Source organism: Acinetobacter sp. WC-141, assembly GCF_000313935.1.
In the GTDB taxonomy this organism is placed as follows: domain Bacteria; phylum Pseudomonadota; class Gammaproteobacteria; order Pseudomonadales; family Moraxellaceae; genus Acinetobacter.
In genome coordinates this window covers 1-114250 of the sequence record NZ_AMSS01000027.1, presented here as the reverse complement: position 1 = coordinate 114250, position 114250 = coordinate 1, and the positions used below count along the sequence as shown (strand labels likewise).

Below are 114250 nucleotides of genomic sequence, written 5' to 3'. Positions count from 1 at the left end.
GCAGCCGTGATGACGACGATGACGATGATGATCGCGGTAGCCGCTCAGGTGGTCGAGGCCGAGGTCGTAGCCGTGATGACGACGATGATGACGATCGTGGTAGCCGCTCTAGCGGACGAGGCCGAGGTCGCAGCCGTGATGACGACGATGATGACGATCGTGGTAGCCGTTCAGGCGGCCGAGGTCGCGGTCGTAGCCGTGATGACGATGATGATGACGATCGCGGTAGTCGCTCTAGCGGACGAGGCCGTGGCCGCAGCCGTGATGACGATGAAGATGACGATCGCGGTAGCCGCTCAGGTGGTCGAGGCCGAGGTCGCAGCCGTGATGACGACGATGATGACGATCGCGGTAGCCGTTCAGGTGGTCGAGGCCGAGGTCGTAGCCGTGATGACGACGATGATGATGATCTCGGTAGCCGCTCAGGTGGTCGAGGCCGAGGTCGCAGCCGTGATGACGACGATGATGACGATCGCGGTAGCCGTTCAGGTGGCCGTGGCCGAGGTCGTAGCCGTGATGATGACGATTATGATGGTCGTGGACAAAACTCTCGCAATCAAAAACGTGATGCCTCTGGACGTTTTACGTCTTAAGCATACTGTTTTAAAAACGAAGGAGGCTTTTGCCTCCTTTGTTTTTTCATTTATTTAATTCACTGTGGGAGCAGTTGTAGCCCTTTTACAATATCAATGTACTCAGAACCGTTTAACCAAAAAGATTTTTTTAAGAATAACGTCGTCATAATACTTTCTGCTGCTTCACTCTCTGGATTTTCACAGAATAATCCGTAGCTTTCACCCAAAACCGCATCATTTTCAATCAGGCGAATATAGTAGGCATGTTGCTCATTTGCATAGCCTAAAACCGCATCACGTTGATTTTTCATTTCGCATGTCTCCATACCAAAAAACTGAATTTAACCAGAATGTTAAGTGTTCAGAATCTCATTTGATAAAAATCAAAAAACCGTCAGTCATAAAGATTATTTCTAATCAGGTTCTGATTTCTTCAAATTACCATTTTAGTTTAAACATCCCTGTTAAAAGCAAAATGGATTAAAATCTGATCATGGGATTTATTGTTATGCAAAAAAAATATTTCGTCAACTTGAAAATGTAACTTTTTCAAGTTACATTGTCTGGGTAGGATTTGAACAGTGAAAAGGGAGGCAATATGCCAAAGAAAAAAGAGTTCGAGCATGGCGGTGTACGAGAAAATGCCGGACGTAAAGCACAGTTCAATGAACCCACAAAAGTGATTCGTGTTCCCGAGTCTCAAGTTAACTTTATCAAAAATTGGTTACTAAATAATGTCAAAACCAATAACTTGACCGATTTCAACTCAAAACTTAATGTTCAACAGGTCCATCCGAATAACGATAAAATTTACCATATTCCTTTGGCAACTGAACGTGTTGCTGCTGGTTTTCCTTCGCCAGCGCAGGATGATATTGAACAAGCGCTCGATTTAAATGAATATTTAATTAGAAATGAAAATGCTACTTTCATTGTTAAAGCCAATTCTTTATCCATGCTAGATGCTGGAATTGATATTAATGATCCCCTTATTGTGGACCGTAGTATTCCCGCTAAATCGGGAGATATTGTAATCGCACTTATCGATAATGATTTCACTGTTAAGCGCTTAATGATTGATACCCAATTTCAGCCGCCTAAAGTTTGGCTAAAGGCAGAAAATCCTGATTATCAAAATATTTACATTGAAGACGGTCAAGAACTGGTTATTTGGGGAGTCGTAACTTATAACCTGAAACGGATGAGATAAATTTTTTCGTATTTATTAATCAAGTTACTGACCATAACTGGCGGCCAGTAACTTTTGGCTGAGTAACTTTTAAATTTGCCCAATCAATAAACATGTAGCGATGACAACCATTAAACCACCTGAAAAACGGCCAACTAACTGTGCTGCTTGTGGTCTGGTTTTTAAAATAGCTTCTGAACCATAACCCACCATTAAATAAATAATCGCGCAGCTAATCATGTGAACAACACCAAAGGCAAGAATTTGTGTCGTCACTGACCATGAAGCAGTAGTGTCAATAAATTGAGGAAGCAGGGCTAAAAAGAGTAAAAAAACTTTTGGGTTTAACCCACTTACATATACACCTTTGGTTGCCCAGCTCAACCATGACTGAGCTTTTTCAGAACCAGACTCGTTCGGAGTAGGAGGGGTAAGTAATAAGTTTATTCCCATCCATAATAAATAAGCAGAACCTGCAATGGTTAGGATCATGAGTGCAGTTGGATTATTTGCTACAAGCAGACCCACACCAGCCGCTACCAATAAAATCGTAATAAAGTGCCCAAATAGCATACCTGCAACAGCCGGTACGACGACTTTGCCCTTAATTCCTGCCGAAATGGCATAGGCCCAGTCTGCCCCTGGTGTAATAATAAAAAGAATGGAGACACTCCAAAATGCAATAAAAATGTTAAAAGCCATAAGCTTATCTCGGCAAACTATTTTCCAAAGGTTTCGCTCGTGGTTTAGAAAAAATCCCTATTTATGCGAGCTTGTTGAAAATAATATGCTCATGTATTTAGAATGTGCTTTTAAATGTTTGCTCATATCACACTTATTTGGGGTAAATTTTTCTAAATGGATCGCACAGATAAAAAGATTCTTGCTGAATTGCAATTAAATGGCCGATTATCTATTACTGAATTGGCAGAAAAAGTCGGTTTGAGCATTTCACCTTGTCACAGGCGAGTGAAAGCTTTAGAAGAGTCGGGAGCCATTAAAGGTTATCGGGCAGAACTCGACCCAAACTTAGTGGGATTTGAATTTTCAGCGATTGTTTTTATTACGCTTAAAGAAGGTGATAAACAGGCAGTCGAGAAGTTTGAAAATGCCGTGATAGACATCCCGCAAATTATTCAGGCGCAGCGCTTATTTGGTGAGCCTGACTATTTGCTACATGTGGTCGCTAAAGATTTGCCAGCTTTTCAACGGTTGTATGATGAAAAGTTATCTGCTATTCCAAGTGTGCAACGACTCATCTCAACCATTGTCATGAAAGATGTAGTGCCTGAACGATTATTCCCGATTGGCTAAGAATAAGCAGATGAAAAAAAAGAAGCTTGATAGCTTCTTTTTTATTTGTATGCGTTTAGACATCTAGTGTTTTACATAAAGAGCAGATAGTGCCGTTATGTTTGTGAGAGAACATAATATCGGGGCGCTCGTAACCTTCTTCACATACGCGGCAGTGGTAGACGGTGGCAACAGGTGTACCTTCAGCATCGTAACGTGGCTCTTTAATACCGTCATCGTGTGACTTGATGTAGTATTTTCCTTTGGTTAATAAGCCCATAATTGGTGTTAATACAAAGGCAAGTATAAGCGCGATAAGTGGTGAGTACGGCGCCAAGAAACTACCAAGTAAGCCGAAGAATGCGGCAATCGATACGCCTGCTGATACAAGGAATGCCACCATACCGACAGGGTTTACGTTGTATAGCATGTCACGGCGATATTCCGGTTCTTTCGGTGAAAGTTTTAAAACATATTTATTGATTGAAATGTCTGTTGCAACAACCACAACCCACGCGATCGCGAAGTTTGAATAGAACCCTAAGATTTTACCCAGTACCGCAAACATGTTGCCTTCCATCAAAGCAAGTGCAATTGCCAAGTTCACCATCACAAAGACAATACGGCCCGGATAATGTTTGCTAATACGAGTGTAGGCACTTGTCCATGCAAGGGAACCAGAGTAAGCATTGGTCACATTAATTTTAATTTGAGAAATGACCACCAAAATCACTGCAAGTGTTAAAGCCGCCCAGCCCGGAAGCATGTCATGAAATGCTGCGTTAAACTGTTGAACAGGTTCAGTGCTGTTTACACCCGGTATTTTAGTCAGTAAATAGAACCCTAAAAATGCCCCGATAATTTGTTTGATTGCGCCTAAAATCACCCAACCCGGACCCGCTGAAATAACCGCAGCCCACCATGCTTTGCTATTTTCTTTTGTTTTTGCAGGCATAAAGCGCAAGTAATCAATTTGCTCACCAATTTGCATAATCAAAGATAAACAAATACCAGCACCTAACATGATTGCGGCCATGTCTACAGTTGCAAAACCTTCGTTACCTGTGAAAGTTGCAAATTGGCTAACTAAGGTTGGTTCTTGATAAATCAGGTAGGCCACAGGACCAATCATCAGAATGAGCCAAAGTGGAGTAGTCCAAACTTGTAATTTACTTAAAGCTTTCATGCCGTAAATGACGAGTGGTATTACCATAACGGTTGAGATGAGGTAACCTGCCCAAAGCGGAATGCCTAAACCGAGCAATAACCCTTGCGCCATGATTGAACCTTCAAGGGCAAAGAAAATAAAGGTGAAACTGGCGAAAATGATACTAGTAAGAACTGAGCCGATATAACCAAAACCTGCACCGCGGGTAATCAAGTCAAGGTCGATATTATAGCGCGCTGCGTAGTAGGCTAAAGGAATACCGGTTAAGAAGATAATAATCGCTGCAAATAAAATGGAGAAAACAGCATTGGTTGTTCCGTAAGACATACCAATACTGGCGCCAATAGAAAAGTCAGCAAGATAGGCAATACCACCAAGTGCAGTAATAGCGACAACTTTGGGACTCCAGCGCCGAAAGCTGTGTGGAGCATAACGTAAAGTATAATCTTCTAAGGTTTCATTCACTGCTTTTTGTGAATCTGTACCTTGCACAGTGTCCAGATTTGGATGTTCAGATACACTCATAACATCAATCTCCCAATCATTTTCGGTCAATCAACACAAATATTGATCATTGTTTTTTGATGGTTTTGAGTGTGTGATTTTTGGGAAAAATTGAAAATACGTTATTTTGCGTATATGCGCGTATTTGAGAAAATCGCCATGATAAATGACTTTTGGCATAAGGATTGCTGGGTTTAATATAGCCCCATCCAAAACATGAGTGTTATGCCAGATTCTTCACGCCCCCAACAAGCGCCACAACGTGTGATCAAAACACGCCGTGAATATAATATTTGGGTGGCAGATGAAAGTATCGAAGATTATGCGCTCCGCTATGCACCTACCTCAGTAAGAAAATGGTCACCTTGGACCGTGACCAATACCGCAATTTCGACCGTTAGTTTTCTGGCGATGGAAGCCATTGGGGCGACCATGCTTTGGCAGTATGGCTTTAGCAATGCAGTATGGGCAGCAATTGTCGTATGTACCATCATATTTTTAACCAGTTGGCCGATTAGTTATTACGCCGCAAAATATAATGTAGACGTCGATTTGCTTACTCGTGGTGCAGGTTTTGGCTACATTGGCTCGACCATTACATCTCTAATTTATGCCAGCTTTACCTTTATTTTACTTGCGTTTGAAGCTGCCATTATGGCAATGGCACTTGAGCTAGCTTTAGGCATTCCACAAGTTGTTGGTTACTTAATTTCGGCATTAGTGATTTTGCCTTTAGTGGTCAAAGGCATTGGTTTTATTAACAAAGTTCAGGCAATCACGCAGCCAATCTGGCTCTTATTACTATTATTGCCGTGGTTTTTTGTACTTTGGAAACAGCCACAAATTTTAAGTAGTAGTCTGCATTTTGTTGGTGCGGTTTCAAACTCGACCGATTTTAATCTGTATTACTTTGGTGCGGCGTGCACTCTTATTTTTTCATTTGTGATCCAAATTGGGGAGCAAGCCGACTATTTACGTTTTTTACCCCAACAAGAAAAGAATAGAACTGCATGGCGTTTTGCTGTTTTCTTAGGTGGTCCATCTTGGATTATTTTTGGTTTTCTAAAAGTTTTGATGGGCATGCTGCTGATGGTATTGGCTTTTCAGCTGTTTATTCCTGTCTCTGAACTAGACAATCCGACATATTTGTATTGGGTCGCCTATCAACAGTTTATTCCAAATCCTCAGCTAGCGTTAATATTGACTCTAGCACTGGTTTGCTTGGCACAAATTAAAATTAATATGACCAACGCCTACGCTGGCTCATTGGCATGGTCCAACTTTTTTGCCCGTCTGACGCATAGCCATCCGGGGCGAATTGTTTGGCTACTTTTTAATATTTTTATTGCCATTGTTTTGATGGAAATGGGGATTAGCCATGCGGTTGAACGCATTTTGGGGCTATATAGCAATATCGCTTTGGCATGGATTGGTGCCGTTGTTGCCGATTTAATTATCTGTAAGCCTTTAGGTTTAAGCCCGAAAGGAATTGAATTTCGACGTGCTTATTTATATGACATTAACCCCGTAGGTGTGGGCGCATTACTGATTGCCTCAGTGTTATCGATGCTGAGTTATTTGGGCTTTTTCGGACTCATGGCAAAAGGATTGGCGAGTTTTATTGCTCTAGGAAGTGCGGTGTTATGTGTGCCTGTTATTGCTTACTTAACCAAAGGCAAATATTACATTGCACGCCAACCTGAAAAAATTGACGCGACTTCAGTGGCAAATTGTGTGGTGTGTGAACGGGACTATGAACTCGCTGATATGGCGGGCTGCCCAGCCTATAGCGGTACGATTTGCTCCCTTTGCTGTTCACTCGAAGCACGCTGTCACGATTTATGTAAGCCCGATGCACGTTGGTCGGTACAACTTAAAAAAGCCATCTGGCACTATTTACCAGAACGTTGGGCCAGCCGTTTAAATAGCAGGGTCAGTTTGTATTTATTGCTGACTTTAGGGCTGTCGATTGTTTTGGCAGTGAGTTTAAGTCTGGTTTATATCCAAGAAAAAACCTATTTAGAAACAGTGAATGCGGCAGCCGTTCCTCAGCTATTTACGCTGTTTGTCAAAATTTACACCATTTTATTTTTATTGATGAGCGTTGCAGCATGGTGGCTCGTTTTAAACGATGAAAGTCGTCGTAATGCTGAAATTGAAACACACCAACAAACGGCATTATTGATTGATGAAATTGCGGCTCATGAAGTCACTTCAAAAGACCTGCAAGATGCCAGAATTTCAGCAGAACGGGCAAATGATGCAAAAAGTCGTTATGTCATTGGCATTAGCCATGAACTACGAACCCCTCTAAATAGTATTTTGGGCTATAGCCAATTGCTTCAAAAACAAGAGCAGCTTTCAGAACAAGGCAAAATGGCGCTCGGTGTGATTAGCCGTAGTGGACAGCATTTAACTTCACTGATTGACGGTCTACTAGATTTAGCACGAATTGAAACAGGCAAGATTTCTTTAAATGTAGTGGATGTGCATTTCCCAAATTTCATAGAACAGATTATTCAAATGTTTCAGCCTCAGTTTGAACAGAAGAATTTACAGTTTATTTATGAAATTGGAGAAAACCTACCGCACTATGTCCGTACTGATAAAAAACGCTTAGAGCAAGTACTCATCAATTTACTGGGTAATGCTTTAAAGTTTACGACGAGCGGCACAATTACTTTAAAAGTCGAGTACCGTTTTCAGACGGCTTATTTTGAAATTAGAGATACGGGCTGTGGTATTGCCGAGGCCGATTTAGAGCGAATCTTTAACCCGTTTGAACGGGGCAGTAATGTGGTTCAAGGCGGATTTACCGGAACAGGACTCGGACTACCAATTGTAAAATTATTAGTCGATTTACTCGGTGGCCAGCTATCTGTGACTAGTCAACTCAATCAGGGTTCACAGTTTAAGATTAAGTTTTACTTACCTTCAAAAGAAGTGGTTCATCCAATTTCTAATGTTTACTCCAATCAAATTATGGGCTATCAAGGCGAGCGAAAACGAATTTTGGTTGTTGATAATGAAGCGGTGGACCGAGGTTTAGTCGCTAATTTTCTAAAACCTTTAGGATTTATTATTGAAGAAGCCGAGTCGGGCATTGACTGTTTAAGACGTGTACCTATTTTTCGGCCTAACCTGATTTTGATGGATTTAAATATGCCTTTGATGGGCGGTTGGGAAACTGCGCGATTATTGCGTCAGAATAATATTACTAATGTGCCGATTTTAATTATTTCCGCCAATGCGGGCGAGCGCGAAGTCAATCCACAAGATGCCATCTTAAGTGAAGACTTTATGCTAAAACCAATCGATCTTAATTTGTTGCTGAGTAAAATTGGGGACAAATTAGGTCTGATATGGATTGATTCCAAATCAGAGACATCCATTGAAAATAATGAAGTTCAAACACTGGATCTAAAGATATATAAACAAGAGCAAACCAATGTTCATACACTAATCCAACAACCCGAAAATAATGATCTGCTCGATTTACCGCAAAGCTTGCAGCAATTAAATGATTTAATTGGACAAGGTTATATCCGTGGAATTCAACAGACTTTAACGCAATGCCGTCAAAATTTTCCAGAGCATAACGAGTTATGGGAACAGCTTGAACAGGCTATCCAAAAGTTTGATTTAAAACACGCGCAACGATTAATTCAGGATAAGCAATGAGTACGCAACATGTTTCTTTTCAGCAAGCTTCGCCAAACGAGCAGGCTGTTATTCTGATTGTGGATGATGTGCCGGAAAATCTGGGCTTGCTACATGAAAGTCTGGATCAGGCAGGTTATCGCGTGCTTGTCACAACCGATGGATTGAGTGCAATTGAAATTGCACACCGATGCTTACCAGATATGATTTTGCTTGATGGGAATATGCCACATATGGATGGTTTTGAAAGTTGTATACAGCTTAAAGCGAGCCCAATTACGCAGTTTATTCCCGTCATTTTTATGACAGGTTTGTCGGAAACAGAACATATTGTGCGTGGTTTTCAGGTCGGTGGAGTAGACTATGTGACCAAACCTTTGAATATTGAAGAAGTATTAGCAAGAGTAAAAACACATTTGGCACATGCCCAACTATTGCAACAACAAAAACAGGTGATTGATGCAACGGAAACAGCCATTCTTGCGCTAGATGTTCACGGTAAAATTGTTTGGAAAACTCAAAAAGCCAGTGATTTACTGAATCAATATTTACCCGAATTAGACGGTTTTGAGGCAGGGTTAAAAGCTTGGTTTTCAGATTTGGAACATGAAAAAGATCCTAAAAAACTAACCAGCTGTTCTTATTCAATACCATCTCAGCAATTACAGCTTTTATTGCTTACGCCGTGGCAATCTGAAACGAGCGTAGCAAAAAATTATCTTATCCAGATCAAGACATCTACGCCAGCTTTGGAAATGGCTGATATTTTGAAATATTGCCCACAGTTGACTCAACGTGAGGCAGAAGTCATGCACTGGTTGTTGTTGGGCAAAACCAATAAAGATATTGCAGAAATATTGGAACTTAGCCCACGGACGGTGAATAAACATTTAGAGCATGTTTTTGAAAAACTTTGTGTTGAAAACCGAACTGCTGCGGTGGCGCATATTAATAGTTTGGTGCAAGAGTTTCATTGAGTTAATTGAAGATTGTATTTAAAAAGCATACAGACTCGCTGCTAAAAATAGGCTATTTTTTTACAGTTAAATTTGTTCTTATAGATAAAGATTATACAAAGTCATTTCTAAATAAATATGAGTCGTAATACGAGGAATTCATTGTGAATATTCAACAAAAAGATGATGCAAAACACGGCAGCTTTAGCTTACTTGATGGTGAAACAGTTGCAGGTGAAATGACTTATACATGGGCAGGCGAAGGCATGCTGATTATTGATGCCACAGATGTGAATGAAAATTATCGCGGACAAGGCGTAGGTCGCCAATTACTTGATGCTTTGGTGGCCTTTGTTCGTGAAAAAGAAGTGAAAGTAATTCCGCTTTGCCCATATGCTAAATCGGTTTTTGATAAAGACCCAAGCATTGGCGATGTACTTAGAAAATAAGCAATAGATTAAAATTATTGAATAGAAATCGGGCGTTGGTGTCCGATTTTTTATTGGTTTTATTATTCATCTTTGTTTTATTGAATATGTTTTGAGCGGTTGTATTCAACTGATTTGAAGGCTTTCAATTGCCAGATCGAATTTATCAAACTTATAGAAAAGCTTATCTAATAAAAATAGTTTTAGACCAATTGGGAAAAAAATAAACTCGTTGCACAAATATTTAATGGCTGACGAAAGCTAAATATTTATAACGTTTTAATATTATTTTTTGGAATTTTCCTTGAACTGGCAGTATATCCATAGTGTGTTGCCGCAATTTTTCTCTGCAACTTTGACCACGCTGAAGATTTCAATTATCAGCATTATTTTGGCAATTATTGTAGGTCTAATTTGCAGCATTTTAATTACATATCGCGTGCGGGTGCTAAATAGAATTGCCCAGTTCTATATTGAGTTATCTCGAAATACCCCCTTATTAATTCAACTGTTCTTTTTGTATTACGGTTTGCCAAAGCTCGGTATCAAAATCGATGGTTTTGCTTGTGGTGTGATCGGACTGACTTTCTTAGGCGGAAGCTATATGGCTGAAGCTTTCCGAGCAGGTTTGCAGTCTGTTGCAAAAGGGCAGATAGATTCTGCAAAAAGTATTGGTCTACAACCGATTCAAATTTTTAGATATGTCATTTTCCCTCAAGCGCTTGCCATTTCAATTCCGGCAATAGGGGCAAATTGCCTATTTCTGATTAAAGAAAGTTCTGTGGTCAGTGCAATTGCTGTCGTTGAACTGCTTTTTGTCACCAAAGACTTAATTGGCATGGACTATAAAACCACCGAAGCTTTGTTCTTACTCATCATGGCTTATCTCATTATTTTATTGCCCGTGTCTATTTTAACTAGTTATCTGGAGCACAGAAGTCGGAAGGTGAGCCATGGAACTTGATTATCTATTTCAAGCGAGTCACCTCGAACGTTTAATGTGGGGACTTTGGGCAACTGCAAAAATTGCATTTATTTCAGTGTTTTTCTCTGCAATTTTTGGCACAGTTTTCGGCGTCATTATGACTTCTAAAAACATAGTCGTTAAATCGCTGTGCCGTCTGTATTTAGAAGCCATTCGAATCATTCCAATTTTAGTTTTGCTGTTCGTGTTTTATTTCGGTTTCGCGACATGGTTTAACTGGCAGTTTTCAGCAATGTGGGTATGCGTTGTTGTATTTGTTTTGTGGGGCACCGCTGAAATGGGCGATTTGGTTCGTGCAGCCATTACTTCAATTGATCAACATCAACGCGATTCAGCCTATGCGCTCGGACTTACCCACGTTCAAGCTTTGATCTATGTCATTTTTCCGCAAAGTCTAAAACGAGTAACACCAGGCGCGATTAACTTATTTACCCGAATGGTGAAAACCAGCTCTTTGGCAGTCCTGATTGGTGTGGTTGAGGTCATTAAAGTTGGTCAGCAAATTATTGAAAATTCGCTGTTGACCGTGCCGAGCGCTTCTCTTTGGATTTATGGCTTTATTTTTATTTTGTATTTTCTGATTTGCTATCCCTTATCTCGTTTGGCGGCACATTTAGAAAAGGTCTGGGAGTAATTATGCCTTTGTTATCGATACAACAATTACAGAAATCATTTGCACAAAGTCATATTTTACAGGGCATTGATCTGGATGTAGAACAAGGAGAGGTAGTTGTTATTTTAGGTCCATCGGGCTGCGGTAAAAGTACCTTATTGCGCTGTATTAACGGCTTAGAACCGATTCAGGGTGGCGAAATTCGTTTAACTGGCTCAGGTGTACTCGGTAAAGATGTGGATTGGACTAATGCTCGTCAAAAAATTGGCATGGTTTTTCAGAACTACGAGTTATTTGGGCATATGAACGTCATTGACAACATTTTGCTTGGGCCACTTAAAGTACAAAAACGTCACCGTGATGAAGCTGAACAAGTCGCAGATGAGTTGTTAAAGCGAGTGGGACTGTTTGAGCGAAAACTTGATTATCCACGACAACTTTCAGGTGGACAAAAGCAGCGTATCGCTATTGTGCGTTCACTGGTCATGCAACCTAAAGTCATTTTACTTGATGAAATTACAGCTGCGCTTGATCCGGAAATGGTCAGAGAAGTACTTGATGTAGTCCTTAAATTGGCGAATGAAGGCATGACCATGTTGATTGTGACACATGAGATGTCCTTTGCACGCAAGGTTGCCGACCGCATTATTTTTATGGATAAGGGCAAGATTATAGAACAGGCTTCACCAGAAGAATTTTTTGAACAGCCAAAAACAGAACGAGCGAAAGCCTTTCTAAATATTTTGTCGTATTAATTTTTTATTATTTGAATCATGAGGAAGTGAATGTTTAAACGTAATTCAATAAAAATATTAAGCAGTCTTGCGGTTGCTGGGGTGTTGTTAACTGCATGTAGTAAAACGCCATCAACTGAACAGGCAAGTAATAGTCAAGAAGACCATTCTTTAGAGCAAGTCAAAAAAAATGGGGTACTACGAGTTGCCGTTTTTGCTGATGATCCGCCGTTTGGTTATGTAGACAGTGCTGGAAATAATCAGGGCTTTGATGTGGCTTTAGCAAAACGGGTGACTAAAGACTTGCTCGGTGATGAAAAGAAAGTTGAGTTTATTGTGACTGAAGCTTCAAATCGGGTGGAGTTTTTAAAATCAAACCGTGCCGATGTAGTGTTCGCGACATTTACGGTAACGCCAGAACGTAAGGAAGTTGTCGATTTTGCCGAGCCTTATTTAAAAGGTGCTTTTGGTATAGTCTCGCCTAAAGCCAAGCCGATTACTGACATTGCCCAATTAGAAGGTAAAACCTTAATTGTAAACAAAGGCACAAGTTCAGATACGTACTTTACTAAGCATTATCCAAAAGTGAATTTACTCAAGTTCGAAAGAAATTCGGATGCTTTTAAAGCCTTAACCGACGGTCGTGGTGACGCGATTTCACAAGATAGTACCTATGCTTTGGCATGGGCCGCGAAGAACCCAAGTTATGTGGCAGGTATTCAGTCCATTGGTGATCAAGAATTTATTGCACCGGCAGTTAAAAAGGGCAATACCCAACTATTGAATTGGCTCAATACTGAAATCAAGCAACTCAGAACAAGTGGTGAAATTAATAAAATTTATGATGAAACCTTGAAGCCAATTTATGGTGACTCGGTCAATCCGAATGTGTTTTTAGATGTAGGCCAATAATTTTCGATATCGCTGAGGCAGTGTCTAGAAGTAGGCGCTGCTATTTTTAAATAAGACTTTTACAAGAACGATAGGGTGAAATAATGACAACATTAACATTTCAAAACGTGAAGCATATTTTAGCTGCGTCTTTACTGAGTTTAGGTTTGGTTGCATGTGACAAAGGAACTCAGTCTACTGAAAAAACGGCCGATACCACACAAACTGTGTCGAGTATCGAGCAGATTAAAAAGAATGGTGTGGTACGAATTGGCGTATTTAGTGATAAACCGCCGTTTGGATATTTAGATGCTCAAGGTAAAAACCAAGGCTTTGATGTAGAGATTGCTAAGCATGTTGCTAAAGATTTGCTCGGTGATGAAAACAAAGTTGAGTTTGTTTTAACTGAAGCGGCTAACCGTGTCGAATACTTAAAAGCCAATAAAGTGGATATTATTTTTGCCAACTTTACCGTTACACCAGAACGCAAAGAAGTGGTCGATTTTGCTAAACCTTATTTAAAAGTGGCACTAGGTGTGGTTTCTCCTAAAAGTCATCCGATTACTGATGTGGCTCAACTTAAAGATAAAACTTTATTGGTAAACAAAGGTACAACGGCTGATTCATTCTTCACCAAGACTCACCCTGAAATTAAGCTACAAAAGTATGAGCAAAACACAGAAACTTTCGATGCTTTAAAAGATGGTCGTGGTGCTGCGCTTGCACATGATAACTTGCTGGTTTTAGCTTGGGCTAAAGAAAATCCAAATTACACTGTTGGCATTACCAATTTAGGTGAGCAGGACTTAATTGCACCAGCAGTGAAAAAAGGCGATAAAGAGTTATTGGACTGGTTAAATCAAGATTTAGAGAAACTGGCTAAAGAAGGTGTAATTCATCAGGCTTATGAAAAAACGTTAAAACCAGTGTATGGCGATACGATTAATCCAAAAGATCTATTGGTTGAGTAGCCGTGCTAATAACCTCTAATAATTAGAACTCTAGAATAGAATTTGCTCAAGCTAGGATTCATCTACAGCCTGCCCATAATTTTTAAAAATAATGTTTTTTGCAATATTTTTTATAGATGTAAACAGTGGTCAGATTCTGTAGATGAGAAAGTTTTTTGGTTACTTTTTTCAAAAAAAGTAACAGAATTAGCTGATTGCTTTAAATTTAAAGGTAGGAGTCCATCATGCTAATCCTTTCACTTTATATTACTTTAACTTAAATAAAGTCGGCTCTGCTGCTAATTTATCTGCCAAATATTGAATCAACACACTCAATTTAGGCGGGACATGCCGTGTCGGTGGGTAAAGTAACCACAACCCACCACTATAATAGGTTTTAAAATACCAATCTGGTAAAACCTGAACTAATGTGCCTTGTTGTAGAGCATGGCGTGCAACGAAGTATGGCAGGCTCGCAATACCTAAATGCTGTAATGCAGCACTCAAACGCACACCCGTATGGTTTGCTGCATAACGGCCACGCACAGCCACACTTATCGATTTATTTCCTTGCTGAAATTTCCATTTTGAGTCACTGGCTTGTTCGCCCAAGTAAATACATTCATGCTGCTTTAAATCATGAGGATGGCTTGGTGTGCCATGCTTTGCTAAATATTCAGGTGTAGCACAAACCAAGTGATCAATATCAATGAGCTTTCGGCCCATCAGACCACCCGGTGGTTGCTCTGTAATTCGAAGCGCTAGATCAACTCCATCATCAATGAGATCTACATAGCGATCTTCTAAAAGCATTTGTATATCAATTTTCGGGTAGCGTTCTAAAAACTCGGGTAAATGTGGGTGAATCATAAAATGCCCCACAGCTTTTGGAACACTCATACGAATAATACCTTCTGGCTCGACATGAAATTGCCCTGAACTTTCCATGACTGCTTGTGCCGCATTTACCATATCTACACAACGTTGATAAACCTGTTGTCCACTTTCACTTAAACGAAGCTTTCGTGTTGTGCGATAGAGTAATCGTGTTCCTAAAGCACGTTCTAATCGAGCAATTGCGCGGCTTACCGCAGAAGGTGTTGTACCAAGCTGCCTTGCAGTTTCGGAAAAACTTTCCGACTCGACCACCTTAACGAAAGTCGCCATTTCATTTAACAGAACCAGACTTTGATTTGTGCTCATGAGGCAAAAGTTATTTGGATTTTGATTGGATTATCGCGTCTAAAAAATCGCAATACAATCTTTTAGGTGATTTTCAGGAAAATAAATTGTTATGTGGCAGTTATATGGACATGAGTTTTTAACGCTAGCTCTTATTCACTTTATGGCGGTGATTTTACCGGGACCAGATTTTGTGATTACGGTCAGACAAAGTGTACGTTATGGCTACTTAATTGGATGTCTAACCGCAATTGGTATTGGGGTGGGAATTTCAGTACATGTGTTTTATACACTTGTTGGTATTGGCTTTTTGATTCAACAAAGTGAATGGCTCATGTCACTGATCAGAACAGCGGGAGCAGCTTACTTAGTGTATTTAGGATGGCAGTGTTTACGTAGCCAGCCGAATACAAATCTTGAGATCAATAACCAAACTGATAGTGATGCTCCAAGTTTGTTTAAAGCTTTTACGATGGGTTTTCTTACCAATGCGTTAAATCCCAAAGCTACTATCTTTTTTCTGGCAATTTTTACGACGATTGTAAGTACCACCACACCAATGAAAGTTCAGGTTTTTTATGGAGTATGGATGTGTATGGTTAATGCCATCTGGTTTATGGTGGTGAGTGTACTGTTTGCACAGCCTATTGTACGTACAAGATTTTTGGAGTTTGGGGTTTATTTTGAGAGGGTGATGGGAGTGTTATTAATTGGAATTGCATTGAGATTGATTTGGGGATTGTTTGTTTAAGTTAGTTTTCTTTATAAATGGATGGACTGTCGCGACGGAGTCTTACCGTTTATACGTCATAATAAAGTAGCTAATTCTGTTACTTTTTTTGGAAAAAGTAACCAAAAAACTTTGTCATCTACAGAACCTGTTCGCTGTTTTCATCTATCAGGAAATGTTGCGAAAACATTATTTTTATAAATTATGGGCAGGCTGTAGATGACTCTTAGCTCGAGCCGAAGGCTAACCTAGAAATCGAATTTCAAATAACAAGACTCCGCCGTGATAACCACTAATAATTTTTAGCTCAACCTAAAGTCATCTGCGAACTATTGCATAGCACGACAGAGTATTATCGCTTAAATTTTTAATTCCTTCAGTCGCCTTCGGCTGGACTTACTTTGGTTTCGCTCTGAGAAGCGTCTAAAGCTTCGTAAGAGCAAAAGCATTGTCATCTGCAAAACCTGTCGACTTATTTCATTTAACTAGTATTTCACAGAAACAGAATCTTTTTGATGCTACGCAGGTTGCAGACGACTTTTGCTTGAGTAAATGTAGTGCTAGGACTATTTGAGTTTTAATAGTTTCCTCATTGAAAAATTGAATTTTAATGATGGCAAATTAATTATAAAAAAGACCGCTCGAAAGCAGTCTTTTCTACAAATAGATTTAATTGCTACGCCTATTACGCGTTAATTGATGTAACACCGATACTAATAAGTCAATTTCTTCAGTCGTATTATAAAAAGCCAAAGACGGACGCACGGTCTGTTCTACACCAAAACGACGTAAAATTGGCTGTGCACAGTGGTGGCCAGAACGTACGGCAATACCATGTTGATTTAAAGCTTTGCCCACTTGTTCAGTTGAATAGCCTTGTAAGGTAAAGGACATAACACTGGCTTTGTGATGTGCGGTTCCGATCAGACGTAAACCTGACACACTACTCAGCGCATTTTGACCATATTCGAGTAGATCATGTTCATAGCGAGCAATGTTATGAATACCTAGACTTTCGACATATTCAAGCGCAGCACCTAAACCAACAGCATCGGCAATATTTCCAGTTCCAGCTTCAAACTTGTTTGGTGCAGGTTGGTAAACTACTTGTTCGAAGGTAACATCCTGAATCATGTTACCACCGCCTTCCCAAACCGGCATGCTTTCTAGCAATTCTGGTTTTGCATAGACTGCGCCAATGCCCGTTGGCCCAAACACTTTATGTCCAGAGAATACAAAAAAGTCTGCATCAAGGGCTTGTACATCGGTAGGGATGTGCGAAACAGATTGAGCACCGTCAACTAAAACGCGTACACCTTTGGCATGCGCAATTTTAATGACTTCAGCAACAGGTGTAACTGTGCCTAAAGCATTCGAAACCTGAGTAATCGACAGCAGTTTAGTGCGCTCATTAATCAGTTTTGGCAACTCTTCTAAAATAATCTGACCCGTGTCATCCACAGGAATGACTCGTAATTTCGCTCCAGTTTTTTTAGTGAGTTGATACCAAGGCACAATATTGGCATGGTGTTCTAAGTGAGAAACGATAATTTCATCACCTTCACCAATATTTTGCTCACCCCATGTTTTTGCAATCAAGTTAATGGCTTCGGTTGTTCCTCGAACAAAGATAATCTCTTTAGAAGAGGGTGCACCAATAAATCGGGCAACTACATTTCTTGCATGCTCATAGGCATCGGTTGCACGAGCCGCTAACTCATGGGCAGCACGGTGAATATTTGAGTTTTCATGCTGATAAAAATAAGCAATCCGATCAATCACGCGCTGTGGTTTTTGTGTGGTCGCAGCATTATCCAACCAGACTAGAGGGCGGCCATTGACGCGTTCCTGTAAAATTGGAAAATCGCGACGTATAGCATGTACATCGAGTGGTTGAGCACTGCTTGCTACAAAAGTGGGTTGCGATGGTTGATAGTGACTATAACTTTGTCCACTTTGAGGCAAGTCTAAAAAATAAAATGCAGAGCTTGCCGAACTTTGGGGAGGCGTGTTTGTTGCAAAACGATCTTCCGTCAGCAATGATTTCAGCTGGTCACCATGTGGTAACTGAAAAGACTGCGCAACAGAATAATTGTCTTCAACACCTTTAACAGATGGCTCTGCTGCATTTGGAGCAGAAAAATCATTTAAAAAATAATAAGGTGATTCACCTGCACCAGTGGGTAAGTTTGGTTCAATGCGCGGCACATTGGGTTCACTATGAGCAGCTTGTGGCAAATGTGGCTCAAATGATGGGCGTGGCAAATTAGCTCCACCAACCAAAGGCGCAGACGCTACAATTCGGCGTTCAGGGTAGTCTGGCAAATTTGGAATATGCTCAGGAAATTCCGGATTGAGACTTTTCTGAAAGGCGATATTGGGCGCACGACTACTGAGTGCAGAAAATGGTTCACCCGGTTGTGGTGGGTGCGGTGGCGCTCCGACAGGTAAGTCCAAGTTAAGGCCCGATAGAGAAGATGAACTGCTTGAGCTTGGTAATGCTGAAAAAAACTCATTAGCAAGTCGAGCAATGGTGGACTCATCAGGGAAGTTGGCTGGTGGGTTAACACCAACCACTTCAGGCCCTGTTGGACTACCTTGCAGATTATTTGTAGGTAACTGGGTAGTCATGATATTTGTCCACCTCCACATCATCTAATACTGCCAATGCATCATCAGTGAGTACTGCAAGTGAGCAATATAACGAGATTAGATACGACGCAATCGCGTTACGGTTGATTCCCATAAAACGTACTGAAAGCCCCGGTGACTGTTCACCAGCAAGACCTGGTTGGAACAACCCAACAATGCCTTGACGCTTTTCACCAACACGAAGCAGCAAGATTTTAGTTTTGCCATCTTCTACAGGAATTTTATTTGATGGAATGAGCGGAATACCGCGCCATGTAATGAATTGCGAACCAAATAAGCTAACCGTTGGAGGTGGCACACCACGGCGTGTACATTCACGGCCAAATGCTGCAATTGCATCAGGGTGCGCGAGGAAAAATCCCGGTTCTTTCCAGACTTTACGTAGCAAATCATCAAAGTCATCTGGGGTAGGTGGGCCATTTAAGGTCGAAATACGTTGGTCATCTGTCACACTTGCCAATAAACCATATTCAGGGTTATTGATAAGCTCACTTTCTTGACGTTCTTTAATGGTTTCAATGGTTAAGCGAAGCTGTTCTTTAATTTGGTCATGGGGGCTGCTGTAAAGGTCGGCAACACGTGTATGTATATCTAAAACAGTAGATACACCATTTAAAAAGTATTCGCGTGGCTCTGGGTCATAATCAACAAAAGTCTGAGGTAAAGTTGCTTCATCACGTTGTGTACAAGCGACTTGAATATCATCGGTATTATTTACACGGTTTAGGCGATAAATACCTGCTTCAACAGGGAGCCATTGAAGTAAATGAGTCAGCCATCGGGGAGTAATCGTAGAAAGTTGGGGAGCTGTCTTGGTTGCATTGGCCAGTTGGCGAGCCGCGTGATCCCCAAGTGCAAGTTGGGCTTTGTCTGTATTTTTCGCCATGAATCATTTTTCCTTATTACATTGGCTTTTTGAAAATAAAAATTCTAGGATTTATGTAAGCTAGAATTAGTTCTGGTTTTAAAATAAAAGAGCGTTATAAATTTTTAAAATAAGAATCTTATTAATTAAGAAATCTATTTTTAAAATAAAAATATATTTAAATTAGAAATAAGTATTTAATTAATTTGCTAAGTTCTTAGTATTTATTTATCTCCTTATTAATTTATTTAATATATATAGTTCTTAACCGGGAATATGATTTTTTTGATAGGACTCATTTGGCGACTGTAAAATCTGGCTCCCCGCGGCAACACTATGTGTAAGCCAGACATTACCCCCAATAATGGAACCTCGGCCAATGGTAATACGGCCTAAAATAGTGGCGCCTGCGTAGATCACGACGTCATCTTCAACAATCGGATGGCGTATATAGTCTTTTTTCAAAGCACCATCATCATTGGTTTCAAAGCGTTTTGCTCCAAGGGTCACGGCCTGATAAATACGAACACGTTCCCCAATAACGCTAGTTTCACCAATCACCACACCAGTCCCATGATCAATAAAAAATCCTTTGCCAATTTGCGCACCCGGATGAATATCAATACCCGTTGCAGAATGCGCTAACTCAGAAATAATGCGCGACAATAAAGGCACTTGAGCATAGAGTTGATGCGCAATTCGGTGATGAATAATCGCAAATATGCCCGGATAGCAGAGTAATACTTCATCGACACTATGTGCTGCTGGATCACCTTCATAGGCTGCACGCACATCGCCGTCTAAAAGACGTCGTATAGAGGGCAATGTGTTGGCAAAATCCTGCACAATAGTTTGAGCAAGTTCCTGTGGTGATTGCACTGTGTTCGAATGACCTAAATGTCGTTTTGCCTCATAATTTAAAGCCAGTTGTACTTGAGTATGTAATGCAGTGAGAACCCGATTTAAAGTATAGGCAATATAAGAATCTTCAGTTTCTTGGCGTAAGTCAGCAGGGCCTAAACGCATTGGAAATAAAATGCCACAAAGGTCATCTAAGATGGCTTTTAGTGCCTCTTTAGATGGAAGTTCGCGGCCCCCAAATTCTTTGATTCTATGCTGTTGCTGACGCCAGTCATGCCTTGCTTGTTGTAAGCCCTGTACAACAGCATTAATGTTCCATTGAGTCACAAGCTTTCCTTGATTCACTGAAAATTTATTGAAGTTTTAGTCTTGTTGCCAAGGGAGATGATGAATCCGCCAGCCGTTTTTTTGATTACGCTGCTGCTGATCATCTAAGTCGCCTTCAAAGCCTTCAAGAACGTTATAAATGTGCTCAAAACCAGCATTAAATGCGGCTTCGGCTGCTTGTGCTGAACGGTTGCCACTACGGCATAACAAAAGAATGGTTTTATCTTTACCAACTTTTGATTCAAGTTCTTTTAAAAAGCGTGGATTACGGTTAAATGACGTGCCTGTTGCCCAAGCCACATGAATACTTTCAGGAACATAACCTACAAATTTACGTTCTTCATTGGTGCGTACGTCAACTAAAACAGCTTCTCCTTGTTGTACGAGTTGCCATGCGTCAACAGGTGATAAACTGCCACTAAAATTTAGTTCGTGTTCTTGTGCGTATTGCTGTGCTTTAGCAAGAATATCTTCGGCTGAAAAGGATGTATTTGAACCATTTGAGATAAAACTTTGCGGAGTTTCAGTATTTAATTTAGCGTTCATTGAATATATCCTTATCTTTGATTCAGATTGTTAAGGTTCAATTTACGCGGTTTTAAATATAAGCAGAAATAATGAATATCTATTTATATATCTATTTTTAATAAAATGGATTTAAATGATTTTGGGAATGAATTTTTAAAATGGTTGAATATTATTATATTGTTTTAATCTATAGTTATTATAAATTTTAAATTCATTATTTTAATAAAAAGCCCGCTAAGAGGGCGGGCAAAATATTTTAAAGGACAATCAAACTTTATCTTGCGTTTTGGTCTCAAAGTCGTTGGCATCATGGCGCTCATGTAACTGCGTTTCTAAATCGCCAAAAGTACGGTTGACCATACGACCACGTTGAACCGCAGGGCGCGCTAAAATCGCATCTGCCCAGCGCTGAACATTTTTATATTGGTCGACACCTAAAAACTCCGCGCCGTTATAGACCCAGTTTTTAACCAGACCACCATACCAAGGGAATGCAGCAATATCAGCGATGCTATATTCAGAACCTGCCAAATATTCATGCTTTGCTAGATGCTGATCTAACACATCAAGTAATCGTTTTGTTTCCATGGCAAAGCGATTAATTGCATATTCAATTTTAACCGGTGCGTAGGCATAAAAATGCCCAAAGCCGCCACCTAAGTAAGGCGCGCTGCCCATTTGCCAGAATAACCAATTAAGACATTCAGTACGTGCAGCAATATCAGTCGGAATGAATGCTTTAAACTTTTCAGCCAAGTAAAGCAAAATTGAGCCAGATTCAAATACTCTTAACGGCGGGTTTTGGCTGTGGTCAACCAATGCTGGAATTTTTGAGTTTGGATTAGCTTCTACAAAACCACTGCCAAATTGCTGACCTTCACCAATTTTAATCAGCCAAGCATCATATTCAGCATCTTGATGTCCCAATGCTAAAAGCTCTTCCAGCATAATGGTGACTTTCTGTCCATTAGGAGTTGCTAAAGAATAGAGCTGGAGCGGGTGTTTCCCGACAGGAAGCGTATGTTCGTAACGCGCACCTGAAGTAGGTTGGTTTAAATCGGTTTTTTCTCCAGTCCATTGCCAAACTTTTGGAGGAATATAATTTGAATCACTCATTTTTTTATCTCATGTTTGGTTGAAATATAAGGGCTTAGTTATGTCTTAAGGCAAGCCATTTTTGTACTGTTGGGCGTTGCCACTGTTGTAATGCATAATTTTTTAGGCGCTCTGGCACAGCATCACCATTTTGAATAAGGCGTTGTAACATCAGCGCGAGTTCAGCATCTACAATGCTCCATGAACCAAAAAGAAATTCGGCATGAGGCGCTAGAAGTTTTTCTGCAACAAAGAAAAGTTTCTCGGCTGCTTTTTGACCTTCTTCTGAAAGTGGAGTGGACTTGGGCTGAATAAAAATAACATCGGTTGGACGTTCAGTTCTTAAAGCCACTAAATCTGATCTGAGCCATGCCTGAATTTGTCTAGCTCTTGCACGTGCCTGAATATCTTTTGGATAAATAGATGTGTCTGGATAGAGGTCTTCAAGATACTCCAAAATAGCAGACGATTCTGATAGGGCAAAATCGTTATGTTCAAGTACAGGCACTTTGGCTGTTAATGACTTTTCTACGTAAGATTTTTCAAATTGGCCTTGCTGACCTAAGTTGATGGTTGCTATTTCAAATGGGATTTGTTTTTCATGTAACCCTACAAAAACTGTAAACGCATAGGGGCTTAGAAATTGTGAATCTGTGTACAGCTTAAAATGTTCATTATTCATTGTTATTGTCCATGTCATAAAACAGATGGGTCTAGTCTAAGTGAGCTGATCCAAGATTGGGTAACTTTTTTGTGGAAAAGCTTTATCGGTTTTGAATCATACTATTTCAGTGCTTGAAATCACGGTTTAATGTGCAGAAAATGTTGACGGACAATGCTGAGCCAAGCTTGTACTGCGGGTGAAACAGGAAGGTTCTTTTTCCAAGCCATGACTAAGTGCCACTGAATATTTGGCTTTTCAAGCGGCACTGCGGCAAATAAAGTCGGGTCAAGCATGTCAGTATAGTATTGTGGCAAGAGGGCAATTCCCATACGTTGTAGCACCATGTCTGCCAAAAGGTGCCATTGGCTGGTCCGGCAAGCAATGGTTGGGTAAAAACCATGCTGCTTACAGGCATCAAGAATAATACTATTTAAAGAGAAGTTTTCAGGAAACATCAAAAACGATTGATGTTGTAGTTCTTCTAGGTTTAATTTTTTACGGCTTGCCCAAGTCGCATCACGACGTAAAAGAACCATTAATGGGTAATTACATAGCTCAATGCTATTGAAAATTTGCTCATTAAAAGGCTGCAATAAAACGCCCACATCTAGCTCGTTATTCAGCAACGCTTGTTCAATACCACGTGAACCCACTTCCATGAAAGCCAATTCAATATCAGGCCACTGTTGGTGATAATCAAAAAGGGCAGTCGTTAGAAGCTGCGAACCTAAAGGCGGAACGCCAAGTTTTAAAGTCCCTGTTTTTAATTGTTGATAGTTTTCAATTTCAAGAAAGATGTTCTGTTCTGCCTGAAGAAGCTCAATTGCATGTTGATAAATGCGCTCTCCAATTTCAGTTAGTTCAATTTGTCTTTTTCGTCCATGATCAGGTTTAACCAAAAGTTGTACCTGAAGTTGCTCTTCAAGCTGCTGTAATATTTTACTAATAGTGGGTTGAGTCAGATACAACTCTTCAGCAGTACGGGTAAAACTTTTAGTTTTTACCAATGTAACGAAGCACTGTAGTGATTTTAGAGAAAGCATAATAAAGAATAGATTATTCCATTTTGGAATAATATTAACATGAATAATTCATATTTAGCAGCTTTAACCAAGATAGCATAATGGTGTAGTTAACCATTTAATTTCGCAAAATGAGTACTGAATCTGCTTCTGGATCACCCACACAACCTTCATTTTTAGCATTAGTTAAACAAATTTTGATTTTGGCTGGTTTTTGGTGGGTCGGATATCTCTTACATCAAAAACTAGGTGTACCTGTGTCCGCAGGTATTTTAGGTATGTTTTTATTACTTCTATGCCTGTTCTTTAAAATTATCAAAATGGATCAGGTAGCAATGGGAGCAACAGTTGTTTTAGGTGAGCTATTACTGTTTTTTGTGCCCGTGGTGGTCGCCGTCGTTCAATATAAAACTTTATTTATGACCGAAGGCTGGCAAATTGTCTTGAGCATTGCAGTTGGGACCATTTCGGTCATGCTCAGTACGTGCCTGACGATTCACTATTACAATCGTTTGAAAGCTTATTTACAGGTTCGAAAACGTCTTCAACATAAGCATATCTAAAGAGCAAACGACATGAATATCTGGTCAATTCTTTGTCTGATCTGGACTTTGGCAGCCTATATTGTGGCAAAGCGGATCTATCAGAAAAATCCAAAACTTTGGTTGTCACCCGCGATTAGTGTGCCTGTACTCACCATCATTTTGATGACGATTTTTGGAATTTCATACCAAACTTATTCAGAAGATACGCAGTGGATTGTTAATTTATTAGGGCCTGCAACGGTTGCGTTTGCTGTACCGATTTATCGTTATCGGGAAACGATTCGTAAAAACCTTGGAGTCCTTTCAATTGCGATTATTGTGGGGATGAGTGTAGGTGTGATGTCAGCCTATGAGATGGCTCAGTGGTTCCACTTTAGCCCAGAAGTGACCAACAGTTTAATGGCACGTTCTATTTCAACACCTTTTGCCATGATTTTAGCCGAAGATATTCATGGTTCGGCAGCATTGGTTTCACTATTTACCGTTATTACTGGTTTGGTCGGTATGATTTGCGGCGATGCGATTTTAGCGATTACTAAAATCCGTTCTAACGTAGCAAATGGGGCGGCCTTTGGTAATGCAGCCCACGGTTTTGGTACAGTTAGAGCACAGCAGCGCAATAGTGAAGAAGGGGTAATTGCCAGTTTAACCATGGTTATTGCTGGTATTTTAATGGTACTGATTGGACCATTTGCGATTCATCTATGGTTGCTGTTGTAGATTTTATCTAACTTGATTTGTCATGTTGTTGAATAATTCTTGATAATTTTTTTATGGCTTGTTTCATTAGTTCAGGTTCAAAATCGCCTAAGCCAACAATTAACCCCGAACGTTGTTGCTCTTTTGAAAATGTCGGTGAAATTGCTTTAATGGCAATGCCTGCATCGACTGCTGAGCTTGCAACGTCAATGTCATTAATATGATGAGCAAGCCATAACACCATATGCATGCCTTGATCGCCCGGCTGTAACCAAGCCAGTTCTTGAGGTATGTATTTTTCAATCAAGCCAATAATGTATTCTCGAACTTCTGCATAGACATTTCGAGTTCGTCGAATATGCCGCTCTAAATAACCTTCTTGAATAAAAGCAGCTAAAACATGCTGGTCGGCAGCAGGTGGGTTTCGATCAATTAATACTCTAAGCCCACAAAAAGGTGCCACCAATTCTTTAGGCAATACTGCATAGCCAAGTCTAAGTGATGGAAATAGGACTTTACTGAAAGTCCCAAGATAAATGACTTGGTCGGGCGCCATACCTTGTAAAGATGGGAAGGGCTGACCGTTATAACGGAGTTCACTGTCATAGTCATCTTCAATGATCCATGCATTTTGCTGTTTTGCCCAAGCCAATAAAGCCGTACGTCTTGCTAGACTCATCGGCATGCCAAGTGGATATTGGTGAGACGGTGTCACAAAAGCAGCACGTGCATGTTTAGAAAGTTTAATTCCGGTTTCAACCTGAATACCTTCTTCATCAACAGGAACACGCACCATCCGAATGTTTTGTACAGCATGCTCAAAAATGGCTGTTGTACCCCGATAAGCTGGATCTTCAATCCAAACTTCATCTTTTGCTTCAAATAAAATCTGGCTACAAATATAAAGTGATTGCTGAATACCGGGAGTAATCACAATTTGGTCAGGTTCACAGTGGACAGAGCGGGATCGACGTACATAGTCGGCTATAGCAATTCTTAGTGATAGCACGCCTTGAGGTTCACCATAACCCGAAGGAGCACCAGCACCTCGTGATCTAAATTTATTACCAAACTTACGCCAGATGTCGCTCGGTTGGGTGCGGGCAATGGGAACAGACACTGCAAAAGGGGCATGAGGAAGCGGTTTAAACTCTTTAAGCACTTGAGCATAGGAGAGTGCCGACTTCGTCAAAGGGGTTGAGTTAGGTGTGGTCTCTTTTTGAGAATGTTGTGGTGTAGTTTTTTTAGCTAAAGCATGAGACACATAGGTGCCCGTTCGTGGTTGAGAGTCAAAAACACCTTCGGCTAAAAGCTGATCGTAAGCTTCGATAATCGTTCCGCGAGCGACCCCAAGTGTTTGAGCCAGTTCTCGTGAAGAAGGCAACGGATCGCCAGGCTGTAAATCACCACTTTGTACAGCTTCACGCAAAGCTTGGGTCAGTTGAGCACTTATCTTTCCTTGGCTTTTATTAATCTTTGCAATCGACGGAAGTTCAACAACTTTTGCCATTCTTGCCATAATTCTGGTCTACTTAAAAAAATACAAAGTGGTTCTTTTTAATAAACCACAGAAACCAGAAAATTTACAACACAAAATATAAATAACCCTGATATTTACAGTGAGGTTTTGAGCCATGTATATCCCCGATGATTATGCAGAAAACCGTTTGGATGTATTGCATTCTCTTATTACCGAATATCCGTTTGGTGTGCTTTTTACGCATGGAAGTAATGGCTTAGATGCAAACCATCTTCCATTCGAATTACAGGCAAACGAAGGGGAATTTGGTGTACTACGTGCGCATGTGTCTAGAGTTAATCCTGTCTGGCAGGATATTAAAAATGGAGATGAGGTACTCGTCGTGTTTCAAGCAGGCGATGCTTATATTTCACCAAACTGGTACCCATCCAAACATGAACAGCACAGACAAGTGCCGACATGGAACTATAGGGTTGTGCATGCTTATGGCAAAGTGACCATTCGAGATGATGAACGTTACGTCCGTGGTGTTGTGGCTCGTTTAACTCGTACCCATGAAGCATCTCAACCTGAACCATGGAAAATGTCCGATGCACCAAAGGACTATCTTGAACCGATGTTAAAAGCCATTGTCGGTATCGAAATTGAAATTACCCAGCTTCAAGGAAAATCAAAACTTGGGCAAAACAAAGAACGTCGAGACATTTTAGGCGCGGCAGATGGGCTATCGAAATCTGGTCATCAAACCATAGCGAATGCCATGTACAGTGTGGCTGAGTTAAATAAATAATTTTGAAAATATAAAACTTTAATATCAATTAAGGAGATAAAGATGTCTTTGACTACACCTGTTGAGTTAGTGGGTGAACACGTTATTTTAAAACCGCTAGATGTAACTCAAGCTGACTCACTGGCAGAGGCCGTTTGCGATGGGGAACTCTATAATCTTTGGTATACCCGTGTGCCAAGACCTGAACAGATGACTGCTGAAATTGAAAGACGTCTTGATTTGCAAAAATCTGGTTCTATGCTGCCATTTTATATTGAAGACCGAAAAACGGGGCGAGCGTTGGGCATGACAACTTTAATGCATATTGAAGAAGCCCATCGCCGTGTAGAAATTGGTTCGACGTGGTACAGAAAATCTGCACAGCGTACGCCTGTAAATACTGAATGTAAAAAATTATTGTTGGCTCATGCATTTGAGACTTTAGACTGCATTGCAGTTGAGTTACGTACATCTTCTTTAAACGTTCAAAGCCAAGCTGCAATTGCTCGTTTAGGGGCAAAGCTGGATGGTGTGCTCAGAAGCCATCAAATTGTGAAAGATGATATTTTACGCGACACCCATGTTTATAGCATTTTAAAACATGAGTGGCCTGCGGTTCGCCAAAATCTGGAATGGTTATTGAGTAAACCGCGTTAAAAAGATTTAAACAAACTGCTTTTCTCTTTTTTGGCTTAGCCAGAAGAGAGAAGCTGCGGCAATCATTAACCTGAGGTTAATGAGCGCTGATGGAGGTTGATTGATCGAAAGTCCATAAAGCGTTTTTATAGATTCAGAACAAAACTGCGATCTATAGGTAAACACATGGAAGGCTCAGTTCAGAATAAAGAACGGTTATGGACAAAGCGGCGTCATGCCAAACAACTAAAACTAGAGATGGCAAACCAATATACCGATGGTGTGGTGATTCCCACTCAAGACATTATTAAAGTTTTGGAAACCTTAATTACACCGGGTGACAAAGTTGTACTCGAAGGGAATAACCAAAAGCAAGCAGATTTTTTATCACGCTCTTTGGCACAAACCAATCCAGATGTTTTACACGATTTACATATGATCATGCCAAGCGTTGGGCGTTCGGAACATCTTGATCTATTTGAAAAAGGTATTGCGCGTAAGCTCGATTTTTCTTTTGCTGGCCCACAAAGTTTACGTATTAGCCAGTTAATTGAAGATGGACTGCTAGAGATTGGTGCCATTCATACCTATATCGAACTATATTCACGTTTAGTAGTCGACCTCATTCCAAATGTGGTGCTCTCAGCTGGTTTTATGGCCGACCGTCAAGGCAATATCTATACAGGCCCAAGTACCGAAGATTCTCCTGCGCTCATTGAACCTGCGGCTTTTAGCGATGGTATCGTGATTGTTCAGGTGAATGAACTGGTCGATGACGTTTCAGATTTACCGCGTGTCGATATTCCTGCTTCTTGGGTGGATTATGTGGTGGTTGCAGACCAGCCATTTTATATCGAACCGTTATTTACTCGAGACCCGAAACACATTAAGCCTGTGCACATACTAATGGCGATGATGGCAATTCGCGGAATTTATGAAAAGCATAATGTGCAATCGTTAAACCATGGTATTGGTTTTAACACTGCGGCAATTGAACTGATTTTACCGACCTATGGTGAGTCTTTAGGTTTAAAAGGAAAAATTTGCCGAAACTGGACACTAAATCCGCATCCCACCCTAATTCCAGCGATTGAAACAGGTTGGGTTGAAAGCGTGCATTGTTTTGGTACCGAACTCGGCATGGAAAAATATGTTGCAGCTCGTCCTGATGTTTTCTTTACAGGTCGTGATGGCGCTTTACGTTCCAACCGTATGATGTGTCAGCTGGCAGGTCAGTACGCCGTTGATTTGTTTATTGGCGCAACTTTGCAAGTTGATGGCATGGGCCATTCTTCGACTGTCACCAAAGGTCGTTTAGCTGGTTTCGGTGGTGCACCAAATATGGGGCATGATCCACGCGGACGTCGTCACGATACGCCAGCATGGCTGGATATGCGTTTGCAAGGTGCCAATGAAACAGAAACCTATTTGGCACGTGGTAAAAAGTTAGTTGTGCAAATGGTGGAAACCTTCCAAGAGGGTGGCAAGCCGACTTTTGTAGAGCGTCTTGATGCCATTGATGTGGCTAAAACAGCAGGCCTACCTTTAGCACCAATTATGATTTATGGCGATGATGTCACTCACTTACTGACCGAAGAAGGCATTGCTTATTTATATAAAGCAAGCAGCCAAGAAGAGCGTCAAGCCATGATTGCTGCTGTGGCAGGTGTGACCAGTATTGGTTTAACTCAAGACCCTAAAACAACAGCGCGCTTGAGACGTGAAGGTCTGGTGGTATTCCCTGAAGATTTAGGTATTCGCCGTACCGATGCCACACGTGAACTTTTAGCTGCAAAAAATATTGCCGACTTGGTGACATGGTCTGATGGTTTATATCAACCCCCTGCAAAATTTAGGAGTTGGTAATGATGGCACAAGTTCAATATCAAACGCTCAGCGATAGTCAGCTTTTGGCAGATATGGCAGTCGAAGCGTTAATTGATGAAGTTAATCTGACACCGAAACCAGCTTTGGTCGATCGCCGTGGCAGTGGTGCACACAATGACCTGACTTTAGAGTTAATGGAGCGCTCTGCGAAAAGTTTAGGGCCTATGTTTGATGCGATGGCGCAAGCTGCAAAACATCATGGAAAAGTCTGTTTAGCTTTGCGTGAAGACATTGGAGAAATCGGTCGCCAAGGTGAAAAGACCATGATGTTGGCAACAGATGGTGTCAACACACACCGCGGTGCAATTTGGGCCTTGGGTTTAATGGTTACCGCAGCAGCATTAGCGCACACGAATCAACAGTACTTTTCTGCTGTTGAGCTATGCCAGTTAGCAGGCCAGATTGCTCAGCTTGAAGATCGCTTTATTCCAAAGCAGGGTTTGAGTCATGGTCAGCAAGTACAAAAGAAATTAGGCATCTTAGGTGCTAAAGAACAGGCTCAACAAGGTTTTCCAACCATCGTAAATTTTGGCTTAAAGCAGCTTTACCAAAGTCGTAGTAAACCTATGAAAGAAGAGTTCGCACGTTTAGATGCCTTGCTTGCCATGATGACGGATCTAACCGATACCTGTGTGCTTTATCGATCTGGAACAAATGGTTTAAAGCGTATGCAACAAGGTGCTCAGCAAGTACTCGATTTGGGCGGTAGCTCAAGCTTGGAAGGTCGACGTGCTTTGCATCTTTTAGAGATTGACCTGCTTCGGATGAAAGCTTCAGCTGGTGGTGCCGCAGATTTGTTGGCAGCAACCTTGTTTATAGATCGTGCTGAGCATTCATCTTTAAAAAATAAAAAGGGATTTTGATTATGGAAACACTTCATTTTGAATTTGTGGCGACAAAGCCACCTGTAAAAAAAGCACTAGTAGGATGTGTTGGCTCGGGTGATTTAGAAATTTTGATGGAACCCGGTGAAAAGGGAAAGACCTCTATTCAGGTAGTGACTTCGGTAGATGGCAGTGCAGCACGTTGGCACAATCTTTTTGAACGGATTTTTACTGCGCAAATACTGCCAGCGGTCAATATTGATATTCATGACTTTGGTGCAACTCCCGGTGTCGTTCGCTTACGTCTGGAACAAGCATTGGAGGAGATTGCTCATGACTGATATTCAGAGTTTGTTAAATAAACAAGATTTTATTGAACTCAGCGCAAGAGAACGTGCCAAAGCGCTATTAGATGAAGGGACTTTTCGAGAGTTGCTCGACCCATTTGCTCGTGTTATGTCGCCTTGGTTGGCTCAGCAAAATATTGTGCCGCAAGCCGATGATGGTGTAGTGATTGCAAAAGGATCTATTCAAGAACGCCCAGTGGTTCTAATTTCTATTGAAGGCTTATTTCAAGGCGGAAGTTTAGGCGAGGTAGGCGGAGCTAAAATTGCGGGTGCCTTAGAACTTGCAGTTGAAGACAATCTGAAAGGTATTCCGACAGCGGCAATTTTACTATTAGAGACGGGCGGAGTTCGCTTACAAGAAGCAAATCTGGGTTTGGCTGCAATCGCTGAAATTCAGGCTGCAATTGTGAACTTACGTCAGTATCAACCTGTGATTGCAGTCATTGCAGGCAGTGTAGGGTGCTTTGGCGGTATGTCAATTGCGGCTGGCCTATGTAGCTATATTGTAATGACACAAGAAGGACGTTTAGGTTTAAATGGCCCGCAAGTGATTGAACAAGAAGCTGGTGTACAAGAATATAACGCCAAAGATCGTCCATTTATATGGAGTATTACGGGTGGTAATCAGCGTTTCGCTAGTGGTTTGGCAGATGCTTATGTAGACGATGATCGCGAGAAAATTCGTCAGCAAGTCATCGATTATTTAACTCAAGGCGTGCCTCAGCAGTATCGTAGTTCAAATTACTCATTCTATTTAGAAAAGCTACAACAAGTCGATACTGCTGAGCAGATTACCCCAGCACAGGTTCAAGCTTTGTATCAAGGAGAGCAAGCATGAATATCGCCGTTGATACATTAAAAGCATCTACTCGTGGTGCACATTGGTTTAAAGCACTCACGCAAGGCTTTAAGACAGTTGAAGGTTTTCCAGCTTCGGTTTGGGTGGCTGATGGTCAAATTGATCAGCAAGTGATACGTGTGATTGCAGTTGTCCAAGACAGTAATAATTTGTTCCCACGCGCGAGACAAGGTGAAGTTGGAGTCTTGGAAGGCTGGAGTTTGGCAAAAGCAGTTGATGACGTGATTCAAGCCGATGTTCATTCAGAAACTAAACGCGGCATTTTATGCTTGGTTGATGTGCCAAGTCAGGCCTATGGGCGCCGTGAAGAATTATTAGGTATTCATCAAGCTTTAGCGGGTGCAGTAGATAGCTATGCTAGAGCCAGATTGGCAGGCCATCCTGTTGTCAGTTTATTGGTTGGTAAGTCGATGTCGGGTGCTTTCTTGGCGCATGGATACCAAGCCAATCGTATTATTGCCTTAAAAGATTCAGGTGTTATGGTGCATGCGATGGGTAAGGAATCTGCTGCACGCGTTACCTTACGGTCGGTTGATGAGTTAGAGCAATTGGCCTCAAGCATTCCGCCAATGGCTTATGACATTGAAAATTATGCAACACTTGGTTTGTTATCTGAACTGTTATCTGTTGAAAACCCTGAACAACCGACAAACGATGATCTTTTGTTAGCGAAGCAGATGATTGCTCAAGCGTTTAAAGAAATTAATGCTGATCAATCTAGAGGATTGGAACAAAGACTTCACGGCCAAAACCGTCAAATGTCTAAAAAAGTCCGTGAATTATTGCGTGAGCAATGGTTATGAAACTTAAGCTCGAAGCCCATGATTTACTGTGGGGCATGACGGTCGATTGTTTAGCCGATGATGCTCCACTTTGGGTGAAACAAGTATTGCAACGAGGTGATCCTGTTGTGGTTCGACGGGCAATTACTCCTGGAAATCAGGTGGCTGTGGGTGTAAGAGGGCAATTTCGCTATCAACGATATGCAGCTCAAATGCCACGGTCTGCAATTAGCAGACAGCTTAAACCTGAAGCATTGACTCATGTTGATGTAGATACGCAGCAGTTTGAGCACTTGGCAGAACGTTTACAGACCATTTCCAGCATCATGAAAAATTTTTCAGGATGCTGGGGATATACAGGAAGTTTCGGGTTTGAGCTGGCAACGGGCATTAAAACAGTAACTCAGCAAAGTGACATAGATTTGTTGATTCGAGCTGAACAACCTTTTGCCAAAAAACAGGCAATTGAGTTACTCGAAAATTTTCAGCAAGTAGGGCTGAATGTGGATATACAGCTTCAACTACCACAAGGTGGTTTGGCGTTAAAAGAATGGGCAAGGAATAGCGGAAAAGTTCTATTAAAACGTTCCGATGGTGCTGTCTTATTAGAAAACCCATGGAATTAGGGAATAGATATCATGGCTTCAATTTGGGTATATCCAGGACAAGGTGTGCAACGAAGCAATATGTTGCACGACTTACCTCAAACCGCACTGGTTAAAGAATACCTTGAGCGTGCATCGGATACACTCAAAGAAGATGTCTTGATGCTAGATAGTCCGGCTGCATTGCAATCGACACGTGCAGTACAGCTTTGTTTACTGATTTCAGGTGTGGTGAGTTCAGCCTTATTAACAGCGGAAAACTTAACACCAGATTATGTAGCAGGTTTATCAATTGGTGCATGGTCGGCTGCGGTTGCAGCAGGAGTTTTAGCCTTTGAGGATGCCGTTCGTTTAGTTGCCTATCGAGGTGAACTTATGCAAAACGCCTATCCAACTGGCTATGGTATGACTGCTCTGATTGGTACAGACCGTGCAGCTGTTGAAACATGGGTCAAACAGATTTATGGAATAACGCCAGAGGTGTTTGTCGCAAATATTAATGCACATAACCAGATCGTTATTTCAGGAAGCTTTGAAGCCATGAACCAAGTTGCTGTTTTGGCAAAGCAACAAGGCGTGGTAGCAAAAAAATTAGATGTATCGGTGCCATCGCACTGTGAACTATTAAGTCAGCAAGCAAAGCAACTTGCAGCGGCTATGGAGGGAGTCACTTTAAAGCAGCCTAAAATACGTTATTTAAGTGGTACAACGGCTCGTACACTTGGTAAGCCAGAACAGATTGGTAATGACTTGGCTTTTAATATGAGTAGAACTGTAGATTGGGAAAGTACCATCCAAGCTGCATGGGAGCGAGGTGTGAGGTTACAGATCGAAGCTTTGCCGGGAACGGTGCTTACTACACTTGCACGCCGAACATTTAAAGAAGGAACCGTGTTGTCATTTCAAGGGACACGCATAGACACTATTCAGATGGCAATGCAAAAAGAACAGGCAAATAGTTTTTCTTTTTGAGTCAGATTTTACAAAAGCATAAATGATCCAAGGATATGAGGGATTGTCATGATTATATATGGAGTTGGTTTGCTCGCACTTTGCACCTTGGTGGGTGTTATTGTTGGCGATTTGTTGGGCGTTTTATTGGGTGTAAAGTCCAATGTTGGTGGCGTGGGTATCGCCATGATTTTACTCATTTGCATACGGTTATGGATGGAAAAACGTGGTGTTATGACAGTTGAAACCGAAAAAGGCGTTTCATTCTGGGGCACCATGTACATTCCTGTTGTTGTTGCTATGGCTGCACAACAAAATGTGGTTACAGCATTATCTAGTGGACATATGGCACTTTTTGCGGCGGTAGTTTCAGTTATCGTTTGTACACTCACCATTGCGGGCTTAAGTCGTTACAACAAAGCAAGCCCTTTACCGAAGGAAGAAGACACCACATTAAACCGCATTGGAGGCAAAGTTCATGGTTGAATTATTATTAAAAGACTTAACCCATTTAGGTTTAATTACAGCTTTCGCCTTAATTGCTTTAATTATGTGGTTGTCGACCAAGCTATCTAAATATTTAACCAATGGACGAGTGCATGCTTCAGCAATTGCGATTGTGATTGGTTTAATCTTGGCATGGTTTGGCGGAAAAATGACGGGTGGTGAAAAAGGCATAACCGATCTTGCACTCTTTACAGGTGTTGGGCTGATGGGCGGTGCAATGCTTCGTGACTTTACCATTGTCGCAACTGCATTTGAGGTACAAGCCACTGAAGCGAAAAAAGCTGGGTTTATTGGCGCATTCTCTTTATTTCTCGGAACCATTTTGCCATTTATTGTCGGTTGTATGTTTGCGTGGATTTTTGGCTATCGTGATGCGGTGAGTATTACCACAATTGGTGCGGGTGCAGTGACCTACATTGTGGGACCAGTGACGGGAGCTGCAATTGGTGCGAGTTCTGAGGTCATGGCGCTGTCAATTGCAACGGGGCTGGTGAAAGCAATTTGTGTAATGGTTTCAACACCACTTACCGCAAAATTTATGGGATTAGACAATCCACGTTCTGCCATGATTTTTGGTGGCTTGGCAGGAACTGTAAGTGGTGTGTCGGCTGGTTTAGCAGCGACAGATCGTCGTTTAGTTCCTTATGGTGCGCTTACAGCAACGTTTCATACGGGTCTTGGCTGTTTAATGGGACCAACTGTTTTATTCTTCGCGGTTAAAGCTTTGGTAGGCTGATACGTATTTTAGTGCTCAAACAAAAGGGCTGTTGTTAACTAATACAACGGCCCTTATTTTTATCTTTTAAAATTAGAGGCAAACATACGGCACTCGGCAATTAAGGCCAATAAGTTAGGGTCTCGTTCTTTGCTTTTTAGAAAGACCAAACCGATTTCTTGCTGCATATGATATTGCTGTTTTAGTGGAATAAGTTTTACTGAACTTTCATAAACAGCAGAAATACGACCGGGTAGTAGAGCAAAACCGACACCTGAGCTGACCATACTAATTAAGGTAAAAATATCATTGACCTGTAAAGCAACTTTTGGTGAAAAACCTGCTTTTTTAAAAATAATGTCACTGTCGTTATGAGTTGCAAAACCCTTAGTTAAAGTTAAAAAAGTTTCTTCTTTTAAAAGGCTTAAATCAATGTCTTTAAAATCTGCATATTTTGAATCTTTATTGACGGCCAAAAAAATGTCATCTGAAAACATCGGCAAAATTTCAAAGTCATCATCTTGAGTGGTTTCATTTAACGCTACGATAATGGCATCCAGCTCCGTAGCTTTCAGCTTTTTCACTAAGTCCTGATTCGAACTCAGCAACAGTTGAATATCAAGCTCACTGCGTCTGAGTTTAAGACCGCTAATCACATTTGGAATCGTATTTACCGTCAAAGAATAAAGAGACCCTAAATGTAAAACCTTGGCTGCAAAGCCAGCGGCTTCTCTGGTTTTATTTACGGTAATAAAAATGTCTTGTACGATTTTTTGTGCACGTTCTTCAAATACATAAGCACTTTTTAAAGGAATGAGATTGCGTCCTTCATTTTTAAAAAGAGGACAACGTAAAGCACTCTCTAAAGAATGCAGAGCTTTATGAACACTCACATTACTAAGATCCATTTCTGTGGCTGTTTTAGACAAATTTCCGCAGCGCATAAAAGCCAAAAAAATCTGTATTTTTTTAAGGGTGAGTTCTTCATCAATTTCCATATTAATCCTTTGAACCTATTTCCCTTAAAACTATAGATTTGAGTTATAAAGTTACCACAAAATAAAGTCTATAAAATTGTGCTTAGGTCGAAGCATTTCTTTAGAGACTTGCTTCAACTCTTTGTTGAATAGTTTTAATCACTTGATCTAATGCGCTTTGAATTTTAGTGTTCCATTCAAAAGAGCAATTGATTCTCAAATAATGCTGCTGTGCAGGTAAAACACTAAAAAGAGGACTTGGTGCAACGCCAATGTCTTGCTTAATCAACGCTTCATAAACTTGCATACTGTCTAATGTGCTGGGAAGTTTGACCCATAGAAAATAGCCACTTGGGTAGTAATACACTTCGCAAGAGCTCGGTAAGTGCTGCTTTAAGTAGTGATAAAACTGCTTTTTATAACGTTCAAGGGAAAGCCTAAGTATACGCAAGTGCTTTTCATAATGATGATGAGACAAAAACTCAACCAATGCATTTTGAATGAGTGCATTGACTGAAATGGTACTCATGAGCTGTAAGTGTTGAATATGGTCTGAAAATTTACCAGCATAGACCCAACCGACCCGAAAACCTGCACCTAATGTTTTAGAAAAAGACGAGCAGTGCAGTACCAGATTTTGCTGGTCAAAATACTTCATTGAAAGTGGTTTTTGGCCGCCATAAAAAAGCTCTTCATAGACATCATCTTCAATCAAATAAATTTGGTGTTCGTGAAGTAACTTGGCAATTTTATATTTAATGTTATCACTAACAGTAAAACCAATCGGGTTATGGGCATTCAGCATGAGCCAACACACCTTGATAGGATAGGTTTGAATGACCTGTTCGAAAGCATCTAGATCAAAACCATGTTGAGGATGTTCAGGAATAGTAATTACTTTAAGACCTAAACGCTCGGCGGCTTGCCAAGCACCATAAAATACGTTTTGCTGTAATAAAATATAATCGCCCGGTTGAGCAACTGCTTGTAAAGAAAGGTTCAGTGCATCTAATCCGCCAGATGTAATGACAATGTCATCTGGGTCGGTCTGTATGCCTTGCATACAGTAGCGCTGAGCAATCAGTTTTCTTAACGCTAAATTACCCGGAGGTAGGCTTGTGGTTTGATCGTAGCTTTGTCTTTGACGTGCAAGCTGTCCCATAATTTGGATGAGTTTGGGTGCTGTTAAAAGCTGACTATCTGGAAAAGCTGAACCAAAAGGTATGACAGATTCATGTTGAATCGATTTGAGATATTTAAAAACTAAAGAATTAATTTCAATTTTAGAGTTAAGTGAAACAACCGAATACTGTTCTAAAGGTTTAAGAGCAATTTGCTCGGCAACGAAATAACCCGATTTTTCTTTTGAATAAATGAGCCCTTGAGATTCAAGTTCTTGGTAAGCATTCATGACAGTCATTAAGCTAAAACCAGAACGTTGTACCTGATCTCTTAAAGACGGGAGTTTCTCATGCGCATTTAAATTTCCGCTCTCAATGAGTTGGCGAATACTATGGGCAAGTTGTTCAGATTTATACATGTGTTGGCTGCCAAAAATGACAAAATAAAAGAAGCGCTTACTCAATAATAAATGCCGTTTGCAGAATCTACAAACGGCATTTGTTTAGAACGATAGATTTACTTTAAGTACGGGGCGGCATAAATCAATATCACTTTAAACAAACCAGCAATCACAGCTAAGGCTAAAAAACCGCCAAGCCATAAGAGAATAAACCATTGAGTTTGATTAAGTTTAACTGATGACTTTTTCATAAAACCCTCCATACTTAATGATAACCTTCATCACCTACACGAACTTTGTCTCTAAATACCCAATAAGACACAATGGTGTAAGCAATAATGATCGGGATTAAAATAAGAGCGCCGACCAGAGCAAACATCTGGCTTGAGTGAGGTGCCGCGGCCTGCCAAATAGTCACTGATGGCGGAATAATATATGGCCATAAACTAATGACGAAGCCTGTAAATGCAAGGAAGACCAGCGCCAATGTATACGCAAATGGTTTGAGGTCATGATCTTGCTTCTTACAAGCTGATAAAATCAGGCCGACAAACAATAAGACCAAAATAGGAACTGGGCTAAAATAGTAAAGGTTTGGTAAAGAGAACCAGCGATCTGCAATTTCAGGATGAGTCAACGGCGTATATAAACTTACGCCACCAAAAATGATCAGCAGTGCAATAATCAGTTTTGGCATAAGCTCATACATACGTTGCTGCAAGCCTTTTTCAGTTTTTAAAATGAGCCAGCCACATCCTAAAGTTGCATACATCGCAACTACACCAATACCTGTAAAGATGGTAAACGGTGTTAACCAGTCCAGAGAGCCACCTGCATAAATACCATTTTCGGTTTTAATCCCTTGAATATAAGCACCTAAAATAATCCCTTGTAGGAAGCTGGTTAAAACTGAACCCCAAATAAAAGCCAAGTCCCAAAGATGTTTGGTACGATGAGCTTTAAAACGGAATTCAAAAGCAACGCCACGGAAAATTAGGGCAATCACCATGAAAATAATAGGTAAATATAACGCTGATAAAACTGTTGAATAGACCAGTGGAAATGCAGCATATAGACCCGCACCACCGAGTACCATCCACGTTTCATTACCATCCCAGACAGGGGCGACGGTATTCATCATTACATCACGTTCTTGGCTGTTCTTAATGAATGGGAACATAATCCCGATCCCTAAGTCGAAGCCATCCATGACCACGTAAATCATCACACCTAAACCGATAATACCGACCCATATTAAAGAAAGATCAATCATGACGGTTCTCCCCAGAGTTTTGTTTGCTGTCAATATTTTCATCGACTGCACTAAGTGGACGCATTGGTGTTTTAAAGTGCCCAACGCCACCAGATTCAATATTTGGCGTATCGATAAATACAGGGCCTTTATTAATCAGTTTTAAGGTGTAGTAAATACCGCTACCAAAAACGATGGTATACACCACTACAAAAATAAAGAGACTCAGGCCGACTTGTTCTGCGGAAACCGTATGCGATAGACCGTCTTTAGTTCGCATAATGCCATATACCACCCACGGTTGACGGCCTACTTCGGTAGTAATCCAACCAGCAAGCATTGCAACATAACCCGCCGGACCCATCATTAAGGCAAATTTATGAAACCATGAGGTTTCATAGAGTTTTCCACGCTTACGTAGCCAAAGCGCAATGAGTGACAGGGTGACCATAAGTACACCAAGCCCCACCATTACACGGAAACTCCAGAAAATGATGGTGGAATTTGGACGATCTTCAGGTGCGAAATCTTTTAAGCCTGTCACTTGGCCATCTAAGCTATGCGTTAAAATTAAGCTACCCAAATAAGGAACACCCACTTCGAAGTGGTTACGTTCTTCTTTCATATCTGGAATTGCAAATAGCAATAGTGGCATAGGCTCATTATGATTGGTTTCCCAGTGGCCCTCCATTGCAGCAATTTTGGCAGGTTGATGTTCACGAGTATTTAACCCGTGGTTATCGCCAATCACTACTTGTAAACATGAAGTCACAAGCACCATCCATAAACCCATCGAGAACGATTTTTTTACCAATTCATCACGACGGCCTTTTACTAAATGCCATGCAGATGTTCCGACCACCAATAATGATGAAACTAAGAAGGCGGCTGCACCCATATGAGCAAAGCGGTAAGGGAAGGATGGGTTAAAGACAATTGCAAACCAGTCTTTTGGTACAATAATACCGTTTTCGATGGCAAAGCCTTGCGGGGTCTGCATCCAGCTATTGGAAGATAAAATCCAGAACATGGAAATACATGTTCCGATGGCAACCATAAGTGTTGCAAAGAAATGGGCTCGAGGACCAACACGTCCCCAACCAAATAACATAATGCCTAAGAAACCAGCTTCTAAGAAGAAGGCACTCAAGACTTCATAGGTAAGTAAGGGACCAGTAATACTTCCGGCGACACGTGAAAATTCACTCCAGTTCGTACCGAACTGATAACTCATGACCACGCCCGAAACCACACCCATACCAAAGGCAACGGCAAAGATCTTAATCCAGTATTTAAATAGATCTTTATAAATCGGGTTTTGGGTTCTTAACCACTTCCACTCTAACACTGCTAAAAAGCAGGCAAGACCGATAGAAGTAGCCGGAAAAATAATATGGAAGGATACTGTAAAAGCAAATTGTATTCGCGCTAATTCTAGAGCGGTTAGACCGAGGCTCATATACTTTCCCCCTGTGAACTAGCTGATGATGGTTAAAAGAGTTAAATAATTATTTTCAGGCAACAAAGTATTCTGAGGATTAAACTTACTTCTGCGATAAATGTTCTTAGCAAGTAAAATGCCAACAGGGTAAAGCAATATAATTGCTTGATATTTCAAGAGAATAGACTGATTGATTGTTCTCAATCTGTTAACAAAGTTTATGCTTGATGTTGCATTTGTAAAAATGCATGTTGCATTGAAACATTGATGAAATATCTGACGATGCACCATAGATTGCTTCATGAAAACTACCTACCTTAAGAAGTTTTCTTAATCATGCACTCGCAAGTTTTGTATATGTAGATACAGAAATTTTTTATAAAACTATAACAGCTGGGTGCAATTGTGAGGTGTGCTATAGTTTTTTTTCAATTATCTGTAGCTATATATCCATTCACCTAAAGTCCAAAATAAATGAACAAGATTTACGAATGGCCAAAATCATCGTTATAAGCAACATCAATGCGACTTTGGTTTTATATAAGCGCAGGATAAATTACTTCTTTTTTATTCCCTTGTTGTTTTGTTTGAGGTCTGGTTGTTACGTAGGTTATTAAAGACCTGATTTAAGTGTAGCTCTTCTAAAATAGCTTGGATGTTAAAAAATGTTTATTACTTCTCAACTCAATGTCCTGCATAAAATTATTAAAAATCAGCCTATTCCTGCATCTATATTGGCTCAGTTGGAGCAAACCTACGTTAATTTTGAAGCCACTTTATTAAGAGCAAAAGTACTCAGAGACTTTTCCAAAGGTGAAACTGTATATTTAATCCAATCTCATATTGGGCCACAGCAAAGTAGCGTGGCCTACCTATTTTCACCTTTTATTTTTGCAAACTTAAACAAGCCTTCCATTTATACGACACCTGCAACTGTGCCTGTGCTTTCTATTCTTAATAAATATTACCAAGCTGAAAAGAAAGTACTCTTTAAAGTAGATGAAGTCCTAGAAAGCTTAAAAATTTATATAGATTTGGAACTTGCAGAACTTAATGAAGTTGAGTTTATTTATTTAAGCCTAATCAAGGCACTGTGCCGAAGTGATCTCTCAACGGTTTTTTTTATTACAGGTTTAGACCTAGATTTAGAACATTTAAAAGAGTTGGAACAGTTCTTAAAAGTCAAAATTTATTGGATTAATCCCAAACAAAGCGGTGATTTAAAAGATATAAAAGACTTAGAAATGAAGAAATTATTATTTAAAAATAAAGATGAAACTTATGTGAAATTATGTGCACAATTTGCCCAAATGAATGCGGCACTTGTAGGGTTGTGCGATACCTTCACTACACCTCAAATGACGCATTTAATTGATGATATGTTCTATTCAGAGCATATTTTCGAGAAATTATCTGTCTATTCAGAATATATGCAAACCTTATTGCAAAGTCAGCAGAGCATTAGACAAAAAGAGCTATTTTAGGGCTTGGGAGATGAGCTTTTTTATGTCTGTGTGTGGGTTCTTATATAAAGAATGAATACAGTTATAAAAAAATAATCGTTTTCATGTGAAATAAATATTTTATGGTAAAAGCAAAGCAATATTGGTTTTACTTACATGACAAATTTAAATTTTGAGCATCATCTCGGTTCACTAACGCATGCAGCACTTAGTCAGGCCTCAATTATTTCTCGCGTATGGGGTGAAGGGCCAACTGAGCGTTATGATGAGTTGGCAAAAAATTTCAGACCAACTTTTGCCCGTATTAAAGAAGGGGCTTTAATCCGTGAGCAACAGCATATTTTGCCCTATGAACAACTTCAGTGGCTCAAAGATGTTGGTTTTACACGATTAAGACTTCCCAAAGCCCATGGGGGCTTTGATGCAACCATTCCTGAATTATTTGCATTGCTCATTGAGCTTGCAGAAGCAGACTCAAACTTACCGCAAGCTTTGCGTGTGCATTTTGGTTTCACTGAAGATGTCTTGGTAAGTAAAGACAAAGCGTTTCAAAAGCGTTGGCTTAGCCGAATTGCAAATAGTGAAACAGTTGGTAGTGCATGGTCTGAAGGCGGGAAAGAGTCAATTGATCAGTTCGAAACACATTTATATCGAGACAGTGAAGGAAAAATTCGCGTTAAAGGTAAAAAATATTACACCACAGGTAGCCTATATGCAGACTGGGTGGATGTTGGTGTAACAGATTTAAAGGGTGAATCTGGCTCGGTTGTTGTTCGCCGTGAAGATGAAGGTGTCGAAATTGTTGATGACTGGAATGGCTTTGGTCAGCAGCTCACCGCAAGTGGTACGGCATATTTCCACGACGTATTGGTCGATGAAACTGAAATTTTACCTGATGATGACCGTTTTAAATATTCAGCGGCTTACTATCAACTGGTTCAACTGGCAATCATTACAGGTCTAGGACGTGCTGCAACCTATGATGTTTCTCAAGCTGTTGCTAAACGTACCCGAAACTACACGCATGCAAATGCCCAATTTGTAAAACAGGATCCGCAAATTTTACAAGTAGTGGGACAAATTCGTGGCGCGGCTTACAGTGCAGGAGCGATTGTTGAAAAAGTTGCACAAAGCTTACAACGTGCTTACTTAGCTGCATTTCAAAATAATGAGCAGCTTGAAGAAGAGCAAAATGCACTTGCCGAGCTTGAAAGTGCACAGTCTCAAACGGTCATTACCGATCTAATTTTAAATGCTTCTACGATTTTATTTGACGCTTTAGGTGCTTCTGCAACAGACAAAGATTTAGGCCTAGATCGATACTGGCGTAATGTACGAACTTTATCTTCACATAACCCGAGAGTATTTAAAAATCGAATTATCGGTGATTTTAGTGTAAACGGCACATTACCACCGTATCAATGGCGAATAGGGAATGTTGCTAAACAATAAATTATATTTTTAAATATTAAGCTGCTATTTTAGTGGCTTAATATTATTTATGTTTTTAGAAATAAATTATAAAAATCTATTAGAATAAAATCATATTTTGTTTGGGGTTTATATTATAAAGAAAACCTAAAAATTGCTTTAGTATAAAAATTAAATAAAATGCTGGCGAATATTTTATGACTAAGAAAATTAGTTTTAATGCTTTTGAAATGAATTGTATTGCCCACCAATCTCCTGGATTATGGAGGCATCCTCAAGACCGATCTGTTGAATATAAAGATTTAGAATATTGGACAGATTTAGCACAAATTCTTGAGCGTGGTTTTTTTGACGGTATTTTTATTGCAGATGTGCTTGGTATTTATGACGTTTATCATCAAAGTGCTGAACATGCCTTAACAGGTGCGGTACAAGTTCCAGTCAATGATCCGCTACAGATTGTGCCGGCGATGGCGGCAGTCACAAAGCACTTGGGTTTTGGTGTCACAACTTCGATTTCCTTTGAACACCCTTATCCTTTTGCTAGACGTATTAGTACGCTAGACCATTTAACCAAAGGGCGAGTTGGTTGGAATATCGTGACGTCTTATTTGGAAAGTGGTTCGAAAAACTTGGGCCTAAAAACTCAGGTTAATCATGACAATCGTTATGATATTGCTGATGAATATTTAGAAGTCCTTTACAAACTTTGGGAAGGTTCTTGGGAAGAAGGTTCGGTACTTCGTGACCGTGAAAGCGGTATCTTTGCTGACCATAAAAAAGTGCATCCAATTCAGCACGAGGGTAAATACTTTACTGTACCGGGTATCCATATTTGTGAGCCATCACCGCAGCGAACACCAGTACTTTACCAAGCAGGCGCATCTTCACGCGGGCAGAAGTTTGCGAGTCAAAATGCCGAGTGTGTATTCATCGCAGCACCGTCTAAAATCGCCACTAAAAAAGTGGTACAGGGCATTCGCCAAAAATTGGCTCAAGAAGGCCGCGATCCGTACTCAGTTAAAATTTATGCACTTTTGTCGATTGTCACTGATGAAACCGATGCAAAAGCACAGGCTAAGTTTAAAGAATATCAAAGCTATGGAAGCTATGATGGCGCTTTAACATTGCTGTCTGGCTGGTCGGGTGTTGATTTTTCACAATATCAACCGAACGATAAAGTTGAATATATTCAAACCAACGCGATTCAATCTTTATTAGATTCTTATGTAAATGCAGATCCAGAACGTGTCTGGACCATTGAAGAAATTGCAAATTGGAACAGTTTAGGTGGTAATGGACCAGTATTGGTGGGTTCGGCAGAAACCGTTTCAGATGCTTTACAACAATGGGTTGAAGATACCGATATTGATGGCTTTAACCTTGCCTATATTTTGGCGCATCAAACCTTTGCCGATGTGGTCGAATTTATTGTGCCAGAGTTGCAAAAACGAGGGGTATATCAAACCTCATATGCACAAGGAACTTTACGAGAAAAATTATTTGGTGCTGGGCCATATTTACCTGAAAATCACCGCGGTGCAAAATATCGTAATCTAAAAGAATTAAAACTTGCTGAGGCGAGTTAAATATTTTAGGAAGTCTTTAAATAAATAGCTGGTTAGATACCAGCTTTTATTTTGTCTTTTATATCGGTTTTACTGCTGAGTTAATAATGAAAAGATAATTCTATAATTTAGATTAAAACATCAGATTAATTTGTTTTTGTATAGTGCAAATAATCATTATTTTGTTCCTGTGATTAAAATACAGGAATTATTAAGTGAGCACACAAGAACTCGATCATAACCACCGTTATGAAATTAAATCTCCCGATGATGTTTCACAATTAATTTCCAAATTTGCAGGGAAGGGTAAATCGAATAAAGTTATTTGGTTGGCACTGATAGGGGTGTTTATTGATGCCTATGATTTAACAACGCTGTCCTTTGGTATTGAGCAAGTCATCTCAGAGTTTTCTTTAAGCCCTGTGATGACTGGTGTGGTAGCTTCAGCAATTGTCTGTGGAACCATTGTTGGTAACCTGATTGGTGGTTGGCTGACAGATAAAATTGGCCGTTATCGGGTCTTTATGGCGGACATGGTGCTGTTTGTCATTGCGGCAATTGTCGCTGGTTTTGCACCGAATGTATGGGTTTTGATTTTAGCCAGATTCATTATGGGAATTAGTGTTGGTATTGATCTGCCTGTGGCAATGTCATACTTATCTGAGTTTTCCAAATTTAACGGTAGTAGCAACAAGGCAGCGCGTTTAGCCGCATGGTGCCCAATGTGGTATGCCGCTTCTTCGGTGTGTTTTGGCCTAGTTCTGGCGCTTTATTTTCTTTTACCCCCTGAGCATAGCAACTGGTTATGGCGAGCATCTTTAATTTTCGGAGCAGTGCCAGCCTTACTCATCATTTTTATTCGCGGTAAATATTTAACTGAATCACCAATCTGGCTTGCAAACCAAGGCGATTTAAAAGGTGCAGCTAAGGTTTTACAAGAATCCTATGCAATTCATGCAGTCGCTACAGTTGAAAAAGTAGAAAGAACTGCTGAAAAGAAAAAGCGCGAGGGTTTTGCAGTTTTATTTAATAAAACCTATTTGCCAAGAACTATTGTGGCAATTGTGATTCACATTTCGGTGGCATTTCAGTACACGACCATTGCCTTCTTTTTACCTTCTATTTTAACGCGATTCTTTCATACCGATGTCTTGACGACCATTACTACAACACTTGGGCTTAATTTATTGTTTGCATTTACGGGCGGGCTGTTAGGTGTATTTGTTGCTAGCAGATTTAAATCTCGTCATGTGTTGCTTACAGGCTTTTTACTCCAGTTTATAGCCCTCATTGCTTTGGCATTAATTGGTGAACCCGGTAATAGCTTTTTACTCTACACCGCAATTGGAATGCTCGGTTTGTGGCTTTTTGCTGAAGGCTTTGGGCCAGGGGCACAAATGATGGTCTATCCAACCATGGCTTATCCAGCTTCGATTCGTGGTGTTGGTGTTGGCTTTAACCGTGCAGTAACGGGTGTTGCTCAAGCAATTGCCTTGTTTGTTTTACCCATCTGGATGGCGGGGTACAAAACCGATGTTTACCTAATTATTTCTATCTTTGCATTTATTCCTTTAATTGTGATTGGGCTACTGATTAAGTTTGAGCCTACCGCCCAAGATGTTGATGTGATTGATGAAGATAAAACAGAACTTCCTCTCAACAATTCACCGGTAATTGATTAGAGTGAAAATAAATCTCTAAATAAAATAAAGGCCAACATCTGTTGGCCTTTGTTTTAAGAATTAGAAGTAATAAGCAAAAATTACAAATGCTTTTTTATTCCATTTATCATTACTTCCACCAGCCGCTAGACCTTCGCTATCTCCTAGATATGGATCGTGTTTACCCATCAGCAACTCGGCTTGTACTGTGAATTTTTGATAGTTAAAGGCAATGCCGGGAATAAAACGAGTTGAATCTTTAAAGCCATCTTGCTCTTTTCGATAAGAACTATAGTTGAGGTAAGGGCGAACAGAGGTAATTGGACCAAACTGCTGAGGGAATAGATAGCTCAGTTCTGCTGAATAAATCTGACCTTTGGTTGCAGAGTTAAATGAATAATCGAAACCACCCAAAGTTAGATGGTCTTTATATTGGGCATCGGCATTATCAATGTCTTGATAACCAGCCAAAAGCTGTAAATTCCATTGATTGTAATTGGTATTGCTAAAAACTGAATAGACTTGGCGATCGCCATCTTGCCCTGAACGTTTATTTTCAATGGTGGAGTACCAAAGAGAGGCGCCCAGTTGGGTAGAGAAATTTTCTTGGCCTAAGACATTTTTAAAGGTATGAGCACCGCGAACAACAATCGAGTTCTTTTCTTTAGTATTGGTGCCTTGTGGTACAGAGTCATCCGCATTAACAGGGTTGATACTAAATCGACTCGAGTCTTTGCTCTTACCTCTATAGGTGCCACCATCGGTAGGATAAAAGGCGAGTTGTGCTTCATTGATTCCATCATTGAAATCATATTTCACCCCAAGGTTATGTACATCTTCCCAACCTGCACTATTGGCAATGCCTAAATAATAAGTATTTCCCCAAAAGCGACCCAAGCCAAAAGGAACGGGGTTTAAGCCAGCAATAATTTTACTGTTGTCATTAATTTTATAACCCAACCACGCATCGGTAAGCCAATTGGCATCGCCTAAACGCCCGTAATATTCATAAACCCGATAATCTAGGCGGCCAATCCATTTCGGGGAGTTGTAATCTAGCCATAATACCGCGTCATTAAAGGAGAATTTACTGGTAGTGGGATCAGAGTCAAAATCATAAACATATTTAGCTCGAACAGTACCACTCACTTTAAGTTGACCTTCTTCAGCATTACCAAAGGTAAGGGCTGCATGACTTGAGAGGCTGAATGTAATTAAAGATGCTGTAATTAATGTTTTTTTCAAAATTTGATAATGTTTAAACAAAAGAATTTTTCTCCTCTTAAAAAAATAAAAATTAAATTTGCGTCATGTATAAACCAGAAAAAGATTTGTTCAAATCTTAATATTTGCAGAAGATTCAAGATAAAAAGATAATAAAATCTGTACTTTATATAAAAGAATGAAAATTAATGAGATGCAAAACTCTGGATGCGATAAGCAAAAATAAAAATGATGAAATGAGTAGGATAAGATAATTAGAGTAGGTATGTCAGGTTTTTCTCATCATGTGTTTTTTGAATATCCTTTTTAATTATTGATATATAAGTATTTTAATTTTATGGCTAACCTGTAAGTTTGGTTGATATTTGCTTTTTACCAAAAGATAAAAACTTATATGAAAAAGTTATTTATCAAAAATAGATAAGCAACTCATATTTTTTTATTTTTCATTATAAAGCCAGCTGCATACCATGAGCTTATATTATTGAAAGATCATGAAATTATGAGCACGAAGACCAAACCGTTCATTATCACGGCAATTGTGGTAGTCGCAATTGTTGCATTTATCGTATGGCAAAATAAAAAAGACAATAATACAAGTGCTTCAGTTAGCGACAGCAAACCTGTCGTAATTGCCTACCAAACAGGGGTGGACCCAAGCAAAGTGGCGCAGGCTAATGGGGAATATGAAAAACATAGTCAACGTACCATTCAATGGAAAAAATTTGATGCCGGCTCAGATGTTGTAAACGCACTTGCTTCAGGTGATGTCGTACTTGGCAATATTGGTTCAAGCCCACTTGCTGCTGCGGCAAGCCGTGATTTACCGATTGAAGTATTCTTAATTACATCAAAACTTGGTGGGTCTGAAGCACTCGTAGTAAGTAATAAATCAGGTATTAAAACGCCTCAAGATTTAATTGGCAAAACCATTGCTGTACCTTTTGTTTCAACCACACATTACAGTCTTTTGTCTGCACTTAAACATTGGAACATTCCAGAAGACAAAGTAAAGATTATTAACTTGCGCCCACCTGAAATTTCAGCTGCTTGGGAACGTGGTGATATTGATGCAGCATATGTGTGGGAACCTGCTTTAAGTAAAGCCAAAGCATCTGGTACGGTTTTAACCGACTCAAAACAAGTGGGTGAATGGGGCGCTCCAACTTATGACTTATGGGTTGTGCGTAAAGATTTTGCAGAGAAAAATCCTGATTTCTTAAAAGCTTTTGTTAAAACTACGCTTGAGCAACTCGAAAAATATAATCAAGACCCAGCCGCTTACGTTAAAAATGGCGATAACGTGCAAAAAATTGCGCAGCTCACAGGTTCTGATCCAAAAGATATCCCGCTTTTATTAAGTGGAAATATTTACCTTGACCACGCTCAGCAAAAACAAACGTTAGATGGTGAATTTGCGCAAAATATTTTTGATACAGCGAAGTTATTAAAAGGTCAGGGCAAGGTCGATCAACTGAAAGCCGATTATAAAGGCAATGTGAATTCTTCATTTTTGCAGCCTTAAGGAGTTGTCATGAGTGTACTAGAAGCCAAACATATTCATCTGACTTTTCCTAAACAGCAAAAGCCAGTTTTACAAGACATTAACCTAACGATTGAAGAAGGTTCTTTAACCGTGATTTTGGGCGAGTCAGGTTGTGGCAAAACAACTTTGCTTAATATCTTGGCAGGGTTTCAAAAGCCGAGTTCAGGTGATGTGCTTGTAAATCATGAAGTGGTAAATGGACCAGATATAACCCGCGCTGTCGTGTTTCAGGATCATGCACTCCTTCCTTGGTTGAATGTTGCAGATAATGTTGGCTTCGCTTTGCAGTTAAAAGGTTTAAAGCGCGCGGATATCGAAGCACAAGTGAACGCAATTTTAAAAATTGTAGGTTTAAGTCACGTTGAAAAAGCCAATATTTGGGAACTTTCCGGCGGTATGAAACAACGTGTTGGTATTGCCAGAGCTTTGATTAGTCACGCGCCGTTTATTTTGTTAGATGAACCTTTTGCGGCATTAGATGCTTTTACGCGTGAAAACATGCAGCAGTTAGTGCTCGATTTATGGATTCAACAAAATAAAAGCTTCTTTTTAATTACACATGATATTGAAGAAGCATTATTGCTCAGTAATCAGTTAGTTTTAATGACAGCGCATCCAGGCAAAATTGTAGAAACTCTACATCTCGATTTTGCTAATCGATATCGTCAGGGTGAGTCTATTCGCTCAATTAAATCGGACCCTCAATTTATTCAGCTCAGAGAGCAGTTGTTTGAAAGTTTAAGGGCACAAAAACAAAGCGGTAAGGAGGCGTTAACCACATGAGTACTAAAGATAACGTCTATGAATATGACAAAGCAGGACTAAAACTTAAGTCAGATGTGCAAACAGAAAATGCTTCATTTCTATCGTCATTTTTTGAAAAGCATCGCACTTTGGCAGTCAGCATAATTAGTGTGGGAAGTGTGGTTGCACTTTGGTTCCTCATTACTGCTTTGCATGTCGTACCGGAACTGTTTTTACCGAGCCCCCAGGCAGTCTGGCAAAAATTTATAGCGGTCAGCCAAGAAGGCTTTATGAAGGCTACTTTGTGGCAACACTTGGCCGCTAGTATCTCGCGTGTGTTTTTAGCCTTGATTGCTGCCGTGATGATTGGTGTACCACTGGGCTTATGGATGGGCCTGAACAAATGGGTTCGCGCTGTTCTAGATCCTTTGGTTGAATTATTACGTCCAATTCCGCCGTTAGCTTATTTACCCTTACTCGTAATTTGGTTCGGTATTGGCGAAACCACAAAAGTACTTTTGATTTTCTTCTCGATTTTGGCGCCTGTCATCATTAGTAGTGCGCATGGTGTGTTAAGCCATCAGCTGAATCGTGAACGTGCTGCACTGTCGCTAGGGGCAAGTCAGACACAAGTATTTTGGCATGTCATTTTACCAACCGCTTTGCCTCATATTATTACCGGTATTCGTATTGGTCTCGGGGTGGGCTGGTCAACATTAGTTGCAGCAGAATTGGTTGCAGCGGACCGTGGTATTGGTTTTATGGTGCAATCGGCAGCGCAGTTCTTAATTACCGATACGGTGATTCTGGGCATTATTGTGATTGCGATTGTCGCAGTTAGTTTTGAGCTGTTTTTACGTTGGTTACAAAAACAGTTTTCTCCTTGGTATGGTCAGCAGTTGTAGTAAAGAAGATGAATACAGTAGTAGCAAACTTAAATATTGAAGTGATCAAGCCTACCATTGGCGCAATTATTCACGATATTGATTTGAATGCGTTAAATGAACAGACAACGCAACAAATCCAGCAGGCTTTGCTTGATCATCAGGTTATTTTTTTTCGAAAGCAACAATTAGCACCGCAAGCACAAGCAGACTTGGCTCGTAGTTTTGGCAGTTTACATGTGCACCCGATTTATCCTTCAATTGAAGATGTGCCAGAAGTGATGGTGCTCGACAGTTGGAAACAAGATTTGCGTGACAATGAACTTTGGCACACAGATGTGACTTTTAGTAAAAATCCACCTTTAGGTTGTGTGTTGCAAGCCATTAAAATTCCACCTGTAGGCGGTGACACGTTGTGGTCGAGCAATACAGCAGCTTTTAAAGGGCTTCCGCTTGAGTTACAGCAAAAATTACGTGGCTTAACTGCAATACATGATATTCGTAAGTCTTTTCCACTTGAACGTTTTGCCCATAACGAAGAAGAGCGTGAAAAGCTTTTGCAAACCTTTAAGCGTAACCCGCCAGTGGTTCACCCAGTGGTGCGTACTCATCCGGTTACAGGTGAGCCTTTGTTGTTCGTAAGTGAGGGTTTTACCACACACATTAATGAGTTATCCGAACAAGAAAGTGAGCAATTACTTAATTTCTTGTTTGAACATGCGACCCAAGAGCAATTTCATTTACGCTGGAAATGGCAAGACGGTGACGTCGCGATTTGGGATAACCGTTGCACACAACATAAAGCATTATTTGATTATGGCGATGCTCATCGCATCATGCACCGTGCAACTATTAACGGTGATGTACCATTTTATAAAAATAAACAACAGCCAGAGTTAGCTGAAGTTTAATTCTTTAGTTTTCAGCCGTTTCAATTCCAACGCAGCGTTTTGAGTTGGAATTGAAACAATAATGCTTTAGCGCATTCCAAACCCCGACAATATGCCTGTGTAGTTCTTTACAGGAGGTGAGGCCCAATCACCAACTTTGCTGGTTTTTAAATTTAACTGAACTAACATTTCAGCTTGTTTAACTGCTGCTGCAACGCCGTCAATAACAATCACTCCCAATTCGTTTTGTAGCTTTAGGCACAAATCACTCATACCTGCACAGCCTAAAACAATCGCATCGCTTTTATCTTCTGCGAGCGCTTTTTTGCACTCATCTCGTATGGTCTGATAAGCGTCTGAGTCAGGAAGCTCCAACTCTTCAACTGCAATGTCACAAGCTCGAACATTTTTGCAAAATGGCGTAGCCCCGTAGCGATGAGCCAGATGCCAGCTCATATTCACTGTGCGTTGTAAGGTTGTGACCACACTAAAACCAGTACTTACATAACTTGCAGTTCGCATAGCTGCTTCGGCAATCCCAATCACAGGTGCTGACGTCATTTCACGGGCAGCATAAAGCGCAGGATCACCAAAACAGGCAATGATATAGGCATCTACATTTAGCTGTTCACCTTGGCGGATTTCCTCTAGCACACCTATGGCACTTAGGGCTTCATCATAATAACTTTCAATCGTTGCGGGGCCCATTTGAGGACTCACGGCAATAATTTGAGTATCAGAATTTGCGGCTATCTTTGCTGATGCAGCAATTTTGTCAGTCATATTTTGGGTGGTATTAGGATTAATAATTTTAATTTTCATTGTACTTTTACCTTAGTCATTGCCGATTTAGCATGGGCAAGCGGTTGGTTAAGAAATCGGTAAATGACAAAACCAAATCCCATACCAATAAACCATGTGAAATTAGCCAGCCCAGACAGTTGTGGTAAAAGTACGCAGAGAATAGGAATTAATGAAGCTGGAATTAAGGCATAAAAGGCAGAGTGGTTATAACCATTTTTATACCAATACAAACCTTTGGTATCTAAAGTATATAAATCATCTACCACAATTTTTTGTTTTTTAATGAGGTAAAAATCGGCTAGTAATACGCCAAAAAGTGGACCGATAAATGCACCTAAAATATCAATGGTGTAATGGATCACTTGAGGGTTATTAAACAAATTCCATGGGGTAATAAAAATTGAACCAACTGCTGCAATCATTCCACCCATGCGCCAGCTAATTTTGCTCGGTGAAACGTTGGAAAAATCGAAGGCAGGTGAAACAAAGTTAGCGACAATATTAATCCCAATGGTGGCAATCATTAAGGTCAAGCTGCCTAAAATAACCACAAAAGTATTATCAAGTTTTCCAACCATCTCGACAGGGTCTGTAATGAGCTTGCCGTAGACTGGAAGCGTTGCCGCAATACATACCACAGTAAGTAAAGAAAAGCCTAAGAAATTAATCGGTAGTCCAAGAAAGTTACCCATTTTAACGGCATTAAAACTTTTGCCATAACGAGAAAAGTCACCAAAGTTCAGCATAGGCCCTGAAAAATATGAAACAACAAGCGCAATCGCACCAATCATGACGGGTACAACCGCAAAACCGTCGTATTGAACACCGCTCAAGTTTAAATCAATATTCTGCCACCCAGCTTTCCAGATGAGCCATACTGCCATCGCAAACATTACAACGTAGACAGCTGGACCTGCCCAGTCAATGAATTTACGAATACTGTCCATGCCAGACCAGAAAACAATCGCTTGCAGTAACCAAAGCAGCATAAAGCCAACCCATCCTAAATAGGAAAGCCCAAGAAAGCCGTAATTTGAAACATCGGCATAGACCGACCATTCTGGAAAGAACTTTAAAATGACCAATAAAAAGGCACTGGAGGCCAAATAGGTTTGAATGCCATACCATGCGACAGCAATAAGCCCACGGATAACAGCAGGAATATTTGCACCAAGCACACCAAAGGTTGCGCGGCAAATAACAGGATAGGGCGTACCAGTTTGTTGGCTAGACTTGGCAATCAGGTTTGTAAAAAACTGAACTATAGCAATGCCGATGAGTAAAGATAAAAGTACCTGCCAGCTATTGAGTCCAAGTGCAAAAAGGCTCCCAGCCATGACATAACCGCCGACACTATGAACATCAGACATCCAGAAAGCAAAAATATTATAAGCGCCCCATGTTTGCTTTTTTAAAGGAGCTAAGTCTTGATTTGTCAGTTTTGTATCATAAGAAGGTTTAATTATTGCTTCGGTATTATTCATCTTGAACACTCACTTCCTTAAGATGGAGGCACTTTCAGCAGCATTGTTGTTCTGTCTAAAAGAATGAAATTAAAATTGTGTACAATGTGATATTTAAATTGTGCACAATTTAAATTGAGCAAAAGTTATGCCAAATTTAAGAAGTAACGCTTATGAGTTATTTAAACTGGTATGAATTTTGGATATGAAGAGATAAATTTATAAAATGAGAAAGGCTTAATTTTTTATAAAAAGTAAGTAAATTTAGCTGTATAAGTGGATATTTAGAGGTCTAATATTGAATTGTTTAGCTCAACATAAGTGTTTGGGGGAATGAGAGTAATATTCCAAAACGCTTAAGTTAAACTTACACTATTGTCATTAGATAAAGTCTTAAAAAGAGGGGGCGTTAATAAAAATGGAGAAATCAATGCCATCGAATGCACCAAAAAAAGCCGTAGAAATGAGCAATGATGAAATTGATGACCATATATATAACGCTATTGTAGATGCTATTTTAAATCGACAACTTGCCCCTGGCGCACGTTTAGTTGAAGCACCTTTGTGTGAAGCATTCGGTGTAACGCGGGGAGTATTAAGACGTGTTTTCGTCAAACTTGCACATGAAAAGGTCATCGAAATTCAGCCCAATCGTGGAGCACTCATCGCAAAACATAGTGCTCATGAAACAAAAGAGGTCTTTGAAGCACGTAGCATGCTTGAAATCGCCACTGTAAAAAAGCTAGCTCAAAAGTCACATAGCCTAGATTTTAGTGAGCTTCGAAGCTTAGTAGATCAAGAGTCTCATGAGCGTTTAGCTGGTAATTGGGCCGAGTGGATTAAGCTATCAGGTCAATTTCATTTAAAGCTGATTGAAGCAAATCAAAATACGATTATGACTAGTTATTTGCAGACGCTTATTGCAAGGACTTCGTTATTAATTGGGTTATATGAAATTCCTAAACATAATAATTGTTCGGCAGATGAACATCGTGCAATTTTAAATGCTATTGAGCAAGGAAATGAAAAATTAGCTACTCAACTGATGGAAGAACATTTAGAACACTACGCAACGACATTTATTGAACAAGACAGCACAGCAACTGCAGAGCAAAATTTATTAAATTTATTTAAAAATAAGAAAATTGAAGCTATTTAAACTAGCTAAAAATAGTGGGCCAATTCTTATCGAAAAGGCCCAGTTCACTTATTTTACGGGCATGATCTGATGCGTTAAAAAATCAATAAATAGTTTTACTTTCTTCGATAAAATTTTACGGTTTGGCCATGTCACATATAAGTGAAGTGGTTGACTGGTATAGTCCTCCAAACATTTCTGTAATTTACCTTCTTTGTAGTAAGGTTCAGCAATAAACTCTGGAAGAAAGACGATACCGTGATCTTTTAAACACATATCTAATAATAATTCACCATTATTACAGGTCATGACTGGGAAGCAATTAAAGGACACTTCTTTTTGATCTTTTTGGAAAATCAATTTCTTATGTCGACTATCTTGATAGTAAATCAGAAATTTATGTTCTTTAAGTTCTTCTAATGATTCTGGTAATCCATGCTGATTGAAATACTCAGGTGTTGCATATAAATATCGTTGATAGGTATTTAATATTTTACTATTTGCTAAGTTTGGAGGAGAGCCATCTACGCGAATGGTTAAATCAAATTTATTATTATTCATGTCTAGTAGTTGATCAGTCATGAATAAATCAATTTTGATGCTGGGATATTTCTCAATAAAGTCTGAAATAATATTTTGAAGAAAAATATTGCTAAAAGACATGGGCGTATTGAGTTTAAGTTCACCTTCAGGATATTGCTGATTGTAGCTAATTTCGTAGGCAGCCCATTCAAACTCACTTAAAATGACTTTACTATGTTGATAAAACTTTTCCCCACAAGAGGTTAAGTTCATCTGTCTTGTCGTTCGGTTTAAAAGTGTGGTTTTTAGGTCATTTTCGAGGTAGCAAACACGTTTTGCCACTAAGTCGCGAGAGATATCGAGAGCTCTGGCTGCACTACTAAAATTCCCATGTTCTACGACACTTACAAAAGTGGAAATACAGTCTAATCGATCCATGGATAAGCGAAAGTTAAAAAATATATATCAATGATTAAACTATAAAAATTAAAAAGCAATCTTTGTTTTTATTGTATTCGTACAGGATACAGATTCGAGCTGATTTACTGTCTATGTTTTTACATTTTTATCTGTTTTGATAGTGACCAGTAAGCAATTTTAATGCATTACTCATAAGGAATAATGGAGTTTACCCATGAATAAATCACTTTTAGAACAACTTTCACCAACAAATTGTCAGGTTATTTTTATTGATCATCAGCCACAAATGGCTTTTGGGGTACAATCAATAGACCGCCAAGTATTAAAAAATAATACGGTAGGCTTAGCAAAAGCAGCTAAAACATTCAATATTCCTGTCACCATTACCACGGTTGAAACTGAAAGCTTTTCTGGTCATACCTATCCAGAACTTTTAGATGTATTTCCAGATGCTCCATTACTAGAACGTACTTCAATGAATTCATGGGATGACCAAAAAGTACGTGATTCGCTTGCAAAAAATAATCGTAAGAAAGTGATTGTTTCAGGTTTGTGGACTGAAGTGTGCAATAACACCTTTGCTTTTGGTGCCATGCTTGAAGGTGATTATGAAATTTATATGGTTGCCGATGCTTCGGGTGGCACATCGAAAGAAGCACATGACTATGCCATGCAACGTATGATTCAAGCAGGTGTTGTTCCAGTAACTTGGCAACAAGTCTTACTCGAATGGCAACGTGATTGGGCACATCGTGATACGTATGATGCTGTTATGGCAATTGTACGCGAACATTCTGGTGCTTATGGTATGGGCGTTGATTATGCCTATACGATGGTACATAAGGCACCTGAACGTACAACTTCAAAACACGAAGTACTTGCACCAGTTCCTGCAAAATAAGAAATAGTTGAGTTAAGGGTATTTCGATATTTAAGTTGATTTATTCGATTTTTGACTATATTTGATAAGTGGAAAAGCCATCTGCAACTGTTCGAGGCAGGACAAAATCTGAAAAGATTGTAATTGAACGAGTTTTGCAGATGGCAATGGTTTTGGTTACTTTTCACGAAAGAAAAGTAACAGAATTAACTCCTCTTATTGGATGTAAAACGGTCAGACTCCGTCGTGTAAAATCAAAAAGAATAATGAAATATATTTGTTGCTATACCTTTATTTTTTAGAACGATAATTCACAAGAATGGAGTTCAGAATGACCGAAATAAACCTCATACTCATAAACGGTAAAATCACAACACTAGATCCTCACAACCCCGAAGTACAAGCAATTGCGATTGCAGACGGTAAAGTCGTACGCACAGGCACAAATGATGAGGTTATGAAGCTCGCAACACCAACAAGCAAAGTTGTAAACTTAAATGGCCGTCGCGTTATACCGGGTCTAAATGACAGTCATCTGCATATTATTCGTGGTGGCCTAAATTACAATATGGAACTGCGCTGGGAAGGTGTCCCATCCGTTGCTGATGCACTACGCTTACTTAAAGAGCAAGCAGATAATACGCCTGCTCCACAATGGGTTCGTGTAGTAGGTGGTTGGACTGAGTTCCAGTTTGCCGAAAAGCGTTTACCGACTTTAGAAGAAATTAATAAAGCTGCGCCAGATACTCCTGTATTCATTTTACATTTATACGCCAGTGCTTTGTTGAACCGAGCTGCGCTTGATGTATTGGGCTTTAATAAAGATACTCCAGATCCACCGGGTGGCAAGATTGTAAGAGATGAAAAGGGTGAGCCAACAGGTCTGTTGCTCGCAACTCCGTCCGCTATGATTTTATATTCGACCTTAGGTAAAGCACCGAAATTGCCAGTTGAAGATCAAGTCAATTCAACTCGTCATTTCATGCGTGAACTGAACCGATTAGGCATTACTTCAGCAATTGATGCAGGTGGCGGCGGTCAAAATTATCCTGAAGATTATGATGTGATTAAGCAATTGCACGATCAAAATCAAATGACGGTTCGAATTGCTTATAATCTATTTGCTCAGAAGGCAGGCCAAGAGCTTGATGATTATCGCCGTTGGACCGAAATGACATTTCCGGGTGATGGTGATGAGCTATTTAGAATGAATGGAGCAGGTGAGAACCTGACTTGGTCGGCAGGTGACTTCGAAGATTTCTATGAGCCACGTCCGGATTTACCGGAAAAAATGGAAGGTGAACTCGAAGCTATTGTAGAGCACTTGGCTGAAAAGAAATGGCCATTCCGTATTCATGCAACCTATGATGAAAGTATCAATCGTTTGCTCAATGTATTTGAGCGCGTCAATTCAAAACAGCCATTTGCAACTCGATTTATTATTGACCATGCCGAAACTGTATCTGAGCGTAATATCGAACGTATTGGTGCGTTGGGTGGTGGTATCGCCATTCAACACCGTATGGCATATCAAGGTGAGATTTTCGTAAAACGCTATGGTGCCGAGGCTGCTCAGGCAACGCCACCAGTTAAGAAAATGTTAGAACTTGGTGTTCCTGTCGGTGCGGGGACAGATGCGACTCGTGTTGCCTCTTATAACCCTTGGGTGTGTTTGTATTGGCTAAGTACTGGTAAAACAGTCGGTGGTTTGCTGCTGTATGATGAAAAAAATCTGTTAGATCGCCAAACAGCACTCAAACTCTGGACTAAAGGTTCGGCTTGGTTCTCAGGTGAAAAAGATGTTAAAGGTTCACTGACAGCAGGGGAACTTGCTGATCTGGTCGTATTGTCAGATGACTATTTCAAGGTTGAAGCAGAAGATATCCAGTGGATTGAGTCTGTACTCACTGTTTTAGGCGGAAAAGTGGTCTATGCAGGGGCTGAATTTAAGCAAGATGATCCGCCGTTACCGCCAGCATCTCCAACATGGTCGCCAGTAAAACGCTTTGGTGGTCAGTGGCGTTTATCCGAGAATCGTAATGCACCTTCGAATCAATCATTACAGTCACAAAGTGCATTGTGTGAATGTGCTAGCAGTTGTGGCATGCATGGGCATAGTCACTCTTGGATGCTTGATGTTCCTGTAAATGATAAAGATAAAAAATCGTTCTGGGGTGCACTCGGGTGTTCTTGTTTTGCATTTTAAATAAAACAGTTTGGGAACCTGCCTCGTTAAATGGCTTGCTTCCCTAAGGTATGTACGATGAAAATGTACTTGTTATCTTTGGCTGTAGGGTTGCTTGTTGGTGTCTTATATTATGTTTTGAATGTTAAGTCACCAGCTCCACCTCTTGTTGCGTTAGTCGGATTATTAGGCATGGTAATAGGAGAGCAACTTCTTCCTTTTATCAAATCCTATTTTTAATCTGTTTCATTCAAAAAAAAGCTAAATGGTGTCATGCCATTTAGCTTTTTATATTAATAAGTATCTTCAATTACTTTATACGACGGCCTTGTTCATCAATAATCACTTCGCCATCTTCTTTTGCAAAATAGCCTAAGTTTTTTGAATCTAAAATGTCGAGCACCACTTCAGATGGGCGGCAAAGTCGCGTGCCTCTTGATGTAACCACAAATGGGCGATTAATTAAAATTGGATATTGCAACATAAAATCAATTAACTGCTCATCGGTCCAATGGTCTTGTTCTAGCTCTAAATCTTTATATGGATCAACATTTTTACGAATTGCTTCACGTACAGTTAAGCCTGCATTTTTAATGAGTTGTATAAGCTCATCTTTAGTAGAAGGTGTTTGTAAATATTCGATAATTATAGGCTCAAGACCTGCATGACGAATAAGTGCCAATGTATTTCGTGAGGTTCCACATGCAGGGTTATGATAGATTTTTACTTGCTCAGTCATGGCGGTAAATTCAGCGTTGAATTAAGATATTGCTTTTATATATGGATATCCGTATATTTGCAATAACGAATATATTCTGTTGAAGATATGATCAACCAAGTCGATTTCTTTAAATGTCTATCTGACCAAACTCGCTTAAACATTCTTAAATTAGTTCTAAACAAACAAAATATTTGTGTATGTGAGCTAACCGAACAGCTTGAGTTGAGCCAGCCGAAAATCTCCAGACATTTAGCTTTATTAAGAACTCATGGCGTATTGTTGGATGAAAGAAAAGGACAGTGGGTATATTACAGCATAAACCCTGATTTACCTGTCTGGGCCTTAAATATTTTAAAGGTTATAGAAAATGAAGAGCGCGAGACAAAAGTAAAGCAACAATATCAGCCTTTCACTACTACAACGTGCTGTGATTAATCTTCCTAGTTTTTGTCTTAAAAATTCGTTTTTTAGCATCAGTACTTAGTCAGTTGTATGCATTGAACAACATTAATCAATTCTTTCATCGAGTAGAGCATGACCAAACAAGGGCTTTCCTTTTTAGATCGAAACCTGACGCTATGGATTTTTATTGCTATGGCCTTAGGCGTAGCCATTGGAGTTTTCTTTCCTCAAGCATCTGTGTCTTTAAATGAATTAAGCGTAGATAATGTTAATATTCCAATTGCAATCGGCTTAATTTTAATGATGTATCCACCTTTAGCAAAGGTTGATTACGCTGCGTTACCAGAAGTATTTAAAGATAAGAAAACATTAACTCTATCGTTGGTACAAAACTGGATTATTGCTCCAGTTTTAATGTTTATTCTTGCGATTGTTTTTTTGCATAGCTATCCGGAATATATGACAGGTCTCATTTTAATTGGCTTAGCACGTTGTATTGCAATGGTATTGGTCTGGAATGGCTTGGCTTGTGGCGATAACCAATATGTTGCAGCGTTGGTTGCTTTTAACAGTATTTTCCAAATTTTGTTCTTTAGTACTTATGCATGGTTATTCTTGACCTTTTTGCCGCCTTATTTTGGTGTGGCAGGACAAGTCATTGATGTCAATTTCTGGATCATCACGCATGCTGTTTTGGTGTATTTGGGGATTCCATTTTTGATGGGTTTCTTGACTCGTCTAGTTTTAGTTAAATCAATAGGGTTAGATTGGTATCAAACCAAATTCTTACCAAAGATTAGTCCATTAAGTCTAATCGCCTTGCTATTCACCATTATCGCCATGTTTAGTCTAAAAGGTGGCGATGTGGTGAGCTTACCTTTAGATGTATTACGTATTGCGATTCCACTGACGATTTACTTTGTGGTGATGTTCTTTATCAGCTTTTTTATGAGTAAACGGCTGGGAAATAACTATCCTCAAACAGCGGCAATTTCATTTACTGCGGCAGGTAATAATTTTGAATTGGCTTTAGCGGTTGCCATTGCAACTTTTGGTTTAGCATCACCTGTGGCATTTACCACAGTGATTGGACCATTGGTTGAAGTTCCTGTGCTGATTTCATTGGTTTCGGTTTCGCTTTGGTTAAAGAAAAAATATTATGCTTAAGAAATATAATAAAATTTATTTGATCAAGATTTTATTAAAGTGCCTTTAGATAGGCACTTTTTTATTGTCTCGTTGCTTACACTCAAGTCATCGTTGGTAATAGTTTTTGCATGAGTTCAATGAAGTTTGAAACTTTAGCTGAATTTTCATTTTCTCTTGTAATCAAGTAAATAGGGGCATTTAGTTTTATTGAATCATCAAACTCGCGATACATAATTTCATGATCCCAAAAATTATGCATCGAGGCTGGCACAATCGTTATACCAATTCCAGCAGCCACTAAATTTAATGTTGCAGTAGGACGAGGGGCTTCCTGAATAATGCGTGGACTAAAACCTGCCTGATAGCAACTATATAAAATATTGTCATATAAACCTTGCCCTGAAGAGCGACGGTATAAAACAAAATTCTCATCTGACAAATCACTTAAACTAATTTTCTCTTTTTGTGTAAGTGGATGTCCTATAGGTAATGCAACAACCATTGACTCATCTAATATATGAAGATGCTTTAATCCAATATCACGGCTAATGGGCGCTCTTAGAAAAGCAATATCAAGTTTTTCCGAAATTAACCAATCTAGTTGCTTTTGACTGCCTGCTTCCTCCAATTTGGTTTGTACAGCAGGATATATTTCCCGATATGAACGCAAGACTATTGAAATGAGCGGATGCAAGCCTGCGGAACTTGTAAAACCAATATTGAGTTGCCCGGTTTTACCTTGGCTGACGTCTTGGACTAATTTTGGAATATGTCTGGCATGTTCTAATAAAATTTGAGCTTCTTTAAATAGAGCTAAACCTGCTTCAGTCGGTTCAATGCCACGAGGCTGACGAATAAGTAACTGTGTACCGAGTTCGTCTTCAAGTTTTTTAAGTAAACGCGTTAAAGGCGGTTGTTGAATAAATAATCGGTTTGCCGCATGCGTGATATTTCTTTCTTCTACCACCACCACAAAGGCATGAAGCTTATGTAAATCTAACATAGGAATACCTTTAGGGTATGGTTAATGAAAATAAAAGCATTTGTAGATATATCTTAAAAGTAGCATTCTATGCTGGTCAGATAAAGTGAAAAGTAACGAAAATGAACCATGTTGAGATTGCCGTGCAGAAGGAGAGCGTACCGACCTGCACAGAGTTATTTTTAGGTTTTTTAACATTAGGTTTAATTGGATTTGGTGGTGTGCTGCCTTTGGCGCGTAAAGTCGTTGTAGAGCAGAGGCAGTGGCTAAGTCCGGAAAAATTCACTGAGTTACTGGGTCTGTGTCAATTTTTACCAGGCGGCAATATCATTAATTTATCTGTCGCGATTGGCATGGAGTTTCGGGGTGTCCGTGGTGCAGTTAGCTCTCTGATTGGTTTAATCTTTGCGCCTACGGTAATTGTTGTACTTTTACATTATGTCTACGAGCAGTTCCAAGATAACCTCATGGTTAAGCATCTTTTTGAAGGATTAGGAGCAGCAGCAGCTGGGCTTCTGGTTGCAACTGGCTTAAAAATGTTAAAACCATTATTACGTAATCCAATAGCGATGTGTGTTGTGGTGGCGGCAATTGTCAGTATTGCTTTTCTAAAAGTCTCCTTGCTTTTGACCATGCTAATTTTGTTGGCTCTTTATTCAACTATTATTTGGAGACGTGTGTAATGGGCGCAGTTCTACTTACTTTAGCGATCATTTTTACTCAGCTGTCTCTTATTGCATTTGGTGGCGGCAATACAATTTTGCCTGAAATGCAACGCCAAGTAGTTGATATTCATCATTGGATGACGGCACAAGAATTTAGTGCATTATTTGCCATGGCTCAAGCAGCTCCTGGTCCAAACATGATGATTGTACCTTTGGTAGGATGGCATGTAGCAGGGTTATCAGGTCTACTGGTAACCTCTACAGCTAAATTTTTACCTTCATCAATTATTACTGTGTTTGTGATGAGAGGTTGGTCGAAATTTAAAGATAAGAAATGGCGCCGTGTTTTACAGCTTGCTTTACAACCTGTCACTGTGGGAACGGTGCTTGCCAGTGCGTGGATTATTTCTGAGGCAGCGGCAATAAATACTTTACTTGTCATTATGGTAGTCATTGCAACTTTATTATCTTTAATTAAGAAAGTTCATCCTTTGCATGTCCTGATTGCTGGGGCAGTATTTGGTGTTGTTTTACTCTAGTTTAACCAGTTTGCCGACCTGCGCTGGATGAGTTCAGGTCGGTTTTTTTTGATTCAAGTAAATAATAAAATCTAAAAAACCGATTGAATATATAAAAACATACTGTTTTACCTATTTTGTGTTTTCACGTATTATGCATCTATTGAAAGAATTTAGATGCATTGGAGTAAAAAACAGATGTTAGATCAAAACATTAAAACTCAGTTAAAAGCTTACTTAGAACGTTTAGAAAGTCCAATCGAATTAGTTGCTGCTTTAGATGAATCAGATAAAGCGGCTCAAATTAAAGAGTTAGTGACTGAAATCGCCGAGCTTTCTGAAAAGGTAACTGCCCGTTTTGATGGCAACAATACACGTCGTCCAAGCTTTGGTGTGGCTAAAGCAGGTGAACAACCTCGTGTGTTCTTTGCTGGCTTACCATGGGCCATGAGTTTACGTCTTTGATCTTGGCTGTTACAGTGTCTGGCTATGCACCTAAAGTGTCATGAAGTGCTAACCAGATTAAAGGTTTAAACCTCAAAGCAACTTTGATGTGTTTGTATCGTAAGCTGTCATAACTGTCCGGAGTGTCAGGCCTTAACCTGATGCGATCTATAACCCGAACACTACAGCAACCATGATTGATGGTTCATTCTTCCAAGACGAAGTGGAACAACGCAAAATCATGGCAGTTCCAATGGTGTTCCAAGACAACGAACACATTGGTCAAGGTCGTATGACCCTTGAAGAGATTGTAGCGAAACTCGACACTAACTCAGCTGAAAAAGATGCAGCAGCCCTGAATGCCAAAGATGCTTTTGATGTATTGGTGATTGGTGGTGGACCTGCGGGCGCAACTGCTGCAATCTATGCTGCACGTAAAGGCATTAACACCGGTATCGTGGCTGAACGCTTCGGTGGTCAGGTCATGGATACCATGGACATTGAAAACTTCACTTCTGTGCAAAAAACGCAAGGTCCTAAGTTTGCTGCTGAGATGGAATCCCATGTTCGTGAATACGATGTCGATATCATGAACCTGCAACGTGTCAGCAAAATCACAGGTGCCAACCAAACGATAAATGGTCTGGTTGAAGTTGAACTTGAAAACGGTGCGAAACTTGAATCGAAAACTGTGATCCTTTCAACAGGTGCACGTTGGAGAGAGATGAATGTACCGGGTGAACAAGAATACCGTACCCGTGGTGTTGCGTACTGTCCACACTGTGATGGTCCATTGTTCAAAGGCAAACGTGTTGCGTGATTGGTGGTGGTAACTCAGGTGTTGAAGCTGCAATTGACCTTGCAGGATTGTTGACATGTACTTTGTTGATTCGACACAAACTCGTGCGACCAAGTGTTGCAAAACAAACTGCATAGCTTGCCAAACACAACTGTGATTATGAATGCCTTAAGTACAGAAGTGTTGGGCGACGGTTCACAAGTGACTGGTCTTAAATATAAAGACCGTGCCACTAATGAAGAGCATGTAGTAGAACTTGCAGGGATCTTTGTACAGATTGGTTTACTCCCAAACACTGACTTCTTAAAAGACAGTGAAGTTGAGTTAACCAACCGTGGCGAAATCATTGTGAATGACCGCAACGAAACCAATGTTCAAGGTGTGTTTGCTGCGGGTGACTGTACGACTGTGCCTTACAAGCAAATCATTATTGCCACAGGTGAAGGTGCTAAAGCATCACTCTCTGCGTTTGATTACATCATCCGTTCTGGACAGTAAGATTTAGCTCAAACAAAAAAGCCAAAGATTATTCTTTGGCTTTTTTTATTCTATGGTTTATATAAACCATGTTCGACTAAATGTTCTCGTAAAATACGACGTAGTTCCAATACAGCTTGCGGTGTGAGCTGAATTGAATGACCACCTGGAAGAACTTTCTCAGATTTGGCTCCGTCTAAGTGAGCACTCTTATAAGGGACAATACCATCGGTAATCACATTTGGATCATCACTCTTGGTGATATTACCCATAATGGAGTGGAAAACTAAACCTTGGTGTGGATTAATATTTTTTGTGAGCTCCATAAATTTAGATTGATGACTTAGATCGCTCGGTCCATTTTGAATTAGACCATTATCAATATTACTTAAGAAATCTTTAACATCTAAATTTTCAGTGGTAAGCGAAGTCGCTACAGCTGATAAGAATGCACCCGGTAAACGAATAATTTTACGCGCTGCTAAGGTAAACCAGCGATCTGCATAATCTGTACCTCGATGAGGGGAAGCCAAGAAAATTGCGCGATCAAAATTATTAATTGAATGCATTTGCAATCGTTCAGTCACCATTGGATGTTTCTTAAAGCGGTTTTGCTGACGAATCGTCATCAACTCTAAGGCAGGTTTAGTAATATCTCCATCACTGACCAGTAAACGGCTAATAATACCCCCCATGCTATGTCCAACAAGAACAGCATCATGTGCAGCAGGGTCGCTTGGGTTTAGCGAACTAAAAGCTTGTTTGAGCAGTGCATAGATCTGGAAACGACTTTCCAAAATTGGCATGTTGGTCGAATAGAAAACTTGCCAAACTTGATAATTATCTCTTAAAACCGTATCGCCCATAACATCATTGGTGAGAGCAATCCACGCTTCGGGACTACTTGCCAAACCATGTACTAATACAATAATTTTCTTGTTCGGATTGTACGGTTCAAGCATGTAGAGATGCGGCATGGTCAAGTGCTGATCGCGATCAATCAAAGTTAAATAGGCTGCGACCCCTAAATTATTTTCGGCTAACCATAGGCCATAAGGCGCTGAAAAGTTAGCAGCTAGAGGATATTGTTTTCCTGCCACATTAATATTATCGGTCCTGTATGGATCGTAAACCCGAATCACAAATTCAGAATTATTAATAATTTCTTCAACAGTGGTCGCGTGTTTTGGTTCAGCGACAATAGTTGCAGCCAAATAACGTGCATGATGAATATTTGGGTTAACACCATTTTTATAATTGTATTTAAGCGGGTCTAAAATATATTCATTAATATCTTCTTTTCCAGATCTCGGAAAAACCGCAACAAATTCAGAACCAAAACCATCACGACGGTTAATCGTTCTTAACCCTGAGAAGTTTAAATTATAACTAGAAATTAATTTTTCTAATTTTTGTCCAGCAAGTTGCCGGTGAAATTCGAAATCAATTGAATAGATACTTTTACCAATATGTATTTGAGGCTCTACGACATCTTTTTTAGGATAGCGTAAGTCATAAACACTCACCATTTTAGCAATGGCTTGATTGTAAAAGTCTCGAATCTGAACTTGTCTATTATCAAAAATACGGTCAGTGGGCTGACGTTTTGTTGAAAATAGATAGGCATAACTATAGCGAATACTTTTATCCAGTAAATTTAATTGCTGGTCTAAGCAATCATCATACTTATTCTGAATATTCTTTTGCTCTTCTTCAGACTTATGCTTGCTAAATCTACTTATTTTACAGTCAGAGGTATCTGACAAGGACATGGCTTTTGCCAGATACATTTCACTTGCAGCAGATAAGAATTGTTCATCTAAAACTTGTGGTAGATTTTTGAGTTGATTTACACAGGTGTCAGGTGTGTCAGTACAAACTTTAGCTTCTTGACCAGACATTGATAAAACGTTCAGACTGGCTTCACTAAGTTTATCTTGTGTAAGAATGCTATTACGCTCATTCGCAATAGTCACATTCAAAGCTTGCTGTTTAACATTTACGACCTGACATCCACTCAGAATTGAACCGAGTAGTATGACCGTCAATACTGTTTTGCTTCTTTTTATTAAAAACATTATGGTCAAAATATAGTGGCTCAATGGTAGGTAGATCATACAAATTTTAAAATGTTTTTCAAATGATCAAATACAAAAAAGGGCTGTCAAAACAGCCCTTTTTCTCTTATTAAGCTTATTTTGTAGGCGCTACATTAGGCGTAGTTGCAGACATTGCAGGGTTAGTTAAAACTTGCCAAACATTCCAACGGCCTTGTTTTTCAATTTCTTGAATTAAACGATCAGCAATTTCCGATTCATCTGGATATTTAACTTTATAATTTTTAAGCGTCTGGATCGCATTTTTCTTTTGCTCCATCGCAATATAGTTATTTGCAGCAGCTAGATACGCTTCTTGAACATTACCTTTAATTGCTTTATCTAAATATGGAATAGCTTCACGTTGGCCACCACCTTCAGATAAACCAAAACCAAACCAGAAGTTTGTTTCAGCGTCATCTGGACTAATTTTTAAAAGTCTTTGAGCATACTCTAAAGATCTGGTGGTATGAACAGTACCTAAATCAAGATTACGTGCAAGAACGCTTGCTTTAAAAGCGCGAAGTAAAATATCAAATGATGCATTTGGGTCTGCAGCAAGTGTATCGAGTTGCTGTGTTACTTCTTTAAGTTTGCTTTCGAAGCCTTTACGTTCTTGGCGGTCAGTAAAGCGAGGTGGGTAGTGACGTGCTTTACCTTCTACTAACTGTAAGAAGTCATCAATAGTAGTCACATCAATTTCATTCTGACCAGCTAAAACAGCATATTTCATTGAACGCTGTGAATTATTTACCGTCGGAACAATGAGTTTATTGGTGTCGAGAGTAAGCTGTTTAGTTGGGTCATCTTGACGATTAACCACCATTTTCGTTACCGGCTGTGCAGCAGCTTCTTTTAACGCAACTTCAAATGCTGGCGGTTGATCATAGTTAAAAGGATTTAGTGCATAAAAAGGAGGAGTAAGCTCTGGTTCCTTGAAAACAAAAGGCTCAATTTTTTGTTCTTTTACGGGTGCCATTGTACAAGCAGTTAAACTTGAGGTCGCAAGGATGATATATGCCAAAGGCTTAAAATTCATAGGATCTTCCGTTCATTTTAGTAAAGTCAGATTTGGTACTGGTAAGTCTAGGAAAAGCTAAACCGACATGCAAGGGTAAGCGTGTTACATTATGAATCAAGAATATTACGTTTTTGATATCTTGTTTTGTGCACCACATTCACGACGAACTTCTTCAAGTATTTTTAGCTCTTCATCACTAAAAGGTTGTTCATCTTGGCTTTCTTTTTTGAAGCTAGGGTCTAGCTCCGATAAACGCTGGCATAAATTATTCATACGTGTTTCATTGTGCTGAATACGATCAAGTAAAACGCGCATACCTTCTAAAATAGGGTCTGATTGATCAGCAGTTGTCGCATATGGGGCAAAACCAATACTTTGTGCATAATCACGGCGACGTGCTTCATCTTTATCGTTATTTTTATCGGCATCTTTATAAATATAGCGAGCAGGGTTTCCTACAGCAGTCACTCCAGCAGGAACAGCTTTGGTCACCACGGCATTTGAACCGACCTTGGCACCTTTACCTACCGTAAATGGTCCCAAAATTTTTGCACCCGCCCCAACGACCACACCGTCTTCTAAAGTTGGATGGCGTTTACCAGTTTTCCAGGTTGTACCACCTAAAGTAACTCCATGATAAAGCGTAACATCGTCACCAATTTCAGCAGTTTCACCAATCACAACACCCATGCCATGATCGATAAAAAAACGCTTACCGATTTTAGCGCCAGGGTGAATTTCGATTCCTGTCGCAAAACGGCTAAATGAAGAAAGTAGGCGAGCTGCACCTTTACAATCTTTTTGCCATAATTCATGTGCAACACGATGCATCATAATTGCATGAATACCAGGATAGGTCGTAAGAACTTCGAGTGTATTGCGGGCAGCAGGATCACGCGCAAATACAGCCTTTATATCTTCTTTAAGCTGTTTAAGCATTGGGTTGATCCTCCTTGTCAGATAATGCTTTTTTCCATTTACCACTCGTTAGAGCTTGCACACGACTAAAAATACCGCGAAGTAAATGATATTCCATACGATCTAATTGTATACGACCAAACAGACGACGCAAGCGTAAAGGCAATAAACGTGGATTTTCTGGATCTAAAAATTCAATTTCAGTCAGCATTTTTTCTAGATGAGGATAAAACTCTTCCATTTGTTGCTGAGTCACCAAAGGCTCATCCCATTGCATGCTTTGGCCTTGCACTAATGGCATTTCATCTACAGTCTGATCGACTTGCTCTTGCTCAAGAGCAGACATGCGAAGTTCGTAACATACAACTTGAATGGCTTGCGCAACATTTAATACACCATAGTCCGGATTGACAGGAATCGTTAAATGATAATTTGCCAGTGCTAACTCTTCGTTAGTTAAACCACGGTCTTCACGGCCAAAAACAATAGCAATTTGTTGTCCTTGGGTGATTGCTTTAATAGCTTCTTTAGCTGCAGGTCGCACATCAAGTAAAGGCCAAGGAATGGTGCGACTACGTGCACTTGTTCCAAAGACCAAATGGCAATCTTTAATCGCATCTTCTAAGGTGTCTACAATCTCAAGATGTTCAAATAAATCTTGAGCACCGGCGGCAAGTGCTTGTATATCTGGATGAGGATATGTTTTAGGTGCAACAAGAACTAATTTAATTAGTCCCATTGTTTTCATGGCACGTAAAGCACTACCAATATTGGCAGGTAAAGTCGTATTTACCATGACAATACGTACTTGTGCTAATTGTTTTGACACGGTGGTGTGGTCAAACGAACTCATAAGATTTCCAGAAATTACGAATATTGAGAAACTTCGCTTTGGTATAAATCCAATGCATCGTCCATAGACATACCCGCAGGAGGTGAGGCAACAGCATGTGGACGAACAGGGTCTGCTGCTTTAGCTGCTTTCGACTTTACTTGATACTCAATATAAATGTTATCTTTACCAAAATAATCTCTGAGTTTAGCAAGTAATTCGTCTAGAGGAGCGACTTTCCATTGCGGACCAAACTGAAGTTCGGCTTGAGCATAGGGTTGGTCAATCTGTAACTGTAGAGCGATATGCTGATGCATATCTACATTGCAAAATGGCAAAATTATATTTTGCAGATCTTTTGCCAATGTTGGTTGCATGAACTCTTCTGTTAATTTGATTTGAATACTGTTAGCACGTTTTTGTCTTATTTCATTTAAGGTGAACGCTTTGGTTAAACGCCCCATTGGACGATCAAAGCCTTCTCGTTCATAGATTTCGCCTTCGAAAACTACAACACGTTCAACTTGAATGATATCTTTAAAACGTTGGAAGCGCTCATGGTTACAGCTGACTTCAATACGTCCTGTACCATCATCAAGTACAATAACAACTCGGTTAGGGAAGTTTGCGACATCAATAACCAAACCTGCATAAACTGTAGTAACGCCACGACGTGTGGCTGTAATTTCATTTAGTTTTACAGGAATAAAAGCTTTGAGTTCTTGTCGGTAAACATCAATTGGATGGCCCGTTAGATATAACCCAAGTGTATCTTTTTCGCCTTTAAGACGAACCTCATCACTCCATGGTTTAACAGGTTTAGCTGGCTTACGCTGAACTTCTTCAACTTCACCAAATAAATCCATAATACCGCTTTCACGGTTACTTCGAGCTTGTTCAGCGGCTTGCACCGCTTCAGGCAATTGTGCCATTAAGCTTGCACGTTCAATCCCTAAGCAATCGAGTGCACCTGCACGGATTAAAGCTTCAAGAGTACGCTTATTGATTTTTTTCAAATCAATACGATGGCAAAAATCGAATAGATCTGTATAAGGGCCATATTGTCGACGTGAGTCAATGACTGACTGCATTGCTTGTTCGCCGACACCTTTAATTGCGCCCAAACCGTAAACAATGGTTTTATCGTTACTTGCATGGAAATGATAAGTCGACATATTGACTGATGGTGGTAAAACCTCAAGATCATTATTTCGACAGTCGTCAATCAAAAATACAACACTGTCGGTGTTTTGCATTTCTGATGTCATTACGGCTGCCATAAACTCAGCAGGGTAATGAGCTTTTAACCACGCAGTATGGTAAGCAACTAGCGCATAAGCAGCGGCGTGAGATTTGTTAAAACCATAGCCTGCAAACTTTTCCATATAGTCAAAGATATGGTTGGCTGTACTTTCGTCAATCCCTTTTTCAGCAGCACCTTTTAAGAAAATTTGGCGCTGTTTGACCATTTCCTCGGGTTTCTTTTTACCCATCGCACGGCGTAATAAGTCTGCACCGCCTAGCGTATAACCTGCACAGATCTGTGCAGCTTGCATAACTTGTTCCTGATAAACCATAATCCCGTAAGTTGGTTCTAATACACCTTCTAAAAGAGGATGGAGATATTCAAAATCTCCACCATGCATACGGTGAATAAAGTCAGGAATCAGGTCCATTGGGCCTGGACGATACAGTGATACGAATGCAATAATTTCTTCGAATTTACTTGGACGTGCTTCTTTAAGCATCCGTTTCATGCCGACGGATTCAAACTGGAATACCGCTGTCGTATTTGCATCGGCAAAGACAGAGTATGCTTTTGCGTCGTCTAAAGGAACATGCAAAATATTGAGCTGATCATTACTGTCGCGGTTTTTATTAATATTTTGAATCGCGTCTTCAATAACGGTTAAGTTACGTAAGCCCAAGAAGTCAAATTTGACCAGACCAGCTGCTTCTACATCATCTTTATCATATTGAGCAACACGGTTTGTTCCATCTGCATCACAAAGTACAGCTGAAAAATCGGTAATTTTACCTGGTGCAATAACGACACCTCCGGCATGTTTACCTGTATTTCGGGTTATACCTTCTAATTTTAATGCCATTTCCCAGATTTCGCTGGCATCTTCGTTATCTGGATTAGACGGGTTGGTGACAATATCTTTAAGTTGAGGTTCCATATCAATAGCGGTAGCTAAGTCCACACCGAGCGGTTTGGTAGGCACCATTTTTGAAATACGGTCAGCTAAACCATAAGATTTACCTAATACACGCGCAACATCACGGATGGCACCTTTTGCTGCCATGGTTCCGAAAGTTGCAATTTGTGAAACGGCTTCGCGACCATAAGTACGTGATACGTAATCGATGACGCGGTCACGACCAGCAATACAGAAATCGACGTCAAAGTCGGGCATTGACACACGTTCCGGGTTCAAGAAACGCTCGAAAAGTAGATCGTAACGAAGTGGGTCAAGGTCAGTAATTTTTAAGCTATATGCGACTAAAGAACCCGCGCCTGAACCACGGCCTGGCCCTACAGGAACACCATTATTTTTTGCCCATTGAATGAAGTCCATGACGATGAGGAAGTATCCAGGGAAACCCATTTTCAGGATAATCCCGACTTCATATTCAATTCGTTCATCGTAAGGCTTACGAATCTCTGGCCAGTCCTCGCCACGTTTTTCAACAGGGTAAAGATAATTTAGGCGTTCTTCTAAACCTACTTTAGATAAGTGTTCAAAATAAGTGTCGATGGTAAAACCATCTGGAATTGGGTAATCAGGTAAAAAGTAAGTGCCGAGTTGTAGTTTAACGTTGCAGCGTTTAGCAATATGATAGGTGTTCTCGATAGCACTAGGAATATCGGAAAACAATTCGATCATTTCATCTGAGGTCTTAAAGTACTGCTCAGGGCTATATATGCGTGGACGCCGATTATCTGCTAGTACATAACCATCAGCAATACAAACACGAGCTTCGTGTGCCTCGAAATCTTCTTTTTCTACAAAGTGCACATCATTATGTGCAACTACACCAATATTATATTTTGCAGCAAGTTTAGCTGCTTCTTGAATAAAGTCTTCTTCACCAGGACGTTCAGTACGTGTTAATGCAAGATAAACACGGTTACCAAACTTTTCGAGCCATGCTTCTAAAAGGGGAGCAGCTTTTTGCGGGTTAGATGAACAAAGCATCTGACCGACATCACTATGCTGGCCAAGTAAAACGATAATATCTTGATGCTGTTCAAGTACCCATTCTTTTTGTACACATGGAATACTGAGCTGTTGTCCTTCAATGAAACCGCGTGAAACGATTTCGGTGAGGCTTTTCCATCCAACGTCACTCATCGCAAGTAGAGTTGCACGATGTTGAGCATCATCAAGGCGAATTGTGCTACCTAAAAGCGGCTTAATTCCTTTTTTTAAACAAGAATTATAAAACTTAACTGCCGCATGAAGGTTAGAGAGGTCAGTTAATGCCAACGCAGGCATTTGGTCTTTAACCGCAGCATTGACCAAGTCAGGTATGCGAACTATCGACTCTGTAATCGAAAATTCTGTATAAATACCTAGATGAACAAACTGCATAAACCAATCCTTAATGCGACCGAAGCATAGTTTAACACGCAAAGTTAAAAGGAAATGGTTAATATTTTGGCAAACTGTTAAGGATTTTATTATTTAAGAAGAATGAGTTGAACATCTATTGTACAGTTTTAATATAAAAGACATTATTTTTATAAAATATGACCAGCTCAAACCTCAAGGTTTGAGCTGGTTGAAAAACTTAGTACTGCCAGAACATACGTTGAATTTCTTTAGCGTCATTAGTCTTAGTAAGAGCTAATGCAGTAAGAAGACGTGCTTTTTGTGGGTTTAAGTCATGAGCAGCTACCCAACCATATTTATCATCAGGTTGTTCTGCATTACGTAATACGAAACCTTGTGGTACACGTGATGAACGGATAATTTGAATACCGTTCTTGTCGTGAAGATTTTGTAAAGTTGGAACGATATAGTTCGCAACTGAACCGTTACCCGTACCTGCATGGATAATCGCTTTAGCGCCAGCTTTTGCATATGCTTCATAAGCATCTGGAAGCATAGAGTCTGAGCCGTAAACGATTTGTACTAAAGGAAGTGCATCACCTTTAATATTCTCGATATTAAATTCAGAAGCATTTGTAAAACGTTTGACAGACTGTCTGAACCAGTATGGCTTGCCTTCAACTAATGTACCTAAAGCGCCCCATTGGCTAACAAAAGCATTTGTATGAATGTTAATACCTTTAGTGACATCACGCGCTGCAAAAATAGAGTCGTTCATAAGCACCATAACGCCTTTATTTTTTGCATCATCAGAAGCTGCTAAAGCAACTGCACTATAAAGGTTAAGAGGGCCATCTGCTGAAAGAGCAGTTGAAGGACGCATTGAACCAACAATAACAATCGGTTTATCCGTGTGAACAACCAGATTTAAGAAAAATGCTGTTTCTTCTAAAGTATCTGTACCGTGAGTAATCACCACACCATTAACAGATGGTTTTTTTACCAGCTCATTTACTTGACGAGCAATTTGTAATAATTCCTTGTCAGTAATACTTTCAGAAGCAACCTGTAATGCCTGAATACCAGTGACATTCGCCAAATCTTTGATTTGTGGAACTGCGTTAATTAATGCATCTACTGGAACTTTAGCAGCAGTGTAAGTTGCACTATTTGCTGAACTGGCGCCAGCACCTGCGATAGTACCGCCAGTGGCAACAACAACTACATTATTTTTTGCGTAAAGTGGGAGAGAGCAGGCCAATAAGCCCATCGCTAAACCTAAAGATTTAACAGTTTTAGTCAACATCGAAAATATCCTTATGAAGTGACGAAAGTAAAAAAAGTTTGTCGAAGATGTCTGCTTTTCCTAAGCAAAATACATACCATGTAAAACATATTCGTAACTTGTTTGAATAAAAAGCATCCCTGAATAGCATTTTGTTTCATCAACAATTGCTTAGTCATTGCTTTTATTTAGCGTTAATAAATAACATGAATAAAATAAAAAATCTATTAAGTTTTTCTAATTTATCTCGATTTGTTTGTTTTTTAATATAAAGGAAGCAAATGATTTTTTTATTATTATAAAATTTAAAAATAATGGGTGTGATGGGGTTTTATTTACCATTTGGTATTTATATAGTATTGATTATAATAATTATTTATTGTTAATAAAATTATATAAATTTTTTATAGATAAACTAAACAATAATTTCAATGGTTTAATATAATTAAGAGATGAAAGAATGAATTAAAATTTAATCGCTTGATATTTATTACTAAGAATATAAATTCTGTTTGGGTGATTTTTATTCTCTTTTTAAGGTTTGTTTTAAGAAAATTTAATAGGAGTTAAAACTCATTATTTAGTTCATTATTTAAAATGGAAATACACATAAATTTTTATTGTTTAATTTTAGAATAAAAAGAAGAGCAATTTTATAAGGTCATATAAAATTGCTCTTAAGTTGGGAGAGTGGGAGAAAAGAGAAACTTAAGCGGGCGTTTGTTCTTGAGTTGATTTAATTAATACAGGTTCAGGTAATTCTTCAGTATCAGCTACTTTTTCGCCTTCAAGCTTAGCAACAACTGCGGTAGCAATACTGTTACCTACTACGTTTGTTGCAGTACGACCCATATCAAGGAACTGATCGATACCAAGCAATAAGAGAATGCCAGCTTCAGGTAAATGGAACATGGTGAGTGTTGCTGAAATAACCACAATTGAAGCTCGTGATACACCTGCAATACCTTTACTTGTTACCATAAGAGTTAACAGAATTAAGATTTGTTGAGTGAAGCTAAGATCGATGTTGTAAGCTTGGGCAATAAAGAGTACTGCAAACGTGGTGTACATCATTGAGCCATCTAAGTTAAATGAATAACCCAGCGGTAATACGAAGCTTGTCACTTTTTTAGGTACACCAAATTTGTTGAGTGCATCCATTACTTTAGGGTAGGCAGACTCGCTTGAAGCTGTAGCAAAAGCAAGCGTTACAGGTTCACGAATTAACTTGCCTAAGCGAAAAATATCCTTTTTAAGTACGATTGCACCAACAGAGAACAAAACAATCCAAAGTAACAGAAGACCGAAATAGAACTCAGCGATTAAAATACCGTAGTCAATAATCAAGCCCAAACCTTGTACTGTAATTGCTGAAGCGATTGCAGCAAATACCGCAAAAGGTGCAAACATCATGACGTAATCGGTGATACGGAACATGATCTTGCTAAGTTCTTCAGTCAAACGAATAATAACTGAGTCTTTTTCTTTGCCTTGATTTACAAAAGCGAGCGCTGAACCAAAGAAAATAGAAAAAACAAGAACTTGTAAAATATCGTTGTTTGCCATTGCTTCTGCAATGCTGCGTGGAAACACATGACTTATGAATGATTGCAGCGTAAAGCCAGTGGTCGCCGGGAGAGAAGCGCCACTAAGTTGTTGAGCAGTTGGTAATGCTAAGTCTAGAGCTGCGCCAGGTTGGAAAAAGTTTGCTAAGCCCATGCCGATGGCAAGCGATACAAACGAAGCAGTAATAAACCAAGTCATTGACTTGAGTGTGATACTGCCGATTGATGTTGATTTCCCCATTGATACAATGCCTGAAACAATTGTGGCAAATACCAATGGAGCAATAATCATCTTGATGAGACGTAAAAAGATGTCTGTGCCGATGCTGAAATAAGAAGCGATCTGTTTGAGTTGTTCACCTTCATTGAAAAAGTGATGACAAATCCAACCTGTCAGTACACCAAGTAAAATAGCTATAACAATATACTTGAGCAATTTCTTTTGCTTCATATGAACCTCTATCCATTTGATTCAATCATTCTTTGATGGGATTTGAATGATTGAAAGCTTTCCTTGTTAGTTCAGTCCGGTCGTTCTACCGATTTTATCTTCCTAGATACCTGTATCTGTTTTAACCGAATCGAATATGGTGATGTTGTTATGGAAGGGGATTGTTGCTCGATTTTGAAGCAGTGTGAAATGCAAAAAAATATAGATCCATGCATTTTTTGCATAATAAAGATTAGAGTAATTGTGAAATTACGTATAAATTTAAACGTATGGTAAAAAATATATAAATAAATTATTAAAGCGAATTTAAAGGTTAAAAGAATTAAATTTTTAAGAAAAAGTTTTTAATTTCAAAGTTTTGTTTTTGAGTCGGTAAGCAGATGAGAGTGTTGTTGATCATTCTTTTTTCAAAGTCATAAAACAGAATTATCAAAAAGGGCATCTAATTTAAGATGCCTTTTTTAATATGCATTTTTTTAACGACGGTTGGCTAAGAAACGACCTAAACGAGTAATTGCTTCTCGTAACTCATTTTCAGCAGGTAAGAAAACCACGCGGAAATGATCTGGAGTTGGCCAATTAAAGCCCGTACCTTGCACCAATAAAACTTTTTCTGCACGTAACAAATCAAGCATTAACTTTTCGTCATCTTCAATTGGATAGATGTTTGGATCGAGGCGAGGGAAACAGTACATTGCTCCATCTGGTTTTACGCAGCTTACCCCTGGAATCTCATTGAGCATTTCCCAAGCAATATTACGTTGTTCATATAAACGACCACCCGGACGAATCAGGTCATTAATTGATTGATAGCCGCCTAGAGCGGTTTGAATCGCATATTGAGCTTGAACGTTTGCACAGAGGCGCATAGAGGCCAACATATCTAAACCTTCGATATAGTCAGCAGCACGGCTTTTATCGCCAGTAATTGCCATCCAGCCTGAACGGAAACCTGCAATACGATAAGCTTTTGATAAACCATTAAAAGATACGCAAAGCTGATCACCTGCTAATGAAGCTACTGAAACATGTTCAATACCGTCATAAATAATTTTGTCGTAAATTTCATCAGCAAATAAAATTAGATCGTATTTTTTCGCAAGCACTACAATCTGTTCAAGAATATGACGTGGATAGACTGAACCAGTAGGGTTGTTCGGGTTAATGATGACAATACCGCGAGTATTCGATGTAATCTTGCTTTCAATGTCAGCAATATCTGGATACCAGCTATTTTCTTCATCGCATTTATAATGGATTGCTGTACCACCTGAAAGATTAACAGCTGCAGTCCAAAGCGGATAATCCGGCATTGGAATCAACATTTCGTCGCCATCATCAAGCAGGCCTTGCATTGCCATAACAATGAGTTCAGAAACACCGTTACCGATATACACGTCATTCACGTGCATATTTAGGATGCCTTTTTGCTGGTAATACTGACAAATTGCTTTACGAGCAGGGAAGATACCTTTTGAATCAACATAACCAATTGCATTTGGTAGATTTAAAGCAACGTCATTAATAATTTCTTGTGGTGCTTCAAAGCCAAATGGAGCAGGGTTGCCGATATTTAGCTTGATGATTTTATGTCCTTGCTCTTCCATTTCATTGGCGGCTCGTAATACTGGTCCGCGAATGTCATAACAAACATGCTCAAGCTTCGATGATTTCTTTATTTCTCGAGAAGTTGGCATAGATTGGAGGGTAGCAGTATTTTTAGACATAGCTGGATTCACTTTTGCATATCGGTATAAATAACTTTTAAATGTTTTAACTGTTACCAAATTCAGATCGTGTTGATCTTTTAGTAATTCAACAATTTTTTCATGGGTAAAGCCCGATTGCTGATACTGTTTGATAACTGGTAATAGTTGCTGGAAAAGCACACTTTTTTTCTGAGACATGTTTTGTCCTATACAACCGTGCCAAACAAGAATATCACCATCTTTGCTTACTTGGAAGAAAATAAAACATAAATTTGCTTACTTTTTATTTTGAATTTTGCTTACTTTTTGCTTTCTATTGCTTAGTGATTAAATTCCAACAAATTTTACGTTCAGAGACTAGAGTTTTTGTGATGAATGGCGTAAATATAAAACTCAATCATCAGAAATGTTTACATCAGAATAAAGGTGCATGTCATGGGAAAAGTCAATAAAACAGACCGGGAATGGCAAAGAGAGTTATCACCAGAAGAGTATCGGATTACACGACAAAAGGGCACTGAACCTGCATTTACGGGGCAATATTGGAATACTAAGCAACATGGTACCTATGTCTGCCGTTGCTGCGGCGCAGAATTGTTCTCATCAGATACTAAATATGACAGTGGTTGTGGCTGGCCTAGCTTCTTTAAACCGATTGAGCCAACTGCTATTGAAGAACATGACGATTTATCGCATGGTATGGTCAGAACAGAAATTGTTTGTCATGATTGCGAAGCCCATTTAGGGCATGTTTTTGAAGATGGACCACAGCCGACTGGTTTGCGCTATTGTGTAAACTCGGCATCATTACAACTGAAATCACAAGAAAAAAATGATGAGGAAACCTATCCATGAGTAATATTTATCAGTTTGAAGCTGAACTGTTAGAGGGTGAAGTTAAGCAATTAGCTGATTACAAAGGTAAAGTTTTACTAATTGTAAATACTGCAAGTAAATGTGGTTTTACACCACAATTTGCTGGCCTTGAAAAGCTTTATGAAAAATATAAAGATCAAGGCTTAGAAGTTTTAGGGTTTCCTTGCAACCAGTTTGGTGGGCAAGATCCGGGTAGTAATAAGGAAATCGGTACGTTCTGTCAACGCAACTATGGGGTGAAATTCCCGATGTTTGCGAAAGTAGATGTAAAAGGGCCAGAAGCCCACGTGATTTTTAGATTTTTGACACGTGAAGCTAAAGGGATTTTAGGCAGTAGCACGATTAAATGGAACTTTACTAAATTTTTGGTAGGGAGAGATGGCGCCGTGCTTAATCGTTATGCTCCTACGACTAAGCCGGAAGCATTAGAAGCTGATATTGAAAAAGCATTAGCGAGTTAATGAATTCAATGAACGCTATTCCTCAAGCTTTTGAGTTTTGGCAAGATGGGAGAATGCCTTATGTTGAAACCAGAAGATCTTGTTTTAGTCGAACATGTTATAAGTCTCATAGCCATCCAACATTTTCAATTGGAGCTATAGATGAAGGGAATAGCGTTTTTCACAGTTCATTTGCTACAGCACAAAAGATTTCTGCTGGTACGTTAGTCATTGTACCTGCCCACATTGAACATTCTTGTAATCCATTGCCCGATCAGGCTTGGAGTTACCAGATGTTGCATCTAGATATATCGTGGCTTAATCAATGGTACACTGAATTTCAACAAGAGGGCTTTGATTTAAATTTGCCCCAGCATAGACCTCTGATTATTAAAGATGAAACTTTGTATCAGGCTTTTTCTGATATGAATGAAACTTTATTTGACCCTCAAAAATTAATTCTTGAAAAAGAACAGTCGCTGATCTATTGCCTTACTCAGTTGTTACTACCTCATTTTGTTTTAGAAGAAATACAGAAAACTCAATATTTGTACGAAGACTTCTTGAACTTAATTCATATTATTAAATCATCAGAACGATTTATTTCTCTAGAAGAGCTTGCACTGCAAGTGGGTCTTAGTCGGTATGCGATCATTCGTCTATTTAAAGCCAATGTTGGTTTAACACCTCATGCATTTCAAATTAATTTAAAGATTAATCAGGCCAGAGCACAATTAAAACAAGGTATTCCACTCGTAGAGTTGGCAGTGAATTTAGGCTTTAGTGATCAGAGCCATTTTCATAAAGCTTTCAAAGCTCATACAGGGATTACTCCTCGACAGTATCAACTTGCTGCCGCGCAATAATTTACAAGAAATTATTTTTCTCAATTTTTAAGCTATTCCATATTGTTTACAGATGAAACCTTTATGGAAGTTTTTTTAGTTATCGCTTTTACTCACTTTTTAGCGCTGTTATCTCCGGGACCTGACTTCTTTCTTATTCTCACCAGTCTTTTGCAAAAGGGCTCGCGCTATACATATGGTGTCATTGCAGGAATTACGTTTGGTAATGCCTTAATCTTAATGGCGTGTATGTTTGGATTTATGTTGCTTGGAAGTTTGAGTACGACCATTCTTTTAGTACTTAAATGGCTTGGGGCTGGGTATTTGGTTTATTTGAGTTATCTTTGTTTTAGAGCTGCTCGGTCTGGTACTTTAACTTTTGTTACTGAAAAAAATGAGTTGATTGATCAAGAGTATGAGCAGCAGGATAAAATTAAGAGCTTAATGTTGGGAATACAATCTAGTCTGCTTAATCCCAAAAATATTATGTTTTATAGTAGCTTGATGTTGCTTATTCAACATCAATTTAGTCTGGTTCAAAAATTGCTGATGAGTACGTGGATGACTGGAGTCGTGCTTGGTTGGAACTTATTGTTAGTTCGTCTATTACTTCAAAATCGGGTTCTAGAGCAGATTAAACGTTCAGCCATAGGTTTATATTATTGTTCTAGTCTGGCTTTTATATGTTTTGCAGTCTTACTCCTTGCTTATAGTTAATGTCGGTTGTATAGCCTTCAACCTAAATAGTGAAGGCTATACAGCTTATCTATATTTAAAGAATTGCTTTTAAGCGCTTAACCACTTCTTCACATTGTGCTAAATCGGCGACTAAAGCCATACGCACATGATTCTCGCCAGGGTTACCTTGATCTGTATCACGAGATAAATAACGACCCGGTAAAACTTTAATGTGGGCTTTTTCCATCAACATCTTGGCAAAAGTTTCATCGTTATCAACTTTTAACCAGTAATAGAAACCTGCATCTGGCTTTTGCAGAGGTAATAAGTGACCTAGTTCGTTTTGGAATAAATCAAACTTTGCACGATATTGCTTACGGTTTTCTTCAACATGGTTTTCATCATTCCATGCCGCAATAGATGCAAGCTGATGTTGAACAGGCATTGCTGCGCCATGATAGGTACGGTACTGCAAATATGGTTTTAATAATACTGCATCACCCGCTACAAAACCTGAGCGTAATCCCGGCAAGTTTGAGCGTTTAGACAGTGAATGAAATACCACACAGTTTTTATAGTCATCACGACCAAGTTCTGCACAAACTTCTAATAAACCTGTAGGTACTTGCTCGAACCAAAGTTCTGAATAGCATTCATCAGAAGCAATAACAAAATTATATTGATCAGATAAGGCAATTAACTTTTTGAATTGTTCTTTAGAAAGTACAGTACCAGTTGGGTTGCCCGGCGTACATACAAAAAGAAGGGCTGTCTTTTCCCAAACTTCTGCAGGTACAGCATCAAAATCACCTAAGTAATCATTTTCTTCGGTACAATTAATGAAATAAGGTTTTGCGCCAGCAAGTAGAGCGGCACCTTCATAAATTTGATAAAACGGATTCGGCATGACCACATACGGTGCGTCTTCACGGTTAATGAGCGCCTGAACAAATGAGAAAATCCCTTCACGCGTACCAGATACTGGCAAAATATGGTTTTCAGCACTAATACTGTTAAGTTTAAAGCGTTTAGTGAGCCAGTTTGCAATGCTTTGGCGAAGCTCTGGCAACCCCTTACTATTTGGATAAGTTGATAGATGATTGAAGTTGTCAATAATTGCCTGCTTAACAAACTCTGGTGCTGGGTGCTTCGGTTCACCAATTGATAGAGGAATCAAGGGAAGGTTAGCAGGAGTAGTATCCTTAAAAAGTTGGTTTAACTTTTCAAATGGATATGGGTGCAATAACGACAAGCTAGAGTTCATTAAACAGTTACCAAGTAGTTGAGTTTCAGTGCTGACAAATTTGATTAGATGCTTCATCTAATGCAGCTTTAAGCTTTTCCGAGAAGAGTTTAACCTCTTCGTTATTTAACGGTTTTCCATCTTTTTTCGTGACAAAGAAAATATCTTCTGCACGTTCACCTAAAGTTGCAATTCTAGCTGAATGGATGTCTAAACCTTGCATCATAAACAAGCCACCTACACGTGCAAGTAGGCCGGGGTGATCGAGTGTTGAAATTTCAACCATATTTTGCTGTAACGCTTCATTCAATGTAACGTCCACTGTATTTTCAATATCGAAGTGACGTAGCTGACGTGGAATACGACGTTGCATAAGTCCCGGATATTGGTCTGGCTGACTAAGCGCTTTCACTAATGCGGTTTTAACTGTTTCTTCGCGTTCGGGGTCAGTTAGCAATGTACCAAAGCGATCGAGCACAACATAGGTGTCTAAGCTAAACGCGGTACTTGCTGTGATAATTTTTGCATCTTGAACGTCTAGGTTCATGCGGTCTAAAACGGCAACAGTGGTGGCAAAAAGGTTGGGTTGGTCACGCGTGTATATAAAGATTTGCACGGCATCTTGCGCAGCTTTACGATGAGCACGTAACAGAACTAATGGCTCTGGGTTATCGCCGTGTTTCAAAATTGCTTGAGTGTGCCATGCAATTTCATCTGCCGATTCTTTAATGAAGTATTCATCGCCTAGTTCTTGCCATACTTTTTCAACGTCTGCTAATGAGAAATTATTCACCAGTAATTCACTTGCTGCAAATTTGGTGTCTTCAATTAACATTTGATAGTCAACAGGACGGCTTAAACCTGTACGAATGACATCACGGGCATGCGTATAAAGTTGACGCATAAGCGATGCACGCCATGTGTTCCATAGTTTTGGATTTGTCGCATTAATATCTGCAACCGTTAAAGTATATAAATAATCAAGATGTTCCATATCGCCAAGTTTTTCGGCAAAATCTTTAACAACATCCGGATCTGAAATATCCTTTTTCTGAGCAGTTAGCGACATGAGCAAATGGTTGTGGATGAGCCATGCAATTAATTTGCATTCACGCTCTGTAAAGCCATGCGCACGTCCAAACTCGATTGCGTCTTCTGCACCAAGTTCACTATGGTCTCCACCACGGCCTTTGGCAATGTCATGAAATAATGCAGCAATAAATACAATATCTTGACGTGCGAGACGTTGGAAAACAGAGCTTACAACAGGGAACTCTTTAGCGAATTCAGGTTCTTTAAAGCGATTTAAATTTCGTAGTAATAATAATGTGTGAGCATCGACCGTATAGATATGGAATAGGTCATATTGCATAAGACCCATAATTTGGCCAAACGCTGGAATATAGTTTCCTAGAACTCCATATCGTTTCATCGCAACTAAAGTATCGTATAGACGATAAGGAGAGCGAATAATCGACATAAATAGTGCTTGATGCTCAGGGTTATCTCGAAAATTTTGGTTAATACGTTTTGCAGCAAGAATAAGTAGTCGTAAAGTACGTGCGCGAATGCCTTCAATATCTGGTCGATTAGCCAAAATATAGAACAATTCTAAAATAGCACTTGGGTGTTCTGCGAATATTTTGTGGTGCTGTACGGCAAGCTTGTTATCAACGATTTTAAAATGATTATTAACTTCTTCAATTTTACGTTCATAATTTGGTAAGCGTGGAGTAATGACCGATTCGCTAAAATATGCCAACAACATTTCATTAAGCGTTGAAACCTGTTGAGCTGTACGGTAATAACGCTTCATGAACTGTTCAACGCCGTAATTTACAGGTTGACCTTCTTGACGCACATAACCAAATTGAGCGGCAATATCTCTTTGATGATCGAACAGAAGACGGTTTTCATCACGCTTCGCTAAGCGATGTAAATGGTGACGAATTTCCCAAAGAAAACTTTCAGCTTCTTCTAAAACGTTTAATTCAAATTCTGAAATAAAACCTAAATGAACTAAATCATAAATGCGGTTTACGCGGAAATGACGCTTAGCAATCCAACCTATCTGGTTAATGTCACGAATGCCGCCAGGCGCATTTTTAATGTCAGGTTCTAAGTTGCTTTCAGTATTGTTGTGTTGGTGGTAACGCTTAGCTTGTTCAGCCATTTTTGCATCAAAAAATGTTTTGTCTGTCCACGTTTGCGAAACAATACGACGCGGCCATTTCGCAAGTTGACTATTACCGGTAATTAAACGAGCTTCAATGAGTGTCGTTGCAACTGTTAGATCTGTCGCTGCCTGCTCAACACAGCTTTGAATAGTGCGAACGCTAATGCCGGGTTTAAAATTACCAACATCCCATAACGAGGAAATAAATGTAGAAATACGTTTTTCATTTTCTTCGTTAATTTCATGTTCCGATAAAATCATGATATCAACATCGGAATAGGGCAACATTTCACGGCGCCCATAACCACCCACAGCAAAAAGGCCTAGACCTGTCTGATCAAGTTCGGCATGTTTCCACAGAAAGATCAGTGCTTCATCAACGAGGTCTGAGCGTGCTTTAATCACTTCTCGAATAGATTGCCCATTTTCATATGAATCCTGCAATTGCTTTTCTACATCCGTTCGCCATTGATTAATGGCTTTAATATCATGATGGCTTGTAACGTAGTTCAGCAATGGCGATGTATTGATCATGAAAATGGGTCTACCAAAAAGTAAATATTAAGAGTTGGTTTTTACGCTTACTTGATCAGCGGTTTCTTTCGCTAAAGTACGAGCAAGATCAGTATTTTCTGCGCGAGCAGTTGCCACACCCATACGACGTCGTTTGAAACCCTCTGGTTTACCAAACAGGCGTAAGTCAGTATTAGGGTCGGCTAATGCCGTATTTAAGCCGCTGTAACTTAAGTTGTTGGCATCGACTCCAGCATAAATGACTGCACTCGCAGCAACACTATGGCGAGCTGTGTTTACAGGTAATCCTAAAATTGCACGAGCATGCAATTCAAATTCACTTTGAAATTGTGATGCTAAAGTAACTAGACCAGTATCATGTGGGCGAGGCGAAACTTCACTAAACCAGACCTTGTCGCCTTTAATAAACAGTTCTACACCAAAAATACCACAGCCGCCAAGCGCTGTTGTCACTTTATTTGCAATACGTTTTGCTTCTTCAAGTGCAGCCGCAGTCATCGGTTGAGGTTGCCAGCTTTCTACATAATCGCCAGCATCTTGACGGTGACCAATTGGGTCACAATAGTGAGTTTCGATTTCACCAGTTTCAGGATTTTTTGCACGCACGGTAAGTAACGTAATTTCAAAATCAAAATCAATTTGAGATTCAATAATGACCGTACCTTGGTTAACACGACCACCTTGCATGGCATATTCCCAAGCAGCATCGACTTCATCGAAACTTTTTACACGAGATTGACCTTTACCCGAAGATGACATTACTGGTTTTACAAAATTTGGATAACCAATATCATCAGAAGCAGCGCGGAAGCTTTCTAGTGAGTCAGCAAAGCGGTAAGCAGAGGTCGGTAAACCAAGTTCTTCAGCCGCAAGACGACGAATGCCTTCACGGTTCATGGTTAGGTTTACAGCTTTAGCAGAAGGAATAACAGTTGCAGTTTGGCTCGCTTCAATTTCAAGCAAAACTTCTGTAGCGATGGCTTCAATTTCTGGAACAATTAAATTGGGTTTAATTTTTTCGATGAGCTGTTTTAACTCAGTTGGATTAGCCATGTTGAGCACATAAGAAAAATGTGCAACTTGCATGGCTGGCGCATGATCATAACGGTCGGCTGCATGTACTTCGACACCAAGGCGTTGTAAAGAAATTACAACTTCTTTGCCAAGTTCTCCTGAACCTAACAATAAAACTTTAAATGCAGAAGATTGAAGTGGGGTACCGAGTGTCACGCTCATGCGAATCATCCTGACAAAATTATTTTTTTAAGCATAGCAGAACTTCTGATGGAGTTAAGCTTTATCACACATAAAAAGATTAATTTTGTAGGACAATTAAGAAGTCACTTTTTAGATATTAACCTGATAGTTTAAAAGCATCTCATCTGCGTTTTTGCCGCGAATACCCCAATTTTCTTTAGGGGTTTCAAAAATCGTAATTTCAATATCTTGCGGAGCTATTTTGCATTGTTCTTCAATATTGCGAAATAAAGTTTGAATAAGTTGCTTCTTAGTGGCTGGGCTACGTCCCGCAAACATTGAGAGTTCGATAATAATGTAGTGCTGGCTGCGGTCAGAAGGATAGATAAAATTTCCAGGTTTAAGACTGATAAAACGCTGAAATCTTTTCTCAACTGGATATTTCAACTCTTGAATTAAAGCTTGATGGATTGCATGAGAAAGTAGTTCTCGATACTGCATAATCGTTTGTTCATTTGCATAAATTTTAACTTGTGACATTTTTATCTCTATTAAGTAGATGAAGTTATCTTTTTAATCAATTCAAAAATTTAGGTTTTTATGCCATAGGACTACACCTTCGGCCGTGATTTATTTTATATAAGGAAGATCAGTTTATCTATTTATAAAGGTAAATAAGTATAGATCAGTCCATAAACAATTGCGGCAGTTAACGTTGCCGGTACGATTTTCTTAAATTTAAAATACAGACCTGCTAAAACCAGAAAACCGACAAGCATGGCTAAACTTTTGTCTGGATTTTCAAGAAGTGGTGGAAGAGTGGCTACCACAAGCATTGCGCTAATTGCTGATATACCAATGCTTCCCAACGCAATTTTTAGCCAGACTGAACCGCGTCTTTGCTGTGTACCTTGTAGCTTCTGTATAACAAAGAATGGCCCAAAACGTGAGGCGAAATTGGCAATACCAACAATGATGCCAACCAGAATAATCTCTAGATTCATTTTAAATTTCGACCTCTTCTTGTTGTTTCAGCACATAATGTTTAAACAAGCCGGCTAAAATGCCTGAAAGAATACCAATAAAAATAGCCGCAGATAGGTTAATCCAATAGCAGGACAACGCTGAAACAACCAAAGATACAGCAACTACAAGGCTGTGCTTTCGCTCAAATGCTGCTAATAAAAAACTTAAGAATAAAGCAGGCAATAAGAAGTCTAAGGCTGCTTGTAAAAACTTTGGAAGATGAGACACTTGATCTGCAAATAATCCGCCTAACAATGAGCCAGTTGCCCAAGCCATCCAACTAAATAGACTCAAGCCTAACATCCAAGACTCGGACCATTGTTGTCTACGCTGTGAAAGTTGGATCATTCCACTTGCAAAAACTTCATCGGTTAAGCCCCAAGCCCATACCGCCGTTTTTTTTAGATTTAATTTGTTTGGAATCAGGTTATATAAAGCCGGTCCATAAAGGACATGGCGAATATCAAGTGCAATGACTGTTAATGCAGTTAACCAGATAGAAGAACCACTTGCTAAAAGTGCGACAACTAAGAACTGGCTGGCTCCGGCATACATTGAACAAGATAGAAAAAAAGCTTCCCATGGTGTAAAGCCAAACTGAGATGCAGAAACGCCAAAGGCAAAAGAAACAGGTAAATAGGTGAGTACGATAGCTTGGCTATCTTTGGCGCCTTGCCAAAAAGTTGCCGTTTGGGCAGGCATCAATTGTTGTTCGGACACAATACACCTTGGCAATAAACCAAATGATAAAAATACTTGAAAGATTGAGTATTGTAGCCGAATTTAATAGCATAGTGCCGAAATGTTTAATCGGCAGTTTGATATGTTCAATGCAAAGATTCGTTTAGTTTATATCACCATATTGAGTGCAGGTATTTTTACATTGCAGGGCTGTGACAATGGTAATCATGAGGCAGAAAAAAAAGTAGAAATTAAGCCAGCACCTAAACTGACCAATGACGCAACTGTTTATGCTCAAAAAGCATGGACATTAATTAATACGGTTGAGCATTTGGTTTATGAAAAGCAGCTGAGTCAAATTGATGACAAAGTTCGTAAACCTTTACGTCAATTGAGTACAGACTGGCGTATTAATGTGAAAATGACTGATTCGGTGACAGAAGGGAAGTACGCACTTTGTCGTAAAGCTTTAACGAGTTTAGATGTGTGGGCACGCGAAACGCTTGAAAATAATGATTCAGTTGCTAAGAAACAAGCAGATTATGAGCGAGATAAAGCGCAATGTAAGGATGCGATCGATACGCCAAATCTTGGAAATACCTCTCCAAAATAAAAATTTATAAATATAAAAAAGCGAGATGATCAATCTCGCTTTTTTGCTTTTAAACGATAATGAGTGAATGTGAATTACGGCTTCGTCGCGGCTTTAGCTGTGTTTGCAGTTTTTACTGCATCTTGTTTCATTTGATGAGTCATTTGCTGTGATTCATGTTGAGCATGCATAGATTTCATCATGGCATCATGCTTTTGTTCAGTCATATCTTTTTTAACATCTTGTTTTGCTTTTACTGCTTCTTTTTTAGCAGTTGCTTTGCCGTGTGCAGCAACACATTTTCCGCCTTTATGATTTGGTCCTGTGCCGCCTTGTAATTGAGTTCCTTTTGGACATGCAAATGCCGAAACACTTAACATAGCCAATACGCCTGCTGTTAGAATTGTTGATAATTTTTTCATGTTAATCAGCGCCTTGTTGAGTATTATTGCTCAGCTTGAGTGTAAGGTGAAAATATCTGCTTTAAAACATTTATTTTGTGAAATAGAGTTTGAACAATGTTTTGTTTTGCAGTGTTATCTATTTTTTTAATTTAGTTTTAAGTTTTTATCATATAGCAGCTTTTATAAGAATTACGCTTGGGCTTGAGCAACCACTTTCAATTTCTCAATATCTAAAATCTCAATTTTTCTAAAAGCAATTTTGATGATTTTCTGTTTTTCGAGAAGGCTCAGCTCATGATTGATTGTCTGTCTGGATGTGGTCAGCATATTTGCCAATTGTTCTTGAGAAATATGAATATGATGATCTTGAATGAGAATATGATTGCCGTAACCTCCTAAAATAAAAAGAAGACGTTGAGCAAGCCTTTGAGAAATACTACGTGTTTGTATAGCAATCTGCTCTAAGAAAACATATCTGAGTTTTTGACTCGTTAAACGTGCAAAATAGTACCAGTAATAAGGGTTTTCTTTGAGTAGCTCATTTAAGGGCTTCGCCGGAATATGCAAAACCGTACTTTTTTTCAAAGCAATCGCATCGTGTGAGCGCGGTTCGTGGTCAATCAGGGATATTTCACCAAACCACATAATTGGCTCAGCAATTGCAGAAAGCGCTTCATTACCATTTACGTCGACATAGCCCAAGCTAATTGAGCCTTCAAGCACGGTATAAATGCCATCAAACACATCTTGGGCACGAAAAACATAGCTGTTTTTTTCAAAGGTTATTTGCTTACCGTGCTCTAGAATAAAGTTTTGGAATGTTTCTGGCAGCGCACTAAACCATGTGTTTTCTTTTAATCGATTAATATAAATAATGTCCAATATGGGGCCATCCATGAAAAAAATCATTACTTTGTCAAATAGCTGACAACTTTAGGTTTTCCTTATTTGTACAGTATGACTATAGATAGATGAATAGGGAACAACTCATGTCAAATCTGGAGCAACAGCTTAGCAAATATGCAGCTTACCACTTAAATCATAAAAATATTTTGACGCATTTTATCGGTATTCCGCTCATCGTGTTTTCAATTTTATGTTTAACTGCGAGAGCTGGAGTCGATATTGGCAGTTTTAAACTGACTTTAGCTATAGTGTTGATTGCAGCGAGTTCAATTTATTATTTCTTTTTGGATAAAGTTTTTGGCGTAATTATGCTGATTCTTTTAGCCGCTGTGTATCCACTGGCGAGCCAAATTGCTCAATTATCCTTAGGGCAATGGTTAGCAGCAAGTATTGGATTCTTTGTGGTGGGTTGGGTCTTTCAGTTTGTTGGGCATTATTTCGAAAAGAAAAAACCAGCTTTTGTTGATGATGTAATTGGACTTGCGATTGGGCCGTTATTTGTATTGGCAGAATTTATATTTATGCTAGGTTTTAGAAAACCTTTGCATGCGCGTATTTTACAAGAGGCGCGTAGTAAACGAGAGACGATGGATTTAAATCATTAACAATCAAAAAAGCCCCAATATGTTGGGGCTTTTTTTTAAAGCTTTAACTTACACGTTAAAACGGAAATGCATTACATCGCCATCTTGAACAACGTAAGTTTTTCCTTCTAAACGCCATTTACCAGCTTCTTTAGCGCCGTTTTCACCGTTGTATTGTACGAAGTCATCATATGCAACAACTTCAGCACGGATAAAGCCTTTTTCGAAGTCAGTATGAATCACACCAGCTGCTTGAGGAGCGGTTGCACCAACTTTTACTGTCCATGCACGAACTTCTTGTACACCAGCAGTGAAATAAGTCTGTAAACCTAAAAGTGCATAACCGGCACGAATAACCACATTTAAGCCCGGTTCTTCCATGCCCATTGCTTCTAAGAATTCAGCACGATCTTCATCTTCTAATAATGAAATTTCAGCTTCGATTTGGTTGCAAAGAGGAACAACAATCGCGTTTTCTTCAGCCGCAAGTTTTTTAACTGCGTCTAAGTGTGGGTTGTTTTCAAAACCATCTTCTGCAACGTTTGCAATATACATAGTTGGTTTTAAAGTCATTAAACCAAAACCACGAACTAATTTACGTTCGTCATCAGACAAATCAGCCGCGCGAGCTGGTTTACCTTCGTCAAGTAATGGTTGGATTTTTTCTAAAACTGCTTTAGTCGCTACAGCTTCTTTGTCACCGCCTTTAGCAACTTTAGTTAAACGTAAAATTGCTTTAGCAACAGTCTCAAGGTCTGCAAGCGCAAGTTCAGTATTGATAGTTGCGATGTCGTCTAATGGATCAATTTTACCATTAACGTGAATCACGTTTTCGTCTTCGAAACAACGTACCACATGAGCGATTGCATCAGTTTCACGAATGTTAGCAAGAAACTGGTTACCCAAACCTTCGCCTTTTGATGCACCAGCAACAAGACCTGCAATGTCCACAAATTCCATAGTGGTCGGCAAAACACGCTGAGGGTTAACAATTGCAGCAAGTTTATCTAAACGTGGATCTGGAACAGGAACAATACCTGTGTTTGGTTCAATGGTACAGAAAGGGAAGTTTTCCGCTGCAATCGCTGCTTTCGTTAATGCATTGAAAAGGGTAGATTTCCCTACGTTTGGCAGACCAACAATACCGCAATTAAAACCCATGAAAACCACTCACAAATGTGTAAATTAAAAATTGTCGCTGATTTTACATGAAAGCCATGACAAAGTCATGGCTAGAGCAGGGTTGTATTGCTTTTAAACTTTACGTTTATCAAGTTGCTGGGCTAATGCATCACCAGTTGCTTGTACTAACATGACTAAAACAATGAGCACAAAAATTACAGCCAACATAATTTGCATATCAAAACGTTGATAGCCATAACGATAAGCAATGTCTCCTAGACCACCTGCACCAATAGCACCAGCAATCGCAGAAGAGTTAATCATAGTCACAATAGTCACGGTAAAGCCTGCCACAATACCTGGCAAAGCCTCTGGTAAAAGCACATGCCAAATAATTTGTTTACGGTTACAACCCATGGCTTGTGCAGCTTCAATTAAGCCTTGATCGACTTCACGTAAGCTGACTTCTGCAATACGAGCAAAGAAGGGAATTGCCGCAATCGTCAATGGAACAACGGCTGCCCAAACGCCATAACTTGTACCCACAATCCAGCGAGTAAGCGGAATAAGCGCAACCATTAAAATAAGAAATGGGACGGAGCGAGTAATGTTAATGACCCAACCTAAAGCCTGATTAATCTTTTGCGAGGGGTGAATGCCGTGCTCAGAAGTGCTGACTAAAACAACAGCAATAGGTAAGCCAATTAAAAAAGCAATAAATGCAGATGCACCTACCATAAGTAAGGTATCTACAGTTCCAGTAATTAATAAATCAATGAGCTGGTCGTGCATAGCCAAGTACCTCAAATTGTGCAATTGCAGTTGATGCATCTTGTCGTATAGATGAAAGATCAATTTCTACGTTAGGAATACCGACTAAAAGTGAACCAATAATGTGCCCTTGAATGGTATCGACCTGACTTTGATATAAATTGACGGGTGCTTTAAATCTAGCAAGTAGCTCTTGTATATCTGGAACCTGATGTGCTTCAGCTTCATATTTCAGTTTTACAATAATATGAGTTGAATCTTCATCGGGTAGAGGACTGATTTTAAAAGGCAGAGTGATCTGCTCTAGGTTTAACAACTCTTGGGTAATTTGTTGCTCTGGTCGTGAAAATACAGACCAGACTTGTCCAGCTTCTACAATTTCACCTTGGTCAATCACCACGACTTGATCACAAATTTCTCGAATGACCTGCATTTCGTGAGTAATTAATACAATAGTAAGACCCAGCTCCTGATTAATCTTTTTAAGTAAAGCCAAAATAGTGGCGGTACTTTCAGGGTCAAGTGCTGAGGTTGCTTCATCACAAAGTAAAATTTCTGGGTGGTGAACAAGTGCACGTGCAATACCGACGCGTTGCTTTTGTCCGCCCGAAAGTTGTGATGGATAATGACCAGACTTATCTGCAAGACCTACGAGTGCCAGAACTTCATTTACACGTTGGTCGATATCTGCTTTGTTGTAATTGGAAACTTTTAAAGGCAATGCCACATTTTCCCAGACCGTTTTTGCAGACATTAAATTGAAATGTTGAAAAATCATTCCAATTCTTTGACGGGTTTGAATAAGCTCGGAATGGCTCAATTCAGCAATGTTTTGTTGATGGATATGAATGCTGCCAGTATTTACTTGTTCTAAGCCATTTAAAGTGCGGAGTAAGGAAGATTTTCCAGCACCACTTTTACCAATAATGCCTAAAATCTTACCTTGAGGAATATCAAGGTTAATCTCTTTTAAAGCATGCAGTTTTTGACCCTGCGATTGGTAAAACTTATTTAAACCACGAATTTTGATATGAGGTAGAGAAAAATCAACTTGTGATCCAAAACTCACCATTGCCATTCTCCTTATTTCCAGCCTTGAAACCACATACCTTTACCAAAGTCTTTATCCAGAATGTCTTGTGCTTGTTTTGAGTTCTGGAATGCTTTAACAAAGGTTGCAAGTTTTTGGTTTTTATCTTGGTAATCGCGACGGGTCACAAACAAAATTGCATATTTTTTATCGATTGGATCTAAAAATAATGCGCTATGTGGGTCGGTTACCTTTGCCATTTTTAAGTAGTGAGGGAAGCCGAAAATTAAATCGACATCGTTATATGCATGTGCTGTCTGTGGTCCTTCAACTTCAACGAAGCTCAGCTGTTTAGGATTAGCAATAATGTCTTGAGTGGTTGAAAGCTCATTATTAATGTCTTTAAGCTGAATTAAACCTGCACGATGTAATAAAATTAAAGCACGGGCTAAATTGACTGGATCGTTTGGAATAGCAACACGTGCATTTGAAGGTAAGTCTTCAAGTGATTTATATTTTTTTGAATATAAACCCACATGACTTCCTGAGCCCACGGCAAATGCATGTAAGTCATAACCCGTTTCTTTTACAGCATTACGTAGAAATACGCTTTGCTGGAAAAAGTTTGCATCAATATCACCGTTTTGTACGGCAACATTTGGTGCTCGCCAGTCAGAAAATTCAACGAGTTTGACATGAACGCCTTGTTTTTCTACTTCATTGGCAACACTTTGTAATAACTCAGCATACGGTGGACTAATGCCAATCGTTAAAACATCATCGGCTTGTTTATTTTTAATATAACGGTAACCGACGAGACCCAGAACTACGATAATTATCGTAATTCCGAGTAACCAAGGCTTATGCTGTTTGAACTGAATCGCCATAATCTTTCCGTTATTACTTCCAGCCAGGGAACCAAAGTTTTGGCCCAATCTCAGCATCTAACACAGCTTTAACTTTTGGCGAGTTTTGATAGATCTCAACAAATTTCTTCAATTTGTCGCCCTTGTCCTGATAGTCGTCACGTACTACAAACAAAATGGCATAACGTTTATTGGTATTGTCATCAAGTAAAAGTGCACTATCAGGGTCAGCTGTTTTTGCTAAGCGCAAGTAGTGTGGGTAGCCAAATGCCAAGTCAACATCATCAATTGCACGAGCAGTTTGTGGTCCTTCAACCTCAATGAATTGCAAGTTTTTAGGGTTTGAAACAACATCTTTAAGTGCAGATAAATGGTTGTTTGAATCTTTAAGCGTAATTAATTTAGCTTGCTGTAAAAGTAGTAGGGCACGACCTTGATTCACTGGATCATTTGGAATGACTACACGTGCGTTTTGTGGCAATTCATCAAGGCTTTTATATTTCTTTGAATAAAGTCCCACATGTGATGCTGCACCTACTGCAAATGCTTTTAATTTAAAGCCAGTTTCTTTAATTGCATTGTCTAAGAAAGGTTGATGCTGGAAAAAGTTGGCATCAATATCCCCATGATTTAAAGTAATATTTGGTGTGTTCCAGTCAGAAAACTCAACCAGTTTTACATTTAAACCTTGTTGCTTTGCTTCATCGGCAGCAGCTTGTAAAGTTTTTGCAAATGGTGGACTAATACCAATCACGAGTTCATTTGAGCCACTTTGACGGTGTTTATTCCAAAAGAATAAAGCAACAAAAAGGACTACAACGACTAAGCCTACGCCTAGCCATTTCTTAGAGGCTGTTTGAGCCATGTCTATCTCCAAATTTAAGCGGTTATTTCTTCAATTGTTGTTAGGTTTTTGCTGTTGTTATAGGGACTACATCGGAACGCTTGAACAGGGTGTTGTTTTGGTAATTGATCACCCCGATTAAAAATTTTGTTCCGCAGTGAACCCGTTTTATATGCAGTTTTATAACGACCACGTTGTTGTAGCTCAGGAATAACCAAGCGAATAAAGTCGTGGTGAGACTCAGGTGCAACTGTACGTGTCAAATTAAAGCCATCAATATCTGTTTCATCTAAAAGATGAATTAAGTATTCAGCAACTTCTTCGCCACTGCCCACGATGAGGGGATAACGACCACCTAGGACATGCTGAGCTTTTAAGTCATTTTTCGTGATTCGTTGCTCTTTAAATTTTTCGGTAATCGAAACAATACTGTTACTTTTTTGATAAGGAATCGCTTCATCGTCGGCAAATTTACTTAAGTCGATGCCAGTTGAACTCGCATAATGCGCTAAGCCAGCTTCAGGACTTGCATATTGACGATATTCATTAAGTTTTTGTACAGCGAGATCATGTGTTTCGGCAACAACAACGGTTATACCGACAAAGACTTTAATGTCATCCGCTGAACGGCCTTGCTGTTCTGCAAGAGCACGAATCTTTTTCACTTGTTCACGTATTTTTTCGGGTTTGTCGCCGCCAATAAATACACACTCAGCATGACGAGTCGCAAACTGCATACCTTTGGGTGAAGCACCTGCTTGAAATAGTGTCGGGGTGCGTTGCACAGAAGGAGACACCTGAAACACACCTTCACTCTGATAATATTTGCCGTGGTGGTGAATCGTATGCACTTTAGATGGGTCTGTAAAAACACGCTGTAATTTATCTTTTTTAACTGCGTCATTTTCCCAAGAACCTTCCCAATATTTATAGCAAAGTTCTAAAAATTCTTCGGCTTGTTCATAGCGAGCATCGTGGTCTTTTAAACCTTTTTGACCAATTAAGCGTTCCGCACTATCTAGATAACCTGTCACGATATTCCAGCCAATACGACCTTGAGTTAAATGGTCAAGACTCGCAAAACGGCGGGCAAATTGATATGGATGCTCATAGCTTAAGTTCACAGTGACTCCAAAACTTAAGTTTTGAGTGACTGCCGCCATTGCTGAAATGAGTGTAGACGGGTCATGGCTCGGAAGCTGAATGGACTCTTTTAAAGTCAGATCAATACCATTTTGATAGACGTCATATACACCTGTAATGTCTGCAATAAACAAACCATCAAATAAACCACTTTCTAAGGTTTTTGCTTGTTCTGTCCAATAACTGAGTTCGTTAAAACGATGTGATTCATCACGTGGATGTGTCCATAACCCATGATTGATATGTCCAACACAGTTCATATCAAAAGCATTGAGTAAAATTTCTTTCGCTTTAAAATCTGCCATTACAGTGTCCCCCGACGAGGTGGTAGAACACCGTTAAGCACATAGTTCCCAATAAAGTAATATTTCCATCGTGCGGCATCATGCAACGTATGCACACGTGCATTGCGCCAGAAACGGTCTAGACCATCGTGTGACTGACTACCACGGCTTCCTGCAAGTTCAATCAGCTTAGAAGATGCTTTGAGTGCGATATCGCTACTATGAGCACGTACTTTGGCCACATCAATTGAAGCTTTTGCAATGCTTTCAGGTGTGGTTTCAATTTTTGCGGCATCAATTGATTGAGCTGCCTGTTTTAATAACACTTCACTTGCCCGTACATCTACAGCAATGCGTCCTAATTCATAAATCGTTAAAGGATCTTGGTTTGCCGTTTCTACATTTGAATCAATCCATGGGCGGGCCTGATGCACTCTTTGCAAGCTTTCTTCAAAGGCTGCACGTGCAATGCCTACTTCAATTGATGCATGCATAATTTGGGCAAAAGGGCCCACTAAGGTTGGTTGTAAAAATGCAGTATCAAAAGGAATAACATCATCTGCATCGACAAAAACTTGATCAAATTTAACCGTACCGCTACCTGTGGTTTTCTGCCCAAAGCCAGACCAGTCATCAACAAGTTTTAATCCTTGTGAACCACTTTTTACAAAGGCTAAATACTCTCGGCCTGCATCATCTAAAACTAAGGTTGGAATACGGTGAGCAAATAAACTTCCTGTGCAGTAAAACTTTTCACCCTGAATGAGATATCCATTTTCGTGAGGACGGATATTGGTTTGTTTGTGGGTTGAAGTTTTGGTTTTAAACTCAGCAAGTGCATTACCAAAACGAGTGCCATTTAGCACTTCGCCATATAAACGTTGTTTTTGAGCTTCTGTGCCTGTATTGCGCAATACTTCTAAGGCATAGAAATGGTTTTGTGGAATTTGTCCAATTGAACCATCTGCACCGCTTAAAAGAGCAATCACTTTAGCAACTGTATGACTTGAAACTTCGGCACCACCATATTGCTTTGGTACTGTAATTGCCCAAAGCCCTGATTGGCTCAATGCATCGATTTCGGTATACGGTAGAATTCGCTTAGAGTCTCGCTCAACTGCAGTTTTTTTAAATTGCTCAGCAAATTGTTTTGCAATTTCTAAAGCTTCCGCATCATTTTGAATAATATGTGCTTGGCCTGATGCCGATGTTTGTTTGGTTTGAACCGATTGATATGAAGTCATGACAATTTCTCCTTAAATCCAGGCATGGCGGGCAGGGAAATGACCATTAAGGTAATAATTGCCAATGGCATGTAATTTCCAGCGAACAGGGTCGTGTAAAGTATGTACACGGGCATTTCGCCAATGTTGATCTAAATTATGTTGGCTTAGGCTTGAGCGACTTCCACCAAGTTCTAATAATTTTTCAGAGATTTGTAGAGCCGCATCATTGGCATAGACTTTCGCTTCGGCAACCAAGATCGAAGCTTTTGCTACCTGTTCGTCAGTCACATTTTCAAGTTGGTCAAGTTCATCTAAATATTCAGCAGCTTCATCAAGCAGTAAAATTGCAGCATCGAGCAAAATATTTAACTTACCTACTTCTTGCAGGGTGTAATGTTCAAAGCTGGCTTTTTCAACATTTGCATCAATAATTGGGCGTGCTTTATGAATAGTTGATAACGTGTCATCAAATGCAGCTTCTGCAATCCCGACATCAATAGCAACTTGTAATAACTGAGAATAAGCACCGCGATAGGTAGGGGTTTGTGTCAATAAGCGTTCATCAAAAATGAGTTCCGGATTAACTTCAACTTGATTTAATTTAACTGTACCACTCGCTGTCGTACGTTGCCCAAAACCATTCCAGTCATTAATGACTTCAATACCTTGAGCTTCTCGGTTAACAATGATTAAAACAACATGACCTTCGGGATGAACCGCTTTAATTGCGAGCCAATGCGCAAAACTTGTTCCAGTCGAATAAAATTTTTCACCGTTTAAAATGTATTTACCGTTTTCAATGGTAAGCGTGGTTTTTAGTGTTTTTGAGTCATGTGTATTACGCTCTGGACCCCCGTTAGCAAGACGTTTGCCTGCTAATATTTCTGAAAAGATAAATTGTTTTTGTTGTTCTGTACCCAAGATTTCGATGAGGTTTAACAGGCTAATCTGATTTTGTGGAATTTGACCAACATTGGCGTCGCCTTTACTTAAAATACGGAAAACTTGAGCCAAAGTTTTATTGGAAACAAAAGCACCGCCATATTTTTTTGCAATGCGAATTCCGCCTAAACCTTTTTGGCTAAAGCTTTCGATTTGCTCATGCGGTAATAAGCGTTGTTGATCACGTGTATTACGACCCTCTAAAGCAAAATCAGCCACTTGATAAGCAGCATTAATCGCTTGTTGATCATTTTGAATGACTTGGACGTATCCCGTCGTTTTAGATAGAGAATTAGACATAATGACACCTTGTATTGCTGTCATTACCTTACAAAAGAAATATTTTTCCACTAAACGAGGACTTATGCTCAGCTTATGAATAAAAATGCAAAGCACTTTTTTTGATTTTTAATAGATAAATATAGATATAGAAAAATATTAAAAATCAATTAATTATGCATTTTGTTTACTAAATGAATTACTAAAGTAGTTTCAATATGAAAAAGAGCTATAAGTACGGTAAAAAAAGATATAAAAAATATAGACCTAACTGTCAGTGAAAAATGAGCACAATATCCATTGTTTTCATTAAAAATAGCTTCTAAAGTATCTATTTACCGAAGACGATTTTTGTACGAATAGTCAAATAAAAATAAACGTGGAGATTTTATGCGGGTTTTGTATCAGTTTCCTTTATCTCATTATTGTGAAAAAGCTCGCTGGTTGTTAGACCATAAAGAACTTGATTACGTTGCACATAATTTGATTCCTGGCTTTCATCGTGCTTTTGCACAACTCAAAACAGGGCAAAATTTATTGCCAATTTTGAAAGATGACCATCGCTGGATTGCTGAATCAACCAAAATTGCACTTTATCTGGATGATACCTATCCAGAACATGCACTTTTACGCCGTGATGAGCAACTTAGACAGCAAACACTTAAGATTGATAGTTTGGCAGATGAACTGGGTGTACATGTACGTCGTTGGGCGCTTGCCCATACTTTAGCCCATGGCGACCATGCTCTAGAGATTATGATGGGCGAACAAGGTTACTTGCGCCAGTTTGAAAAAATATCAAAACCTTTCCTCAAGACTTTAGTAAAGAAGAACTATAAGCTTGAAGGGGAAGTGGTGAGCCAGTCAAAAGAGCGTATGGATGAACTCATCAGTGAGTTGAATCAGTACCTCATTGAAAACCAAGCACGTTATATGGTTGGAGACCGCTTAAGTCTCGCTGATATTTCGGTGTGTTCTATGCTTGCACCTTTATTAGAAATAAAAGGTACGCCATGGGAACCCGAAGAGGATGAAGAGGTATCGCCAGAGTGGAGCAATTATCAAAAAAGTTTACTTGATTTGCCGCTTGGACAATATGTTTTAAGAATTTATCAAACTGAAAGAAATGCACGGGTTGATTGGCGAGGCATTTAATCTATAGGTTTTATAAAAAGGCTCGAAATAAATCGGGCCTTTTTTCTCATATTCCCAAAAACATTTTAATTGTAAAAATATTACTATCAATTTTATAAATGGGTTTTATTACAACATTTATAAATATTATTTTGATGCTTTATCTTCTTTTTTAGAAAAATAATCTGCTTCGGTCTAACTGTTTAATAAGTTTAATTTTTCTTTTTATCAAGATAGTAATCTTTTTCTAAAAACAGTTTTTAGAAAAATTTAAGCCACTTTATTGTGCATGTGTTTACATTGTAATCAATAATTGCCACATTTAAGTGTAAATAGATAAGCTTAATAATAGACAGAAGATTAAAACTTAGATTAAAGTAGAAACATGTGAGCAGTTTTAAAGGTATTAATTCTGCGAAACAGATGAATAATAAGTGAAGCAAATGGATGGAGTCCTGCTTGGAAAAGTTGGCTCGATAATTGCAATTTAATAATAAATCGCTCTATTTCTCTATAAGAATGATTTTGTAGACAAATAGAGAGAATGATCATCAAGGAGTTCTTATGAAACGTTCTGCAACCTCTCTCATTGTTTCAACAGTTATGCTTTGTACGGTTGGTGCTACTTCTCAAATTCAGGCAGCAGATACATTAGCTAAAATTAAAAGTACTGGAAAAATCGTTATTGGTCACCGAGAATCATCCGACCCAATTTCATACGTTGTTGGAGGTAAACCAGTAGGTTATGCAGTCGACATTTGTAACCAGTTCGCAAATGATATTAAAAAAGAATTGAAAATGCCTGGTTTAAAAGTTGAATACAAGGCAGTCACTTCATCAACACGCATTCCTGAGCTTTTAGCCGGCAATATTGATATGGAATGTGGTACCACTACAAACTCTAAACAGCGTCAGCAACAAGTTGGTTTTTCAACGAACTACTATGCAACAGAAGTGCGTATGGCTGTTAAAGCAAACTCTGGTATTAAGAGTCTAGCTGATTTAAATGGTAAAGCAGTGGTAACGACTCAAGGTACAACATCAGACAAGTACATTAAAATGAATGAAAAAGGTCAGTCACTTAATGTACAAAATATTTATGGTAAAGACCATTCTGACTCATTTGCCATGATGGCATCTGGTCGTGCTGCAGCATTTGTAATGGATGACAATATCTTAGCTGGTCTAATTGCCAAGTCATCTACACCAAAAGCATTTGCAATTGTAGGGCCAGTACTTTCGTCAGAACCTTATGGCATCATGATTGCAAAAGATGATCCAAAATTTAAAGCAATTGCCGACCGTACCGTAAATAATTTATGGAAAACTGGTCAAATGGACGCTTTATATAAGAAATGGTTCTTATCGCCAATCCCACCAAAAAATACTAATTTGAACATGCAACCAAGTTCATCTTACAAAAAACTTAAAGCTCACCCAACAGATGCAGGAATCTAACCAGATCCTTTTGTCCTAAATTTACTTAAGCAAGTGAAAGCTCACTTGCTTAAGCGGTCTATTTTCCTAAAGATATTCATTTAAGGGGCAAACATGTCAGTCGGCTCGCTAAACTGGACTATATTCTGTGCGGAGTCTAATGAATATGGTGTCGATAAAGCCGCATGGGCAGAATCAGTCTGTAGAGTAATTGGTAGCTCAAGCTACAATGCTCATGCAGAAGCGCCCACATGGTTACAAATGTTAGGTTCAGGCGTCTTTACTATGGTTTGGACAGCTGTTATAGCCTTTCTTATCGCATTTTTATTAGGTTCTCTCCTAGGGGTAATTCGTACATTACCCAACAAACCTCTCGCATTTATTGGCAATTGTTACGTTGAAATTTTCCGTAATATTCCACTTATTGTGCAGCTATTCTTCTGGGCATTTGTTTTTCCGGAATTTTTACCGGACAGCTTAAGTGCAGGTAGTGGGGATGTAGTTGCTGGTGGATGGTGGAAAAATATTTTAAATCAGCAACCTGCGGTTATTGGTGTTTTTGCATTAGGTCTCTACACGGCTGCGCGTGTATCTGAGCACATACGTGCCGGTATTAATACTGTTTCAACAGGACAAAAATTTGCTGCTTCCGCAGTAGGTTTTACCACTGCGCAAAGCTATCGTTATGTCATTTTACCTGTTGCATATCGCACTGTTTGGCCAACGATTACTTCTGAAGCAATGAACGTTTTCAAAAACTCAGCTGTTTTATATGCTTTGAGTGTTTTGAACTTCTTCGCTTATACAAAAACCATGCGCGAAGAAACTTCTCAGGACATCATTATTCTTATTCTCTCTACACCTGTTTATTTAATCATTACGTATAGCATTAAATTTATCATGGCATGGATTGAGAAACGAATGGCTGTACCTGGCTTAGGTTCGGGAGGGAAGTAATTATGGATTTTTCTTTATTACATAATCCTGACGTGATCGCGGCACTCAAAGAAGGTTTTGTTTTTACCCTTACTGTGACTGTATTGGCGATGCTGGGCGGTATCCTAATCGGGACCCCATTGGCAATGATGCGTTTATCAAGCAATGCCATCGCAAGTAATTTCGCAAAATTTTATGTCGATCTGTTTCGTGGTATTCCATTAATTCAGGTCATCTTTATTTTCTACTTTTTATTGCCAAAAATATTTGAGTTTCAATCGGATACATATTGGGGACCGTTGTTCTCGAGTGTTGTGACTTTTGCTATTTTTGAGGCTGCATTTTTCTCGGAAATTGTACGTTCAGGCATCCAGTCTATTTCAAGAGGTCAGGTAAATGCAGGTTACGCGCTAGGTTTTACCTATGGTCAATCAATGCGCTATGTGGTTTTACCTCAAGCCTTTCGCAATATGCTCCCAGTATTGTTAACTCAAACAATTATTTTATTTCAGGACATCTCATTAGTTTATGTAATTAGTGCACCAGACTTTTTAGGTCGTGCAGATACATTGGCTAATACGTATGGTCCTGAAACGAAAGCAACATTCTATTTGATCGTCGGTGTAGTGTACTTCTGTAGTTCGTTTGTGCTGTCGCAATTAGTCAAACGCTTACAGAAAAAAATTGCCATCATTCGCTAATTGGAGATTTTAAATGCCAATGATAGACATCCAACATATCTCTAAATGGTATGGTGATTTTCAGGTTTTAACAGATTGCACGACGAGTATTGAAAAAGGTGATGTCGTTGTTGTTTGCGGACCGTCTGGTTCAGGAAAATCAACACTCATTAAAACAGTAAATGCGTTAGAACCATTTCAGCAAGGCGATATTATTGTTGATGGTGTTTCTCTGAAAGACCCAAAAACAGATCTTGCTAAATTCCGTTCACGGGTGGGAATGGTCTTTCAACACTTTGAACTTTTTCCGCACATGACTGTTTTGGAAAATCTAACAATTGCTCAAGTTAAAGTGTTAAAACGTTCAGTTGCCGATGCGCGTGCAAAAGGTCTGAAATATTTAGAGCGTGTAGGTTTGCTTGCGCATAAAGATAAGTTTCCGGGCCAATTGTCTGGTGGGCAGCAGCAGCGTGTAGCAATTGCGCGTGGTTTGTCCATGGACCCAATCTGTATGTTGTTTGATGAGCCAACTTCTGCACTTGATCCAGAAATGGTCGGTGAGGTACTTGAAGTGATGGTGCAACTTGCACATGAAGGCATGACCATGATGTGTGTTACACATGAAATGGGTTTTGCTAAAAGAGTATCTAACCGTTTAATTTTTATGGATGAAGGTAAGATTTTAGAAGACTGCCCAACCCATGAATTTTTTGAAAATTTAGATGCTCGTCACGAGCGTGCTAAACTTTTCTTAGAAAAAATTCAAGCTATGCACTAATACTGTTAATAAAAAAGAGCCTTTTTAAAGGCTCTTTTTTTACATCTAATTTTTAGAAATTATATTTTGCCAATAAGTTGATGCGAGAGTAATCACCCTTATCACCCGCGAAAGTTTCTCGCTGGCCATATGTATATTCTGCACCTAAATCAATATTTTTAACTGGATTCCAGATTAAGTTAACTAAGGCATTATAAATTTCTTTGTTATAGCTGGTACTGGTTAAATTGCTGTTGGCATAGACGCTATCATCTTTATATTGAATACCGCCTATTGCAAAAGTAGAGCGGAGAATTGGACTCCATTTTCGTTGATAGCCAATAACAGCACTATCAAATTCACCTAAATTAATGTCCTGTGTTGTTGTGTCATAGGCATAAGCAGAATTGCTATAAGATAAATAGCGGCCATCTCCTTTAACATGATAGTAATTAGCCACCAAGCTATCTTGAGGAGTTAAATCATATTTACCACCAATGCCTACACCCCAACCAAATTTTTCTTCAGAAGCGCTATCTTTGGGCGCTACACGGTTTTCATGGGCAAGACCATGTAATTGAAATAAGCCTTTATTGTCTGCAGTTTTGAAGTCATATCGTGTGGTTAATGCAGGAAAGCGGCTTCCGCCAGCAGCATTACTCACTTTTTCAACATCACCACCTTCTAAAGCAACTAATATTTTCTGTTGGGCATTAATCGGTTGAGTGTAACGAACCTGTACCGTACGCGTAGTACCTGTTCCAACTGCACCAGTAAAATCCAGTGTTTCTGGCGATGTATCAGTATTTACAAAAGGTGAAGTCGTTTGACCGGCTAACCATTTGCCTAAAGACATATAGGCATGGCGAACACGGAATGTACCATTGCCATTGTCGCCATTTCCACCCATAAAATCGGCTTCAATTTTACCGGTTAAATCACCGTATTGAGTAGGCCGAGTAATATCTAAACCAATTCGTGAAGTTGCAGCAGATACATTTAATGAATCTTGTCTTGGATCATCTTTGTTTAAAGGGTAGTTCGCTGCATTTGAAATGCTTCCATTTGAACCTTTAAAGTCATAGGTTGCATCTGCGCGGACACTACCATAAAGCTTAACTTGGGTTTGCCCATCCGCCATAGCCATCCAACCTGGTTTTGATGCAGGAGTGGTAGAAGGAGCTGGTGTTACAGGAGGGGTAGCTGGAGCACTGACTGATAAAGCTGTTTTTTGTTGATCAGATAGTTTTTGGACGAGTTGTTTTAAATCATTTACTTCATTACGTAATGCATTAACTTCAGCATCTGTGGCTGCGTGAACAGACATTGTCACGCTAGTTACGCCTAAAGTACTCATAGCTAGTACTAATGTTTTGATCTTATTCACAGGAACTCCCCGACATGGATAAAAATTTTCCTGCAAATACATAACAATAATAATGCCAACTTTAAGAATTTAGAAAAATAGTCAAATATCTATGATTATCATTGGCCTATCTTCAAATAGTAGTGTGAGTAAGAGCCTATATTGAAAAAAATAAATGAGAGTGTGAAATTGACTCTCTAAAATGCGCCCTATGCTCCACTATTTGCACAGTTAAAATGCATGACTGCAATAAAATGTGTAAAAGAAATAAACGTTTTAGCTATTTTTAAACCTTTGTATTTTAAATGCAGTGGAGTTGTATAGGGTATACTGTCCTCACTGTAAAATTCTGGCTGGAGATAACAATGGAGTTGGACCGTTTTGATAAACAAATTCTAGAAATTTTGTCTCATGAAGACTTAAATTTGAATGAACTTTCAGAACGGATCAATCTGTCAGTCAGTTCCGTGCATCGCCGGATTAAGCATCTAATTGAAGCCAACGTTATGGGGCAGCTCAAAAGGGAAATTAATTTTAGTAAACTCGGATTTACCTTGCACATTTTATTGCAAGTTTCATTGAGTAAACATGACACTGAAACATTTGATAAATTTCTTTCAGAAATAGAAGCAATTCCAGAAGTGACCAATGCATTTCTAGTGACAGGGCAAAGTGCCGATTTTATTTTGGAACTTGTAGCGCGCAACATGGATGACTACAGTGAAATTTTATTAAGACGTATTGGAAAAATTGACAATGTGGTTGCTTTGCATTCCAGCTTTGTGATTAAAGAATATAAAGTTTTTAACTGTTATAACTTACTCAATAAACTATAAAAAAACGCACCATTGGGTGCGTTTTTTTAATTCAAATGTTTGATTTAGGCATCAAGTTGAGCCAAAACCTCATCTGTGAACTCAACGTTAGTATAAACGTTTTGCACATCATCAAGGTCTTCAAACATATCAATCATTTTAAGAATTTGTTTTGCTTGATCAACATCATTAATTTCAGCTTTGGTTGATGGACTCATAACCACTTCTGCGTTGTCAGATTTTAAACCAGCAGCAGTAAGAGCATCTTGAACTTCACCAAAAGTTTCTGGTGAAGTGATGACCAAAATTTGATCTTCAGAAATTTCAATATCTTCAGCGCCAGCTTCTAAAGCAACTTCCATGATCTTGTCTTCTAAAGACACATCTTCAAAAGTGATTTCACCACGTTTAGTAAATAGGTAAGCGACAGAACCGGCTGTACCTAAGTTACCATTTGTTTTACTAAAACAGTGACGTACATCTGGTACTGTACGGTTTAAGTTGTCTGTCATTGTTTCAACAAGAACAGCAACACCGCCAACACCATAACCTTCGTAAGTTACTTCTTTTAAATCATCATTATCTTCACCACCGGCACCACGTTGGATGGCACGGTTGATGGTGTCACGTGTCATGTTAACTGAAAGAGCTTTTTCAACTACTGCACGCAGACGAGGGTTACTAGCAGCATCTCCACCGCCAAGTTTGGCAGCAGTCACAATTTCACGAATATATTTAGTAAAAACTTTACCGCGACTTGCATCTTGTTTCGCTTTACGATGCTTAATATTGGCCCATTTAGAATGACCCGCCATGGACGTGAACTCCAAAAAAAGAAAATGCAAAAGTGCTGGAATATTAGCATAGGCTTGGTTTTGTTGAAAACTGTTGCCCTGCGTTTTGTTAGCCAATTGAATCAGAATAATAAGCTTCACGCCTAATGAATGATATTAGGCCGAATCAAGTCCAATTTGATTTAGTTAATTTTGACGTCTATGTCAAATTGCGCATATAGCTCTTTAATGGTTTCCAAATCTTTTTGTAAGTCTGTTGGGTAAATTTTGCCTAGAATCCCGCCTTGTTTGCTTCGCGCATTGGCATACATGAGTACAATCGGAACATTAGCTGCTTTCGCAATATGCCAAAAACCTGTACGGATAGGTTTGCGTTCAGAGCCATCTTTTGCACGAGTAGCTTCCGGAGCAATAACCAAGTTAAAAGTTTCATGGTTCTGAAATTGCTCAACCATTTGAGAAACAATATCTTTACTCGCTTTACGGTCAACGGGAATGCCACCAAGTTTTTCTAAAATTGGTTTAAGAGGACCCTTAAAAAGTTCCTTCTTTATTAAAGTATGAATCTTGATGTCTAAAATTTGGAAGAGAGCAATAGATAGCACTGCATCTAGGTTTGAGGTATGTTCAAAGCCAATAATAACTTGTTTTTTCTCAAGAATTTCTGGATCTACATTATAGGTCCAACCAGCGGCTTTAAAGATAGAGTTACCTAGAAATTTTTTCATAGATCAGTGCAAGGTGATAAATTTTCAGGATTCTAATATGAGTTTGTAAAAAAGCCTAGAGAAATTATGCAAGCTAAAGTAGAGCATTAAAAATTAAGCTTATCTAAGCTATAGAAGGTTTAAAAAAGTTCTTTTTATTTTTCTTTCAAACCTAATATTAAAATAATAGACTTAGATAATTTTAATATTTAAGATACCGGCTGAGGTATCTCTTCATTAATTAAATATTTAATATATTGCCAAATTTTTTCAGCATTAATCAGAGTCTTATCTGTTGTTCCATCAATAATCATCCCATCAATAATAGAAATAATGATGTGAGTAAGTGGAGTAGGGTTTTCTATACCTAATAGAGTGAGCTGTTCTTTTAATAAATTCGTCAGCCACTTCGTATATTCGTAAAATGGTTCACGAATTGAAGTATATTGTTTAGATACTTCAATAAATGCTTTTTTAAATAAACATCCATTAAATGTTTCGCTATTGATCCATTCAATATACCAATTAAAAATAATATGAATTTTCTCAAGTGGGTTAGCATCTTGACGTAAACTTAATTGTTCATTAATTGAGTTTTGAATATTTACATTTCGATGTTGCAAACACTCCATAATTAAATTTTCCTTTGAAGGAAAATATTTATAAAATGTCATCTTTGCAACATTAGATTCAGCAATAATACGGTCAACACCAGTAGCATTGTAGCCAATCTGATTAAATAAATTTAAAGCAGTATTTATAATATCTTCTTTTTTTGACATTACTATTCCATATAGTTCGAACTAATTATAACTTAATCTAAAAAATTAAAATTTTAATAGCAATTATCATAATAAAAAAAGGGATTTGATTCAAGTTTATATTGTGATAATGATTATCATTAACTAAAGTTTTTTTTAATTTTATATTTGATTTCGTAAGATTTTAATTCTAATATTGATTGATGAGGGAACATGTTTAAATATTAATTTAAGTCATTGTTTTTATAATAAAATATGTAAAAAACGATCAGGCTTCAATAAGTTTAACGAGAGTGAATATGCCTAAGAAATTTGAAAATTTTAATAATCCAAGAAAGAAAGCACTCGCAGGAATGAAGCAAAGCATTTCAGCCGAACTATGGCAAAAAAATTCAGACTTTTTGACTAGTTTAAGAGCAAAAATTGCTAAACATGCAGTGTCACATCATCCTGCAATTGAGATTTTAAATAATGGAGAAATTAATAAAGAAAATTTAAAAAAAATTCACTTGGAATATCGCCATGCAATTGTGCAAACCTTTACCGACGCATTGCTCATGGCTCAGTTTCAGACTAAACAATTAGAGCCAAGATTGCATGCTGGCGCGAAAATGTTTCCGCGTTTTCTTTTAAGCCTAAATATTTTTGATGAGTTTGGATTTCGTCCAGGTTTAGACAAAGATGGTTATTATCAGGGAAATCCTGAATATGCTCACTATCCTTTATTTGAAGACGTATTAAATGATTTCGGTATTACGGAAGAAGATCGTCTGACTTATCAGCCGACTAAAATTGCAGATCAGGTTAGAGTATTTTTAGAAAATGCTTATGATGACTATATAGCTGTTTCAGCTTTATTGGCAGTCGCAGAAGAAGAGGTCATTCTTTATAGTCCACCTTTACGTAAAGCGACGAAAGCCGTAGGTTTAGAGGTTGAAGGTGGTGGTTATTATCATGTACATGGTATTTCTGAAGATGAAAGTGCCGAAGCCGCAGATGATGATCATGAAGAAGATTTATGGTATGTCTTGATGCAAGCTTGCACAGAAGAAGATTATAACTATATCGAAAGGTTATGCTTAGAGTATTGTGATTTATGGGAAAAATTTTGGGATGCTCAATTAGAAAATACAGAACTTAAGCGCAAGCAAATCTTAGCTTAATTGATGGAATAGAAATATTCAGCACAAGAAGAAAAATTATTTTAAAAAAGTTAAAGTTTGGAAATAAAAATATATTTTAAAATTTGATAATTAAATTTTAAGTATTATTTATAACGGTGAACCATATTTTGTTTGAATACATATTAAAAAACCCCATAAACTTTTTGGTTTATGGGGTTTGTATTTGGTGGGCCCACACAGACTTGAACTGTGGACCAACGGATTATGAGTCCGCTGCTCTAACCAACTGAGCTATAGGCCCTATAAGTCAGAAAAGCTTTTAATCTCAAGGCTTTTCAGTGCGTGCAATACTAATCAATTTTTTAATTAAACACAAGTCATTTTCTAAAGTAGACACCTAGTAGTCTCAAAAAATATTGTGTTATTTTGGTTAAATATTACAAGCGACCGTGATTCTAGCGCATGAGTACTTCACGAGTAAAGTGAACTAAGTTATTTATCGATCAATTAGAACTTATTCCAGCCAGAAGTTTATATTGATATAGTTTTAATTGCCTATGTGGTTCAAAACATTAATTCTTTTAAACTACAAATTGCTTAAAATGTAACCATAACGAGAGGTTTTTTGAATAATACTGAAAATATTAGGTTAAGTAAGCTTAAGGAAAATAGTAGAGGATAAGCTGATTTGTGAATATATTACGCACAATTTATAAATTTCGATCGTTATTATTTAAATAATGTCTATGAAGGGGTTTATAATAAAAATAATTCAGAAAATTATATTTATAGAGTTACTAACTCTCTTGGGATATTGAGACCTATTCATCTAATGAGAATATTTCTTTATAATTTAATAAATATATGAATAAACTTGGAAAGTTTTGTTCGAATAGTTAAGTTAGAACACATAATTAATACTCTAACAATAAGAATAAAAAATGATAATATTTATAGGATTAATTTTATTTTTACTGTTGATTAAGGAATTTCTTCAATTCTTAGAAGAATAAAATAGGATCGTAGAATTATACATAGAGTATTAAAATTCAAATTATTTAAAAATAATAAATCTCTATATATGATGAATGAAGCTTTAAAGATAAAAACAAAAAGTAATGACTGAAATTAGACTCATCTTATAATCTATCTGATTAAAAAATTAGCAATTTTAGTGGAAAAGTTGGGAGTTTTTATCATCGAAATTTCTTTCTTTTACTCATGTGTTTTCTATATAAAACTTAAAACGTGATATTCTTCACATAGAGTACAAATGATTGTATTTTATTAATTTTATTCTTGACTAAAATGCTAGGTTTTAATAAAGTATAAATGTATTTTTCCAAAATAAAAAACTATTGCTTAGTCCTGAAATACAGTAAAAAGCCTGCTTTTTTAAGTAGGCTTTTTGCTTTCTGTAATATTGAGAAAAATAGGGCAGAACAGTAAGTTCAATTTTTAAAGTAGGTATATATAACCAGTAATAAAACTATAAAAAGAGATCAGGTGTGCTCAGAGCTAAAGCATAAAAGTTATAAATTTTCTTGAATAATTTGGATGAGTTCTCGAGCTGCTTTAGATAGGGGGCGATCTTGAAGCCAAATTAAGTAAATGGAGAGAGGTAAGTGATTTTTAGTATTTTTAAAATCTAAAAGAACTAAATGACCTTGATCGATTTTTTCTTGTACTAATGATAAAGGGAAATTCCCCCAACCAAGCCCTGCTTCAACCATATTAATTGCTGTTTGGAGGCTATTCGTTTTCCAGTACATTGCACCAATAATTGAACGGGAATCTGTCATTTCATGGTCACTACTCGCCACTACAATTTGTCTAATATTGATTAACTCTTCAATAGACAGCTGCTTTGTTTTTTCTTGGACAAGACTATGACTAGATGAAATAGTGGCAACTACTGTTTCAGTCATGACCAATTGCAGATTTTCACGCATTTTTATATTTAGGTCTGAGCCAGCTAAGCAAAGACTAATTTCTTCCGTATAAAGTAAATTGACGATGTCATCTTGAGGGGCCGTAATAACCTCAATATTAAGTAAGGGGAATTTATCGGCTAATTTTTTTATTGAATAGAATAATAGTTTGGTATTTACATCTGAGACCACACCAATACGTAATTTACTTTCAAGCCCTAAAGAAAGCTCATGGGCATGAGTGCTAAATAGCCTAAGCTGTTCAGAAATAATTCGTGCCTGAGGTTCCAAAGCTAATGCTGTAGCGGTTGGAATAACTTTGCGAGGGGTACGTTCAAATAAGATATAACCCAATTCTGCTTCTAGATTGGCAACGGCCATACTCACGGCTGAAGGGACTCGATTTAGTTTACGGGCAGCCGCAGAGAAAGATCCCGTATCTAGTACTGTGATGAAGAGTTCAATATTTTCACTATTAAAATTCATTTTGATATCAGTTGAACTGAAAGCTATTAACTTTATATATGATTTTGACTGAAATTAAAATATAAAGAATGAAGCAGAGTTTGTTGATTATGCAAGGTGTAAAACGTCGAATCGTATATGTTTCTTTTTATGAAGTCATTGGAATGATTATTTCATCAGTAGGGTTAGCTATTTTGGCAGGTGATAGTGTGGAACATACAGGACCACTTTCTGTCATGATTACGACCATAGCTGTAACTTGGAATTTTATCTACAATATTTTGTATGAGAAATGGGAAGCTAGACAAAGCAGTAATATCCGTACGGTTAAGCGTAGGGTTGGGCACGCTATCGGTTTTCAACTTACCTTAGTTTTATTTTTGATTCCTCTTATTGCATGGTGGATGGATATTTCACTCATTGCTGCCTTTTGGTTAGATCTGGCCTTTATTATCATTATTCCGATCTACACTTTTATTTTTAATTGGTGCTTTGATAAATTATTTGGACTACCTATTTCAGCACAGGGTAAAGCACTACAAGAATAGCCTTCAAATTACAGCAGTAAGCTATCAAGGTAGTCGACTTTGATAGCTTATTTAGTTTTGCTATTTGATTTGGTCAATGACTAATTGCTTTGAAAACTTGAGTTGAGCTTTTTTGGCGAAAATATAATAAATCAGTGCTGTAGAGATAAGCCCTACAAGCCACGATAAATCGATTCCCCCTAACATTGCTGCGATTTGACCTGTGTAGAATTTACTATCAATAAATGGAAGTTGAATCAAAATACCTAAAAAGTAGCAGGTAATATTGATATACGCTGAATTATCAGGAGACTTTCCCTTGGGAGATTCTAGGCAGCCAACTTATAAAAGTCTTCGGCCATTTGATTTGGTGTCTTAAAACCCAAACCCTTTTGAATTCTTCGATGATTATAAAATAACTCAATGTATTTTATAATATCTGCTTTGGCTTCTTCTCTGGTTTGATAGTTGTAATGATGCACTAACTCATTTTTCAGTATTCCCCAAAAGCTTTCAATCGGTGCATTATCGTAACAGTCTCCGCGCTTGCTCATTGAACCTTGAAAACCATATTGCTCAAGTATATTTCGATATTCCTGGCTGCAATATTGACTTCCTCTGTCTGAATGCACAATCAGTTCTTTGGTTGGTTTTTGATTGTGAATAGCCATATTTAGCGCATTACAAACAAGCTGTGTTGTCATGCGCTCATTTAAGCTATAGCCAACCACTTGCTTCGTGTAAAGGTCTTTTACCGCTGCTAAATACAGCCATCCTTCAACAGTCCATATGTACGTAATATCACTTGACCATGCTTGATTTGGTCTAGTCATTGAGAATTGTTGCTCCAGCAGGTTTTCATAGATCGCTCGATTATGGTCACTATTCGTAGTCCTTTTAAAACGCTTGTGTCGCTTACAATACAGGTGGTTCAGCGCTTTTATCTGACGTACAGCGTACATACTCATTTTTATACCCTGAGCTTGTAAGTATTTGGTTAATCGAATATAACCATAGCTCTGCTTTGTCTCCTCATGGGC

The 114250-nt window shown here is 39.0% G+C and carries 107 protein-coding genes, 1 tRNA gene and 4 pseudogenes; 56 read left to right on the top strand and 56 right to left on the bottom strand.

The features are described 5' to 3' along the window. Positions 1-593, top strand: a pseudogene (locus ACINWC141_RS04505) (KGG domain-containing protein); the annotation flags it as partial. Between the two features lie 59 nt (positions 594-652). Here the strand turns inward: ACINWC141_RS04505 and ACINWC141_RS04500 are convergent. Next, positions 653-886, bottom strand: coding sequence for a hypothetical protein (locus ACINWC141_RS04500; protein ID WP_009388226.1), 234 nt, complete (start codon positions 884-886; stop codon positions 653-655). Positions 887-1173: 287 nt separating this feature from the next. On the opposite strand from ACINWC141_RS04500, the gene ACINWC141_RS04495 reads away from it, so the two are divergent. Continuing rightward, positions 1174-1785 (top strand): LexA family protein, encoded by a 612-nt coding sequence (locus ACINWC141_RS04495; protein ID WP_009388319.1) that lies wholly within the window; start codon positions 1174-1176, stop codon positions 1783-1785. Between the two features lie 69 nt (positions 1786-1854). Here ACINWC141_RS04495 and ACINWC141_RS04490 read toward each other — a convergent pair whose 3' ends face one another. Then, entirely contained in the window at positions 1855-2466 is a 612-nt protein-coding gene (locus tag ACINWC141_RS04490) for a LysE family translocator (protein ID WP_009388290.1), read from the bottom strand. 156 nt (positions 2467-2622) lie between these two features. Between ACINWC141_RS04490 and ACINWC141_RS04485 the strand changes: the two genes are divergently transcribed. Then, positions 2623-3078, top strand: coding sequence for an Lrp/AsnC family transcriptional regulator (locus tag ACINWC141_RS04485; protein ID WP_000376211.1), 456 nt, complete (start codon positions 2623-2625; stop codon positions 3076-3078). Positions 3079-3133: 55 nt separating this feature from the next. On the opposite strand, the gene ACINWC141_RS04480 is transcribed toward ACINWC141_RS04485, so the two are convergent. Continuing rightward, a complete protein-coding gene (locus ACINWC141_RS04480) occupies positions 3134-4750 on the bottom strand; it encodes a purine-cytosine permease family protein (protein ID WP_009388208.1) in 1617 nt (538 codons plus the stop codon). Positions 4751-4945: 195 nt separating this feature from the next. Here ACINWC141_RS04480 and ACINWC141_RS04475 point away from each other — a divergent pair, with 195 nt between their 5' ends. The 3 genes from ACINWC141_RS04475 (at position 4946) to ACINWC141_RS04465 (ending at position 9794) form a co-directional block, all read left to right on the top strand. Beyond that, complete coding sequence (locus tag ACINWC141_RS04475; RefSeq protein ID WP_034677631.1) at positions 4946-8410, top strand: hybrid sensor histidine kinase/response regulator; 3465 nt, start codon at positions 4946-4948, stop codon at positions 8408-8410. Then, on the top strand, positions 8407-9366 hold the full coding sequence (locus ACINWC141_RS04470; RefSeq protein ID WP_009388308.1) for a response regulator transcription factor: 960 nt from the start codon (positions 8407-8409) through the stop codon (positions 9364-9366). Before ACINWC141_RS04475 ends, ACINWC141_RS04470 begins: the two co-directional genes overlap by 4 nt. A 143-nt stretch (positions 9367-9509) precedes the next feature. After that, positions 9510-9794, top strand: coding sequence for a GNAT family N-acetyltransferase (locus tag ACINWC141_RS04465; RefSeq protein ID WP_009388309.1), 285 nt, complete (start codon positions 9510-9512; stop codon positions 9792-9794). A gap of 105 nt (positions 9795-9899) precedes the next feature. Here the strand turns inward: ACINWC141_RS04465 and ACINWC141_RS19340 are convergent, their stop codons facing one another. Continuing rightward, the gene (locus ACINWC141_RS19340) at positions 9900-10013 is read right to left on the bottom strand and encodes a hypothetical protein (protein ID WP_080645566.1); all 114 of its coding nucleotides are present in this window, start codon (positions 10011-10013) and stop codon (positions 9900-9902) included. A gap of 64 nt (positions 10014-10077) precedes the next feature. Here ACINWC141_RS19340 and ACINWC141_RS04460 point away from each other — a divergent pair, with 64 nt between their 5' ends. The 5 genes from ACINWC141_RS04460 to ACINWC141_RS04440 all read left to right on the top strand — a co-directional run bounded on the left by ACINWC141_RS04460 (position 10078) and on the right by ACINWC141_RS04440 (position 13967). Then, entirely contained in the window at positions 10078-10737 is a 660-nt protein-coding gene (locus tag ACINWC141_RS04460) for an amino acid ABC transporter permease (protein WP_002114214.1), read from the top strand. Beyond that, positions 10727-11392, top strand: coding sequence for an amino acid ABC transporter permease (locus tag ACINWC141_RS04455; RefSeq protein WP_000418072.1), 666 nt, complete (start codon positions 10727-10729; stop codon positions 11390-11392). The genes ACINWC141_RS04460 and ACINWC141_RS04455 overlap by 11 nt, the downstream gene beginning before the upstream one ends. A 2-nt stretch (positions 11393-11394) precedes the next feature. Next, on the top strand, positions 11395-12126 hold the full coding sequence (locus tag ACINWC141_RS04450) for an amino acid ABC transporter ATP-binding protein (RefSeq protein ID WP_001130360.1): 732 nt from the start codon (positions 11395-11397) through the stop codon (positions 12124-12126). Positions 12127-12156: 30 nt separating this feature from the next. Next, positions 12157-13017 (top strand): transporter substrate-binding domain-containing protein, encoded by an 861-nt coding sequence (locus tag ACINWC141_RS04445; RefSeq protein WP_009388221.1) that lies wholly within the window; start codon positions 12157-12159, stop codon positions 13015-13017. An 83-nt stretch (positions 13018-13100) separates the two neighbouring features. Further along, entirely contained in the window at positions 13101-13967 is an 867-nt protein-coding gene (locus tag ACINWC141_RS04440; protein WP_000209985.1) for a cysteine ABC transporter substrate-binding protein, read from the top strand. 246 nt (positions 13968-14213) lie between these two features. On the opposite strand, the gene ACINWC141_RS04435 is transcribed toward ACINWC141_RS04440, so the two are convergent. Beyond that, entirely contained in the window at positions 14214-15149 is a 936-nt protein-coding gene (locus ACINWC141_RS04435; protein WP_009388191.1) for a LysR family transcriptional regulator, read from the bottom strand. 91 nt (positions 15150-15240) lie between these two features. Between ACINWC141_RS04435 and ACINWC141_RS04430 the strand changes: the two genes are divergently transcribed. After that, positions 15241-15879, top strand: a complete 639-nt coding sequence (locus ACINWC141_RS04430; protein WP_009388196.1) for a LysE family translocator — start codon at positions 15241-15243, stop codon at positions 15877-15879. Between the two features lie 648 nt (positions 15880-16527). On the opposite strand, the gene ACINWC141_RS04425 is transcribed toward ACINWC141_RS04430, so the two are convergent. The 7 genes from ACINWC141_RS04425 to ACINWC141_RS04395 form a co-directional block, all read right to left on the bottom strand. Continuing rightward, entirely contained in the window at positions 16528-18489 is a 1962-nt protein-coding gene (locus ACINWC141_RS04425) for a family 2A encapsulin nanocompartment cargo protein cysteine desulfurase (RefSeq protein WP_009388320.1), read from the bottom strand. Next, on the bottom strand, positions 18464-19396 hold the full coding sequence (locus ACINWC141_RS04420) for a family 2A encapsulin nanocompartment shell protein (RefSeq protein WP_009388198.1): 933 nt from the start codon (positions 19394-19396) through the stop codon (positions 18464-18466). Before ACINWC141_RS04420 ends, ACINWC141_RS04425 begins: the two co-directional genes overlap by 26 nt. A gap of 243 nt (positions 19397-19639) precedes the next feature. Then, positions 19640-20581, bottom strand: coding sequence for a serine O-acetyltransferase EpsC (epsC, locus tag ACINWC141_RS04415; RefSeq protein WP_081400013.1), 942 nt, complete (start codon positions 20579-20581; stop codon positions 19640-19642). A gap of 18 nt (positions 20582-20599) precedes the next feature. Beyond that, on the bottom strand, positions 20600-21109 hold the full coding sequence (locus ACINWC141_RS04410; RefSeq protein ID WP_009388195.1) for a rhodanese-like domain-containing protein: 510 nt from the start codon (positions 21107-21109) through the stop codon (positions 20600-20602). Between the two features lie 249 nt (positions 21110-21358). Then, positions 21359-22207 carry a glutathione-dependent disulfide-bond oxidoreductase gene (gene yghU / locus ACINWC141_RS04405; protein WP_009388185.1) on the bottom strand — a complete coding sequence of 283 codons (849 nt, stop codon included), beginning with the start codon at positions 22205-22207 and terminating at the stop codon, positions 21359-21361. A gap of 34 nt (positions 22208-22241) precedes the next feature. Further along, on the bottom strand, positions 22242-22868 hold the full coding sequence (gene yfcF, locus ACINWC141_RS04400) for a glutathione transferase (RefSeq protein ID WP_009388229.1): 627 nt from the start codon (positions 22866-22868) through the stop codon (positions 22242-22244). Positions 22869-22987: 119 nt separating this feature from the next. Beyond that, positions 22988-23893, bottom strand: a complete 906-nt coding sequence (locus ACINWC141_RS04395; protein WP_009388310.1) for a LysR family transcriptional regulator — start codon at positions 23891-23893, stop codon at positions 22988-22990. Positions 23894-24003: 110 nt separating this feature from the next. Here ACINWC141_RS04395 and ACINWC141_RS04390 point away from each other — a divergent pair, with 110 nt between their 5' ends. Next, positions 24004-24435: a CidA/LrgA family protein gene (locus ACINWC141_RS04390; protein ID WP_009388209.1), complete on the top strand. Its 432-nt coding sequence runs from the start codon at positions 24004-24006 to the stop codon at positions 24433-24435. Positions 24436-24447: 12 nt separating this feature from the next. Beyond that, positions 24448-25137 carry an LrgB family protein gene (locus ACINWC141_RS04385; protein ID WP_002114481.1) on the top strand — a complete coding sequence of 230 codons (690 nt, stop codon included), beginning with the start codon at positions 24448-24450 and terminating at the stop codon, positions 25135-25137. Between the two features lie 7 nt (positions 25138-25144). Here ACINWC141_RS04385 and pdxR read toward each other — a convergent pair whose 3' ends face one another. Continuing rightward, positions 25145-26635 carry a MocR-like pyridoxine biosynthesis transcription factor PdxR gene (gene pdxR, locus ACINWC141_RS04380; protein WP_034677621.1) on the bottom strand — a complete coding sequence of 497 codons (1491 nt, stop codon included), beginning with the start codon at positions 26633-26635 and terminating at the stop codon, positions 25145-25147. A gap of 115 nt (positions 26636-26750) precedes the next feature. Here pdxR and ACINWC141_RS04375 point away from each other — a divergent pair, with 115 nt between their 5' ends. The 11 genes from ACINWC141_RS04375 (at position 26751) to madM (ending at position 35499) form a co-directional block, all read left to right on the top strand. After that, the gene (locus ACINWC141_RS04375; RefSeq protein WP_009388202.1) at positions 26751-27386 is read left to right on the top strand and encodes an FMN-binding negative transcriptional regulator; all 636 of its coding nucleotides are present in this window, start codon (positions 26751-26753) and stop codon (positions 27384-27386) included. Positions 27387-27428: 42 nt separating this feature from the next. Next, the gene (locus ACINWC141_RS04370; protein ID WP_009388298.1) at positions 27429-28022 is read left to right on the top strand and encodes a GNAT family N-acetyltransferase; all 594 of its coding nucleotides are present in this window, start codon (positions 27429-27431) and stop codon (positions 28020-28022) included. 165 nt (positions 28023-28187) lie between these two features. Next, positions 28188-29867, top strand: a complete 1680-nt coding sequence (gene mdcA, locus ACINWC141_RS04365; protein WP_009388306.1) for a malonate decarboxylase subunit alpha — start codon at positions 28188-28190, stop codon at positions 29865-29867. Next, the gene (locus ACINWC141_RS04360) at positions 29867-30751 is read left to right on the top strand and encodes a triphosphoribosyl-dephospho-CoA synthase (RefSeq protein WP_009388249.1); all 885 of its coding nucleotides are present in this window, start codon (positions 29867-29869) and stop codon (positions 30749-30751) included. The genes mdcA and ACINWC141_RS04360 overlap by 1 nt, the downstream gene beginning before the upstream one ends. A 2-nt stretch (positions 30752-30753) precedes the next feature. Continuing rightward, positions 30754-31053: a malonate decarboxylase subunit delta gene (locus ACINWC141_RS04355; protein WP_009388203.1), complete on the top strand. Its 300-nt coding sequence runs from the start codon at positions 30754-30756 to the stop codon at positions 31051-31053. Continuing rightward, positions 31046-31897: a biotin-independent malonate decarboxylase subunit beta gene (locus ACINWC141_RS04350; protein ID WP_009388257.1), complete on the top strand. Its 852-nt coding sequence runs from the start codon at positions 31046-31048 to the stop codon at positions 31895-31897. The genes ACINWC141_RS04355 and ACINWC141_RS04350 overlap by 8 nt, the downstream gene beginning before the upstream one ends. Beyond that, entirely contained in the window at positions 31894-32721 is an 828-nt protein-coding gene (mdcE, locus tag ACINWC141_RS04345; RefSeq protein ID WP_009388316.1) for a biotin-independent malonate decarboxylase subunit gamma, read from the top strand. The genes ACINWC141_RS04350 and mdcE overlap by 4 nt, the downstream gene beginning before the upstream one ends. Continuing rightward, positions 32712-33326: a malonate decarboxylase holo-ACP synthase gene (locus ACINWC141_RS04340; protein ID WP_034677619.1), complete on the top strand. Its 615-nt coding sequence runs from the start codon at positions 32712-32714 to the stop codon at positions 33324-33326. Before mdcE ends, ACINWC141_RS04340 begins: the two co-directional genes overlap by 10 nt. A 12-nt stretch (positions 33327-33338) precedes the next feature. Further along, a complete protein-coding gene (gene mdcH / locus ACINWC141_RS04335) occupies positions 33339-34277 on the top strand; it encodes a malonate decarboxylase subunit epsilon (protein ID WP_009388296.1) in 939 nt (312 codons plus the stop codon). Positions 34278-34325: 48 nt separating this feature from the next. Continuing rightward, on the top strand, positions 34326-34742 hold the full coding sequence (gene madL, locus ACINWC141_RS04330; protein ID WP_005132242.1) for a malonate transporter subunit MadL: 417 nt from the start codon (positions 34326-34328) through the stop codon (positions 34740-34742). Then, complete coding sequence (madM, locus tag ACINWC141_RS04325; RefSeq protein WP_009388184.1) at positions 34735-35499, top strand: malonate transporter subunit MadM; 765 nt, start codon at positions 34735-34737, stop codon at positions 35497-35499. The genes madL and madM overlap by 8 nt, the downstream gene beginning before the upstream one ends. A 59-nt stretch (positions 35500-35558) precedes the next feature. Here the strand turns inward: madM and ACINWC141_RS04320 are convergent, their stop codons facing one another. The 5 genes from ACINWC141_RS04320 to ACINWC141_RS04305 form a co-directional block, all read right to left on the bottom strand. Next, positions 35559-36476 carry a LysR family transcriptional regulator gene (locus tag ACINWC141_RS04320; RefSeq protein WP_009388322.1) on the bottom strand — a complete coding sequence of 306 codons (918 nt, stop codon included), beginning with the start codon at positions 36474-36476 and terminating at the stop codon, positions 35559-35561. Between the two features lie 100 nt (positions 36477-36576). Next, complete coding sequence (locus tag ACINWC141_RS04315) at positions 36577-37995, bottom strand: aminotransferase-like domain-containing protein (RefSeq protein ID WP_009388311.1); 1419 nt, start codon at positions 37993-37995, stop codon at positions 36577-36579. Between the two features lie 98 nt (positions 37996-38093). Further along, a complete protein-coding gene (locus ACINWC141_RS19325; RefSeq protein WP_000749813.1) occupies positions 38094-38228 on the bottom strand; it encodes a hypothetical protein in 135 nt (44 codons plus the stop codon). A 14-nt stretch (positions 38229-38242) separates the two neighbouring features. Further along, complete coding sequence (gene cydB, locus ACINWC141_RS04310; RefSeq protein ID WP_009388297.1) at positions 38243-39250, bottom strand: cytochrome d ubiquinol oxidase subunit II; 1008 nt, start codon at positions 39248-39250, stop codon at positions 38243-38245. After that, positions 39243-40688: a cytochrome ubiquinol oxidase subunit I gene (locus ACINWC141_RS04305; RefSeq protein ID WP_009388188.1), complete on the bottom strand. Its 1446-nt coding sequence runs from the start codon at positions 40686-40688 to the stop codon at positions 39243-39245. The genes cydB and ACINWC141_RS04305 overlap by 8 nt, the downstream gene beginning before the upstream one ends. Positions 40689-41335: 647 nt before the next feature. On the opposite strand from ACINWC141_RS04305, the gene ACINWC141_RS04300 reads away from it, so the two are divergent. The 4 genes from ACINWC141_RS04300 to ACINWC141_RS04285 all read left to right on the top strand — a co-directional run bounded on the left by ACINWC141_RS04300 (position 41336) and on the right by ACINWC141_RS04285 (position 46814). After that, positions 41336-42154: a hypothetical protein gene (locus ACINWC141_RS04300; RefSeq protein WP_009388199.1), complete on the top strand. Its 819-nt coding sequence runs from the start codon at positions 41336-41338 to the stop codon at positions 42152-42154. A gap of 135 nt (positions 42155-42289) precedes the next feature. Next, positions 42290-43585, top strand: a complete 1296-nt coding sequence (locus ACINWC141_RS04295) for an acyl-CoA dehydrogenase family protein (RefSeq protein ID WP_009388314.1) — start codon at positions 42290-42292, stop codon at positions 43583-43585. A gap of 176 nt (positions 43586-43761) precedes the next feature. Beyond that, positions 43762-45153 carry an LLM class flavin-dependent oxidoreductase gene (locus tag ACINWC141_RS04290; RefSeq protein WP_009388233.1) on the top strand — a complete coding sequence of 464 codons (1392 nt, stop codon included), beginning with the start codon at positions 43762-43764 and terminating at the stop codon, positions 45151-45153. Positions 45154-45347: 194 nt separating this feature from the next. Then, positions 45348-46814, top strand: a complete 1467-nt coding sequence (locus ACINWC141_RS04285) for an MFS transporter (protein WP_009388268.1) — start codon at positions 45348-45350, stop codon at positions 46812-46814. A gap of 60 nt (positions 46815-46874) precedes the next feature. On the opposite strand, the gene ACINWC141_RS04280 is transcribed toward ACINWC141_RS04285, so the two are convergent. Then, positions 46875-48059, bottom strand: coding sequence for a hypothetical protein (locus tag ACINWC141_RS04280; RefSeq protein WP_009388315.1), 1185 nt, complete (start codon positions 48057-48059; stop codon positions 46875-46877). Between the two features lie 442 nt (positions 48060-48501). On the opposite strand from ACINWC141_RS04280, the gene tauA reads away from it, so the two are divergent. The 4 genes from tauA to tauD are packed head-to-tail and all read left to right on the top strand — an operon-like array spanning position 48502 to position 52102. Further along, positions 48502-49542, top strand: coding sequence for a taurine ABC transporter substrate-binding protein (gene tauA / locus ACINWC141_RS04275; RefSeq protein ID WP_009388219.1), 1041 nt, complete (start codon positions 48502-48504; stop codon positions 49540-49542). A gap of 9 nt (positions 49543-49551) precedes the next feature. Continuing rightward, positions 49552-50346, top strand: coding sequence for a taurine ABC transporter ATP-binding protein (locus tag ACINWC141_RS04270; RefSeq protein ID WP_009388228.1), 795 nt, complete (start codon positions 49552-49554; stop codon positions 50344-50346). Beyond that, positions 50343-51212 carry a taurine ABC transporter permease TauC gene (gene tauC, locus ACINWC141_RS04265; RefSeq protein WP_009388246.1) on the top strand — a complete coding sequence of 290 codons (870 nt, stop codon included), beginning with the start codon at positions 50343-50345 and terminating at the stop codon, positions 51210-51212. Before ACINWC141_RS04270 ends, tauC begins: the two co-directional genes overlap by 4 nt. Before the next feature lie 8 nt (positions 51213-51220). Continuing rightward, a complete protein-coding gene (tauD, locus tag ACINWC141_RS04260) occupies positions 51221-52102 on the top strand; it encodes a taurine dioxygenase (protein WP_009388207.1) in 882 nt (293 codons plus the stop codon). A gap of 66 nt (positions 52103-52168) precedes the next feature. Here tauD and ACINWC141_RS04255 read toward each other — a convergent pair whose 3' ends face one another. Both ACINWC141_RS04255 and ACINWC141_RS04250 read right to left on the bottom strand, forming a co-directional pair. After that, complete coding sequence (locus ACINWC141_RS04255) at positions 52169-52903, bottom strand: aspartate/glutamate racemase family protein (protein WP_009388292.1); 735 nt, start codon at positions 52901-52903, stop codon at positions 52169-52171. Then, a complete protein-coding gene (locus ACINWC141_RS04250; RefSeq protein ID WP_009388280.1) occupies positions 52900-54369 on the bottom strand; it encodes an NCS1 family nucleobase:cation symporter-1 in 1470 nt (489 codons plus the stop codon). The genes ACINWC141_RS04255 and ACINWC141_RS04250 overlap by 4 nt, the downstream gene beginning before the upstream one ends. Before the next feature lie 397 nt (positions 54370-54766). On the opposite strand from ACINWC141_RS04250, the gene ACINWC141_RS04245 reads away from it, so the two are divergent. Continuing rightward, complete coding sequence (locus tag ACINWC141_RS04245; protein WP_081400011.1) at positions 54767-55507, top strand: GntR family transcriptional regulator; 741 nt, start codon at positions 54767-54769, stop codon at positions 55505-55507. Between the two features lie 48 nt (positions 55508-55555). Here the strand turns inward: ACINWC141_RS04245 and ACINWC141_RS04240 are convergent, their stop codons facing one another. Next, entirely contained in the window at positions 55556-56446 is an 891-nt protein-coding gene (locus ACINWC141_RS04240) for a LysR family transcriptional regulator (RefSeq protein ID WP_009388234.1), read from the bottom strand. 196 nt (positions 56447-56642) lie between these two features. Between ACINWC141_RS04240 and ACINWC141_RS04235 the strand changes: the two genes are divergently transcribed. The 3 genes from ACINWC141_RS04235 to ACINWC141_RS19315 all read left to right on the top strand — a co-directional run bounded on the left by ACINWC141_RS04235 (position 56643) and on the right by ACINWC141_RS19315 (position 59733). After that, complete coding sequence (locus tag ACINWC141_RS04235) at positions 56643-57329, top strand: hydrolase (protein ID WP_001043290.1); 687 nt, start codon at positions 56643-56645, stop codon at positions 57327-57329. A gap of 310 nt (positions 57330-57639) precedes the next feature. After that, positions 57640-59514 carry an amidohydrolase gene (locus ACINWC141_RS04230; protein ID WP_009388230.1) on the top strand — a complete coding sequence of 625 codons (1875 nt, stop codon included), beginning with the start codon at positions 57640-57642 and terminating at the stop codon, positions 59512-59514. 57 nt (positions 59515-59571) lie between these two features. Beyond that, positions 59572-59733, top strand: coding sequence for a DUF1427 family protein (locus tag ACINWC141_RS19315; RefSeq protein WP_000784879.1), 162 nt, complete (start codon positions 59572-59574; stop codon positions 59731-59733). Between the two features lie 70 nt (positions 59734-59803). Here the strand turns inward: ACINWC141_RS19315 and arsC are convergent, their stop codons facing one another. Next, positions 59804-60232, bottom strand: a complete 429-nt coding sequence (arsC, locus tag ACINWC141_RS04225; protein WP_009388186.1) for an arsenate reductase (glutaredoxin) — start codon at positions 60230-60232, stop codon at positions 59804-59806. 87 nt (positions 60233-60319) lie between these two features. On the opposite strand from arsC, the gene ACINWC141_RS04220 reads away from it, so the two are divergent. Both ACINWC141_RS04220 and arsB read left to right on the top strand, forming a co-directional pair. Then, a complete protein-coding gene (locus ACINWC141_RS04220; protein ID WP_009388223.1) occupies positions 60320-60649 on the top strand; it encodes an ArsR/SmtB family transcription factor in 330 nt (109 codons plus the stop codon). 99 nt (positions 60650-60748) lie between these two features. Then, complete coding sequence (gene arsB / locus ACINWC141_RS04215) at positions 60749-61783, top strand: ACR3 family arsenite efflux transporter (protein ID WP_009388237.1); 1035 nt, start codon at positions 60749-60751, stop codon at positions 61781-61783. Positions 61784-61865: 82 nt separating this feature from the next. Here arsB and ACINWC141_RS04210 read toward each other — a convergent pair whose 3' ends face one another. Further along, entirely contained in the window at positions 61866-62768 is a 903-nt protein-coding gene (locus tag ACINWC141_RS04210) for a LysR family transcriptional regulator (RefSeq protein ID WP_009388218.1), read from the bottom strand. A 101-nt stretch (positions 62769-62869) separates the two neighbouring features. Here ACINWC141_RS04210 and ACINWC141_RS04205 point away from each other — a divergent pair, with 101 nt between their 5' ends. From ACINWC141_RS04205 to ahpF, 3 genes and pseudogenes are all read left to right on the top strand, one after another. After that, positions 62870-63430 carry a chromate transporter gene (locus ACINWC141_RS04205; protein WP_009388216.1) on the top strand — a complete coding sequence of 187 codons (561 nt, stop codon included), beginning with the start codon at positions 62870-62872 and terminating at the stop codon, positions 63428-63430. Next, positions 63430-63951 (top strand): chromate transporter, encoded by a 522-nt coding sequence (locus ACINWC141_RS04200; protein WP_009388239.1) that lies wholly within the window; start codon positions 63430-63432, stop codon positions 63949-63951. The genes ACINWC141_RS04205 and ACINWC141_RS04200 overlap by 1 nt, the downstream gene beginning before the upstream one ends. Before the next feature lie 177 nt (positions 63952-64128). Then, a pseudogene (ahpF, locus tag ACINWC141_RS20355) lies at positions 64129-65671 on the top strand (alkyl hydroperoxide reductase subunit F). 50 nt (positions 65672-65721) lie between these two features. Here the strand turns inward: ahpF and ACINWC141_RS04180 are convergent. The 8 genes from ACINWC141_RS04180 to ACINWC141_RS04145 form a co-directional block, all read right to left on the bottom strand. Beyond that, positions 65722-67728: an esterase/lipase family protein gene (locus ACINWC141_RS04180; RefSeq protein WP_009388276.1), complete on the bottom strand. Its 2007-nt coding sequence runs from the start codon at positions 67726-67728 to the stop codon at positions 65722-65724. A gap of 115 nt (positions 67729-67843) precedes the next feature. Then, positions 67844-68785 (bottom strand): ABUW_2363 family tetratricopeptide repeat lipoprotein, encoded by a 942-nt coding sequence (locus tag ACINWC141_RS04175; RefSeq protein ID WP_009388217.1) that lies wholly within the window; start codon positions 68783-68785, stop codon positions 67844-67846. Positions 68786-68890: 105 nt separating this feature from the next. After that, complete coding sequence (gene cysE / locus ACINWC141_RS04170) at positions 68891-69706, bottom strand: serine O-acetyltransferase (RefSeq protein WP_009388236.1); 816 nt, start codon at positions 69704-69706, stop codon at positions 68891-68893. Beyond that, a complete protein-coding gene (locus ACINWC141_RS04165; RefSeq protein WP_009388244.1) occupies positions 69699-70538 on the bottom strand; it encodes an RNA methyltransferase in 840 nt (279 codons plus the stop codon). The genes cysE and ACINWC141_RS04165 overlap by 8 nt, the downstream gene beginning before the upstream one ends. A gap of 14 nt (positions 70539-70552) precedes the next feature. Then, complete coding sequence (gene dnaE / locus ACINWC141_RS04160; protein WP_009388189.1) at positions 70553-74116, bottom strand: DNA polymerase III subunit alpha; 3564 nt, start codon at positions 74114-74116, stop codon at positions 70553-70555. A gap of 199 nt (positions 74117-74315) precedes the next feature. Further along, a complete protein-coding gene (locus ACINWC141_RS04155) occupies positions 74316-75383 on the bottom strand; it encodes an asparaginase (RefSeq protein ID WP_009388232.1) in 1068 nt (355 codons plus the stop codon). 687 nt (positions 75384-76070) lie between these two features. Then, positions 76071-77378 carry a dicarboxylate/amino acid:cation symporter gene (locus ACINWC141_RS04150; RefSeq protein ID WP_009388193.1) on the bottom strand — a complete coding sequence of 436 codons (1308 nt, stop codon included), beginning with the start codon at positions 77376-77378 and terminating at the stop codon, positions 76071-76073. A 476-nt stretch (positions 77379-77854) separates the two neighbouring features. Then, the gene (locus ACINWC141_RS04145; protein WP_009388272.1) at positions 77855-79285 is read right to left on the bottom strand and encodes a pyridoxal phosphate-dependent aminotransferase; all 1431 of its coding nucleotides are present in this window, start codon (positions 79283-79285) and stop codon (positions 77855-77857) included. 237 nt (positions 79286-79522) lie between these two features. On the opposite strand from ACINWC141_RS04145, the gene msrB reads away from it, so the two are divergent. The 4 genes from msrB (at position 79523) to ACINWC141_RS04125 (ending at position 81965) form a co-directional block, all read left to right on the top strand. Continuing rightward, entirely contained in the window at positions 79523-79942 is a 420-nt protein-coding gene (gene msrB, locus ACINWC141_RS04140) for a peptide-methionine (R)-S-oxide reductase MsrB (RefSeq protein WP_004792889.1), read from the top strand. Beyond that, the gene (locus tag ACINWC141_RS04135) at positions 79939-80424 is read left to right on the top strand and encodes a glutathione peroxidase (protein WP_009388288.1); all 486 of its coding nucleotides are present in this window, start codon (positions 79939-79941) and stop codon (positions 80422-80424) included. The genes msrB and ACINWC141_RS04135 overlap by 4 nt, the downstream gene beginning before the upstream one ends. After that, positions 80424-81269, top strand: a complete 846-nt coding sequence (locus ACINWC141_RS04130) for an AraC family transcriptional regulator (RefSeq protein ID WP_034677602.1) — start codon at positions 80424-80426, stop codon at positions 81267-81269. The genes ACINWC141_RS04135 and ACINWC141_RS04130 overlap by 1 nt, the downstream gene beginning before the upstream one ends. Positions 81270-81332: 63 nt before the next feature. Further along, entirely contained in the window at positions 81333-81965 is a 633-nt protein-coding gene (locus tag ACINWC141_RS04125; RefSeq protein WP_009388304.1) for a LysE family translocator, read from the top strand. Between the two features lie 55 nt (positions 81966-82020). On the opposite strand, the gene dapC is transcribed toward ACINWC141_RS04125, so the two are convergent. The 6 genes from dapC to ACINWC141_RS04095 form a co-directional block, all read right to left on the bottom strand. Further along, positions 82021-83190 (bottom strand): succinyldiaminopimelate transaminase, encoded by a 1170-nt coding sequence (dapC, locus tag ACINWC141_RS04120; RefSeq protein ID WP_009388317.1) that lies wholly within the window; start codon positions 83188-83190, stop codon positions 82021-82023. 25 nt (positions 83191-83215) lie between these two features. Next, the gene (gene glnD / locus ACINWC141_RS04115; protein WP_009388302.1) at positions 83216-85879 is read right to left on the bottom strand and encodes a [protein-PII] uridylyltransferase; all 2664 of its coding nucleotides are present in this window, start codon (positions 85877-85879) and stop codon (positions 83216-83218) included. A gap of 27 nt (positions 85880-85906) precedes the next feature. After that, entirely contained in the window at positions 85907-87124 is a 1218-nt protein-coding gene (gene purT, locus ACINWC141_RS04110; RefSeq protein WP_081400010.1) for a formate-dependent phosphoribosylglycinamide formyltransferase, read from the bottom strand. 102 nt (positions 87125-87226) lie between these two features. Further along, on the bottom strand, positions 87227-87616 hold the full coding sequence (locus tag ACINWC141_RS04105) for a tautomerase family protein (RefSeq protein WP_009388287.1): 390 nt from the start codon (positions 87614-87616) through the stop codon (positions 87227-87229). A gap of 122 nt (positions 87617-87738) precedes the next feature. Beyond that, complete coding sequence (ygaH, locus tag ACINWC141_RS04100) at positions 87739-88080, bottom strand: L-valine transporter subunit YgaH (protein WP_009388194.1); 342 nt, start codon at positions 88078-88080, stop codon at positions 87739-87741. A gap of 1 nt (position 88081) precedes the next feature. After that, on the bottom strand, positions 88082-88804 hold the full coding sequence (locus ACINWC141_RS04095) for an AzlC family ABC transporter permease (RefSeq protein ID WP_081400009.1): 723 nt from the start codon (positions 88802-88804) through the stop codon (positions 88082-88084). A 121-nt stretch (positions 88805-88925) separates the two neighbouring features. Between ACINWC141_RS04095 and ACINWC141_RS04090 the strand changes: the two genes are divergently transcribed. Beyond that, the gene (locus ACINWC141_RS04090; protein ID WP_204388690.1) at positions 88926-89396 is read left to right on the top strand and encodes a hypothetical protein; all 471 of its coding nucleotides are present in this window, start codon (positions 88926-88928) and stop codon (positions 89394-89396) included. A 74-nt stretch (positions 89397-89470) separates the two neighbouring features. Here ACINWC141_RS04090 and ACINWC141_RS04085 read toward each other — a convergent pair whose 3' ends face one another. After that, on the bottom strand, positions 89471-89797 hold the full coding sequence (locus ACINWC141_RS04085) for a hypothetical protein (protein WP_009388274.1): 327 nt from the start codon (positions 89795-89797) through the stop codon (positions 89471-89473). Positions 89798-89968: 171 nt separating this feature from the next. Beyond that, complete coding sequence (locus tag ACINWC141_RS04080; RefSeq protein WP_009388324.1) at positions 89969-90676, bottom strand: Crp/Fnr family transcriptional regulator; 708 nt, start codon at positions 90674-90676, stop codon at positions 89969-89971. A 92-nt stretch (positions 90677-90768) separates the two neighbouring features. Between ACINWC141_RS04080 and ACINWC141_RS04075 the strand changes: the two genes are divergently transcribed. Continuing rightward, entirely contained in the window at positions 90769-91290 is a 522-nt protein-coding gene (locus ACINWC141_RS04075) for an Mpo1 family 2-hydroxy fatty acid dioxygenase (protein WP_009388192.1), read from the top strand. A gap of 48 nt (positions 91291-91338) precedes the next feature. On the opposite strand, the gene ychF is transcribed toward ACINWC141_RS04075, so the two are convergent. From ychF to ACINWC141_RS04035, 8 genes are all read right to left on the bottom strand, one after another. Then, positions 91339-92430, bottom strand: coding sequence for a redox-regulated ATPase YchF (gene ychF, locus ACINWC141_RS04070; RefSeq protein ID WP_009388206.1), 1092 nt, complete (start codon positions 92428-92430; stop codon positions 91339-91341). 93 nt (positions 92431-92523) lie between these two features. After that, entirely contained in the window at positions 92524-93183 is a 660-nt protein-coding gene (locus ACINWC141_RS04065) for a methionine ABC transporter permease (RefSeq protein ID WP_004792864.1), read from the bottom strand. After that, entirely contained in the window at positions 93164-94240 is a 1077-nt protein-coding gene (locus ACINWC141_RS04060; RefSeq protein ID WP_081400008.1) for a methionine ABC transporter ATP-binding protein, read from the bottom strand. Before ACINWC141_RS04060 ends, ACINWC141_RS04065 begins: the two co-directional genes overlap by 20 nt. Positions 94241-94245: 5 nt before the next feature. Beyond that, entirely contained in the window at positions 94246-95079 is an 834-nt protein-coding gene (locus tag ACINWC141_RS04055; RefSeq protein WP_009388190.1) for a MetQ/NlpA family ABC transporter substrate-binding protein, read from the bottom strand. 13 nt (positions 95080-95092) lie between these two features. Next, positions 95093-95923 (bottom strand): MetQ/NlpA family ABC transporter substrate-binding protein, encoded by an 831-nt coding sequence (locus tag ACINWC141_RS04050; protein ID WP_005304526.1) that lies wholly within the window; start codon positions 95921-95923, stop codon positions 95093-95095. A 14-nt stretch (positions 95924-95937) separates the two neighbouring features. Continuing rightward, complete coding sequence (locus ACINWC141_RS04045) at positions 95938-97350, bottom strand: LLM class flavin-dependent oxidoreductase (RefSeq protein ID WP_009388205.1); 1413 nt, start codon at positions 97348-97350, stop codon at positions 95938-95940. After that, positions 97350-98573, bottom strand: coding sequence for an SfnB family sulfur acquisition oxidoreductase (locus ACINWC141_RS04040; protein ID WP_009388220.1), 1224 nt, complete (start codon positions 98571-98573; stop codon positions 97350-97352). Before ACINWC141_RS04040 ends, ACINWC141_RS04045 begins: the two co-directional genes overlap by 1 nt. A gap of 12 nt (positions 98574-98585) precedes the next feature. Further along, complete coding sequence (locus ACINWC141_RS04035; RefSeq protein WP_081400007.1) at positions 98586-99821, bottom strand: SfnB family sulfur acquisition oxidoreductase; 1236 nt, start codon at positions 99819-99821, stop codon at positions 98586-98588. A 345-nt stretch (positions 99822-100166) separates the two neighbouring features. Between ACINWC141_RS04035 and ACINWC141_RS04030 the strand changes: the two genes are divergently transcribed. From ACINWC141_RS04030 to ACINWC141_RS04010, 5 genes are all read left to right on the top strand, one after another. Beyond that, the gene (locus tag ACINWC141_RS04030; protein ID WP_002050156.1) at positions 100167-100931 is read left to right on the top strand and encodes a glutathione S-transferase family protein; all 765 of its coding nucleotides are present in this window, start codon (positions 100167-100169) and stop codon (positions 100929-100931) included. Between the two features lie 543 nt (positions 100932-101474). Then, on the top strand, positions 101475-102368 hold the full coding sequence (locus tag ACINWC141_RS04025; RefSeq protein ID WP_002049815.1) for an amino acid ABC transporter substrate-binding protein: 894 nt from the start codon (positions 101475-101477) through the stop codon (positions 102366-102368). Between the two features lie 93 nt (positions 102369-102461). Further along, positions 102462-103304, top strand: coding sequence for an amino acid ABC transporter permease (locus ACINWC141_RS04020; protein WP_009388318.1), 843 nt, complete (start codon positions 102462-102464; stop codon positions 103302-103304). Between the two features lie 2 nt (positions 103305-103306). Then, complete coding sequence (locus tag ACINWC141_RS04015) at positions 103307-103984, top strand: amino acid ABC transporter permease (RefSeq protein WP_009388286.1); 678 nt, start codon at positions 103307-103309, stop codon at positions 103982-103984. Positions 103985-103997: 13 nt separating this feature from the next. Beyond that, a complete protein-coding gene (locus ACINWC141_RS04010; RefSeq protein ID WP_009388231.1) occupies positions 103998-104741 on the top strand; it encodes an amino acid ABC transporter ATP-binding protein in 744 nt (247 codons plus the stop codon). 52 nt (positions 104742-104793) lie between these two features. Here the strand turns inward: ACINWC141_RS04010 and ACINWC141_RS04005 are convergent, their stop codons facing one another. Then, positions 104794-106107, bottom strand: coding sequence for a DcaP family trimeric outer membrane transporter (locus ACINWC141_RS04005; protein WP_204388691.1), 1314 nt, complete (start codon positions 106105-106107; stop codon positions 104794-104796). 344 nt (positions 106108-106451) lie between these two features. Here ACINWC141_RS04005 and ACINWC141_RS04000 point away from each other — a divergent pair, with 344 nt between their 5' ends. Next, positions 106452-106922, top strand: a complete 471-nt coding sequence (locus tag ACINWC141_RS04000; RefSeq protein ID WP_009388204.1) for an Lrp/AsnC family transcriptional regulator — start codon at positions 106452-106454, stop codon at positions 106920-106922. A gap of 44 nt (positions 106923-106966) precedes the next feature. Here the strand turns inward: ACINWC141_RS04000 and ACINWC141_RS03995 are convergent, their stop codons facing one another. From ACINWC141_RS03995 to ACINWC141_RS03985, 3 genes are all read right to left on the bottom strand, one after another. Beyond that, entirely contained in the window at positions 106967-107716 is a 750-nt protein-coding gene (locus ACINWC141_RS03995) for a YebC/PmpR family DNA-binding transcriptional regulator (RefSeq protein ID WP_009388252.1), read from the bottom strand. Positions 107717-107877: 161 nt separating this feature from the next. Next, entirely contained in the window at positions 107878-108423 is a 546-nt protein-coding gene (locus tag ACINWC141_RS03990) for a 1-acyl-sn-glycerol-3-phosphate acyltransferase (protein WP_009388278.1), read from the bottom strand. A gap of 188 nt (positions 108424-108611) precedes the next feature. After that, the gene (locus tag ACINWC141_RS03985; protein ID WP_009388282.1) at positions 108612-109184 is read right to left on the bottom strand and encodes a TetR/AcrR family transcriptional regulator; all 573 of its coding nucleotides are present in this window, start codon (positions 109182-109184) and stop codon (positions 108612-108614) included. A gap of 278 nt (positions 109185-109462) precedes the next feature. On the opposite strand from ACINWC141_RS03985, the gene ACINWC141_RS03980 reads away from it, so the two are divergent. Then, positions 109463-110326, top strand: a complete 864-nt coding sequence (locus ACINWC141_RS03980) for a heme oxygenase-like domain-containing protein (protein ID WP_009388300.1) — start codon at positions 109463-109465, stop codon at positions 110324-110326. A 185-nt stretch (positions 110327-110511) separates the two neighbouring features. Here ACINWC141_RS03980 and ACINWC141_RS03975 read toward each other — a convergent pair. Then, a tRNA-Ile gene (locus ACINWC141_RS03975) sits at positions 110512-110588 on the bottom strand. Positions 110589-111819: 1231 nt separating this feature from the next. After that, positions 111820-112704, bottom strand: a complete 885-nt coding sequence (locus tag ACINWC141_RS03970; RefSeq protein ID WP_009388294.1) for a LysR family transcriptional regulator — start codon at positions 112702-112704, stop codon at positions 111820-111822. 89 nt (positions 112705-112793) lie between these two features. Between ACINWC141_RS03970 and ACINWC141_RS03965 the strand changes: the two genes are divergently transcribed. Beyond that, positions 112794-113231: a PACE efflux transporter gene (locus ACINWC141_RS03965; RefSeq protein ID WP_009388270.1), complete on the top strand. Its 438-nt coding sequence runs from the start codon at positions 112794-112796 to the stop codon at positions 113229-113231. A gap of 60 nt (positions 113232-113291) precedes the next feature. Here the strand turns inward: ACINWC141_RS03965 and ACINWC141_RS03960 are convergent. Together ACINWC141_RS03960 and ACINWC141_RS03955 are read right to left on the bottom strand one after the other, a co-directional pair. Next, positions 113292-113501: pseudogene (locus ACINWC141_RS03960) on the bottom strand (cytosine permease); the annotation flags it as partial. Between the two features lie 38 nt (positions 113502-113539). Beyond that, positions 113540-114250, bottom strand: a pseudogene (locus ACINWC141_RS03955) (IS3-like element ISAba22 family transposase); the annotation flags it as partial.

Bases quoted from the DNA above. Each gene is read 5' to 3' on its own strand.
- mdcE (WP_009388316.1), top strand. From the start codon at position 31,894: ATGAATATCGCCGTTGATACATTAAAAGCATCTACTCGTGGTGCACAT.
- ACINWC141_RS04270 (WP_009388228.1), top strand. From the start codon at position 49,552: ATGAGTGTACTAGAAGCCAAACATATTCATCTGACTTTTCCTAAACAG.
- ACINWC141_RS04235 (WP_001043290.1), top strand. From the start codon at position 56,643: ATGAATAAATCACTTTTAGAACAACTTTCACCAACAAATTGTCAGGTT.
- ACINWC141_RS03980 (WP_009388300.1), top strand. From the start codon at position 109,463: ATGCCTAAGAAATTTGAAAATTTTAATAATCCAAGAAAGAAAGCACTC.
- ACINWC141_RS04390 (WP_009388209.1), top strand. From the start codon at position 24,004: ATGAGTACTGAATCTGCTTCTGGATCACCCACACAACCTTCATTTTTA.
- ACINWC141_RS19325 (WP_000749813.1), bottom strand. From the start codon at position 38,228: ATGAAAAAGTCATCAGTTAAACTTAATCAAACTCAATGGTTTATTCTC.
- ACINWC141_RS03985 (WP_009388282.1), bottom strand. From the start codon at position 109,184: ATGTCAAAAAAAGAAGATATTATAAATACTGCTTTAAATTTATTTAAT.
- ACINWC141_RS04135 (WP_009388288.1), top strand. From the start codon at position 79,939: ATGAGTAATATTTATCAGTTTGAAGCTGAACTGTTAGAGGGTGAAGTT.
- ACINWC141_RS04450 (WP_001130360.1), top strand. From the start codon at position 11,395: ATGCCTTTGTTATCGATACAACAATTACAGAAATCATTTGCACAAAGT.
- ACINWC141_RS04165 (WP_009388244.1), bottom strand. From the start codon at position 70,538: ATGAGTTCGTTTGACCACACCACCGTGTCAAAACAATTAGCACAAGTA.
- ACINWC141_RS04180 (WP_009388276.1), bottom strand. From the start codon at position 67,728: ATGTTTTTAATAAAAAGAAGCAAAACAGTATTGACGGTCATACTACTC.
- ACINWC141_RS04290 (WP_009388233.1), top strand. From the start codon at position 43,762: ATGACTAAGAAAATTAGTTTTAATGCTTTTGAAATGAATTGTATTGCC.
- ACINWC141_RS04095 (WP_081400009.1), bottom strand. From the start codon at position 88,804: ATGCCTGCCCAAACGGCAACTTTTTGGCAAGGCGCCAAAGATAGCCAA.
- cydB (WP_009388297.1), bottom strand. From the start codon at position 39,250: ATGATTGATCTTTCTTTAATATGGGTCGGTATTATCGGTTTAGGTGTG.
- ACINWC141_RS04125 (WP_009388304.1), top strand. From the start codon at position 81,333: ATGGAAGTTTTTTTAGTTATCGCTTTTACTCACTTTTTAGCGCTGTTA.
- ACINWC141_RS04200 (WP_009388239.1), top strand. From the start codon at position 63,430: ATGGGCGCAGTTCTACTTACTTTAGCGATCATTTTTACTCAGCTGTCT.
- ACINWC141_RS04480 (WP_009388208.1), bottom strand. From the start codon at position 4,750: ATGAGTGTATCTGAACATCCAAATCTGGACACTGTGCAAGGTACAGAT.
- mdcA (WP_009388306.1), top strand. From the start codon at position 28,188: ATGGAAGGCTCAGTTCAGAATAAAGAACGGTTATGGACAAAGCGGCGT.
- ACINWC141_RS04010 (WP_009388231.1), top strand. From the start codon at position 103,998: ATGCCAATGATAGACATCCAACATATCTCTAAATGGTATGGTGATTTT.
- ACINWC141_RS04025 (WP_002049815.1), top strand. From the start codon at position 101,475: ATGAAACGTTCTGCAACCTCTCTCATTGTTTCAACAGTTATGCTTTGT.
- ACINWC141_RS04210 (WP_009388218.1), bottom strand. From the start codon at position 62,768: ATGTTAGATTTACATAAGCTTCATGCCTTTGTGGTGGTGGTAGAAGAA.
- ACINWC141_RS04035 (WP_081400007.1), bottom strand. From the start codon at position 99,821: ATGACAGCAATACAAGGTGTCATTATGTCTAATTCTCTATCTAAAACG.
- ACINWC141_RS04410 (WP_009388195.1), bottom strand. From the start codon at position 21,109: ATGAACGCTAAATTAAATACTGAAACTCCGCAAAGTTTTATCTCAAAT.
- ACINWC141_RS04340 (WP_034677619.1), top strand. From the start codon at position 32,712: ATGGTTATGAAACTTAAGCTCGAAGCCCATGATTTACTGTGGGGCATG.
- ACINWC141_RS04445 (WP_009388221.1), top strand. From the start codon at position 12,157: ATGTTTAAACGTAATTCAATAAAAATATTAAGCAGTCTTGCGGTTGCT.
- glnD (WP_009388302.1), bottom strand. From the start codon at position 85,879: ATGATCAATACATCGCCATTGCTGAACTACGTTACAAGCCATCATGAT.
- ACINWC141_RS04105 (WP_009388287.1), bottom strand. From the start codon at position 87,616: ATGTCACAAGTTAAAATTTATGCAAATGAACAAACGATTATGCAGTAT.
- dnaE (WP_009388189.1), bottom strand. From the start codon at position 74,116: ATGCAGTTTGTTCATCTAGGTATTTATACAGAATTTTCGATTACAGAG.
- ACINWC141_RS04430 (WP_009388196.1), top strand. From the start codon at position 15,241: ATGTGGCAGTTATATGGACATGAGTTTTTAACGCTAGCTCTTATTCAC.
- cysE (WP_009388236.1), bottom strand. From the start codon at position 69,706: ATGCTTAAACAGCTTAAAGAAGATATAAAGGCTGTATTTGCGCGTGAT.
- ACINWC141_RS04045 (WP_009388205.1), bottom strand. From the start codon at position 97,350: ATGGCAGATTTTAAAGCGAAAGAAATTTTACTCAATGCTTTTGATATG.
- ACINWC141_RS04155 (WP_009388232.1), bottom strand. From the start codon at position 75,383: ATGTTGACTAAAACTGTTAAATCTTTAGGTTTAGCGATGGGCTTATTG.
- arsB (WP_009388237.1), top strand. From the start codon at position 60,749: ATGACCAAACAAGGGCTTTCCTTTTTAGATCGAAACCTGACGCTATGG.
- madL (WP_005132242.1), top strand. From the start codon at position 34,326: ATGATTATATATGGAGTTGGTTTGCTCGCACTTTGCACCTTGGTGGGT.
- ACINWC141_RS04300 (WP_009388199.1), top strand. From the start codon at position 41,336: ATGTTTATTACTTCTCAACTCAATGTCCTGCATAAAATTATTAAAAAT.
- ACINWC141_RS04015 (WP_009388286.1), top strand. From the start codon at position 103,307: ATGGATTTTTCTTTATTACATAATCCTGACGTGATCGCGGCACTCAAA.
- ACINWC141_RS04395 (WP_009388310.1), bottom strand. From the start codon at position 23,893: ATGCTTTCTCTAAAATCACTACAGTGCTTCGTTACATTGGTAAAAACT.
- ACINWC141_RS04130 (WP_034677602.1), top strand. From the start codon at position 80,424: ATGAATTCAATGAACGCTATTCCTCAAGCTTTTGAGTTTTGGCAAGAT.
- ACINWC141_RS04220 (WP_009388223.1), top strand. From the start codon at position 60,320: ATGATCAACCAAGTCGATTTCTTTAAATGTCTATCTGACCAAACTCGC.
- msrB (WP_004792889.1), top strand. From the start codon at position 79,523: ATGGGAAAAGTCAATAAAACAGACCGGGAATGGCAAAGAGAGTTATCA.
- ACINWC141_RS04350 (WP_009388257.1), top strand. From the start codon at position 31,046: ATGACTGATATTCAGAGTTTGTTAAATAAACAAGATTTTATTGAACTC.
- ACINWC141_RS04320 (WP_009388322.1), bottom strand. From the start codon at position 36,476: ATGGAAATTGATGAAGAACTCACCCTTAAAAAAATACAGATTTTTTTG.
- ACINWC141_RS04360 (WP_009388249.1), top strand. From the start codon at position 29,867: ATGATGGCACAAGTTCAATATCAAACGCTCAGCGATAGTCAGCTTTTG.
- ACINWC141_RS04355 (WP_009388203.1), top strand. From the start codon at position 30,754: ATGGAAACACTTCATTTTGAATTTGTGGCGACAAAGCCACCTGTAAAA.
- ACINWC141_RS04000 (WP_009388204.1), top strand. From the start codon at position 106,452: ATGGAGTTGGACCGTTTTGATAAACAAATTCTAGAAATTTTGTCTCAT.
- ACINWC141_RS04090 (WP_204388690.1), top strand. From the start codon at position 88,926: ATGTTCAATGCAAAGATTCGTTTAGTTTATATCACCATATTGAGTGCA.
- ACINWC141_RS04470 (WP_009388308.1), top strand. From the start codon at position 8,407: ATGAGTACGCAACATGTTTCTTTTCAGCAAGCTTCGCCAAACGAGCAG.
- ACINWC141_RS04055 (WP_009388190.1), bottom strand. From the start codon at position 95,079: ATGGCGATTCAGTTCAAACAGCATAAGCCTTGGTTACTCGGAATTACG.
- ACINWC141_RS03995 (WP_009388252.1), bottom strand. From the start codon at position 107,716: ATGGCGGGTCATTCTAAATGGGCCAATATTAAGCATCGTAAAGCGAAA.
- ACINWC141_RS04295 (WP_009388314.1), top strand. From the start codon at position 42,290: ATGACAAATTTAAATTTTGAGCATCATCTCGGTTCACTAACGCATGCA.
- ACINWC141_RS04205 (WP_009388216.1), top strand. From the start codon at position 62,870: ATGAACCATGTTGAGATTGCCGTGCAGAAGGAGAGCGTACCGACCTGC.
- arsC (WP_009388186.1), bottom strand. From the start codon at position 60,232: ATGACTGAGCAAGTAAAAATCTATCATAACCCTGCATGTGGAACCTCA.
- ACINWC141_RS04065 (WP_004792864.1), bottom strand. From the start codon at position 93,183: ATGCACGACCAGCTCATTGATTTATTAATTACTGGAACTGTAGATACC.
- ACINWC141_RS04305 (WP_009388188.1), bottom strand. From the start codon at position 40,688: ATGAGCCTCGGTCTAACCGCTCTAGAATTAGCGCGAATACAATTTGCT.
- tauD (WP_009388207.1), top strand. From the start codon at position 51,221: ATGAATACAGTAGTAGCAAACTTAAATATTGAAGTGATCAAGCCTACC.
- ACINWC141_RS04315 (WP_009388311.1), bottom strand. From the start codon at position 37,995: ATGTATAAATCTGAACAACTTGCCCATAGTATTCGCCAACTCATTGAG.
- purT (WP_081400010.1), bottom strand. From the start codon at position 87,124: ATGATTCGCATGAGCGTGACACTCGGTACCCCACTTCAATCTTCTGCA.
- ACINWC141_RS04495 (WP_009388319.1), top strand. From the start codon at position 1,174: ATGCCAAAGAAAAAAGAGTTCGAGCATGGCGGTGTACGAGAAAATGCC.
- ygaH (WP_009388194.1), bottom strand. From the start codon at position 88,080: ATGAATCTAGAGATTATTCTGGTTGGCATCATTGTTGGTATTGCCAAT.
- ACINWC141_RS04150 (WP_009388193.1), bottom strand. From the start codon at position 77,378: ATGAAGCAAAAGAAATTGCTCAAGTATATTGTTATAGCTATTTTACTT.
- ACINWC141_RS04385 (WP_002114481.1), top strand. From the start codon at position 24,448: ATGAATATCTGGTCAATTCTTTGTCTGATCTGGACTTTGGCAGCCTAT.
- pdxR (WP_034677621.1), bottom strand. From the start codon at position 26,635: ATGGCAAGAATGGCAAAAGTTGTTGAACTTCCGTCGATTGCAAAGATT.
- ACINWC141_RS04420 (WP_009388198.1), bottom strand. From the start codon at position 19,396: ATGGCGAAAAATACAGACAAAGCCCAACTTGCACTTGGGGATCACGCG.
- ACINWC141_RS04425 (WP_009388320.1), bottom strand. From the start codon at position 18,489: ATGACTACCCAGTTACCTACAAATAATCTGCAAGGTAGTCCAACAGGG.
- ACINWC141_RS04500 (WP_009388226.1), bottom strand. From the start codon at position 886: ATGAAAAATCAACGTGATGCGGTTTTAGGCTATGCAAATGAGCAACAT.
- ACINWC141_RS04370 (WP_009388298.1), top strand. From the start codon at position 27,429: ATGTCTTTGACTACACCTGTTGAGTTAGTGGGTGAACACGTTATTTTA.
- ACINWC141_RS03965 (WP_009388270.1), top strand. From the start codon at position 112,794: ATGCAAGGTGTAAAACGTCGAATCGTATATGTTTCTTTTTATGAAGTC.
- ACINWC141_RS04375 (WP_009388202.1), top strand. From the start codon at position 26,751: ATGTATATCCCCGATGATTATGCAGAAAACCGTTTGGATGTATTGCAT.
- yfcF (WP_009388229.1), bottom strand. From the start codon at position 22,868: ATGAATAATGAACATTTTAAGCTGTACACAGATTCACAATTTCTAAGC.
- ACINWC141_RS04240 (WP_009388234.1), bottom strand. From the start codon at position 56,446: ATGGATCGATTAGACTGTATTTCCACTTTTGTAAGTGTCGTAGAACAT.
- dapC (WP_009388317.1), bottom strand. From the start codon at position 83,190: ATGAACTCTAGCTTGTCGTTATTGCACCCATATCCATTTGAAAAGTTA.
- ACINWC141_RS04490 (WP_009388290.1), bottom strand. From the start codon at position 2,466: ATGGCTTTTAACATTTTTATTGCATTTTGGAGTGTCTCCATTCTTTTT.
- ACINWC141_RS04440 (WP_000209985.1), top strand. From the start codon at position 13,101: ATGACAACATTAACATTTCAAAACGTGAAGCATATTTTAGCTGCGTCT.
- ACINWC141_RS04230 (WP_009388230.1), top strand. From the start codon at position 57,640: ATGACCGAAATAAACCTCATACTCATAAACGGTAAAATCACAACACTA.
- ACINWC141_RS04475 (WP_034677631.1), top strand. From the start codon at position 4,946: ATGAGTGTTATGCCAGATTCTTCACGCCCCCAACAAGCGCCACAACGT.
- ACINWC141_RS04485 (WP_000376211.1), top strand. From the start codon at position 2,623: ATGGATCGCACAGATAAAAAGATTCTTGCTGAATTGCAATTAAATGGC.
- tauC (WP_009388246.1), top strand. From the start codon at position 50,343: ATGAGTACTAAAGATAACGTCTATGAATATGACAAAGCAGGACTAAAA.
- ACINWC141_RS03990 (WP_009388278.1), bottom strand. From the start codon at position 108,423: ATGAAAAAATTTCTAGGTAACTCTATCTTTAAAGCCGCTGGTTGGACC.
- ACINWC141_RS04435 (WP_009388191.1), bottom strand. From the start codon at position 15,149: ATGAGCACAAATCAAAGTCTGGTTCTGTTAAATGAAATGGCGACTTTC.
- ACINWC141_RS04030 (WP_002050156.1), top strand. From the start codon at position 100,167: ATGCGGGTTTTGTATCAGTTTCCTTTATCTCATTATTGTGAAAAAGCT.
- ACINWC141_RS04255 (WP_009388292.1), bottom strand. From the start codon at position 52,903: ATGAAAATTAAAATTATTAATCCTAATACCACCCAAAATATGACTGAC.
- ACINWC141_RS04075 (WP_009388192.1), top strand. From the start codon at position 90,769: ATGTCAAATCTGGAGCAACAGCTTAGCAAATATGCAGCTTACCACTTA.
- ACINWC141_RS04145 (WP_009388272.1), bottom strand. From the start codon at position 79,285: ATGTCTCAGAAAAAAAGTGTGCTTTTCCAGCAACTATTACCAGTTATC.
- ACINWC141_RS04060 (WP_081400008.1), bottom strand. From the start codon at position 94,240: ATGGCAATGGTGAGTTTTGGATCACAAGTTGATTTTTCTCTACCTCAT.
- ACINWC141_RS03970 (WP_009388294.1), bottom strand. From the start codon at position 112,704: ATGAATTTTAATAGTGAAAATATTGAACTCTTCATCACAGTACTAGAT.
- ychF (WP_009388206.1), bottom strand. From the start codon at position 92,430: ATGGGTTTTAATTGCGGTATTGTTGGTCTGCCAAACGTAGGGAAATCT.
- mdcH (WP_009388296.1), top strand. From the start codon at position 33,339: ATGGCTTCAATTTGGGTATATCCAGGACAAGGTGTGCAACGAAGCAAT.
- ACINWC141_RS04020 (WP_009388318.1), top strand. From the start codon at position 102,462: ATGTCAGTCGGCTCGCTAAACTGGACTATATTCTGTGCGGAGTCTAAT.
- ACINWC141_RS19315 (WP_000784879.1), top strand. From the start codon at position 59,572: ATGAAAATGTACTTGTTATCTTTGGCTGTAGGGTTGCTTGTTGGTGTC.
- ACINWC141_RS04050 (WP_005304526.1), bottom strand. From the start codon at position 95,923: ATGGCTCAAACAGCCTCTAAGAAATGGCTAGGCGTAGGCTTAGTCGTT.
- madM (WP_009388184.1), top strand. From the start codon at position 34,735: ATGGTTGAATTATTATTAAAAGACTTAACCCATTTAGGTTTAATTACA.
- ACINWC141_RS04080 (WP_009388324.1), bottom strand. From the start codon at position 90,676: ATGGATGGCCCCATATTGGACATTATTTATATTAATCGATTAAAAGAA.
- ACINWC141_RS04250 (WP_009388280.1), bottom strand. From the start codon at position 54,369: ATGAATAATACCGAAGCAATAATTAAACCTTCTTATGATACAAAACTG.
- ACINWC141_RS04245 (WP_081400011.1), top strand. From the start codon at position 54,767: ATGGAGAAATCAATGCCATCGAATGCACCAAAAAAAGCCGTAGAAATG.
- ACINWC141_RS04085 (WP_009388274.1), bottom strand. From the start codon at position 89,797: ATGAAAAAATTATCAACAATTCTAACAGCAGGCGTATTGGCTATGTTA.
- ACINWC141_RS04455 (WP_000418072.1), top strand. From the start codon at position 10,727: ATGGAACTTGATTATCTATTTCAAGCGAGTCACCTCGAACGTTTAATG.
- ACINWC141_RS04040 (WP_009388220.1), bottom strand. From the start codon at position 98,573: ATGACTTCATATCAATCGGTTCAAACCAAACAAACATCGGCATCAGGC.
- yghU (WP_009388185.1), bottom strand. From the start codon at position 22,207: ATGAGTGATTCAAATTATATTCCTCCAAAAGTTTGGCAATGGACTGGA.
- ACINWC141_RS04175 (WP_009388217.1), bottom strand. From the start codon at position 68,785: ATGAATTTTAAGCCTTTGGCATATATCATCCTTGCGACCTCAAGTTTA.